Origin of the sequence: Enterobacter sp. E20 (genome assembly GCF_000801755.2) — a bacterium.
GTDB classification, from domain to species: domain Bacteria; phylum Pseudomonadota; class Gammaproteobacteria; order Enterobacterales; family Enterobacteriaceae; genus Enterobacter; species Enterobacter asburiae_B.
On record NZ_CP012999.1, the window covers coordinates 627,910 to 743,252 of the forward strand.

A 115,343-nucleotide genomic window follows, 5' to 3' on the forward strand; every position below is an offset into this window, starting at 1 on the left:
ACAGCCCTACCATCACTACGACAAGCCAGCGCGGATAACGCAATGGCTTAATTTGGCTGAACCGTTTTTCAATCTCCCGAAGATCGAGAAGCTTATGTTCAGCAAGGATGACGATGTGCTGCACTTCGGTCACGACATGCATGTTAATGCCGCGATCATGGTTTTTGCGGGTGGAGGTCAGGCACTGGCCGTCTTTGATCGTGGTCAGCACGATGGCATTAGATGAAATAGCGCTTTCAACGCTATCCATACCCAGCGCCAGTCCCAGCCGGGTGGAAAGCTCCTCAACCAGCGCGCTTTCCGCGCCGTGCTGGAGCAGAAAAAGACCGCACTGAATACATAGCCGCGTGATAGCACGCTGCGTTGACCGATCTGCCTGCATGTATTGTCCTGAAGAAGGTGGAAAGTTGCCGGTTGGCCCATAGCGATTACTTTTAGCACAAAGTGCAGTGCCTCTTGCTGTGGGCCAGATCAAGGTTTATGCAAACAGTTGCAGCCCCTACGTGCGGAAGGGGTTGGGATTAATTCATCATTCTGGTGAATTATAATTATTGAAAGATAAGTTATATATATTTAGTTATTCTAATTTTATATTGTAGTTATTTTAATGACACTGCAATTAAATTTAATTTCGCTTTGTGAGATATTACTGCTGTTTAGGTATTTCTTAAACTAAGAATACATCTCATCTTCTGCTTGTATTAACCTGCTTTACACTCAGGGACGAAAATACTCATACGTTGATGCATTTTAACGTTACTCATCACATGAAGAATGGACACGGAGGGTCTATGTTGTCTTTGCACGGTAAGCATAGCGTTATCATTAGCCGGATACCGGTCATGCAAAACGGGTTGGGGGGCGTAATGACTCGCCATTTTCCCGATTTTGAATTGACCTATTGCAGCTCATTGCAGGAGTTAACACTGCTCCAGCTACGCCGCGCTGACGTCATCATTGCCGATATTACAGGCGAATACTGGAATCCTCGGGGCGCGCTCGAAGAGTATTTCAATTTATTGAATCAATACCGGAACATTCACTGGATCTTTTTAGTTTCGCGGCCGCTTAACCCTATTGCCGTTGAGCTACTTGTGCGCCCGGAAAGTACGTTGCTTTCTGATATGGAACCCATTGAAGGCCTGGTTAACGCTATTCGGGCAGGTAGTGAACGCGCAGAGCGGGTAAGCCAGACGTTGTTAGCCCCTGAACCTCAAAGTACGGAGGACGAAGACGAAAACGTTATTGCCCTTACGCACTCCGAACGCAAAGTTTTGCGACTGTTAGGTAAAGGATGGGGGATTAACCAAATCGCCACATTGCTCAAGAAGAGCAATAAAACCGTCAGTGCGCAGAAAAACAGTGCGATGCGACGGCTGTCATTACGCAGTAATGCCGATATGTACGCCTGGATAAACAGTACACAGGGAATGCGAGAGCTGAGTTTGATGTCAGCCTATGGAGAGTTCGAGGAATGGAAAAAACCGATTCAACAAGACATATCGCCATCGTCGAAAATTGCACGATGAGTGCTGTTGGGCTGCAGCATCTTTTTGCGATGCCCGGCCTGAATCATTATCAGCTGCATCTGTTTAGTGAATTTGACAGCTTTAAGAAAGCACTTCAGCACATCAATTTTTTCTCGCTGATCTATTCATATTCCGATGCGCGAGAAGAGCGTCGTAGCTGCCTGGCGCACCTGCGGGATTTTGCGTTTACGCATGGCCATATCCAGCGCATTATCCTGGTCGCTGATGAGATGGAAGCAAGATTGATTAGCCATCTTTCCCCGTCACGCCTTCACGGTGTGGTCAGTAAATCGCTGAAGCTTGAGCTCCTGCAGAAGGAACTCATGGTGTTGCTGAGCGAAACCCTGCGCATCAATGACAATATGATGAATCACTGGTACCAGAGTCAAAGCAGAATGTTAAGCCCAACGGAACGGGCAATATTGTGTTATATGTCTTGCGGCTATTCCATTCCTCAAATCGCGGCACAGCTTGAACGCAATATTAAGACCATCCGGGCGCATAAGTTTAATGCGATGGTCAAGCTGGGGGTGAATTCTGACGTAGGGCTGCTCGATGCGGCGGATATTATTACCCACCTTTCGGCAAGAGAACCGCGAAGTTCGATACTCAGCAAGCCGACTTTTTTATAACCTGCCTGATGAGCGCCAGACAGGCTCTGGCGCATCAATCAGATGCAAACATCAACCCATTTTGCGGAAGTCAGCTCTGCCATTCTGTCAGGTGAAATACGCACGGCACTATGAATTGCGCCTGCTGCGGGCAGAACTTCGGCGTACTGCTTTAATGAGATATCGCAGTAAACCGCGAGCGGGTTTTCAAGGCCGAACGGGCACACGCCGCCAACGGGGTGACCGGTGATGGTCACCACTTCATCACTGCTGAGCATGCGCGCTTTTGCACCAAACGTATCTTTCAGCTTTTTGTTATCCAGGCGCGCATCGCCTTTCGCCACCACCAGTATCACCTCATTTTTCACCTTTAATGACAAGGTCTTGGCGATTTGTCCCGGTTCAACACGATGGGCGGCAGCAGCCAACGCAACGGTAGCAGTACTCTGGCTAAGTTCAATAACGTCTATATCCGGCGCGTTGTCGGCAAAAAACTGCTGTACAGACTGCAAACTCATTGTTTCCTCCTGACAAATATCCTGCGTAATCTGTCATAAGAATTTATGCTCTGTAAATATCTCTTCAGTAACAAATATCCCGAACGGCTGATTTCTGGATCCTCTTCACAATCACAGAAACCGGTTACAGTAACCGGTTGCAGAGCGTGATGCGTCGATTAATACTGAGTACGTAACGTCCCCTGTATCCAATAATAAGAGCAAATTATGAAACCATTCCGTCTGAGCAGTACCACTGGTCCACAAGCCAGCAAGGTTGTGAAGGTGATTTATGGAACAACGTGCGGCGCAAATGTGCCCGTAACAAACGTCTGACAGGAGATCTGCCATGTCTGCCAACCATGCTGCGTTTAACCTGATATTCCGTTTTGTTGAAAATTACGTGAGCCCGATTGCCGGGCGGATCTCTTCCCAGCGTCATGTCATGGCTATCCGTGATGGGTTTATCTCTGCGATGCCATTTATGATTGTGGGTTCGTTTCTGTTAGTGTTCGCATACCCGCCGTTTTCGCCGGATACCTCCTGGGGTTTCGCCCGAGCCTGGCTGGATATGGCGAAGCAGTTTGAAGGCCAAATCCTGACGCCGTTTGATATGACGATGGGCATTATGTCCATTTATATCTGTGCGGCCATCGCCTATAACCTTGGCAAACACTATGTCAAATCGCACCAGTTAGACCCGTTTATGTGCGCCATGCTGTCGCTGATGGCGTTTCTGCTGGTCGCGGCACCGAAAACCAAAGGCACGCTGCCTGTCGATAGCCTGGGTGGGACGGGCATTTTTACCGCGATCCTGGTGGCGATCTACTGCGTTGAGATGATGCGTTTCCTCAAGGCGCATAACATCGGTATTCGCCTGCCAGATCAGGTTCCTCCGATGATCAAAAACTCTTTTGATCTGCTCATCCCGGTGCTGGTAGTGGTGTTGACGCTTTATCCTCTGAGCCTGCTCATTCAGTCTCAGTTCGGCATGCTGATCCCGCAGGCCATTATGTCGGTCTTTAAACCTCTGGTTTCCGCAGCGGATTCCCTGCCTGCGATCCTGCTGGCCGTGTTGATTGGCCATCTGCTGTGGTTCGCCGGGATCCACGGCGCCGCCATCGTCTCCGGGATGCTGCAGATGTTCTGGCTGACTAACCTGGGTGCGAACCAGACCGCGCTGGCCGCCAGCCAGCCTCTGCCACATATTTTTATGGAGGCGTTCTGGACGTTCTTTATCGTGATTGGCGGGTCGGGCGCCACGATGGGGCTGGTGATTTGCTATCTGCGTAGCCGTTCAGCGCATTTACGCTCTATCGGGCGTTTGAGCGTGGTACCCAGCTTCTTCAACATCAATGAACCCGTTATCTTCGGTACGCCAATCGTGATGAACCCGGTGTTCTTTATTCCGTTCCTGCTGGCACCGATGGTAAATGCCGTGCTGGCCTGGGCGGCGATGACGTTTGACCTGATTGGCCGCGTCATCTCAGTGGTTCCCTGGACGGCACCAGCGCCAATAGGCGCAGCGTGGGCTCTGGGCTGGGATTTCCGCGCGGCTATTCTGGTTGTGGTTCTGGCCTGCGTATCGGCAATCATCTACTTCCCGTTCTTCAAAGTGTACGAGAAACAGCTGCTGGAGCAGGAAGCGGAAGAGGCACAGCGTAACGCGGAAGAGGACAATCAGCAGGTGGCTTAGGTTAAAGCAAAACGGCAACTTAGGTTGCCGTTTTTAGTGTTTGTTCCCTCTCCCTGAGGGAGAGGGGCAGGATGAGGGCATCAGGCCGTGGCCGATTATTTCAGCGTGCAATCCCCGCACTGCTTAACGTCCGGCAGGCGATAGCGCTGGCAGCAGGTGCGGCGAACCAGAAGCCCATCACGGAGCACGACGGTACGGAATAACGGGTTGTCACGGCCATCGGAAAGCTGTTTTGCAAAGAAACAGGACTGACGCAGGGCATCAACGTTCTCATCACCAAGCAGAGGCTTCATTTCCGTTAAATACCAGTGGATTAAATAGCCCGTATTGCTCCAGATAAGCTTCGCGTTAATCTCTCCCGTCGCTTCAAGCGCGTCCACGACCGGGATCAGGGCCTGGGTGATAAGCTGCTCCATGCGTTCCTGAGCCGTCAGGCGTTCCGCGTTCTGGTCTTCGTGCAGATCAATCCAGAAACAGGCTGCGCGCCCGGTTTCGTGAAACTCGACGTGGAAATTATCCGGCGAAAGTTCCAGCATGCTCTTCTGGGTTAACAGCGCCAGCATGAGGGGAGGCACCATCAGCCCGATATACCACTGCGCCCAAAGAGAAAGCAGTGGTTTATTTTCCCGCGTAAGAGTGGGCTGATTGCGATAGATATGGTCGGAATAGGTGGCCAGCAGCGACTGCAGTTTTGTCGGTTGACGCCACTCTGAGAGCGTCATGGCGTGGTTCGGGTGCGCTTCATCAAGGCGGATAAAGTCCAGCAGGTGGGCGCGCGTCTCCGCAATCTTATCCCGTATGGCATCCGCAAGCGAAGCATTCCCGCTGGTGAGGGGCGCTCGCCAGAGGAGGGGCTCGACGATGTGTGCGGTATGCGTAGCCATAGTATAGATAGAAATCTAAATGATAATGATTGCCAATCCTAACTATTGCTCATATCAATGGCAAGACTTTTGTCTTTAAGACACCGCCGTGATGTTTATGCCGTCTGCAGCTCTTCACTTAACAGAATGTTATTGCGCCCCATATGCTTTGCTTCGTAGAGGGCTTTGTCCGCTTTTTCCAGCGCGCCTTCCACGTCTTCATCCTCGAAAATGGCAATACCAATGCTGATGGTGACGTTTGTCGCGACACTCTCGTTAAACAGATGCGGGATTTTCAAATCGTAGACTTTCTGACGGATCCGCTCGGCCGTCTGGCGAGCATGTTCGAGTGAAATATTGGTCAGCAGCACCATGAACTCTTCTCCGCCAAAACGCGCCACAATATCGCGAGAACGCACGGCGTCGCGGATTGCCGCAGAGACGCGCTTCAGCGCCTGATCGCCCATCATATGGCCATAGTGATCGTTATAGGCTTTGAAGTGATCGATATCCATCAGCAGGACAAAGTGCTCGCCATTTTCTACCGTCGGCAGGTTCTCCAGACGGCTTTGCAGACCGCGACGATTATAGAGCCCGGTAAGCGGGTCCATCATGCTGAGATCGGTAAGGGTTTCTCGCTCTTCCAACAGGCGCGAGAGCAATTCCTGAGCGAAACGGTCGTTACGCGTTTGCAAAATGTTATGAATAGCAATTGCCACCACAGGAAGTGCGAAAGAATAGGTCATTCTCAGCCATATATCGTGATCGCTTAGCCACAGGCAGACAATAAAGGTGGGCAATGAGTGCAGCGTAAATGCTTTGATATTACTCGCGAATGCCAGCGTTCCGATAAAAAGTACCGTTAATAGAGCGATTAACAAATACGTCGCGTGGTCGTGGGGAATTAAGGCGAATTTAGACTCAATTTGCCAGGCCCACAAAATACCGAAGATCCCTGAAACAACGGGAATATTTATCTTCCGCGCGCGCTTTCTCCAGTGCCAGACGAACAGGCCGGTGCTGATGGAGAAAATAGCAATAAGTGGGGCAGATAATAGGCGTACAGAATTGAGCGGATTTGTTACCGAGAACACTGCCGAAGTTGCGTTCAGAAATAAAAATAAACGTAACGACAATTGATATTTTCTGTGAACCAAAGACCGCCAGGATTGTGATGTCATAGTCGTGCGTTTTTATTAAAATTTAATTAAAACAAATAAGTAGGTGCTGTTTCGCAATAAAACATGCAAAAAACTCAAAGAGTAATTATCAGAAAATCTTTAGATGTTGTTAACAGGTGTGCAATTTATCACCTTAGGCAATTCCTGTCATTACGGGAAAGGTAAAGGTCGATGGATTTTGATTCATTCAGCTGACAAATGATAACTTGTGTCATATGATATTGGTTATCATTATCGTTGCGAGAGGGCAGATCATGTTGAACAGGGCGCTTGGCAGTGGTTGGGGGGTATTGCTACCGGGAGCCATTCTCGGCGGGTTGATGTTTGCCGATCTCTCCCTTGATACCTGGAAAGCGATCATTGTGTCAGGACTGTTAGTCACGTCAGGCATGATCTGGCATAAGCAGCTTCGCCACTTTGTTTTGCTGCCATCATGCGTAGCACTGGTCAGTGGAATTCTGGTGATACTGATGAGTTTGAAATAACAGGGAAAAACAAGGGAAACTTCAGAAGGGATGTAAGATAATTGGTGCGAGGGGGGGGACTCGAACCCCCACATCCTAAGGACACTAACACCTGAAGCTAGCGCGTCTACCAATTCCGCCACCTTCGCACAGTCATCTTACTATTGTTGATATCGCCTCGTTGGTGCGAGGGGGGGGACTCGAACCCCCACATCCGTAAGGACACTAACACCTGAAGCTAGCGCGTCTACCAATTCCGCCACCTTCGCCCAGTGCGAGCAATATCATTGTGATTTATGGTGCGAGGGGGGGGACTCGAACCCCCACATCCGTAAGGACACTAACACCTGAAGCTAGCGCGTCTACCAATTCCGCCACCTTCGCATACCATCGATACTGTAAAAGTATCGTAACCACGGAGGCGCATTCTAGATGTTTTCAGCTTTACGTCAACAGAAAAGTGCGCGCGACGCCTTGATTGCTGCAAAAATGGCCGATGCAGGCGCCATGCGGAGCCGGATGGCGCTTGTGCTTATCCGGCCTGCTGGAGCGGAGATTACTTTTTGGCCTGGCGCGTCATGACGGTACGGTAGACCTTAAAGCGGCCGGTCTGGGCGATCACTTCGTGGAAGCCGAAGGTTTCGTCCAGCACTTTCGGGTACGCCAGGAAGGCGTTCGCGACAATACGCAGCTCGCCGCCGCTGTTCAGATGACGGGTTGCGCCGCGGATCAGCGTTTGTGCCGCTTCAAGGCTGGTCTCCATACCGTCGTGGAACGGCGGGTTGGAGATAATCATGTCGAAGCGACCGGTGACGTCGGAGAAGACGTTGCTGGCAATCACCTCGCCTTCAATGCCGTTTGCGGCAAGCGTTGCGCGGCTGGCTTCAACAGCCGGGGCGCTCACGTCACAGAGGGTTAAGCGCACTTTGGGTGAATGGCTGGCGAGCACGGTAGAGAGCACGCCCGCGCCGCAGCCCACGTCCAGCACTTTGCCTTTGGTGTGCGGCGTCAGGGTGGAGAGCAGCAGCTTGCTGCCCGTATCCAGCGCGTCGCGGCTGAATACGCCCGGCAGGGTTTTGATGGTCAGGCCGTCAAGCTGGTACTCGTCCCAGTATGCCTGTGGATCGAACGTTGTCTGTTTTTCCAGACGGCCATGATAAAGACCACAGCGGCGTGCGCTGTCGACTTTATTCAGCGGCGCGTAGCCTTCCAGCATCTGTTCAGCGCTACGCACGCCGCTGCGGTTCTCACCCACCACGAAAATATCGCAGCCTACCGGCAGCAGGGAGAGCAGGTTCATCAGCTGAAACTGGGCTTCAGGCTTGTTCTTCGGCCAGTAGTAAATCAGCGTATCGCAGTCGGCGATATCGCTCTGCTCCGCCACCAGGCTAAAGCGCGCGCGCTCGCCCATCTGGCGGCTCAGCACCTGCCAGTGGTGGTAGTATTGGGTGTGGGCACGGCTTTCAGCACAGTCGAAACGCGCAGGCAGGTCATCCTGCATATCTCCGGCAAACAGAATACGGCTTTCTTCGAAATCATCACTGTGACGCAGCAAGACTTCACTTGCCGGGGTAAATGCAGACATGAATTGTTCCTCAATAAACTCAGGCGGGGATTATAGTAGGTAGATGGCGCACTTTCGACACATTTGCTATATTTGCGCGCCTGAGAGACAGGAGTTTTCCCTATGACATCCCGACGAGACTGGCAGTTGCAGCAGCTGGGCATTACCCAGTGGGCTTTGCGTCGCCCGACGGCGTTGCAGGGCGAAATCGCCATTTCCATCCCTGCGCACGTTCGTCTGGTGATGGTGGCGGAAGAACTGCCTGCCCTGAATGAACCCCTGATCGATGATGTCCTTCGCAGCCTGAAGATGACGGCCGACCAGGTTTTACAGCTGACGCCAGAGCGTGTCGCGATGCTTCCTCCTGATAGCCGCTGTAACAGCTGGCGTATCGGAGAGACAAACGAGATCCCCCTCCAGGGGAGCCAGATCTGCTCGCCAGCGCTGGACGAACTGAAAGCCAACCCAAAAGCGCGCAGCGCGCTATGGCAACAAATCTGCGAATATGAACACGATTTCTTCCCTCACGACGCCTGACCTGACCACAGCGTTTGCGATTGAAACACGCGCCCACGCCTTTCCGTGGAGCGAAAAAACCTTCGCCAGCAATCAGGGCGAACGGTATCTGAACTTCCGTCTGGACGTTGACGGCACCATGGCCGCCTTCGCGATCACGCAGGTTGTTCTTGATGAAGCGACGCTGTTTAATATTGCGGTTGATCCCGCGTTCCAGCGCCGTGGGCTGGGAAGAGAACTGCTCGAGCACCTCATTCGTGAGCTCGAAACCCGTGACGTTTTCACCCTGTGGCTGGAGGTGCGCGCGTCGAATGTCGCCGCCATCGCGCTCTATGAAAGCTTAGGCTTTAACGAGGCGACGGTCCGCCGTAACTACTACCCCACCGCAGAGGGACGTGAAGACGCCATCATAATGGCTCTGCCGATTGGATAACGAATATAAGGTTGTAACGATGAAATGGGACTGGATTTTCTTTGATGCCGACGAAACGCTGTTTACGTTTGACTCGTTCGGCGGCCTGCAGCGGATGTTTCTCGACTATAGCGTGACCTTCACCGCTGAAGATTTTCAGGACTATCAGGCGGTAAACAAGCCGCTGTGGGTGGATTACCAGAACGGTGCCATCACCGCGTTACAGCTTCAGCACCAGCGTTTTGACGTCTGGGCGGAACGCTTAAAGGTCAGTCCGGGAACGCTGAACGATGCCTTCCTGAACGCGATGGCCGATATCTGTGCGCCACTGCCGGGTGCGGTTTCCCTGCTGAATGCGTTGAAAGGCAAGGTGAAGCTGGGGATCATCACCAACGGTTTTACCGCCCTGCAGCAGATCCGCCTCGAGCGCACCGGCCTGCGCGATCATTTCGACGCGCTGGTGATCTCCGAAGAGGTGGGCGTACCTAAACCGGATCCGCGTATTTTCGACTACGCGCTGGCCCAGGCCGGTCATCCTGACCGCGATCGCGTCCTGATGGTGGGTGATACGGCAGAGTCAGATATCCTGGGCGGCATGAAGTCAGGTTTGTCGACCGTCTGGCTCAACGCGCATGGCCGCGTGAAGCCTGAAGGCATCGAGCCGACCTGGACCGTGACGTCGTTGAACGAACTGGAGCAACTCCTGTGTAAACAATGATTGCCTGCCCCCCATTGATGGGTAAAATAGCCGCAATTTTGTATTCCATGATGCGTGGCGTGCTGCCGCGCTTATAAAAGAAGATTTAATTATGACGTTGTCTCCTTATCTGCAAGAGGTGGCCAAGCGCCGCACTTTTGCCATTATCTCGCACCCGGATGCCGGTAAAACGACCATCACTGAGAAGGTGTTGCTGTTCGGACAGGCGATCCAGACTGCCGGTACCGTTAAAGGCCGTGGCTCCAGCCAGCACGCAAAATCTGACTGGATGGAGATGGAAAAGCAGCGTGGTATTTCGATTACCACCTCAGTGATGCAGTTCCCGTATCACGACTGCCTCGTGAACCTGCTGGACACCCCGGGCCACGAAGACTTCTCCGAAGATACCTACCGTACCCTGACGGCGGTGGACTGCTGTCTGATGGTGATCGACGCCGCGAAAGGTGTAGAAGACCGGACCCGTAAGCTGATGGAAGTTACCCGTCTGCGCGATACGCCGATCCTCACCTTTATGAACAAACTCGACCGCGACATCCGTGACCCGATGGAGGTGATGGACGAAGTGGAAAGCGAGCTGAAAATCGCCTGTGCGCCCATCACCTGGCCAATTGGCTGCGGTAAGCTGTTCAAAGGGGTGTATCACCTCTATAAAGACGAAACCTACCTGTATCAGACCGGTAAAGGCCACACCATTCAGGACGTTCGCGTGGTGAAAGGTCTGGATAACCCTGAGCTGGACGTGGCAGTCGGCGAAGAGCTGGCCGCGCAGCTGCGCGACGAGCTGGAGCTGGTGAAGGGGGCGTCTCACGAGTTCGACAAAGAGCTGTTCCTGAGCGGTGAAATCACCCCGGTCTTCTTCGGTACCGCGCTGGGTAACTTCGGCGTTGACCACATGCTGGACGGTCTGGTGGAGTGGGCGCCGCGCCCGATGCCGCGTAAAACCGACACCCGTGAAGTGGAAGCGAAGGAAGAGAAATTCACCGGCTTCGTGTTCAAAATTCAGGCCAACATGGACCCGAAACACCGCGACCGCGTGGCCTTTATGCGCGTGGTGTCCGGTAAGTATGAAAAGGGCATGAAGCTGCGCCAGGTGCGTACCGGGAAAGACGTGGTGATCTCCGATGCGCTGACCTTTATGGCGGGCGACCGTTCGCACGTTGAAGAGGCGTATCCGGGCGACATCATCGGTCTGCACAACCACGGCACGATTCAGATCGGCGATACCTTTACCCAGGGTGAAATGATGAAGTTCACCGGTATTCCGAACTTCGCGCCGGAGCTGTTCCGTCGTATCCGTCTGCGCGATCCGCTGAAGCAGAAACAGCTGCTGAAAGGCCTGGTTCAGCTCTCCGAAGAGGGCGCCGTGCAGGTGTTCCGCCCAATCGCGAACAACGATCTGATCGTGGGTGCGGTCGGCGTGCTGCAGTTCGACGTGGTTGTCGCGCGTCTGAAGAGCGAGTACAACGTGGAAGCGATTTACGAGTCTGTGAACGTCGCGACCGCGCGCTGGGTTGAGTGTTCTGACGTGAAGAAATACGAAGAATTTAAGCGTAAGAACGAAATTCAGCTGGCGCTGGATGGCGGCGATAACCTGACCTATATCGCGCCAACGATGGTGAACCTGAACCTGACGCAGGAACGTTACCCTGACGTTCAGTTCCGTAAAACCCGCGAGCACTAATCCCCTCTCAGAGCACGGCTGCCGCCGTGCTCTTCTTTAATTCCTGTCTTATTAATCCCTTGCGGAATGTTCTTAATTCAACGCAATTTCACGCTATTCGCGCGTTTTTTACCCAATTCTGAAAGCGGCTCTGTGAGAGTGATCTATATTTAACTCAGTGTTTAACACCGGGCGTGGATAAATTAACTGTTCAATGCATGACTTTAGGTTATCCATTTTACCCGTGTGTTTATTCGCAATATATAAAACTACTAAGGAAGTATGTAGCCCGAATAACGGGTAAACACAGGAATAGATCGATGAATATGACAAGACTGAAGATTTCGAAAACTCTGCTGGCTGTAACCCTGGGTAGCGTTCTGGTGAGCGGTTCCGCTCTGGCGGAAAGCAGCACAATGGATAAAGCCCAGTCCACGGCTGATAACGCAGGGCAAAAAATCGATAGCTCTATGAATAAAGTCGGCAACTTCATGGATGACAGCTCAATCACAGCAAAAGTGAAAGCCGCACTGGTGGATGATGAAGCCATCAAAAGTACCGATATTTCCGTTAAGACCGACAAGAAAGTGGTCACGCTGAGCGGCTTCGTGGAAAGCCAGGCTCAGGCCGAACAGGCGGTGAAAGTCGCGAAAGGCGTTGAAGGCGTTGCGTCCGTCAGCGATAAGCTGCACGTACGTGACGGTAAAAACGCGTCGGTGAAAGGTTATGCCGGTGATGCAGCCACCACCAGCGAAATCAAAGCTAAACTTTTAGCAGATGACATCGTGCCGTCCCGCAAGGTGAAAGTGGAAACCACCGATGGTGTGGTTCAGCTCTCCGGTACGGTAGATTCGCAGGCGCAAAGTGAACGCGCCGAGTCCATCGCGAAAGCGATTGACGGTGTGAAAAGCGTTAAAAACGATCTGAAAACGAAGTAAATCTGGACCATTCGCCCGTCTGGTTAAAACCTGCGGGCGAAATAAGAACGACTCTGGAAAAACGCCGGTGAGTGACCTGAGCGCTCACGTTTAGCGGCCGACATTAACTATGGTAAAGGAGAAGCTTATGTTTCGTTGGGGCATTATATTTCTGGTTATCGCGTTAATTGCCGCCGCATTGGGCTTTGGTGGACTGGCAGGTACAGCGGCATGGGCAGCAAAAATTGTCTTCGTTGTGGGTATTATTCTGTTCCTGGTCAGCCTGTTTACGGGTCGTAGACGTCCGTAGCAAACGCAATATTCCTTCAACAAAATAAAGCCAGTCACTGCGACTGGCTTTTTCTTATTTGCGGAACAGGTCGGGTGCGTTACTGTGGTGTTATAAAATAATCAAAAACAGGAAAGCAGAGGTGGGGCAACGAATTCCCGTTACGCTTGGCAATATTGCGCCGCTGACGTTAAAACCGTTTCGCGCAGGTCAACTCGCACTGGTTTGCGAGGGGGGAGGGCAGCGCGGCATCTTCACCGCCGGCGTGCTGGATGAATTTATGCGCGCGCAGTTCAACCCGTTTGACCTTTACTTCGGCACCTCTGCCGGGGCGCAGAACCTCTCTGCCTATGTCTGTAACCAGCCCGGCTACGCGCGAAAGGTCATCATGCGCTACACCACGGCGAAAGAATTTTTTAATCCGGTGCGCTTTGTGCGCGGCGGCAACCTGATCGATCTTGACTGGCTGCTGGAATCGACCTCCAGCCAGATGCCGCTGGCCATGGATACCGCTGCCCGTCTGTTTGATAGCGGCAAAGAGTTCTGGATGTGCGCCAGCCGGGGCGATGACTATTCGCCGGGCTATTTTTCTCCGCAGAAGGAGAACTGGCTGGACATCATCCGCGCCTCCAGCGCGATCCCCGGCTTTTATCGTACGGGAGCCCTGCTGGACGGTATTAGCTATCTGGACGGGGGGATCAGTGACGCGGTGCCGGTGCAGGAAGCCGCCCGGCGCGGGGCGAAAACCATTGTGGTGATCCGTACCGTACCGTCGCAAATGTATTACACGCCGCAGTGGTTCAAACGGATGGAGCGCTGGTTGGGCGACAGCAGCCTGCAGCCGCTGGTGAACATCGCGAAGCAGCATGAAACCACCTACGGCGCGATGCAGCGCTTCATTGAAAAACCGCCGGGCAAGCTGCGTATTTTTGAAATCTATCCGCCTAAGCCGCTGCTGAGCATGGCCCTGGGCAGCCGCGTCCCTGCGCTGCGCATGGATTACAAAACGGGGCGGCTGTGCGGACGTTACTTCCTGGCGACGGTGGGGAAAATGCTGGCGGAGCAACCGCCGCTTCATCGCCATAAACGCATTATTTTGCCGCCTGCGATTGTCGCCAACGACGCCCTGACGACGCCGCTGGTGGATATTCCGCAGGCGAATGACGCTTTACTGGATAACGAGGATCTGGCGTGACGCTGCGCTTTGTCGATACCCACTGCCACTTTGATTTCCCGCCGTTTACCGGGGATGAAGCGCAAAGCATAGCGAAAGCGGCTGAGGCAGGCGTTCAGGCTATCATTGTGCCGGCAGTGGAAGCGGCCTATTTTTCCCGGGTGCTGGATCTTTCCATGCGGCACCCCGCGCTCTATGCCGCGCTCGGCCTGCATCCGATTGTGATTGAACGGCATCTTGATGAGCACATTGAGAGGCTTGATGAGGTTGTGCAAACCGCAGGAGACAAACTTGTCGCCATCGGTGAGATCGGCCTCGATCTTTATCGTGAGGATCCGCAGTTTGAGCGCCAGCAGACGATCCTCGACGCGCAGCTCAGGCTGGCGAAGCGCCACGATCTGCCGGTGATCCTCCATTCAAGACGCACGCACGATAAGCTGGCGATGCACCTGAAACGCATCGATCTGCCTCGCAGGGGCGTAGTGCACGGTTTTTCCGGCAGCCTGCAGCAGGCGCAGCGTTTTATCGAGCTGGGCTATAAAATCGGCGTCGGCGGCACCATCACCTATCCGCGTGCCAGTAAAACCCGGGACGTAATGGCACAGCTGCCGCTGTCGGCGCTCCTGCTGGAAACCGACGCGCCGGATATGCCGCTGAATGGTTTTCAGGGCCAGCCGAATCGCCCGGAACAGGCGGCGCGCGTGTTTACCACCCTGTGTGAACTGCGAAAAGAGCCTGAAGAGGTGATTGCCGATGCGCTGCTGGAAAATACCCGTTCGGTTTTTGGCATCACGCTATAGGTAAAGCGCCGGGCGGATCACCGTTATCTTCTGTTTTTCCAGCGCCCGCGCCAGCGGTTCAACGTCCTCGGGCGTGGCGCTGCGCCATGAGGCCGCCTCACCGTAAACGCCCTGCGCATGAAACGCGTTGATGCGCACCGGCACATTTCCAAGCCCGTGGATAAAGGTCGTTAGCGGCTTGAGATGTTCCAGGTAATCACACTGCTCCGGAATCACCAGCAGGCGGAGCTCAGTCAAACGGTGACGATCTGCCAGCCAGCGGATGCTCTGCTTAATCTGCGGGTTTTCGCGCCCGGTCAGGAAGCGGTGATGCTCGTTCCCCCACGCCTTCAGATCCAGCATTGCGCCATCCAGTACCGGCAGCAGCTTTTGCCAGCCGGTTTCGCCTAACAGACCGTTGCTGTCTACCAGGCAGGTGAGGTGACGCAGGGAGGGATCGGCTTTGATCGCGGTAAACAGGGCGATCAAAAACGGCAATTGCGTTGTGGCTTCGCCGCCGCTGACGGTGATCCCTTCGATAAACGGTGCGGATTTGCGGACCTGGGTGAGGATCTCTTCCACGCTGAAGCGGTGCGCCATAGGCGTTGCCTGCTGCTGGCACAGATGCAGGCAGGTGTCGCACTGCTGGCAGTCACTCTCCTGCCACCAGACGCGTCCGGCCTGAATCGTCAGCGCGTCGTGCGGGCAGTGGGGCACACAGTCCCCGCAGTCGTTGCAGCGGCCGATCGTCCACGGGTTGTGGCAGGTTTTACAGCGCAGGTTGCAGCCCTGCAGGAACAGCGCCAGGCGGCTGCCCGGCCCGTCCACGCAGGAAAAAGGAATGACCTGACTAACTAAAGCGCATCTGCTGTTCATGGCTTATCACGCGCGGCTGACGTTCCAGAATACGGGTATTGCGTGCGGCCTCTTCCCCCAGCCACGTTGTATTGGTGCGCGATCCGGCTTCCCGGTATTTCTCCAGATCCGACAAGCGAACCATGTAGCCTGTCACGCGGACCAGATCGTTACCCGCTACGTTGGCGGTAAATTCACGCATTCCCGCTCTGAACGCCCCCTGGCAAAGCTGAACCACCGCCTGCGGGTTGCGTTTGACCGTCTCCTCCAGGGTGAGAATATCGCTGATTCCGGAGTGATAGTGTTTGTGATGCGGCGCAACGGCCAGCAGATGGCTGATGGGATCCGGCTCGTCGCCGTAAGGCAAGCGCGCGCCCGGCGTGGTGCCCGAATCGGAACTGATCCCCGACTGCGCGTGAAGCATCGCGCGAAGCTTCCAGCCGTGCTTCACCGGCGTGCTTTCAACGAACGCTGCAAGCTGTTCGCTGATGCGATAGCCCAGCGCGTTGGCCTGTTCATCCTTTCCGTAGCGTCCCGCTATTCCTGCTTTCTCACAGAGCGCGTTTACCGCTTCCGCCAGGCCGTACATGCCAAACATGGGTACAAACCGTTCCGCATCAATCAGCCCCTCTTTTACCAGGAAGCTATTCTCAAAGAAGCCAGATTGCCCGTACAGAAAATCGCAGCGTGCATCGATGATGGCAATTTGCTGCTGGCAGTAGTGCGGGAGCGTGCGGGTGAAGAAGTCGTCAATGGATGCGCTGCGTTCAGCAATGGCTTTGAGGTTAAGGCGCACCAGGGTGCTGCCGCCGCCTGCAAGCGGCAGGGAGTTGTAACAGCTCACCACGCCGTAACGGCCTTTTGTGAAAATTTTATCATTCATCGGGCCATTAGAAATATGCGGTTTGCTGCATTCACAAATGTTTTTCGCCACCTCAAGCAGCAAATCATCTGGGGTGATATCGGGATCGTAGATAAAGGTCAGGTTCGGCGCGACCTGCTTCAGCTCTGCATCGGCACGCAGAATGGCGCGCGTGACTGGCGTATCTTCAGGCCCGATGTTTGCGTGCATAAACGCATCCGGCAGCGTACGGTCGAGATAGCGCCAGAAACGTTTTATTCGGCTATCGATCTCTTCTTGTGTTAGAATTCTAACATATGGGGTCAATATCGCATCAAGCTGACCGAGATAGACCGGCATCGATGTGACGGACGGAACATGATGGTAGAGGATGGTTAACAGCGAGAGGGCGTCGTCGAGATCTTTCGCGCCTTCCAGCTCCAGCCACTCTGAACCGTTAGCCAGAAATTTTGCGTAATCCGGCAGAACGTAACGGGGTTTGTAAGGCGAATGGCCTTCGAACATGTCGCAGATAAACCCTTCGTCCAGTGCGGCTCGTGCGGCCTCAGGAAGTGCCGGGTAAGGCAGGTTGTTTTCCGCTTCCAGCGCCAGAAAATGACGTTTTTGTTCCGGGGTTAACACCGGGCTTGTCACAATGTGCTGGCAACGTTGTTGCAGGGCGTCGGGGCTGGAGTGGGGCATAGTCGCTTCCTTGAGTGTTCTGCGGATGATGAACGGATTGTAGGAAGCCAGCCTGTCGGGGCTTTTGATCCGACAGGGGGTATCGCTGCTTTAGTCAGCAATTTACGCGCTAAAGTTTGAAGAAGATCTCATTACAGTAATGCAAATTTGTATGCAGTTTTCATTAACTGTGATGAATGTCGAAGTGTGGATGCGGGTGAATGTTAGAATACTCACAGACCCGCAAGGTAAAATTTATACGGCACTGCCGTTGGAGAATGTTATGACCGATTTAACTGCAAGCAGCCTGCGCGCGTTGAAACTGATGGACCTGACCACCCTGAACGATGACGACACCAATGAAAAAGTCATCGCCCTGTGCCATCAGGCGAAAACGCCGGTGGGTAACACCGCAGCCATCTGTATCTACCCGCGCTTTATCCCGATTGCCCGTAAGACGCTGAAAGAGCAGGGTACGCCGGACGTGCGCATTGCAACCGTAACTAACTTCCCGCATGGCAACGACGATATCGAGATCGCGCTGGCAGAAACCCGCGCGGCGATTGCTTACGGCGCAGACGAAGTTGACGTGGTGTTCCCGTACCGCGCGCTGATCGCCGGCAACGAGCAGGTCGGTTTTGACCTGGTGAAAGCCTGTAAAGACGCGTGCGCGGCGGCAAACGTGCTGCTGAAAGTGATCATCGAAACCGGCGAGCTGAAAGAAGAAGCGCTGATTCGTAAGGCGTCTGAAATCTCCATCAAAGCCGGTGCGGATTTCATTAAAACCTCTACCGGTAAAGTGCCGGTGAATGCGACCCCGGAAAGCGCGCGCATCATGATGGAAGTGATCCGCGACATGGGCGTATCCAAAACCGTTGGTTTCAAACCTGCGGGCGGCGTGCGTACCGCTGAAGACGCGCAGCAGTTCCTGGCGATTGCCGACGAGCTGTTTGGCGCCGACTGGGCCGATTCCCGTCACTACCGCTTCGGTGCGTCCAGCCTGCTGGCCAGCCTGCTGAAAGCGCTGGGTCACGGCGACGGTAAGAGCGCAAGCAGCTACTGATTGCCAGACAATGCCGGATGACGCTTCGCTTATCCGGCCGACAGGATCGTAGGGCGGGTAAGCGTAGCGCCACCCGCCACAACTCCCCCGATTCCGCATGGAGGTTACCGTGTTTCTCGCACAAGAAATTATTCGTAAAAAACGTGATGGTCATGCATTAAGCGATGAAGAGATCCGCTTCTTCATCAACGGCATTCGTGATAACACCGTCTCAGAAGGGCAGATTGCAGCTCTGGCGATGACCATTTTCTTCCACGATATGTCGATGCCTGAGCGCGTGTCGCTGACCATGGCGATGCGAGATTCAGGAACCGTTCTGGACTGGAAAAGCCTCAACCTTAACGGCCCGATTGTGGATAAGCACTCCACCGGCGGCGTGGGCGACGTGACGTCTCTGATGCTCGGCCCAATGGTGGCAGCCTGCGGCGGTTACATCCCGATGATCTCCGGGCGCGGCCTGGGCCACACCGGCGGTACGCTCGACAAACTGGAAGCCATTCCGGGCTTCGATATCTTCCCGGACGACAACCGCTTCCGCGACATTATTAAAGACGTTGGTGTGGCGATTATCGGCCAGACCAGCTCTCTTGCTCCGGCAGACAAGCGTTTCTACGCCACCCGCGACATCACCGCGACCGTTGACTCCATCCCGCTGATCACCGCCTCTATCCTGGCGAAGAAACTGGCAGAAGGGCTGGACGCGCTGGTGATGGACGTGAAGGTGGGCAGCGGCGCGTTTATGCCGACCTATGAACTTTCTGCTGCGCTTGCGGAAGCGATCGTTGGCGTCTCCAACGGCGCGGGCGTGCGCACCACCGCGCTGCTCACCGACATGAACCAGGTGCTGGCGTCCAGCGCCGGTAACGCCGTCGAAGTGCGTGAAGCGGTGCAGTTCCTGACTGGTGAATACCGCAACCCGCGTCTGTTCGACGTCACCATGGCGCTGTGCGTTGAGATGTTAATCTCCGGCAAGCTGGCTAAAGACGACGCAGAAGCCCGCGCGAAGCTGCAGGCGGTGCTGGATAACGGCAAAGCGGCGGATATTTTCGGCCGCATGGTTGCAGCCCAGAAAGGCCCGACCGATTTCGTCGAAAACTACGCGAAATACCTGCCAACCGCGACGCTTAGCAAAGCGGTGTATGCCGATAGCGAAGGGTATGTCTCTGCAATGGACACCCGTGCGCTGGGTATGGCGGTGGTCTCGATGGGCGGCGGCCGTCGTCAGGCGTCAGACACCATTGATTACAGCGTCGGCTTTACCGATATGGCCCGTCTGGGCGACAGCGTTGACGGTCAACGTCCGCTTGCGGTGATCCACGCGAAAGACGAAGCCAGCTGGCAGGAAGCGGCTAAAGCGGTGAAAGCGGCAATTACGCTTGACGATAAAGCGCCGGAAACCACACCGACTGTCTATCGCCGTATCACCGAATAGCGGTATACTGATCTGATCGATAATTTTTGAAGCACTACGTACGGAGAACAATTATGAAACGTGCATTTATTATGGTGCTGGACTCATTCGGCATCGGCGCAACCGAAGATGCAGAACGTTTTGGTGACGTGGGTTCCGATACCATGGGTCACATCGCGGAAGCCTGTGCGAAAGGCGAAGCGGATAACGGTCGTAAAGGCCCTCTGACTCTACCTAACCTGACCCGCCTTGGTCTGGTGAAAGCGCATGAAGGTTCTACCGGTAAAATCGCAGCCGGTATGGACGGCAACGCGGAAGTCGTGGGCGCCTACGCCTGGGCTCACGAGCTCTCCTCCGGTAAAGACACCCCGTCTGGCCACTGGGAAATCGCCGGTGTGCCTGTGCTGTTCGACTGGGGTTACTTCTCCGATCACGAGAACAGCTTCCCGCAGGAGCTGCTCGATAAGCTGGTGAAGCGCGCCAACCTGCCGGGCTACCTCGGTAACTGCCACTCTTCCGGTACCGTGATTCTCGATGAACTCGGCGAAGAGCACATGAAAACCGGCAAGCCGATTTTCTACACCTCTGCTGACTCCGTGTTCCAGATTGCGTGCCATGAAGAGACGTTTGGCCTGGATAAACTCTACGAGCTGTGCGAAATCGCCCGTGAAGAGCTGACCGAAGGCGGCTACAACATCGGCCGCGTGATCGCGCGTCCGTTTATCGGCGACAAAGCGGGTAACTTCCAGCGTACCGGTAACCGTCACGACCTGGCGGTTGAGCCACCGGCGCCAACCGTGCTGCAGAAGCTGGTTGAAGAGAAAGACGGCCACGTGGTTTCCGTGGGTAAAATCGCGGATATCTACGCCAACTGCGGCATCACCAAAAAAGTGAAAGCCACCGGTCTGGATGCGCTGTTCGATGCCACCATCAAAGAGATGAAAGAAGCGGGCGACAAGACCATCGTCTTCACCAACTTCGTGGACTTCGACTCCTCCTGGGGCCACCGTCGCGACGTAGCGGGCTATGCGGCTGGTCTTGAGCTGTTCGACCGCCGTCTGCCGGAGCTGATGGAGCTGGTGGGCGAAGATGACATTCTGATCCTGACCGCAGACCATGGCTGTGACCCAACCTGGACCGGTACCGACCACACCCGTGAGCACATTCCGGTGCTGGTGTACGGCCCGAAAGTGAAGCCGGGCTCGCTCGGTCACCGTGAAACCTTCGCGGACATCGGCCAGACCCTGGCGAAATACTTTGGTACGTCTGACATGGAATATGGCAAGGTCATGTTCTAAACGGATTGGGTGCGGCCTGATGCCCTCACCCCGACCCTCTCCCACAGGGAGAGAGAGAACAGAATGTAGGCCGGGTCAGGCGTAGCCGCCACCCGGCAAAAACAACAATGTAAAAGGAACTGAAGATGGCAACTCCTCACATTAACGCAGAAATGGGTGATTTCGCTGACGTCGTATTGATGCCGGGCGACCCGCTGCGCGCGAAGCACATTGCAGAAACCTTCCTTGAAGACGTGCGTGAAGTGAACAACGTTCGCGGCATGCTGGGCTTCACCGGTACCTATAAAGGCCGCAAAATTTCCGTTATGGGCCACGGCATGGGTATCCCATCCTGCTCTATCTACACCAAAGAGCTGATCACCGACTTCGGCGTGAAGAAAATCATCCGCGTTGGCTCCTGCGGCGCGGTCCGTATGGACGTTAAGCTGCGCGACATCGTTATCGGTATGGGTGCCTGCACCGATTCCAAAGTTAACCGCATGCGTTTCAAAGACCATGACTTCGCGGCGATTGCTGACTTCGGCATGGTGCGTGACGCGGTTGACGCGGCAAAAGCGCTGGGCGTTGAAGCGCGCGTGGGTAACATCTTCTCTGCTGACCTGTTCTATGCCCCGGACGGCGGCGAGATGTTCGACGTGATGGAAAAATACGGCATCCTGGGCGTGGAAATGGAAGCGGCGGGTATCTACGGCGTCGCGGCTGAGTTTGGTGCGAAAGCGCTGACCATCTGCACCGTGTCTGACCACATCCGTACCCACGAGCAGACCACCGCTGCCGAGCGTCAGACCACCTTCAACGACATGATCAAAATCGCGCTGGAATCCGTTCTGCTGGGCGATAAAGAGTAATTCTGTCTCTTCCCTCCCTCTCCCTGTGGGAGAGGGCAGGGGTGAGGGCACCAGACCGTACCTAGCGCACGGCCTGTGCAATCCACGCCGACAGCTCCCGCAGCTCTTTTTCCTGCTCCGGGAAATCCCCAATCATCGTGTCGCATTCCTGCTGCAGCATATCCGCCCTGTACAAACAGCCCTGCAAACGTGCCGCCAGCGCCTCTAACGGTGCCGGGTTCAGGCTATCGGTAAACACCTGCGTGCGGGTGATATGGCCTTTCTCCACGTCAAAATGCAGCTCCACGCCGCCCCAGGTGAAACGCTCGTCCAGCAGATGGGAAAAGGCAGGAGCCTGACCGAAGTTCCATTCCCAGCTGCTCTGGCGGGCGAAGGTTTCGGCGAAGTTGGGCAGGTCCGGGGTTTTGTCAGGGGAGATGACTTCTGCTTCCACGCGCTCGCCGTAATGTTCAAAGAACGCGTCACGGATCGCATCGCAAATCTGCTCGTGCGTAATTCCCGGCAGCAGTTCCACCAGATTTGCCACGCGGCCGCGCACGGAGGTAATTCCTTTGGCCTGGAGCTTTTTCTTATCCGGATTCAGGTAGTTCGCCAGACGGCTGAGGTCAGCGTTCAGCAACAGGGTGCCGTGGTGGAACCCGCGATCCATCGTTTCGCGGTAGGCGGAGCCGGAGACCTTCCGGTCGCCCTCGGGGGTTTTCACCACCAGATCGTTACGCCCGGACGCTTCCGCCGTTACGCCGAGTGAATTGAGCGCGTTGAGGACGATGGACGTTGAGATGGTTTTGTCGTATTCCGGTTTGCCCGCCATAAAGGTAAAGCAGGTATTGCCCAGATCGTGAAACACCGCGCCGCCGCCGCTGCTGCGACGTGCGAGACGGACGTTGTCCTCTTCCATACGCCGCGTATTGCACTCTTTCCAAGGGTTTTGCGCGCGGCCGATGACCACCGTATCGGCGTTCCGCCAGAGAAACAGTACGCGCTGGGTGGCGGGCATCTGGCGGAAGATGCACTCTTCTACCGCGAGATTAAACCAGGGATCGTAAGAGTCAGAGATAAGCAGGCGTAACGTCGTCATGGCAAAGTTCCTTTTCCGAATCGTTCGCCTACTTTATCACTAATCTTTCTTCTCGCTCTCTTCGTCTTCGGGGACGGATTTGCTGGCGGTCAGCAGGAACGGGGATTGCTGCCAGCGCGAGCGCTTGCCGCGAAGCAGGGTGCGCGCCAGCACAACGCCGATGGCGAGTGAAAGCAGCAGCATCAGGCGCAGAATATTGGTGGTATTATCGACCTGTTTGGCTTCAGTAGGCAGGGTGTGGGTATCGAGGGTCAGGCGCAGATAGCCCAGCGGGCCATTCTTCCCCTGAATAGGTTCGACAATCTGCTGGTTAAAGTAGCCCCCGGCTTTTTTCCCGTCCAGCGCCAGCCTGTCGCGCACGTCGACGTGTTCGCCCGCGCGGGCAATCAGGTTGCCTTGCTCATCATAGACGCCGGCATCAAGAATGCGGCTATTCTCCGTGAGCAGGCGTAAAACCTGGCCTATCCGCTTCTCGTCCGGCGTTTCGGTACGCATGGACGGCGCGACGTTGAGCGTCACCTGGCGTGCCAGCGTGCGGGCCAGCTCTTCAAACTGCGGGTTGCGTTGCCGTTGATGGTTCTGGCTAAACCACGATGCCCCTTGCATCAGCACCACTAATAGTGCGAGACAGGAAAGGACAATCACGGCGCGATGGAGCCGGAATTTCAGTTTTGCGCGAGCCATATTCCACCTGCTGAAAATTTACGGCTTAATGTTGCCAGAAGTGATGGTTACAGGGTAGCCTCATGCGTTATTTTCCCTCTGCAACCTTCCGGCGCGAACGAAATTACAGGAGCTTTAATGCCGAACATTACCTGGTGTGACCTGCCAACGGATGTCTCTTTATGGCCAGGATTGCCGCTCTCTTTAAGTGGCGATGAGGTGATGCCTCTGGATTACCACGCCGGTCGTAGCGGCTGGCTCCTCTACGGACGCGGTCTGGATAAGCAACGCCTGACCCAGTATCAAAGCAAGCTGGGTGCGGCAATGGTCATCGTCGCCGCCTGGTGCGTGGAAGACTACCAGGTTATTCGCCTGGCGGGTTCCCTGACGCAGCGCGCAACGCGTCTGGCGCATGACGCCGGGCTGGACGTCGCGCCGCTGGGTAAAATTCCGCATCTGAAAACCCCGGGCCTGCTGGTCATGGACATGGATTCTACGGCGATCCAGATCGAGTGTATTGACGAGATTGCGAAGCTGGCGGGCAGCGGCGAGCTGGTGGCGGAAGTCACCGAACGTGCGATGCGCGGCGAGCTGGACTTCACCGCCAGCCTGCGCCAGCGCGTGGCGACCCTGAAAGGGGCCGACGCCAACATTCTGCGCCAGGTGCGCGACGTGCTGCCGCTGATGCCAGGGCTGACGCAGCTGGTGCTGAAGCTGCAGTCCCTCGGCTGGAAGGTGGCGATCGCCTCCGGTGGCTTCACCTTCTTCGCGGATTACCTGCGGGAAAAACTGCATCTGACCACCGTGGTGGCCAATGAGCTGGAGATCATGGACGGCAAGCTGACCGGCCAGGTGATTGGCGATATCGTAGATGCCCAGTACAAAGCCAATACGCTGACGCGTCTGGCGGAAAAATATGAAATTCCGGTTGTCCAGACCGTCGCCATCGGCGATGGCGCGAACGACCTGCCGATGATCAAAGCCGCCGGTCTGGGCATTGCCTACCATGCCAAGCCAAAAGTGAATGAAAAGACGGAAGTCACTATCCGTCACGCTGACCTGATGGGAGTGTTCTGCATTCTCTCCGGCAGCATTAATCAGAAATAACGGCCTGCTTTGTAGGCCGGGTAAGCGTAAGCGCCACCCGGCACGCAGGCCGCACAGAAATAACGAGGTAAACCGTGGCGAAAGCTCCAAAACGCGCATTTGTCTGTAATGAATGTGGTGCGGATTATCCGCGCTGGCAGGGGCAATGCAGCGCCTGTCATGCCTGGAACACCATCACCGAAGTGCGTGGTGTGGCGGCTTCGCCGAGCGTGGCGCGCAATGAGCGCCTGAGCGGCTATGCCGGTAACGCGGGCGTGGCGAAGGTGCAAAAACTTTCGGACATCAGCCTCGAAGAGCTGCCGCGCTTCTCCACCGGGTTCAAAGAGTTTGACCGCGTGCTCGGCGGCGGCGTGGTGCCGGGCAGCGCGATCCTGATCGGCGGTAACCCGGGCGCGGGTAAATCGACCCTGCTGCTGCAAACGCTCTGCAAGCTTGCCGAACAGATGAAAACCCTGTACGTCACGGGCGAAGAGTCTCTGCAGCAGGTGGCGATGCGCGCGCACCGTCTGGGCCTGCCGACCGGCAACCTGAACATGCTCTCCGAAACCAGCATCGAGCAGATCTGCATGATTGCCGAAGAAGAGCAGCCGAAGCTGATGGTGATCGACTCCATCCAGGTGATGCACATGGCGGACATTCAGTCCTCGCCGGGCAGCGTCGCGCAGGTGCGTGAAACCGCGGCTTACCTGACGCGCTTTGCCAAAACGCGCGGCGTGGCGATTGTGATGGTCGGCCACGTGACCAAAGACGGCTCGCTGGCCGGGCCGAAGGTGCTTGAACACTGTATCGACTGCTCCGTGATGCTCGACGGCGATGCGGATTCCCGTTTCCGTACCCTGCGCAGCCACAAGAACCGCTTTGGGGCGGTGAATGAACTGGGCGTGTTTGCCATGACCGAACAGGGGCTGCGCGAAGTCAGCAACCCGTCGGCCATCTTCCTGAGCCGCGGCGATGAGATCACCTCCGGCAGCTCGGTGATGGTGCTGTGGGAAGGGACGCGCCCGCTGCTTGTCGAAATTCAGGCGCTGGTGGACGTGTCGATGATGGGCAACCCGCGGCGCGTGGCGGTCGGTCTGGAACAGAACCGTCTGGCGATCCTGCTGGCGGTGCTGCACCGTCACGGCGGGCTGCAGATGGCGGATCAGGACGTCTTCGTTAACGTGGTCGGCGGCGTCAAAGTCACGGAGACCAGCGCAGACCTGGCGCTGCTGCTGGCGATGGTCTCCAGCCTGCGAGACAGACCGCTTCCGCAGGATCTGGTGGTCTTCGGCGAAGTGGGCCTCGCCGGGGAAATCCGTCCGGTACCCAGCGGCCAGGAGCGTATCTCCGAGGCGGCAAAACACGGTTTCCGCCGGGCGATCGTTCCCGCTGCCAACGTGCCGAAAAAGATCCCGGAAGGGATGCAGGTTTTCGGCGTGAAAAAACTCGCTGATGCGTTAAATGTCTTTGACGACTTATAATTACGTAAATTTGATTTTGCAGGAGGCACCGTAATTTATGTCATCATTTGACTACATCAAGACCGCAATCCGCCAGAAGGGCTGCACGCTGCAGCAGGTGGCGGACGCCAGCGGCATGACCAAAGGCTACCTGAGCCAGCTGCTGAACGCCAAAATCAAAAGCCCCAGCGCGCAGAAACTGGAAGCGCTGCATCGCTTTCTGGGGCTGGAGTTCCCGCGCATGCAAAAGAACATCGGCGTGGTGTTCGGCAAGTTTTACCCCCTGCATACCGGGCATATCTATCTGATCCAGCGCGCCTGTAGCCAGGTGGACGAGCTGCACATCATCATGGGCTACGACGAAACCCGTGACCGTCAGCTGTTTGAAGACAGCGCCATGTCGCAGCAGCCGACCGTGCCGGACCGCCTGCGCTGGCTGCTCCAGACCTTTAAGTACCAGAAAAATATTCGTATTCATGCCTTTAACGAAGAGGGCATGGAGCCGTATCCGCACGGCTGGGACGTGTGGAGCAACGGCATCAAAGCGTTTATGGAAGAGAAGGGCATTGCGCCGAACTGGATCTACACCTCTGAAGAGTCCGACGCGCCGCAGTTCCGCGAGCATCTGGGTATCGAGACGGTGCTGATCGACCCGAAACGTACCTTTATGAACATCAGCGGAGCGCAGATCCGCGAGAACCCGTTCCGCTACTGGGATTACATCCCGACTGAGGTGAAGCCGTTCTTCGTCCGTACCGTCGCGATCCTGGGCGGCGAGTCGAGCGGTAAATCAACGCTGGTCAACAAGCTGGCGAACATCTTCAACACCACCAGCGCGTGGGAGTACGGCCGCGATTATGTCTTCTCGCACCTTGGCGGCGACGAGATGGCGCTGCAGTATTCCGACTACGACAAAATCGCGCTCGGTCATGCCCAGTACATTGATTTTGCGGTCAAATACGCCAACAAAGTGGCGTTTATCGATACCGATTTCGTCACCACACAGGCGTTCTGTAAAAAATACGAAGGGCGCGAGCACCCGTTCGTGCAGGCGCTGATTGACGAATACCGCTTTGACCTGGTGATCCTGCTGGAGAACAACACCCCGTGGGTCGCTGACGGCATGCGCAGCCTCGGCAGCTCCGTGGACAGGCGTGAGTTCCAGTCCATGCTGGTGGAGATGCTCAACGAAAACAACGTTGAGTTTGTCCATGTGGAAGAGTCGGACTACGACTCCCGTTTCCTGCGCTGCGTCGAGCTGGTGAAGGAGATGATGGGGGAACAGGGGTAAGCGTTAACCGCCCTCTCCCTGTGGGAGAGGGCATCAAGCCACTCAGAATTCAACCACCACTTTCCCACGCATATGTCCCTCCAGCACTTTACGGTGCGCCTCGGTAATGCTTTCCACGCTCAGCCCGTGCAGCGTTTCGCTGAGCGAACTTTCAACCACGCCGTTATCCACCAGTTTTGCCACCTCATTGAGGATCTCACCCTGACGCGCCATATCCGCGGTCTGGTACATGCTGCGGGTGTACATAAACTCCCAGTGCAGGGCGGCGGATTTGGACTTCAGCTTGTCCTGGTTCAGCGGACGTTCATTCTCAACGATGGAACAGATATGCCCCTGCGGCGCAATCAGTTCGCTGACCGCATCCCAGTGCCCGTCGGTGTCGTTGAGGATGAAAATGTAATCCACAAAGGTGAGCCCCTGTTTCGCCAGCTCGCCTTTCAGATCGCGGTAGTTGACGACAATATCAGCCCCGCGATCGCGGCACCACCGGGCGGAATCTTCTCGTGAAGCCGTTGCGACGATCTTCACCTTGCTGTTGTGCTTCGCAAAGGGGATCGCCAGCGATCCCACGCCGCCAGCGCCGCCGATGATCAGCAGCGTTTTGTCCGCCCCGGCATCCTGAATGTTCAGGCGTTCAAACAGACCTTCCCACGCGGTGAGCGCGGTCAACGGCAGTGCAGCGGCAGCCGCCCAGCCGAGGCTGGCAGGCTTGTGGCCGACTATGCGTGCATCAATCAGCTGGTGCGTGGCGTTGCTGCCCGGGCGGGTGATGTCGCCCGCGTACCACACCTCGTCACCTGGCTTAAATCCAGTTACGCCAGCCCCCACCGCTTTGACGATCCCGCTGGCATCCCAGCCGAGGATGCGCGGCTCGTTCAGCCCGTTTTTAGCAATGCCCGCGTGGACTTTGGTATCGACCGGGTTAACGGAGACGGCCTTCACCTCTACCAGCAGATCGTGCTCGCCGGGCTGCGGCATTGGCGGGGTGATTTCAATGAAGATGGACGGATTTTCTGGGTTAACGGCAATAGCTTTAACAGACATGGTGTGTTCCTCAATAGCATGCGTTTTGTTGAGGCTAGTCTATAAAGTGGTCAGCTGCGTGATAAGATGGACAATCAAGAACTCAGCGTTCGTACAGGATGAACAATCATGTTTAAGCAGCTGCAGGATATGGCGCTGTTCGCGCTGGTGGCGGAGATGGGCAGCTTTACCGCTGCCGCGCAGAAAGCTGAACTGCCGAAATCCAGCGTTAGCCAGCGAATTAGCCAGCTGGAGCAGCAGGTGGGGATCCGCCTTCTGAACCGCACCACGCGCAGGATCAGCCTCACGTTTGCGGGCGAGCACTATCTGGTGCACTGTCGCGAGATGCTGGCGGCCAGCGAGCGGGCCGAGTACGCCATTCAGCGGCTGCGCGAAAATCCCAGCGGGCGGCTGCGGATCACCTGTCCGGCGGGAATTGGGGCGACGCTGCTGGCGCACATGAATGCCGAGTTTCAGCTTCGCTATCCTGACGTTTCGCTGGATGTGTCGATCTCTGATGACGTGGTGGATCTGGTCGAGGCCGGTTTTGACGTGGCGCTGCGCACCGGCAAGCCGCAGGACTCCTCCCTGATTGGCCGGATGATCGGGCACTGCCCGCGCTACATGCTGGCCTCACCGGACTATCTGGCGCGTCGGGAGCCGCTGACGCATCCCCGTCAGCTGGTGGAGCACCGCTGCATTACACACCGGGCGTGGTCGGAGTGGCTTCTGCGAAGCGAGAGCGAGGATTACCGCTACCTGCCGGATAACGCGCACATGACCGATAATCTGGTCTACGCCCGCGAATGTGCAATTGCCGGTGCGGGTATCACGCTGCTTCCCGCCTTCCTGGTAGAAGATAAAATTGAAAAAGGGGCGCTGGTTCAGGTGCTGCCGGAGTGGAATGTTGAAGGTAACGATCTGTGGCTGGCCTACCCAAGCCGCAAGCTGAATTCGCCTGCGCTGATGAGCTATATCGACTTTGCGATGCAGTTTGACGAGGTGAAGCGGTATTACGTGGGTGGGTGATTTTGTGCGGCATGATGCCCTCACCCTGGCCCTCTCCCACGGGGAGAGGGTACAAACATAAAAACGGCAACCGAAGTTGCCGTTTTGCTTTTATTTCGCAATACGCTTGTACTTAATACGCTTCGGCTCCAGCGCGTCGGCGCCCAGCGTGCGTTTCTTGTACTCTTCGTATTCGGTGAAGTTACCTTCGAAGAACTCCACTTTACCTTCGTCCTGATAGTCCAGGATGTGGGTCGCGATACGGTCCAGGAACCAGCGGTCGTGCGAGATAACCATCACACAGCCCGGGAACTCCAGCAGGGCGTTTTCCAGCGCGCGCAGGGTTTCGATATCCAGGTCGTTTGTTGGTTCATCGAGCAGCAGAACGTTACCGCCCACCTGCAGCAGCTTCGCCAGGTGCAGACGACCGCGCTCGCCGCCGGACAGTTCGCCCACGCGTTTGCCCTGGTCGGTGCCTTTGAAGTTAAAGCGGCCAACATAGGCGCGGCTTGGCATCTCGGTGTTGCCGATACGCATGATATCCAGACCGCCGGACACTTCTTCCCACACGGTTTTGCTGTTGTCCATCGCGTCACGGAACTGGTCAACGGAGGCCAGCTTCACGGTTTCACCCAGGGTGATAGAGCCGCTGTCAGGCTGTTCCTGACCGGACATCATGCGGAACAGGGTCGATTTACCCGCGCCGTTCGGACCGATGATGCCAACGATAGCGCCTTTCGGTACGGAGAAGGTCAGGTCGTCGATCAGCAGACGGTCGCCGTAGGACTTACGCAGGTTGGTCACTTCAACCACTTTATCCCCCAGACGTGCTCCAGGTGGAATAAACAGTTCGTTGGTTTCGTTACGTTTCTGGTATTCGGTGTTGTTCAGCTCTTCGAAGCGTGCCAGACGGGCTTTGCCCTTAGACTGACGGCCTTTCGCGCCCTGACGAACCCACTCCAGCTCTTTCTCGATAGACTTACGACGCGCCGCTTCCTGAGAAGCTTCCTGCGCCAGACGCTGATCTTTCTGCTCCAGCCAGGAAGAGTAGTTGCCTTCCCACGGAATGCCTTCACCGCGGTCCAGCTCCAGGATCCAGCCGGCGACGTTGTCGAGGAAGTAACGGTCGTGGGTAATCGCCACAACGGTGCCTTCGAAGTCGTGCAGGAAGCGCTCCAGCCACGCCACGGATTCTGCGTCCAGGTGGTTAGTCGGTTCGTCGAGCAGCAGCATGTCTGGTTTTTCCAGCAGCAGGCGGCACAGCGCCACGCGGCGGCGTTCACCCCCGGAGAGGTTCGCGATTTTCGCATCCCAGTCCGGCAGACGCAGGGCATCAGCCGCGCGCTCCAGCTGCACGTTCAGGTTGTGACCGTCGTGCGCCTGGATGATCTCTTCATACTTGCCCTGTTGCGCGGCCAGCTTGTCGAAGTCCGCATCCGGCTCAGCGTATTTGGCATACACTTCATCCAGACCTTTCAGCGCGTTGACCACTTCGGATACCGCTTCTTCAACGGATTCGCGAACGGTGTGTTCCGGGTTCAGTTGAGGTTCCTGCGGCAGGTAACCAATCTTGATGCCAGGCTGCGGACGGGCTTCACCTTCGATGTCTGTATCAATGCCGGCCATGATGCGCAGCAGGGTGGACTTACCGGCACCGTTGAGACCCAGAACACCGATTTTTGCGCCCGGGAAGAAGCTCAGCGAGATATTTTTAAGAATATGACGTTTCGGCGGGACAACTTTGCCGACACGATGCATGGTATAAACGAATTGAGCCACGTTGGACTTCGCCTCTTTTATCGTAATGAGAAGGAATTTCAGCCTCGAAGTGTAGCCTTTTTCACGTCCTAATCCCAGCCAGGAACGTCGGGAGTGTTAAAACGCGCAAGAAAGGTAAAAAAGTGTCCATGACGTGGCGCGTTGAAGGATGCCTGGTTAGCATAAGTTAATTAGACTTTGACGTGGCAAGACGCTGCAATTGACGAAAAAACAATGAGGAAGAGCTTGTGGAAAAAGCCAAACGGGTGGTCTGGCGTCTGCTGGCTGCCAGCGTATGCGTAATGGCGGTAAGCCAGGCGGTGCATGCCGATTCACTGGATGAACAACGTAACCGCTACGCCCAGATTAAACAGGCGTGGGACAACAAGCAGATGGATACCGTGCAGGCGCTGATGCCGACGCTAAAGGATTATCCGCTGTATCCGTATCTGGAGTATCGCCAGATAACCGACGATCTGATGAACCAGCCTACCGTCACCGTGAATAACTTCATTCAGGCGAACCCAACCCTGCCGCCAGCCCGAAATCTGCAGTCTCGCTTTGTGAATGAGCTGGCGCGTCGCGAAGACTGGCGCGGACTGCTGGCGTTTAGCCCTGAAAAGCCGAACGCCACCGAAGCGCAGTGTAACTATTACTACGCAAAATGGGCGACCGGCCAGCAGGAAGAGGCCTGGGCCGGAGCGAAAGAGCTCTGGCTGACCGGAAAAAACCAGCCGAACGCCTGTGATTCCCTGTTTAGCGCGTGGCGTGCTTCCGGCAAGCAGGATCCGCTCTCCTACCTTGAACGCATCCGTCTGGCGATGAAAGCCGGCAACACGCGTCTGGTGACCACGCTGGCGGGGCAGATGCCGTCCGATTACCAGACGATTTCCACGGCGGTTATCTCGCTGGCTAACGATCCAAACAGCGTCCTGACCTTTGCCCGCAGCACGGGCGCGACCGATTTTACCCGCCAGATGGCGGCGGTGGCCTTTGCCAACGTGGCGCGTGACGATGTCGAAAACGCGCGGCTGATGATCCCGCAGCTGGTGCAGGCGCAGCAGCTTAATGAGGAGCAAACCCAGGAGCTGCGCGACATCGTGGCGTGGCGACTGATGGGCACCGATGTGACCGATGAACAGGCGCGCTGGCGTGACGATGCCATTATGCGTTCGAATTCTACGTCGCTGGTGGAACGCCGCGTGCGCATGGCGCTGGGCACGGGCGATCGCCGTGGGCTGAATACCTGGCTCGCGCGGTTGCCCATGGAGGCCAAAGAGAAAGACGAATGGCGCTACTGGCAGGCCGATCTGCTGATGGAGCGCGGTCGTGATGATGAGGCCAAAGAGATCCTCCATTCGCTGATGCAGCAGCGCGGGTTTTACCCAATGGCTGCCGCGCAGCGTCTGGGCGAGGAATACACCTTCCGTATAGATAAAGCGCCTGCCAACGCGAACCCGGCGCTGACGCAGGGGCCAGAAATGGCGCGCGTTCGCGAGCTGATGTACTGGAATATGGATAACACCGCGCGCAGCGAGTGGGCGAATCTGGTGACCAGTCGCACCACCGATGAGAAAGCCCAGCTTGCCCGCTATGCGTTTGATAATCACTGGTGGGATCTCAGCGTGCAGGCGACGATCGCAGGCAAGCTTTGGGATCATCTGGAAGAGCGTTTCCCGCTGGCGTACAAAGATCTGTTCGATCGCTACACCAGCGGCAAAGATATCCCGCAAAGCTACGCGATGGCGATTGCCCGTCAGGAGAGCGCGTGGAACCCGAAAGTCCGTTCCCCGGTGGGCGCCAGCGGCCTGATGCAGATTATGCCGGGCACGGCGACGCACACGGTGAAGATGTTTAATATTCCTGGCTACAGCAGTCCGTCGCAGCTTCTGGATCCGGATACCAACATCAACATCGGTACCAGCTATCTCCAGTACGTGTATCAGCAGTTCGGCAATAACCGCATCTTCTCTTCGGCGGCGTATAACGCGGGTCCTGGGCGCGTACGCACCTGGCTCGGCAACAGCGCCGGACGCATCGACGCGGTAGCGTTTGTGGAGAGCATCCCGTTCTCGGAAACGCGCGGCTACGTGAAGAACGTGCTGGCCTATGACGCTTACTATCGCTACTTCATGGGGCAGAAAGATACCCTGATGAGCGATGCCGAGTGGCAGAGACGTTACTGATCGGCGTGGGTTGTGTTATGCTGTACTCGCTAAAGAGTACAAGAGGCAGCATAACATGACCCAGCATTCCCCGTATTCCTCGGCAATGGCCGAACAACGTCATCTGGAGTGGCTTCGTTTTGTGGAGCTGCTGCGTCAGTCTTACGAACAGGATCTGCACTTACCCCTTATGCAGCTGATGCTCACGCCGGACGAGCGCGAGGCGCTGGGCACCCGCGTGCGGATCATTGAAGAGCTGCTGCGCGGAGAGATGAGCCAGCGCGAGCTGAAAAATGAGCTCGGCGCGGGTATTGCAACGATCACCCGCGGCTCGAACAGTCTGAAGTCGGCCCCGGTTGAGCTGCGCCAGTGGCTGGAAGCGGTATTGCTGAAAGACGCCGGATGACGGCTTTGCCTTATCCGGCCAAAAAAACTTACCGATAAATCGCGTTATGGAACGGGCTTAAGGCCAGAATCACGGCCTGATGATAAACGCCTGAACGCGTCAGCGCGCCTGCGGTAAAGACGCCAATCGCCCCTTCTTTACGGCCAATCTCATCGATTCCGGTGTACTGCGACATCACTGGCCCGAGCGCTTCACCCGCACGGACTTTTTCCAGAATGATCTCCGGCAGCGGCAGGGTGGCCGAACGCGCTTCACCGCGCTGCTCGCGGCTTTCGATGACAACCCAGCTAAAGGTTGCGCCTTCGTCGATACCTGCTTCAATCGCTACCCAAAAATCAGCATTCGGTGCTGCGGCCTTAGCGTTTGCCACGCGATTTCGTGCGCCAGCGCGCGTTTCCTCGCTGCCAAACGGCTGTTCAGGTACGCCACTCTCGACGCCGATGGCCTCAATATGGCAGGATCCTGCGCCGAAGATCTCGTCAAATGCCCTTAGAATTGCCTGAATTTTGGCAGGATTAGTGGTAGCAGAGACAACATGGTGCATAATTAAGCTCGATTCAAAAAAAACTCATCGCAGTATAACGGAAAAAAAGCATGTTACAGGTATACCTTGTTCGCCACGGTGAAACGCAGTGGAACGCCGAGCGACGTATTCAAGGCCAGTCAGACAGTCCTCTCACCGAGAAGGGTGTGCAGCAAGCGTGGCAGGTGGCGGAACGCGCCAGAACGCTGGGCATTACCCACGTGATTACCAGCGATTTAGGTCGCACACAGCAGACGGCGCGCATCATCGCAGATGCCTGCGGCTGCGACGTCATGCTGGAGCCGCGCCTGCGCGAGCTGGATATGGGCGTGCTGGAGAAACGTCATATCGATACGCTGACGGAAGCGGAGGAGGGCTGGCGCCGCACGCTGGTGAACGGTACCGAAGATGGCCGTATTCCTGAAGGCGAATCCATGCAGGAGCTTAGCGTACGCATGCATGCCGCCCTGGCGGAATGCCTGAAGCTGCCGGCGGGAAGCCGTCCGCTGCTGGTGAGTCACGGGATTGCGTTGGGTTGCCTGGTGAGCACCATTCTGGGGTTACCGGCTTACGCTGAGCGCCGTTTGCGCCTGCGCAACTGCTCCATTTCCCGGATTGATTATCAGGAAAGCGCGTGGCTGGCGTCGGGCTGGGTAGTGGAGATGGCAGGGGACATTTCGCATCTTGATGCCCCTGCGCTTGACGAACTGCAGCGTTAACGACGTATCGGAATCAAGAATTCCATACGCAGATTGATTGGGCCTTCTTCCGGTTTGGCATCCTGCGCCGGGTAGTAGCGCTCAATGTCCTGACCTTTACGGCGATTCAGATTCAGCATCGGCATGCAGGTTCCGTAAACGGTCAGGATAAACTCCTGAACCCCCGTTCCCAGCCCTTCATAGGCGAACATCACGTATTCGCCGCCTTCCAGCACGACTGGCTTCGAACCCTGAATATACCCATTGGCCATCTCTGGCGTCAGCGCGGTGGTGTAGAACACCTCCTGCTCGTCGTCTTTTTCCTGGCTTGGGTGCGTTTCGTTGAGGCCATACAGGATTGGCGGGATCGTCGGTGCGTGGCTCAGGAAGTCGCGCCAGAACTGGACGCGCATCTGATGACGGAACTCTGAAATCTGCTCCAGGGAGCACGAGTAACTCTGTGTCGTGCCGATCAGATGGGTTTCAGGCAACGTGACAATTTCGTATTTTGGCATCGCGAACTCGCCCAGACGCAGCGGCGGACGCATGCCAAACGAGCTCCAGTCAGGCGAGCGACGATAAAGCGCTGGCGTCAACGAGAACTGTTTTTTAAAGGCGCGGGTGAAGGTCTGCTGTGAATCGAAACGATATTGCAGGGCAATATCCAGAATAGGCCGCGCGGTCAGGCGCAATGCCACAGCAGATTTTGATAAACGACGTGCGCGAATATAGGCCCCGATAGCATGACCGGTGACATCCTTGAACATCCTTTGCAGATGCCACTTGGAATAGCCTGCTTTAGCCGCCACATTATCCAGTGACAAAGGCTGGTCGAGATGACCTTCCAGCCAGGTGAGCAGGTCGCGAATAATTCCAGCCTGATCCATATACTATCCTCATCCTTAAAACAGCAGGTGCCTGATAACAGGTTAGCGGATAATAGCATTTTTTGATGTTTTAGCATTCAGTGTTTTTTTTGCGCATTCATGCTTTTTAGAGCACATTACAGGCAGATATATTCTAATCCTGTGATCTTGCTACATTTTTGTCTAAAGTGTTGAATAATCGCTCAGTGTAATTTTAAAGAATGGTAACAATATGAAATACAAGACTTTGATCTTCACCGCGTTGATGTTGATGGTTGGGCGTGTGGCGCAGGCAGAACAGATTGGCTCCGTCGATACCGTGTTCAAAATGTTCGGCCCGGACCACAAAATCGTGGTGGAGGCGTTTGACGATCCGGACGTGAAAAACGTCACCTGCTACGTCAGCCGCGCGAAAACGGGCGGTATCAAAGGCGGGCTGGGACTGGCGGAAGATACCTCCGATGCGGCGATTTCTTGTCAGCAGGTGGGGCCGGTTGAGTTGAGCGATAAAATTAAAAACGGCAAAGCGCAGGGCGACGTGGTGTTCCAGAAACGGACTTCGCTGGTGTTCAAAAAACTGCAGGTGGTGCGTTTCTATGATGCCAAACGCAACACTCTGGCGTACCTTGCCTACTCTGACAAAGTGGTGGAAGGCTCGCCGAAAAACGCGATCAGCGCGGTGCCGATTATGCCGTGGCATTAATTCAGGGATGAACTATGCAACAACCTGTGGTCTGGCTGGTTGAAGACGAAACCAGTATCGCCGATACGCTGATCTACATGCTTCAGCAGGAAGGATTCGCGGTAAAGGCGTTTGAACGCGGTTTACCCGTGCTGGAGGAGGCGCGGCGGCAGGCTCCGGCGCTCGCCATTCTGGACGTCGGGCTGCCGGACATCAGTGGATTTGAGCTTTGCCGCCAGCTGCTGGCGCAGCATCCCTCACTGCCCGTGCTGTTTCTGACGGCGCGCAGTGATGAGGTAGACAAGCTGCTTGGCCTGGAAATGGGGGCTGATGACTACGTTGCGAAACCTTTCTCCCCTCGTGAAGTCTGCGCCCGGGTGCGGACGATTTTACGGCGCATGCAGAAATCCGTCGCACCATCAGCAACGTTGCGTATCGGGCAGTTTGAACTGAACGAGCCTGCCGCGCGAATTAGCTGGTGCGGTGAAGCACTGCCCCTGACCCGCTATGAATTCTTGCTGCTCAAAACCTTGTTGCAGGCCCCCGGGCGGGTCTTTTCTCGTCAGCAGCTCATGGACAAGGTATGGGGTGAAGACGGCGACAGCTTCGATCGTACCGTGGACACCCACATCAAAACCCTGCGCGCCAAACTGCGGGCGGTTAACGAGGAAATGTCACCCATCAGCACCCATCGCGGTATGGGCTACAGTCTGGGCCTTTACTAATGCGCATTGGGATGCGGCTATTGCTAGGGTACTTCCTGATCGTGGCCATCGCCGCGTGGTTTGTGCTGTCGATCTTTGTTCAGGAAGTAAAGCCCGGCGTGCGCAGGGCAACCGAGGGCACGTTAATCGATACCGCGACCCTGCTGGCTGAAATTGGGCGTGATGATTTGCTTTCGGGCCATGCGCAGCAGGGTAAACTGGCGCAGGCCTTTTCTCAGCTTCATCAGCGCCCCTTCCGCGCCAATATCGGCGGGATTCATAAAGTGCGTAACGAGTACCACGTCTACATGACCGATGCGCAGGGTCGCGTCGTGTTTGATTCCGCCGGTCTGGCCGTGGGGCAAGATTACTCGCGCTGGAACGACGTCTGGCTGACGCTTCGCGGCGAATACGGCGCGCGCAGTACGCAAAGCCATACCGACGATCCGGAAAGCACGGTGATGTATGTTGCCGCGCCAGTTGTGGAGCAGGACAAGATTATCGGCGTGGTGTCGGTCGGGAAACCTAACAGCGCGATGGCACCGGTTATCCATCGCAGCGAGCGGCGGATCCTGTGGGCAGGCGGGGCGCTGCTCGGCATTGCCCTGCTGATTGGCCTCGTTGTGGCGTGGTGGATCAATCGATCTATCGCGACGTTATCGCGCTATGCCGACTCGGTGACCACGGATACGCCTCTCCCGCTGCCTAATCCTGGCAGTAGCGAACTGCACAAGCTGGCATTGGCGCTGGAGAGTATGCGCATTCGCCTTGAGGGGAAAAACTACATTGAACACTATGTCCATGCGCTGACCCACGAGCTGAAAAGCCCGATCGCCGCCATACGCGGCGCGGCGGAAATTCTCGCCGAGCAGCCGCCGCCGCAGGTGGCCGCGCGGTTTATCGATAATATTCTGGCGCAAAACGCGCGTATGCAGTCGCTGGTTGAAAAACTGCTCACTCAGTCGCGTCTTGAAAATCGGGTCGAAATTACGCCTCAGATCGTCCGTGTCGACCTGCTGTTTACGCGTCTTGCTGACGCCCGCTCGGCGGTGCTGGCGGCAAAAGAGATTAGGCTGACCCTCCAGCCCGCTTCGCTTCATGTTGAAGGCGATCCCGACCTGCTCGAACAGGCGCTCGGTAATTTGCTGGATAACGCTATCGATTTTACGCCGCAGGGCGGCGCCATTGAACTGGCGGCCCGGGAAGAGCAGGGGCAGATACAGCTGATCGTCACCGACAGCGGAAGCGGGATCCCGGATTACGCGCTGGATCGTATTTTTGAACGCTTTTATTCTCTGCCGCGCGAGAACGGATTGAAGAGCAGCGGGCTCGGGCTGGCGTTTGTTCAGGAGGTGGCGCGTCTGCATCAGGGAGAGATTATATTGCGTAATCGTGATGAAGGTGGCGTGAAGGCCACGCTGATACTTCACCGTCCCTTCACATAACTTCAAACTGACCCCACACAGCCTGGTTACGCTCTCCTCATCATAAAGGAGACGTAATGATGAAATCCCCACTGTTCTGGAAAATTAGCACCCTGCTGGGGTGCATCCTGCTGCTGTTAGTCCCGCTTTTTATGGTCAGTAACCTGATATCAGAGCGGGAGAGCTACCGCAATGATGTCGAAAATACGCTTCGCCAGAGTACCAGCGGACCGCAAAAACTGGTCGGCCCGATGATTGCGATTCCGATGACGGAGATCTTTTACAAGATAGAGGACGAGAAGAAGGTCGAATACAAGAAAAGCTATATGCATTTCATTCTGCCGGAATCTCTGGTTGTTGAAGGTAACCAGCGCGTTGAGTCGAGAAATATTGGTATCTATGACGGGCAGATCTGGAACACGGACCTGAAGATAAAAGCGCAGTTTAATACCGAAGAGCTGAAGCAGTTGAAAGGGGAAACGATCGCGACAGGGCAGCCGTTTATCGTGACGGGCGTTGGCGACGCGCGGGGTATTGGCACGGTCAGTATCTCTAAAATCAATGGTGAGACCCTAAGCGTGGAACCCGGTTCAGGCGTCTACGGTGCGCTTGCTGGGATCCACATCCCGCTGACCGACAAAGCGCTGGAAGCCAAAACGTTTGCGCTTGATATGTCCCTCAGCCTGGCGGGAACCGGCAGTTTTGCGGTGGTGCCGGTAGGGCGTAATAGCGAAATGACGCTCAACAGCAACTGGCCGCATCCGGGTTTTATGGGCGATTATCTCCCTGTTAAGCATCAGATAGGCGAGTCTGGTTTCCAGGCGAACTGGCAGAGCAGCTGGTTTGCAAATAACCTTGAGAGCTGGTTCTACGGCAAGGAGTCGCCGGAGTGGGAGGCGCTCCCGGCCTTTAGCGTCACGGTAGCGACGCCAGCCGACCAGTATCAATTGACCGACCGGGCAATTAAATACGCTATTTTGCTGATTGCGCTGACGTTTATGGCTTTCTTTGTCTTCGAAACCTTAACCGGATTACGCCTTCATCCGATGCAGTATCTGCTGGTGGGGCTGTCGCTGGTCCTGTTCTATCTGGTGTTGCTGGCGCTGTCTGAACACGTCGGGTTTACGCCAGCCTGGGTTGTTGCAAGCCTGGTTGGCGCAGCGATGAACGGAATGTACCTGCAGGCCGTGCTGAAAAGCTGGAAACGCAGCGGACTGTTTGTGCTGGCACTACTCGGACTGGATGTCGTGATGTGGTTCCTGCTGCGCTCAGAGGACAGCGCATTGCTACTGGGCTCTGCTGTTCTTGCCCTGGCGCTGTTCGCGGTGATGTACCTGACCCGGCATTTCGACTGGTACTCGCTCTCTCAGCCGAAGCGACCAGAGCCACCCGCAGCATCTGATAACGATACGATGCGGATCTGGAAATAAAAAAACGGCGCAAATGCGCCGTTTTTTAATGCGTTAACTGCGGGATTACTCCTGCAGATCGCCGCAGAAACGATACCCTTCGCCGTGGATCGTGGCGATGATTTCCGGCGTATCTGGCGTAGATTCGAAATGCTTACGAATACGACGAATGGTCACGTCTACGGTACGGTCGTGCGGTTTCAGCTCACGGCCGGTCATTTTCTTCAGCAGCTCTGCACGGGACTGAATTTTGCCCGGGTTTTCGCAGAAGTGCAGCATCGCGCGGAATTCACTGCGCGGCAGTTTATACTGCTCACCGTTCGGGCTAATCAGCGAACGGCTATTGATATCAAGTTCCCAGCCGTTGAATTTGTAGCTGTCTACGCTACGACGCTCTTCGCTGACCGTACCCAGGTTCATGGTGCGGGACAGCAGGTTGCGTGCACGAATGGTTAACTCGCGAGGATTGAACGGCTTGGTGATGTAGTCATCCGCACCGATTTCCAGGCCAAGAATTTTATCAACTTCGTTATCACGGCCCGTCAGGAACATTAACGCGACGTTCGCCTGCTCGCGCAGTTCGCGCGCCAGAAGAAGACCGTTTTTGCCCGGCAGGTTAATATCCATGATCACCAGGTTGATATCATTTTCAGAAAGGATCTGATGCATCTCTGCGCCATCGGTCGCTTCAAAGACATCGTAGCCTTCTGCTTCGAAAATGCTCTTTAACGTGTTGCGTGTTACCAACTCGTCTTCAACGATAAGAATGTGCGGGGTCTGCATGTTTGCTACCTAAATTGCCAACTAAATCGAAACAGGAAGTACAAAAGTCCCTGACCTGCCTGATGCATGTCGCAAATTAACATGATCGGCTTAACGTGACTAAAGTACGTAATTGCGTTCTTGATGCACTTTCCATCAACGTCAACAACATCATTAGCTTGGTCTTGGGTACTTTCCCTTTGGACCCGACAGTGTCAAAAACGGCTGTCATCCTAACCATTTTAACAGCAACATAACAGGCTAAGTGACACCAGACACCCAATAAAACTACGCTTCGTTGACATATATCAAGTTCAATTGTAGCACGTTAACAGTTTGATGAAATCATCGTAGCCGAATGCTAGCCTTTGTCACAATTTTTCAATAAACCAACTAGTTGCGGACATTGATTTATAAACGAAGCGAATCCAATCAGAATAGGGTATTCATGTCGCTATTATCATTATAAAACATGGGGATAATAGTGTTCTGTTAACATTCTAACTGATTGTTCAGACAAGGAATAGTTTAGCGTTTTTAATTTGTTATGAAACGCTATTTCGGTGATTTGTGTTGCATTTTTGTAAATTCGCGCCGCGTAATATGTTGAAGTGCATCACATTTTTGCCCGCTAACTGATTAAAAAGAGAGCATAAATGCATCTGTCGATTGTACTGGTTGCCCCAGCCAGAGCCGAAAATATAGGCGCTGCCGCGCGCGCCATGAAGACCATGGGATTCACCGATTTACGTATCGTGGACAGCGCTGCCCACCTGGAGCCTGCGGCTCGTTGGGTCGCGCACGGATCGGGCGATATCCTCGATAATATAACCACTTACGCGACGCTTGCTGATGCGCTGCACGACATTTCGTTTACCGTTGCGACCACCGCGCGCAGCCGTGCGAAGTTCCATTACTATGCCACGCCAGCGGAGCTGGTGCCGATGTTGAGCGAGAAAAGCCAGTGGCTGGATAAAGCCGCGCTGGTGTTTGGTCGTGAAGATTCCGGATTGACCAACGAAGAGCTGGAGCTGGCGGACGTTCTTACCGGTGCGCCGATGGTCGCCGATTATCCCTCCCTGAATTTAGGCCAGGCGGTCATGGTCTATTGCTATCAATTAGCCTCCCTAATACAAATCCCTCAACCACCGGCAGAAGGGGCAAATGAAAATCAGCTGGCTGCCCTGCGCGCTCGCGTTGAGCAACTGTTGTCTCAGCTGGGTGTGGCGGACGATCAAAAAATGGCTGACTGGCTGCAGCAGCGTTTGGGGCGTCTTGAGCAGCGGGACACCGCAATGCTGCACCGTTTGCTGCACGATATTGAAAAAAAATTGGCGGAGTAAAATCCTGTCATAAGTTTTTACTATGGTGAATAAGTCTGTACTGATGGGTTGCACTTGGGCGAATCGGATGAAAATAAATCTGCAAACAGCGGGACGTGAGAGTCTCCCGAATTGTGATCAAATTAAAAATTCGTTGACTTAAGGTGCCCGATCCTTTAACCCTAAAAGAATACAGGACAGACAGATAATAATGACAGAGTACACAACATCCATGAAACGCATCAGCATCACCACCATTACTACAACCATCATCATTACCACAGGTAACGATGCGGGCTGACGCGTACAGGAAAAACAAAAAAAAGCCCGCACCTGAACAGTGCGGGCTTTTTTTTCGGCTAAAGGAAACGAGGTAGAACCATGCGAGTGTTGAAGTTCGGCGGTACATCAGTGGCAAATGCAGAACGTTTTCTGCGTGTTGCCGATATCCTGGAAAGCAATGCCAGGCAGGGGCAGGTTGCTACCGTGCTCTCTGCCCCGGCAAAAATCACGAACCATCTGGTGGCGATGATTGAAAAAACCATCGGTGGCCAGGATGCACTCCCGAACATCAGCGACGCAGAGCGTATCTTCGCTGACTTGCTGCAAGGGCTGGCAGAGGCGCTGCCAGGCTTCCCACACGCTCAGCTGAAGTCCTTCGTTGAGCAGGAATTCGCGCAAATCAAACATGTCCTGCACGGCATCAGCCTTCTCGGCCAGTGCCCGGACAGCGTCAACGCGGCGCTGATCTGCCGGGGCGAAAAACTCTCTATCGCCATCATGGCCGGCGTGCTGGAAGCGCGCGGACATAGCGTGACCGTGATCGACCCGGTTGAAAAACTGCTGGCGGTGGGCCACTACCTCGAATCCACCGTTGATATTGCCGAATCAACCCGCCGTATCGCCGCAAGCAAAATTCCTTCTGACCATATGATCCTGATGGCAGGCTTCACCGCCGGTAACGAGAAGGGCGAGCTGGTGGTGCTGGGCCGTAACGGCTCCGACTACTCCGCCGCCGTGCTGGCCGCCTGTTTACGCGCGGACTGTTGTGAGATCTGGACTGACGTCGACGGCGTTTATACCTGCGACCCGCGCCAGGTACCGGACGCCAGGCTGCTGAAGTCGATGTCGTACCAGGAAGCGATGGAGCTTTCCTACTTCGGCGCCAAAGTGCTTCACCCTCGTACCATCTCCCCGATTGCCCAGTTCCAGATCCCTTGCCTGATTAAAAACACCGGTAACCCGCAGGCGCCGGGTACGCTGATTGGCGCGAGTACCGATGAAGACGGTTTGCCGGTCAAAGGCATCTCCAACCTGAACAACATGGCGATGTTCAGCGTCTCCGGCCCGGGGATGAAGGGGATGGTCGGCATGGCGGCGCGCGTCTTTGCGGCTATGTCCCGCAACGGTATCTCGGTGGTGCTGATTACCCAGTCTTCTTCCGAATACAGCATCAGCTTCTGCGTGCCGCAGGCTGACTGCCTGCGCGCCCGTCGCGCGCTGGAGGAGGAGTTCTATCTGGAACTCAAAGAAGAGCTGCTGGAGCCGCTCGCCATTCAGGAACGCCTGGCGATTATCTCCGTGGTCGGCGACGGCATGCGCACGCTGCGTGGTATTTCCGCCAAGTTCTTTGCCGCGCTGGCGCGCGCCAATATCAATATCGTGGCGATTGCCCAGGGCTCGTCAGAGCGTTCAATTTCCGTTGTTGTGGACAACGATGACGCCACCACCGGCGTACGCGTGGTTCACCAGATGCTGTTCAACACCGATCAGGTTATCGAGCTGTTCCTGATTGGCGTCGGCGGCGTGGGCGGCGCGCTGCTGGAGCAGGTGAAGCGTCAGCAGGAGTGGCTGAAGAAGAAACATATCGATCTGCGCGTCTGCGGGATTGCCAACTCCAGAGCGTTGCTCACTAATGTTCACGGTCTGAACCTGGAGAACTGGCAGGCCGAGATGAACGAGGCGAAAGAGCCGTTCAATCTGGGCCGCCTGATCCGTCTGGTGAAAGAGTATCATCTGCTTAACCCGGTGATTGTCGACTGTACCTCTAACCAGGCGGTGGCCGACCAGTACGCCGACTTCCTGCGCGAAGGGTTCCACGTGGTGACGCCGAACAAAAAGGCCAACACCTCGTCGATGGATTACTATCACCAGCTGCGTCTGGCGGCGAGCAAGTCGCGCCGCAAGTTCTTGTACGATACCAACGTGGGCGCGGGCCTGCCGGTTATCGAGAACCTGCAGAACCTGCTGAACGCGGGCGACGAACTGCAGCGTTTCTCCGGCATTCTCTCCGGCTCGCTGTCGTTTATCTTCGGCAAGCTGGATGAGGGGATGAGCCTCTCGGACGCGACCCGCGCCGCGCGCGAGCTGGGCTATACCGAGCCGGATCCGCGTGACGATCTCTCTGGTATGGACGTGGCGCGTAAGCTGCTGATTCTGGCACGTGAAACGGGCCGTGAGCTTGAGCTTTCCGATATCGTGATAGAACCCGTGCTGCCAGCAGAATTTGACAGCAGCGGTGATGTCGCTGCATTCATGGCAAATTTGCCGCAGCTTGACGATGCTTTTGCCGCGCGCGTTGCGAAAGCCCGTGATGAAGGTAAGGTATTGCGCTATGTTGGCAACATTGAAGAAGATGGCGTGTGCCGGGTGAAGATTGCCGAAGTGGATGGCAACGACCCGCTGTACAAAGTCAAAAACGGCGAAAACGCCCTCGCGTTTTACAGCCACTATTATCAGCCATTGCCGCTGGTGCTTCGCGGCTATGGCGCAGGGAACGATGTTACGGCGGCGGGTGTGTTTGCCGATCTGCTGCGTACCCTGTCATGGAAGTTAGGAGTTTAACATGGTCAAAGTTTATGCCCCGGCTTCCAGCGCGAATATGAGCGTCGGATTTGACGTGCTGGGCGCGGCGGTGACGCCGGTGGATGGTTCACTGCTGGGCGATACGGTCACGGTGGAAGCGGCAGACAGCTTCAGCCTGAACAACGTCGGCCGCTTCGCCAGCAAACTGCCGTCTGAGCCGCGCGAAAATATCGTCTATCAGTGCTGGGAACGCTTCTGTCAGGAGATCGGCAAAAACGTGCCGGTTGCCATGACGCTGGAAAAAAGTATGCCGATTGGCTCGGGGCTGGGTTCCAGCGCTTGTTCGGTGGTCGCCGCGCTGGTGGCGATGAACGAGCACTGCGGCAAGCCGCTGAACAACAACCGCCTGCTGGGGTTGATGGGCGAGCTGGAAGGGCGCATCTCCGGCAGCATTCACTATGACAACGTGGCGCCGTGCTTCCTCGGTGGCATGCAGCTGATGATCGAAGAAAATGGCATCATCAGCCAGCAGGTGCCAGGGTTTGATGAGTGGCTGTGGGTGCTGGCCTATCCGGGCATTAAGGTCTCTACCGCGGAAGCGCGTGCGATCCTGCCCGCGCAGTATCGTCGCCAGGACTGTATCGCCCACGGGCGTCATCTGGCGGGCTTTATTCACGCCTGCTACACCCGTCAGCCGCAGCTGGCGGCGAAGCTGATGAAGGACGTCATTGCTGAGCCGTACCGCACGAAGCTGCTGCCCGGCTTTAACGAGGCGCGACAGGCATCGATGGATATCGGCGCGCAGGCGTGCGGCATCTCCGGCTCCGGCCCGACGCTGTTCGCCCTGTGCGACAAGCCTGACACCGCGCAGCGCGTGGCGGACTGGCTCTCTAAACACTACCTGCAAAATCAGGAAGGCTTTGTTCATATTTGCCGTCTGGACACGGCTGGCGCACGAGTACTGGGATAATTAATGAAACTCTATAACCTTAAAGATCATAACGAGCAGGTCAGCTTCGCGCAGGCGGTAACTCAGGGGCTGGGCAAAAATCAGGGGCTGTTCTTCCCGCATGACCTGCCGGAATTCCAGCTGACCGAGATCGACGAGCTGCTGAAGCAGGACTTCGTCACCCGCAGCACCAAAATTCTGTCTGCGTTTATCGGCGACGAAATTCCGCAGGAGCTGCTGGAAGAGCGCGTGCGTGCGGCGTTCGCTTTCCCGGCGCCGGTGAAGCAGGTTGAGCCTGACGTTGGCTGCCTGGAGCTGTTCCACGGTCCGACCCTGGCGTTTAAAGACTTCGGCGGCCGCTTTATGGCGCAGATGCTGACCCACATCAGCGGCGACAAACCGGTGACCATCCTGACCGCGACATCCGGCGATACCGGTGCGGCGGTGGCGCATGCCTTCTACGGCCTGAAAAACGTCCGCGTAGTGATCCTCTATCCGAAAGGCAAAATCAGCCCGCTGCAGGAAAAACTGTTCTGTACGCTCGGCGGCAACATTGAAACCGTGGCAATTGACGGCGATTTCGATGCCTGCCAGGCGCTGGTCAAGCAGGCCTTCGACGACGAAGAGCTGAAGGTGGCTTTGGGTCTCAACTCTGCCAACTCCATCAACATCAGCCGTCTGCTGGCGCAGATCTGCTACTACTTCGAAGCGGTGGCGCAGCTGCCGCAGGAAGCGCGCAACCAGCTGGTGATCTCCGTGCCGAGCGGTAACTTCGGTGACCTGACGGCGGGTCTGCTGGCGAAATCCCTGGGTCTGCCGGTGAAACGCTTTATCGCGGCGACCAACGCCAACGACACCGTGCCGCGCTTCCTGAAAGACGGAAAGTGGGCGCCGAACGCCACGCAGGCGACGCTCTCCAACGCGATGGATGTGTCACAGCCGAACAACTGGCCGCGCGTGGAAGAGCTGTTCCGCCGTAAGATCTGGCGTCTGGGTGACCTGGGCTACGCCGCGGTGACGGATGAAACCACCAAAGAGACCATGCGCGAGCTGAAGGCGGTGGGGTATACCTCTGAACCGCACGCGGCGATTGCCTACCGCGCGCTGCGCGACCAGCTTAACCCGGGTGAATATGGCCTGTTCCTGGGCACCGCGCATCCGGCGAAGTTCAAAGAGAGCGTGGAAGCGATCCTGGGCGAAACGCTGCCGCTTCCGAAAGAGCTGGCCGAGCGCGCCGACCTGCCGCTGCTGTCACATGAGCTGCCCGCAGATTTTGCCGCGCTGCGTAAGCTGATGATGACGCGCGCGTGATTGTGTTGCCCGGTGGCGGCTACGCCTTACCGGGCCTACAACGACCACGACGACCTGATCGTAGGCCGGGTAAGGCGAAGCCGCCACCCGGCTTTTTTGTGGAGAAATTAAGGAGAGAAAAAGCAGGAAAAAAGCAGAAATTCCCAATAAATGCGGTCACTTAGCGTTTAGGATTGCAGAGAATAACATCCCCCGTTCCCCTCGCGTACTCTCCTTACATCGGCCCACGTTGGGCAAGAAGAATAAGGAGTCACCTGTGTCTACACTGAAACCTGCACTCATCGCGCTTTCACTGGTGCTGGCCGCCCCCATGGCGGTTCAGGCATCTGAAATTACCCTCGTACCGGCGGTCAAACTGCAGATTGGCGACCAGGATAACAACGGGCATTACTGGGACGGCGGCCGCTGGCGCGACCACGACTGGTGGAAGGCGCATTATGACTGGCGTGATAACCACTGGCGTCCACATGATGAGCACCGTAAACACGACGATCGTCACGATGACCATCACCACGATGACCGCCGCGACGATCGCGGCCCGGACTGGAAACACCATTAATGCAAAACCCCGCCAGCTGGCGGGGTTTGTTTTTACTGCTCGTGGCGCTTAAACACCAGCTCGCCTTTCCCCGACGACGCCTCGTCAAAGAAATAGCCTTCGCTGTTAAATTTGGTTAACTGCTCCGGCTTCGTCAGGCGGTTCTGGATGATGTAGCGGCTCATCAGGCCGCGCGCTTTCTTAGCGTAGAAGCTGATCACTTTGAACTTACCGTTCTTCTCGTCGAGGAACACCGGTTTGATAATCTCCGCATCCAGCTTTTTCGGCTTCACCGACTTGTAGTATTCGTCGGATGCCAGGTTAATCACCACGTTATCGCCCTGAGCGTGCAGCGCCGCGTTCAGCTTGTCGGTAATGATATCGCCCCAGAAATGATACAGGTCTTTGCCTTTGGCATTTTCCAGGCGAATCCCCATCTCCAGACGATACGGCTGCATCAGATCCAGCGGGCGCAGTACGCCGTACAGACCCGACAGCATGCGCAGATGCTGCTGGGCAAAATCGAAATCGGCTTCGCTAAAATCTTCCGCCTGCAGGCCGGTGTAGACATCACCTTTAAACGCCAGAATCGCCTGGCGAGCGTTAGCCGGGGTGAAATCCGGGTGCCACTCGTGAAAGCGGGTCGCGTTAAGATCGGCCAGCTTGTCGCTGATGCTCATCAGCGAGGCGATTTGCGGCGCAGAGAGCTTACGCGCTTCGCGGATCAGCTGTTGCGAGTAGTCCAGCAGTTCAGGCTGGGTATAGCGCTCGGTGGCGAGCGGGCTCTGGTAGTCGAGCGTTTTTGCAGGTGAAATCAGAATCAGCATATCCAGTCCTTGCAGGAAATTTAGAGCGACTTTAGCAAAAAATCGCCCTGAATTGATCGATAGCTGTTATTGCCGCGGCAAATCATCCCACGTGCCGGGGGCAAGCTGCGCCTTAATATCGGGATAGCGGGCGGGATCAAATACCGGCGGAACGCCGAGTTTGCGCTGACGCAGATAGTCCCTGGCAATCAGGGTCACAACGGGCGAGAGCAGTAGGATAGCGGTGAGGTTCGTGATCGCCATCAGCGCCATAATGATATCGGCCAGCTGCCAGACCAGCGGCATACTGAGGAAGGAGCCAGCGATGATCATCAGTATGACCGCGAGCCGCAGGGTTCCGATTGCGGCGCGCGAGTCGAGCTTCAGGAAAATAAGGTTATTTTCGGCGTAGAGGTAATTCACTACAATCGAGCTGAAGGCAAACAGCACCAGGACGAGCGAGACAAAACCTGCACCCCAGCCGCCGGTCAGGTTCACCAGCGCCTGCTGGAGAAGCTGTATCCCGGCGGTTCCAGAAGAATGCGGGACGGGGCCTGCCAGCAGCAAAATCATGGCGCTGGCGGAACAGATGATAATGGTATCGGTAAAGACGCCAATCATCTGCACAATGCCCTGTGCGGCCGGGTGTGGCGGCCAGGAAGAGGCGGCAGCGGCCGCGTTGGGGGTTGATCCCATACCGGCTTCATTGGAGAACATGCCCCGTTGAAAACCCGCCATCAGCGCCTGGCTAAAGGTGTAGCCCAGCGCCCCGGAGGCTACCTCGCGCCAGCCAAAAGCGCTTTTGATGATGGTCGCAATCACGCCAGGCACCTGGTCGATATGCCGTGCGGCGACGAACAGGCTCGCGACCACCCAAAGCAGCGCCATAACGGGAACCAGCCACTGCATCAGGCGGGCAACGCCCCTGAGACCGGCAGAAATGGTGAGCAGAACGACGAGGGCTAAAGCAATACCGGCGACCCACTCCGGGCAGGAGAAGGCATAGCGCAGGGCATTGGCGACAGAATTTGCCTGGACGGTATTAAAAATAAGGCCGTATGCGAGCAGTAAAAAAAGCGAGAACAGAACGCCCATCCAGCGCATCCCCAAACCACGCGCCATGTACCAGGCAGGACCGCCGCGAAACTGGCCGTTTTTATCTTTCTCTTTATACAGCTGGGCGAGCGAACTTTCGGCAAAGGAGGTGGCCATTCCGAGTAGCGCCGTCACCCACATCCAGAAGACCGCGCCTGGCCCGCCGGCGCTGATGGCCAGCGCAACGCCCGCCAGATTCCCGCTGCCGAGGCGTGCCGCCAGGCTGGTACAGAGTGCCTGGAACGACGTTAATCCGCCCTGCTGGGGCGTAACGCTGTTTTTCAGACTTCTGCCAAACTTGCAAATATAACGAAACTGGATAAACCCACTGCGTAGCGTAAACCAAATACCTGCTCCCAGAAGCAGGTAAATCATTATCGAACCCCACAGGACTTCGTTAATAAAGAAAAAGAAATCAGGCATTAACGTCCCTCTTGTTGATGCCAAAGTGAATATGTAAGCGCTACCACTGATTGGGCATGCTGTTGCTTAGCAGCCTGTTAATCTTCCGAGTTTACCATACTCTACCTAAGCGCACTGTCTGCGGTTGCGCTACCCCTCCGTCGTGTTATCATCAGGGCAGACCGGTTACATCCCCCTAACAAGTAAACCTGTCATTTTTCCGCTGCAGACATGCTGTCGGTAGCGTGAATTATCCAGGGCACGTTAAAAGAGAAACACTATCATGACGGATAAATTGACCTCCCTTCGTCAGTTCACCACTGTCGTAGCTGACACCGGAGATATCGCGGCAATGAAGCTGTACCAGCCGCAGGATGCCACAACTAACCCTTCTCTGATCCTTAACGCCGCACAGATCCCTGAGTATCGCAAACTGATTGACGACGCAGTGACCTGGGCGAAAGCACAGAGCAACGACCGCGCGCAGCAGGTTGTGGATGCCACCGACAAACTGGCAGTGAACATCGGTCTGGAAATCCTGAAGCTGGTTCCTGGCCGTATCTCTACCGAAGTGGATGCACGTCTCTCCTACGACACCGAAGCGTCTATCGCCAAAGCGAAACGTCTGATCAAAATGTACAACGATGCAGGCATCAGCAACGACCGTATCCTGATCAAACTGGCTTCTACCTGGCAGGGTATCCGCGCGGCAGAGCAGCTGGAAAAAGACGGTATCAACTGTAACCTGACCCTGCTGTTCTCCTTCGCGCAGGCGCGTGCATGTGCAGAAGCAGGCGTATACCTGATTTCTCCGTTCGTGGGCCGTATTCTGGACTGGTACAAAGCCAACACCGATAAGAAAGAGTACGCGCCGGCTGAAGATCCAGGCGTGGTTTCTGTTACTGAAATCTACGAATACTACAAACAGCACGGCTATGAGACTGTGGTTATGGGCGCAAGCTTCCGTAACGTCGGTGAAATCATCGAGCTGGCTGGCTGCGACCGCCTGACCATCGCCCCTGCGCTGCTGAAAGAGCTGGCAGAAAGCGAAGGTACCATCGAGCGTAAGCTGTCTTACACCGGTGAAGTGAAAGCACGCCCAGAGCGCATCACTGAATCCGAGTTCCTGTGGCAGCACAACCAGGATCCAATGGCTGTAGATAAGCTGGCGGACGGTATCCGTAAGTTTGCTGTTGACCAGGGCAAACTGGAAAAAATGATCGGCGACCTGCTGTAATCATTCTGCGTGACCGGGCTTCCGGTCACGCGACTTCTTTCGTACCCTGTCTGAATCTCCTCTCTGCGTGTATCATTCCCTTTAATCAGTACTTTTTGAATGGAATGGATATGAATACCTTACGCATCGGCCTAGTGTCGATTTCTGACCGCGCCTCCAGCGGTGTTTACCAGGATAAAGGCATCCCCGCTCTGGAAGAGTGGCTTGGCAGCGCGCTGACCACCCCCTTTGACATTCAGACCCGCCTGATCCCTGACGAACAGCCGATCATCGAGCAGACGCTCTGCGAGCTGGTGGATGAGATGAGCTGCCACCTTGTTCTGACGACGGGCGGAACCGGCCCCGCGCGCCGCGACGTGACGCCGGACGCAACGCTGGCGATTGCCGATCGTGAAATGCCGGGCTTTGGCGAGCAGATGCGCCAGATAAGTCTACACTTTGTCCCGACGGCCATTCTTTCCCGCCAGGTGGGAGTGATCCGCAAGCAGGCGTTAATTCTGAACCTGCCGGGGCAGCCGAAGTCGATCAAAGAGACGCTGGAAGGGCTGAAAGCGGAAGATGGCAGCGTCCTCGTTCACGGCATCTTTGCAAGTGTACCGTATTGTATACAGCTGCTTGACGGCCCCTATGTGGAAACCGATGAGAAAGTGGTAGCAGCTTTTCGCCCGAAAAACGCACGTCGCGAAACAATCTCCTGAAATTAACCAATATGTGACATTAGCTGAAGCGGCGATAGCGTGGTAAAGCTTTTACGGTATAGTAATTTTTTCTTTACGACTGCTGTAAAAATAAATCCACAACAAACGCAAAATGGTTCGCTATGTCACATAACACCCGACCTCTGAATCGACAGGACTACAAAACTCTCACGCTCGCGGCCTTAGGCGGTGCGCTGGAGTTTTACGACTTTATCATCTTCGTCTTCTTCGCCGCCGTCGTGGGAGAACTCTTCTTCCCGGCGGATATCCCGGATTGGCTGCGTCAGGTGCAAACCTTCGGCATTTTTGCCGCCGGGTATCTGGCGCGTCCGCTGGGCGGCATTATCATGGCCCACTTTGGCGATCTGGTCGGGCGCAAGAAGATGTTTACCCTTAGCATCCTGCTGATGGCCGTGCCGACGCTGGCTATTGGTCTGCTGCCCACCTATGCCTCGATGGGCATTCTCGCTCCGTTGCTGCTGTTGCTGATGCGCGTTCTTCAGGGCGCGGCGATTGGCGGTGAAGTGCCGGGCGCGTGGGTGTTTGTCGCGGAGCATGTTCCGGCGCGCCGCATTGGAATCGCCTGCGGAACCTTAACCGCGGGCTTAACGGTAGGGATTTTGCTCGGTTCCGTCGTCGCGACAATTGTCAACACCAGCATGACGCAGCAGGCCGTGCACGACTGGGGCTGGCGTATTCCGTTCCTGCTGGGCGGGGCGTTTGGTCTGGTCGCGATGTACCTGCGCCGCTGGCTGCAGGAGACGCCGATTTTCCTCGAGATGCAGCAGCGCAAAGCGCTGGCGCAGGAGCTGCCGGTGAAGGCGGTCGTGGTACGTCATAAAAAAGCGGTGGTGGTGTCGATGCTGCTCACCTGGCTGCTTTCGGCGGGCATTGTGGTGGTGATATTGATGTCCCCGGTGTGGCTGCAAAAGCAGTACGGTTTCGCCCCTGCCGTGACGTTACAGGCGAACAGTATCGCGACAATCATGCTCTGCTTTGGCTGTCTGGCCGCCGGGCTGGCGGCAGATCGTTTCGGCGCCAGCGTTACCTTTATCGTCGGCAGCCTGTTACTGGCCGCATCAAGCTGGGCGTTTTACCATCTGGCGGGCAGCCATCCTGAACAGCTGTTCCTGCTGTACGGCGTGGTGGGGCTGTGCGTGGGCGTAGTGGGTGCTGTGCCTTACGTCATGGTGCGAGCTTTCCCGCCGGAGGTACGCTTCACCGGGATCTCATTTTCCTACAACGTGTCGTATGCCATTTTCGGCGGGCTGACGCCGATTGCGGTGACGGTGCTGATGGGTGTTTCGCCGATGGCGCCAGCCTGGTATGTGCTCGCGCTCTCGCTGATGGGGCTGGTATTAGGAATTTGGCTGGGGCAGATGAGGGGATGTCGTGCCCGCGAAGCGGACACGACAGAGGGATCAGTGTTTTTCACCAATCGGTAGAACGGTGCGGTCAAACTGCTCGTTCAGCACTTCACCCATTGCGAGGTAGATAGCGCTTGCGCCGCAAACCAGACCAATCCAGCCTGCAACATGAACGATGCCTTCGTTATCCACCAGGTGACCGATCGCCAGCAGGGCGAACAGCACGGTCAGGCTCAGGAAAACGAACTGCAGCATGCGGTTACCTTTCAGGGTACCGAAGAACATGAACAGGGTGAAGACGCCCCACAGGCCCAGGTAAACGCCCAGGAAGTGGGCGTTTGCCGCGTCTGCCATGCCCATTTTAGGCAGCAGCAGAATGGCAACCAGGGTCAGCCAGAAAGAACCGTAAGAGGTGAAGGCGGTTAAGCCGAAGGTATTGCCTTTCTTATATTCCAGCAGGCCCGCGAAGATTTGCGCGATACCGCCGTAAAAAATGCCCATCGCCAGGATGATGCCATCCATCGGGAACATCCCGATATTGTGCAGGTTCAGCAGGATAGTGGTCATGCCAAAACCCATCAGGCCCAGCGGAGCCGGATTAGCCAACTTAGTGTTGCCCATAAGTCCTCAAAAAAATCATCATTAATATGGTGAAATGGTTAAACCCGCGTCAGTTCTCCCTGACTGGGCGCGGCATCATAATGGGCGCAATCGGTGGCGTCTATGATCTCATCAGGGTGAAATTAAAATTTTTTTTATGCTTGCCCCTTGATGGATGCCGTCGCGACCCCATCTTGTAGTCAACCGCAGTGTGTGGACCTGAAAAAAATCAAATCTGGGCAGTTGAAAAAGCACGTTCTGCCCTTATTACAGGTACACAACCACATGTTGACTGAATTTTTAGTGGAGACGTTTAGATGGGTAAAATTATTGGTATCGACTTGGGTACTACCAACTCTTGTGTAGCGATTATGGATGGCACTACTGCACGCGTGCTGGAGAACGCCGAGGGCGATCGCACCACGCCTTCTATCATTGCTTATACCCAGGATGGTGAAACTCTGGTTGGTCAGCCGGCTAAACGTCAGGCAGTGACAAACCCGCAAAACACCCTGTTTGCGATTAAACGCCTGATCGGCCGCCGCTTCCAGGACGAAGAAGTTCAGCGTGACGTTTCCATCATGCCTTACAAAATCATCGCGGCAGATAACGGCGATGCATGGCTTGATGTGAAAGGCACCAAAACTGCACCACCGCAGATTTCTGCTGAAGTGCTGAAAAAAATGAAGAAAACCGCTGAAGATTACCTGGGTGAGCCGGTAACTGAAGCTGTTATCACCGTACCTGCCTACTTCAACGATGCTCAGCGTCAGGCAACCAAAGATGCTGGCCGTATCGCAGGTCTGGAAGTAAAACGTATCATCAACGAACCAACCGCTGCTGCCCTGGCTTACGGTCTGGATAAAGAAGTTGGCAACCGTACTATCGCGGTTTACGACCTGGGTGGTGGTACCTTCGATATCTCTATTATCGAAATCGACGAAGTTGACGGCGAAAAAACCTTCGAAGTTCTGGCAACCAACGGTGATACCCACTTGGGTGGTGAAGACTTCGATACCCGTCTGATCAACTACCTCGTTGACGAGTTCAAGAAAGATCAGGGCATTGACCTGCGTAACGACCCGCTGGCCATGCAGCGCCTGAAAGAAGCCGCTGAGAAAGCGAAGATCGAGCTGTCTTCCGCTCAGCAGACCGACGTGAACCTGCCGTACATCACTGCAGACGCGACCGGTCCTAAACACATGAACATCAAAGTGACCCGTGCGAAACTGGAAAGCCTGGTAGAAGACCTGGTGAACCGTTCAATCGAGCCGCTGAAAGTTGCTCTGCAGGACGCTGGCCTGTCCGTATCCGATATCCAGGACGTTATCCTGGTCGGTGGTCAGACGCGTATGCCAATGGTTCAGAAGAAAGTGGCTGAGTTCTTTGGTAAAGAGCCACGTAAAGACGTTAACCCGGACGAAGCGGTCGCAATCGGTGCTGCGGTTCAGGGGGGCGTACTGACCGGTGAAGTTAAAGACGTACTGCTGCTGGACGTTACCCCGCTGTCTCTGGGTATCGAAACCATGGGCGGTGTGATGACTGCGCTCATCAACAAAAACACCACCATCCCAACGAAACACAGCCAGGTGTTCTCTACCGCTGAAGACAACCAGTCTGCGGTAACCATCCATGTGATTCAGGGTGAGCGTAAGCGTGCGGCGGATAACAAATCTCTGGGTCAGTTCAACCTGGACGGTATTAACCCGGCACCGCGCGGCATGCCGCAGATCGAAGTCACCTTCGACATCGATGCTGACGGTATCCTGCACGTGTCTGCGAAAGACAAAAACAGCGGTAAAGAGCAGAAGATCACCATCAAGGCATCTTCTGGCCTGAACGAAGCGGAAATCGAAAAAATGGTTCGCGATGCCGAAGCTAACGCGGAATCCGACCGTAAGTTCGAAGAGCTGGTTCAGACCCGTAACCAGGGTGACCATCTGCTGCACAGCACCCGTAAGCAGGTTGAAGAAGCAGGCGATAAACTGCCAGCGGAAGACAAGACTGCTATCGAAGCTGCACTGAGCGCGCTGGAATCCTCACTGAAAGGTGAAGACAAAGCGGACATCGAAGCGAAGATGCAGGAACTGGCGCAGGCTTCTCAGAAGCTGATGGAAATCGCTCAGCAGCAGCACGCTCAACAGCAGGCGGGCGCTGACGCTTCGGCGAACAACGCGAAAGACGACGACGTTGTCGACGCTGAGTTCGAAGAAGTTAAAGATAAAAAATAATCGCCCTGATGCAGGGTAATTAATCGGCACGGGCGTAGGAGAACTCTCCACGCCCGTGCTCGCATGTTAAGGGGCTTAAAAAAACCAATGGCAAAGCAAGACTATTATGAGATTTTAGGCGTTCCGAAAACTGCGGAAGAGCGTGAAATCAAAAAGGCGTACAAGCGCCTGGCCATGAAATTCCACCCGGACCGTAACCAGGGTGACAAAGAGGCTGAAGCCAAATTTAAAGAGATCAAAGAAGCCTACGAAGTCCTGACCGATGCACAAAAACGTGCGGCCTATGACCAGTACGGTCACGCTGCCTTTGAACAGGGCGGCATGGGCGGCGGTGGATTCGGCGGCGGCGGCTTTGGCGGCGGCGCTGACTTCAGCGATATCTTTGGCGATGTATTTGGCGACATTTTCGGCGGCGGCCGTGGTCGTCAGCGCGCGGCGCGCGGCGCGGACCTGCGCTACAACATGGAGCTGACGCTGGAAGAGGCCGTTCGCGGCGTAACCAAAGAGATCCGTATCCCGACGCTGGAAGAGTGTGACGTTTGCCACGGCAGCGGCGCGAAAGCGGGCACACAGCCTCAGACCTGTCCAACCTGTCACGGCTCTGGTCAGGTACAGATGCGCCAGGGCTTCTTCGCGGTACAGCAGGCCTGTCCGCACTGTCACGGTCGCGGCACGCTGATTAAAGATCCGTGCACCAAATGCCACGGCCACGGTCGCGTTGAGAAAACCAAGACCCTGTCCGTTAAAATCCCGGCTGGCGTCGATACGGGCGACCGCATCCGTCTGGCCGGTGAGGGCGAAGCAGGCGAGCACGGCGCACCGGCAGGCGATCTGTACGTTCAGGTGCAGGTGAAACAGCACGCCATCTTCGAGCGTGAAGGTAATAACCTGTACTGCGAAGTGCCGATCAACTTCGCGATGGCGGCACTCGGTGGCGAAATCGAAGTGCCAACGCTGGACGGTCGCGTGAACCTGAAAGTGCCTGGGGAAACCCAGACCGGCAAGCTGTTCCGCATGCGCGGGAAAGGCGTTAAATCCGTTCGCGGTGGCGCGCAGGGCGACCTGCTGTGCCGCGTCGTCGTCGAAACGCCGGTTGGCCTGAACGACAAGCAGAAACAGCTGCTGAAAGAGCTGCAGGAGAGCTTTGGCGGCCCGACGGGCGAGAAAAACAGCCCGCGTTCCAAAAGCTTCTTCGATGGCGTCAAAAAATTCTTCGATGATTTGACTCGCTAATTCGTTAGCTGGTTTTCATCTTCTCAAAGCCCGGAAGCGATTCCGGGCTTTTTTATTTGCGCGTATAGCTCGGTTAAACTGAGTCTATACTCAACATTAATCTGTTTTTGCCGAGCTATTTGGCTTGGTATTATGGTTTTATCGAGGTATTGTTGTAAAAGAGAGAACTTAAATGAAATTACTACACCGTTTCTTTAGCAGTGAGGCGTCCGGTGGCGTGATCCTGATTATTGCCGCAGCGGCCGCGATGGTGCTGGCTAACCTTGGCATCACGCAGGATCTCTACCATGCATTTCTGGAAACGCCCGTTGAGCTGAAGGTCGGGGCGCTGGAAATTAATAAGAACATGCTGCTGTGGATCAACGATGCGCTAATGGCGGTGTTCTTCCTGCTGGTGGGTCTTGAGGTTAAGCGTGAGCTGGTTCTGGGCTCGCTTGCCAGCCGCCAGCGCGCGGCGTTTCCGGTGATCGCAGCGATTGGCGGAATGGTCGTTCCGGCGTTGCTCTTCCTGGCGTTCACCTGGCAGGATCCTGTTGCGCGTGACGGCTGGGCGATCCCGGCCGCGACGGATATCGCCTTTGCGCTCGGTGTCTTAGCCTTGCTCGGTAGCCGCGTGCCGGTGGCCCTGAAAATCTTCCTGATGGCGCTGGCGATCATCGATGACCTGGGCGCCATTGTGATTATCGCGCTGTTCTACACCAGCGATCTGTCGATCCTGTCCCTGAGCGTCGCCGCCGGGGCGATTGCGGTGCTGGCGCTGCTGAACATCTTCAATGTTCGCCGCATCGGTATCTATATCCTGGTGGGGATGGTGCTGTGGACGGCGGTGCTGAAATCCGGCGTGCACGCCACGCTGGCAGGCGTGATTGTGGGCTTCTTCGTGCCGCTAAAACCGCAGGACGGCAAGTCGCCTGCCAAACAGCTGGAGCACGTGTTGCACCCTTGGGTTGCTTTTATGATCCTGCCGCTGTTTGCGTTTGCCAACGCGGGCGTTTCCCTCGGCGGCGTGACGCTGGACGGGCTGACGTCCGTGCTGCCGCTGGGCATCATTGCCGGGCTGTTTATCGGTAAGCCGCTGGGCATTAGCCTCTTCTGCTGGCTGGCGACGAAGCTGAAGCTGGCGTCATTGCCGCATGGCACCACGTTTTCGCAAATTATGGCCGTCGGCGTGCTGTGTGGAATCGGGTTTACAATGTCGATCTTTATTTCGACACTGGCGTTTGGTACGCATGCGCCTGAGCTTATCGTCTGGGCTAAACTCGGCATTCTCATCGGGTCATTACTGGCCGCGGTAATCGGTTATACCTTGTTGAAGGTGAAGTTGTCCGGACAGGCTGTCCAGGCATAACGGAACACCGGGAGAAGGCGATCCTTCTCCCGATACACACTCAGGGAGAGAAGACGCGATGTCTCATTTAAATTACAACCATCTGTACTACTTCTGGCACGTCTATAAACAGGGCTCGGTGGTGGGGGCGGCAGAGGCGCTCTACCTGACGCCGCAAACCATCACCGGGCAAATCAAGGCCCTGGAAGAGCGCCTGCAGGGCAAGCTGTTCAAGCGTAAAGGGCGTGGGATTGAACCCAGCGAATTGGGTGAACTGGTGTTCCGCTATGCGGACAAAATGTTCACCCTGAGCCAGGAGATGCTGGATATCGTCAACTACCGCAAAGAGTCGAACCTGCTCTTTGACGTGGGCGTGGCGGATGCGCTGTCCAAGCGGCTGGTGAGCGGCGTGCTGGATGCGGCGGTGGTGGAAGATGAGCAAATCCATCTGCGCTGCTTTGAATCCACCCACGAGATGCTGCTGGAACAGCTGAGCCAGCACAAGCTGGACATGATAATCTCGGACTGCCCGATCGACTCCACCCAGCAGGAAGGGCTGTTCTCGGTGAAAATTGGCGAATGCGGCGTAAGCTTCTGGTGCATTAACCCGCCGCCGGAAAAACCGTTCCCCGCGTGCCTTGAAGAGCGCCGCCTGCTGGTGCCGGGAAGACGTTCCATGCTCGGACGCAAGCTGCTGAACTGGTTTAATTCGCAGGGGCTTAAGGTAGAAATCCTCGGTGAGTTCGACGATGCGGCGCTGATGAAAGCCTTTGGCGAAGCGCATAATGCGATCTTCGTTGCGCCGACGCTGTACGCGCACGATCTCTATTCAGACGACAAGATTACGGAGATAGGCAGAGTGGATAACGTGATGGAGGAGTATCACGCCATATTTGCCGAAAGAATGATTCAGCACCCGGCGGTGCAGCGAATCTGCAACCGTGACTACTCGGCGCTGTTTACGCCACCGGCAATCTGAAGGCATAAAAAAACCCGCGTTAAGCGGGTTCTTTAAACAAGCAACAACAAGTAGCGATTAAGCCAGTTTGTTGATCTGCGCGGTCAGGTTTGCTTTATGACGCGCTGCTTTGTTTTTGTGGATCAGACCTTTAGCAGCCTGACGATCCACGATTGGTTGCATTTCGTTAAATGCGTTCTGCGCTGCAGCTTTGTCGCCTGCTTCGATTGCTGCGTATACTTTCTTGATGAAAGTACGCATCATAGAGCGACGGCTTGCGTTGTGCTTACGAGCCTTTTCAGACTGAACGGCACGTTTCTTAGCTGATTTGATATTAGCCAAGTCCAACTCCCAAATATGTTCTATGTGGACAATTCAAAGGCCGAGGAATATGCCCTCTTTGCCTTCTTTTGTCAATGGATTTGTGCAAATAAGCGCCGTTAATTAGCGACGCTACGTTACGTAGTGATGGCGCAGGATTCTACCAGCTTGTCTTCCCTGAATACAGCCTTTCGGCATAAAAATCGCAGTTCACGAGCAGATTTTTTCGCTGCGAAAGGTCAGCCTGATGAAATCATTACGGCTTTCTGTTTTGCGCGAACAATCGCCGGTTAACCTTAACCGCTGTACAAGGTATACTTTGGCGATTTTCACTGTTTTGAGCCAGACATGAAGCTGATACGCGGCATACATAATCTCAGCAGCGCGCCACACGGGTGCGTGCTGACTATTGGTAATTTCGACGGCGTGCATCGTGGTCATCAGGCGCTGTTGCAGGGATTGCGGAAAGAAGGGGAGGCCCGTGGCCTGCCCGTTGTAGTGATGATTTTCGAGCCGCAGCCGCTGGAATTGTTCGCGGGCGATAAATCTCCCGCCCGACTCACTCGCCTGCGCGAGAAATTGCGCTATCTGGCGGAGTCCGGCGTGGACTATGTATTGTGTTTACGTTTCGATCGTCGCTTTGCCGCGCTGACAGCACAAAATTTCGTCAGCGACCTGCTGGTTAAGCGTCTTGGCGTACAGTTTCTTGCCGTGGGCGATGATTTCCGCTTTGGCGCTGGTCGTCAGGGCGATTTCTTGCTATTACAGAAGGCTGGTCTGGAGTACGGATTTGACGTCACCAGCGCGATGACCTTCTGCGAAGGCGGCGTGCGCGTCAGCAGCACGGCGGTGCGTCAGGCGCTGGCTAATGATGACCTGGACACGGCAGAAACCCTGCTGGGCCATCCGTTCACCATCTCTGGCCGCGTGGTCCATGGCGATGCGCTGGGCCGCACGATTGGCTTCCCGACGGCGAATATACCGCTGCGTCGTCAGGTTTCCCCGGTTAAAGGGGTGTATGCGGTGGAAGTGGCAGGACTGGGCGATAAGCCGTTCTACGGCGTCGCCAACATTGGCACGCGTCCGACCGTCGCCGGTGTGCGTCAACAGTTAGAAGTGCACCTGCTGGACGTTGTAATGGACCTCTATGGTCGCCATATAGATGTGATACTGCGTAAAAAAATACGCAACGAGCAGCGATTTGGTTCGCTGGATGAACTAAAAGCGCAAATTGCGCGAGATGAATTGACGGCCCGCGAGTTTTTTGGGCTTTGAACCCGGCTTAACTGCCTACGTGATAAATACGGAACCGAGAATCTGATGAGTGACTATAAATCAACCCTGAATTTGCCGGAAACAGGGTTCCCGATGCGCGGCGATCTCGCCAAGCGCGAACCGGGAATGCTGGCGCGTTGGACCGATGATGACCTGTACGGCATCATTCGTGCAGCCAAAAAAGGCAAAAAAACCTTCATTCTGCATGATGGCCCTCCATATGCGAATGGCAGCATTCATATTGGTCACTCGGTTAACAAGATTCTGAAAGACATTATCGTGAAGTCCAAAGGCCTCACGGGATATGACTCGCCTTACGTTCCGGGCTGGGACTGCCACGGTCTGCCAATCGAGCTGAAAGTGGAGCAAGAGTTCGGCAAGCCGGGTGAGAAGTTCACCGCCGCCGAGTTCCGTGCGAAGTGCCGCGAATACGCAGCCACGCAGGTTGACGGTCAGCGCGCTGACTTCATCCGTCTGGGCGTGCTGGGCGACTGGTCGCACCCATACCTGACCATGGATTTCAAAACTGAAGCCAACATCATCCGTGCGCTGGGTAAAATCATCGGTAACGGCCACCTGCACAAAGGCGCTAAGCCGGTGCACTGGTGCGTGGACTGCCGCTCTGCGCTGGCAGAAGCGGAAGTTGAGTATTACGACAAAACCTCTCCGTCTATCGACGTGGCGTTCAACGCTGTCGATCAGGATGCGGTGAAAGCTAAATTTGGCGTCTCCTCGGTAAACGGCCCGATCTCTCTGGTGATCTGGACCACCACCCCGTGGACCCTGCCGGCCAACCGTGCGATCTCCCTGTCCGGTGAGTTCGAATACGCGCTGGTGCAGATTGACGGTCAGGCGGTTATCCTGGCGAAAGATCTGGTTGAGAGCGTGCTGAAGCGCGCCCATATCAGCGACTACACCGTGCTGGGCACCGTGAAAGGCGACGCGCTGGAGCTGATGCGCTTCAAGCACCCGTTCCTGGACTTCGACGTTCCGGCGATCCTGGGCGACCACGTGACGCTGGAAGCGGGTACCGGTGCGGTGCATACCGCCGGTGGCCACGGTCCTGATGACTACAACATCAGCCTGAAGTACGGTCTGGAAATCGCTAACCCGGTTGGTCCGGACGGATCTTACCTGCCAGGCACCTATCCGGCGCTGGACGGTATCAACGTCTTCAAGGCGAACGACATCATCGTCGACATGCTGCGTACCAGCGGCGCGCTGCTGCACGTTGAAAAAATGCAGCACAGCTATCCGTGCTGCTGGCGTCATAAAACGCCGATCATCTTCCGTGCGACCCCGCAGTGGTTCGTCAGCATGGATCAGAAAGGCCTGCGCGAGCAGTCTCTGAAAGAGATCAAAGGCGTGCAGTGGATCCCTGACTGGGGCCAGGCGCGTATCGAATCCATGGTGGCTAACCGTCCTGACTGGTGTATCTCCCGTCAGCGTACCTGGGGCGTGCCGATGTCTCTGTTCGTGCATAAAGAGACGCAGGAGCTGCACCCAAACACCCTGGAACTGATGGAAGAAGTGGCGAAACGCGTCGAAGTTGACGGTATTCAGGCGTGGTGGGATCTCGACTCCCGCGACATCCTGGGCGCTGACGCAGACAACTACGAGAAAGTGCCGGATACCCTGGACGTGTGGTTCGACTCCGGGTCTACCCACTCTTCCGTGGTTGACGTGCGTCCGGAATTTGCCGGTCACGCTGCCGATATGTATCTGGAAGGGTCTGACCAACACCGCGGCTGGTTCATGTCATCTCTGATGATCTCCACCGCCATGAAGGGTAAAGCGCCTTACCGTCAGGTACTGACTCACGGCTTCACCGTGGATGGTCAGGGCCGTAAGATGTCCAAATCTATCGGTAACACCGTTTCTCCGCAGGATGTGATGAACAAGCTGGGCGCAGACATTCTGCGTCTGTGGGTAGCCTCTACCGATTACACCGGCGAAATGGCGGTGTCTGACGAGATACTGAAGCGTGCTGCCGACAGCTATCGTCGTATCCGTAACACCGCGCGCTTCCTGCTGGCGAACCTGAACGGGTTCGATCCGGCAAAAGACATGGTGAAACCGGAAGAGATGGTGGTGCTGGACCGCTGGGCGGTAGGCTGCGCGAAAGCGGCGCAGGAAGATATCCTGAAAGCCTATGAGTCTTACGACTTCCACGAAGTGGTGCAGCGCCTGATGCGCTTCTGCTCCATCGAGATGGGCTCGTTCTACCTCGACATCATCAAAGACCGCCAGTACACCGCGAAAGCGGACAGCGTGGCGCGTCGTAGCTGCCAGACCGCGCTGTTCCACATCGCAGAAGCGCTGGTGCGCTGGATGGCGCCGATCATGTCCTTCACCGCGGATGAAATCTGGGGCTACCTGCCGGGCGACCGTGAGAAGTATGTGTTCACGGGCGAGTGGTACGAAGGTCTGTTCGATCTCTCCAGCACCGAAGCGATGAACGATGCCTTCTGGGACGAGCTGCTCAAAGTGCGTGGCGAAGTGAACAAGGTTATCGAGCAGGCGCGCGCGGACAAGAAAGTCGGCGGCTCTCTGGAAGCGGCAGTTACGCTGTATGCCGAACCGGAGCTGGCGGCGAAGCTGACGGCGCTGGGCGATGAATTACGATTTGTCCTGTTGACCTCCGGTGCGAAAGTTGCGGATTATGCCGATGCTTCTGCTGATGCTCAGCAGAGCGAGCTGCTCAAAGGACTGAAAGTCGCGCTGAGCAAAGCCGACGGTGAGAAATGCCCGCGTTGCTGGCATTACACCACCGATGTTGGCCAGGTGGCGGAACACGCAGACATCTGCGGACGCTGTGTAAGCAACGTCGCCGGTGACGGCGAAAAACGTAAGTTTGCCTGATGAGTAAAACTCTCTGTTCAACAGGACTGCGCTGGCTGTGGCTGGTTGTGGTGGTGCTGATTATCGATCTGGGCAGCAAGTTCCTGATCCTCCAGAATTTTGCTCTGGGGGAGACGGTTCCGCTGTTCCCGTCGCTTAACCTGCACTACGCGCGTAACTACGGCGCAGCGTTTAGTTTCCTTGCCGACAGCGGTGGCTGGCAGCGCTGGTTCTTTGCGGGTATCGCTCTCGGTATCTGCGTGATCCTCGCGGTGCTGATGTACCGCTCGAAGGCCACGCAAAAGCTGAATAACATTGCCTACGCGCTGATCATTGGCGGCGCGCTGGGCAACCTGTTTGACCGTCTGTGGCACGGCTTTGTGGTCGATATGATCGACTTCTACGTCGGCGACTGGCACTTCGCGACCTTTAACCTGGCCGATACGGCAATTTGTATCGGTGCGGCGTTAATCGTGCTGGAAGGCTTCTTGCCTAAACCGGCCGCGAAAGAGCAGGCGTAACACACTCGCCCGGTGGCGTAATGCTACCGGGCAAAACAAGCGAGCAATTTGCATGTCTAAATCCGTACAGAGCAACAGCGCGGTTCTCGTTCACTTCACGCTGAAGCTGGATGACGGCTCCACGGCCGAATCCACCCGCAATAACGGCAAACCGGCCCTGTTTCGTCTTGGCGATACCTCCCTGTCTGAAGGTCTTGAGCAGCAGCTTCTGGGCCTGAAAGAGGGTGAGAAAAAAGCCTTTTCGCTGGAGCCGGATGCCGCGTTTGGCGTGCCGAGTCCGGACCTGATCCAGTATTTCTCGCGCCGCGAGTTTATGGACGCGGGTGAACCGGAGATCGGAGCGATTATGCTCTTTACCGCTATGGACGGCAGCGAAATGCCTGGCGTGATCCGCGAGATCAACGGCGACTCTATTACCGTTGACTTCAACCATCCGCTTGCCGGGCGTACCGTTCATTTTGATGTTGAAGTGCTGGAAATCGATCCTGCACTGGAGGCCTGAAATGCAGATCCTGTTGGCTAACCCGCGCGGCTTCTGCGCCGGTGTAGACCGCGCTATCAGCATTGTTGAAAACGCGCTGGAGATTTACGGCGCGCCGATTTATGTGCGTCACGAAGTGGTGCACAACCGCTACGTGGTCGACAGCCTGCGCGAGCGCGGTGCCATCTTTATTGAACAAATCAGCGAAGTGCCGGACGGTGCGATCCTGATCTTCTCCGCGCACGGCGTCTCTCAGGCGGTACGTAACGAAGCGAAAAGCCGCGATCTGACCGTATTCGATGCCACCTGTCCGCTGGTGACAAAAGTGCATATGGAAGTGGCGCGCGCCAGCCGCCGTGGTGAAGAGTCGATTCTGATTGGCCATGCCGGTCATCCGGAAGTCGAAGGCACCATGGGCCAGTACAGCAACCCGGAAGGGGGGATGTATCTGGTTGAGTCGCCTGAAGATGTCTTTACGCTGAACGTGAAAAATGAAGCCCGTCTGTCGTTTATGACCCAGACGACGCTCTCCGTAGACGATACTTCAGACGTGATTGACGCGCTGCGTCAGCGCTTCCCGAAAATCGTTGGCCCGCGTAAGGATGATATCTGCTACGCGACCACTAACCGTCAGGAAGCGGTGCGCGCACTGGCTGAAAAGGCGGATGTGGTGCTGGTAGTCGGCTCCAAAAACTCGTCTAACTCCAACCGTCTGGCCGAACTGGCGCAACGCATGGGGAAAGCGGCTTTCCTGATTGATGACGCGTCGGATATTCAGGAAGCGTGGGTTAAGCACGCGGCCTGTGTCGGCGTGACGGCCGGGGCGTCTGCGCCAGATATTCTGGTACAGAACGTCATTTCTCGTTTGCAGGAACTGGGCGGTGGCGAAGCGGTGCCGCTGGAAGGGCGTGAAGAAAACATTGTTTTTGAAGTCCCGAAAGAACTGCGCATCGACGCCCGCGAAGTCGAATAGTCCTTTTTCTGATGAAAGGCCAGCACCTCCTGTGCTGGCCTTTTTTTTACCCGTTACTTTATCGTGACGACAAAATCATGTCTTTTACTGATATTTAAGTCGGTTTCACGTTAAATTCTAATTATCGGTGTTTTCAGTTGGCAGTGCTTCTCAAGGCTGGTTAATCTGAAAACGGTTTACATCATTTTAACGTAAGAGAATAACTATGCATGATGCACAGATCCGTGTCGCCATTGCGGGCGCGGGTGGACGTATGGGCCGTCAGCTTATTCAGGCGGCACTTCAGATGGATGGCGTCGCGCTTGGCGCGGCACTGGAACGTGAAGGTTCTTCACTTCTGGGGACCGATGCCGGTGAGCTGGCGGGCGCAGGCCACACGGGCGTTACCGTGCAAAGCAGCCTGGAGGCGGTAAAAGAGGACTTCGATGTATTCATCGATTTTACCCGCCCGGAAGGGACGCTCGCGCATCTGGCGTTTTGTCGTCAGCACGGCAAGGGGATGGTGATTGGCACCACCGGTTTTGACGATGCGGGCAAGCAGGCTATCCAGGATGCATCAAAAGAGATTGCGATTGTCTTCGCGGCAAACTTCAGCGTGGGCGTTAACGTCATGCTGAAGCTGCTGGAGAAGGCCGCGAAGGTGATGGGTAACTATACCGATATCGAGATCGTAGAAGCTCACCACCGTTACAAAGTTGATGCGCCATCAGGTACGGCGCTGGCGATGGGCGAAGCGATTGCTCATGCACTTGATAAAGATTTAAAAGACTGCGCGGTCTATACGCGTGAAGGTTACACCGGCGAACGCGTTCCTGGCACTATTGGTTTCGCAACCGTTCGAGCGGGTGACATCGTCGGCGAACACACGGCGATGTTCGCCGATATTGGCGAACGCGTCGAAATTACGCATAAAGCCTCCAGCCGAATGACGTTCGCCAACGGCGCCGTACGTTCCGCCTTGTGGCTTAAAAACAAGAAAGATGGCCTTTTTGATATGCGAGATGTGCTCGATCTCAACAATTTGTAAGCATTATTACCCATCGTGATGTGGTTATTGCAGTCGTAATTGTTTGATTGCATAGGGCAATATTTTATTGCCCTTTTATTTTATCTGTTTCATAGCGTATTTTTACTTAATGCTCTAAATATCTATCTATTATAGCGTTTTAACGTTACTGAAATGTAAATTTTGACCATCTGGTCCACTTTATGGTGCTGCGCTAGCTCATTTTTCATTAAACCTGGCACGCAAGCGTTTTCCGCAGTGATTTACCTGATCTTTTTGTCGCTTAAGCCGCATTCCACTCGCCAGGCTTGCAAAAGAGTAAACAAAATATCCGTTTTAAGTTGACTTTTACCCACCAAATCCCCAGAATGCCGCCGTTTGCCAAAAATCCGCTGGCAACACATTTGCATTGATCCATGACATGCTATGAATTAATATGCAAATAAAGTGAGTGAATATTCTCTGGAGGGTGTTTTGATTAAGTCAGCGCTATTGGTTCTGGAAGACGGAACCCAGTTTATCGGTCGGGCCATAGGGGCAACGGGTTCGGCGGTTGGGGAAGTCGTTTTCAATACTTCAATGACCGGTTATCAAGAAATCCTCACTGATCCTTCCTATTCTCGCCAAATCGTTACTCTTACTTATCCTCATATCGGCAATGTCGGCACCAATGCGGCTGACGAAGAATCTTCTCAGGTACATGCGCAAGGCCTGGTCATCCGCGACCTGCCGCTGATTGCCAGCAACTTCCGCAATACCGAAGACCTCTCTTCTTACCTGAAGCGCCATAACATCGTGGCGATTGCCGATATCGATACCCGTAAGTTAACGCGTCTGCTGCGCGAGAAGGGTGCACAGAACGGCTGCATCATCGCGGGTGATAACCTCGATGCGACGCTGGCGCTGGAAAAAGCGAAAGCCTTCCCGGGCCTGAACGGCATGGACCTGGCGAAAGAAGTGACGACCGCTGAAGCCTACAGCTGGACTCAGGGTAGCTGGACGCTGGAAGGCGACCTGCCTGAAGCGAAAAAAGAGAGCGAGCTGCCGTTCCACGTGGTGGCCTACGATTTCGGCGCCAAGCGCAACATCCTGCGCATGCTGGTTGACCGCGGCTGCCGCCTGACGGTGGTTCCGGCACAAACGTCTGCCGAAGACGTGCTGAAGATGAATCCGGACGGTATTTTCCTGTCCAACGGCCCTGGCGACCCGGCGCCGTGCGATTACGCCATCGCCGCCATCAAGTCCTTCCTGGAAACCGACATCCCGGTATTCGGCATCTGCCTTGGCCATCAGCTGCTGGCGCTGGCGAGCGGTGCGAACACCGTTAAGATGAAGTTCGGCCACCACGGTGGTAACCACCCGGTGAAAGACATCGATAACAACACGGTGATGATCACCGCGCAGAACCACGGCTTTGCTGTCGATGAATCCTTGATGCCGGCTAACCTGCGCGTGACCCATAAGTCGCTGTTCGATGGCACCCTGCAGGGAATTCATCGCACCGATAAGCCAGCATTCAGCTTCCAGGGTCACCCGGAAGCCAGCCCGGGCCCACACGACGCCGCGCCGCTGTTCGATCACTTCATCGAACTTATCGAGCAATACCGTAAGACCGCTAAATAATCAGGAGCCGAGAAGACAATGCCAAAACGTACAGACATAAAAAGCATCCTGATCCTTGGCGCTGGCCCGATCGTCATCGGCCAGGCCTGCGAATTCGACTACTCCGGCGCGCAGGCGTGTAAAGCCCTGCGTGAAGAGGGTTACCGCGTAATCCTGGTAAACTCTAACCCGGCAACCATCATGACCGACCCGGAAATGGCCGATGCGACCTATATCGAGCCGATTCACTGGGAAGTGGTACGTAAAATCATCGAGAAAGAGCGTCCGGACGCGGTGCTGCCAACCATGGGCGGCCAGACGGCGCTGAACTGTGCGCTGGAGCTGGAGCGTCAGGGCGTGCTGGAAGAGTTCGGCGTGACCATGATTGGTGCGACCGCCGACGCGATTGATAAAGCAGAAGACCGTCGCCGCTTCGACGTGGCTATGAAGAAAATCGGCCTCGACACCGCGCGTTCCGGTATCGCACACAATATGGAAGAAGCGCTGGCCGTCGCGGCTGACGTGGGCTATCCGTGCATCATCCGTCCATCGTTCACCATGGGCGGCACCGGCGGCGGTATCGCCTATAACCGCGAAGAGTTCGAAGAGATTTGCGAACGCGGTCTGGATCTCTCTCCAACCAAAGAGCTGCTGATTGATGAATCGCTGATTGGCTGGAAAGAGTACGAGATGGAAGTGGTGCGTGATAAAAACGACAACTGCATCATCGTCTGCTCCATCGAAAACTTCGATGCGATGGGTATCCACACCGGTGACTCCATCACCGTTGCGCCAGCCCAGACCCTGACCGACAAAGAGTATCAAATCATGCGTAACGCCTCGATGGCGGTACTGCGTGAAATCGGCGTGGAAACCGGCGGTTCTAACGTGCAGTTCTCGGTGAACCCGAAAACAGGCCGTCTGATTGTTATCGAAATGAACCCGCGCGTGTCCCGTTCCTCCGCGCTGGCCTCTAAAGCGACCGGCTTCCCGATTGCGAAAGTGGCGGCGAAGCTGGCGGTGGGTTACACCCTCGACGAGCTGATGAACGACATCACCGGTGGCCGCACCCCTGCGTCCTTCGAGCCGTCCATCGACTACGTTGTGACCAAAATTCCACGCTTCAACTTCGAGAAATTCGCGGGCGCGAACGACCGTCTGACCACCCAGATGAAATCTGTCGGTGAAGTGATGGCGATTGGCCGCACGCAGCAGGAATCCCTGCAGAAAGCGCTGCGCGGCCTCGAAGTCGGCGCGACCGGTTTTGACCCGAAAGTGAGCCTGGACGACCCGGAAGCGCTGACCAAAATCCGCCGCGAGCTGAAAGACGCGGGCGCAGAGCGTATCTGGTATATCGCCGATGCCTTCCGTGCGGGCCTGTCCGTCGACGGCGTGTTCAACCTGACCAACATCGACCGCTGGTTCCTGGTGCAGATTGAAGAGCTGGTGCGTCTGGAAGAGCAGGTAGCGGAGCTGGGCATCAACGGCCTGGACGCTGACTTCCTGCGCGTGCTGAAGCGCAAAGGCTTCGCCGATGCGCGTCTGGCTAAGCTGGCGGGCGTGCGTGAAGCGGAAATCCGCAAGCTGCGCGACCAGTACGACCTGCACCCGGTCTACAAGCGCGTGGACACCTGTGCGGCTGAATTCTCGACCGACACCGCCTACATGTACTCCACCTATGAAGACGAGTGCGAAGCGAACCCGTCCGTCGACCGCGACAAGATTATGGTGCTGGGCGGCGGTCCAAACCGTATCGGCCAGGGCATCGAGTTCGACTACTGCTGCGTACACGCCTCGCTGGCGCTGCGCGAAGACGGTTACGAGACCATCATGGTCAACTGTAACCCGGAAACCGTCTCTACCGACTACGACACCTCTGATCGCCTCTACTTCGAGCCGGTTACCCTGGAAGACGTGCTGGAAATCGTGCGCATCGAGAAGCCAAAAGGCGTTATCGTGCAGTACGGCGGCCAGACCCCGCTGAAGCTGGCGCGCGCGCTGGAAGCAGCAGGCGTGCCGGTTATCGGCACCAGCCCGGACGCGATTGACCGTGCGGAAGACCGCGAGCGTTTCCAGCAGGCGGTTGACCGTCTGAAGCTGAAACAGCCGGCGAACGCCACCGTCACCGCCATTGAAATGGCCGTTGAGAAGGCGAAAGAGATTGGCTACCCGCTGGTGGTGCGTCCTTCCTACGTGCTGGGCGGCCGCGCGATGGAAATCGTGTATGACGAAGCCGACCTGCGTCGCTACTTCCAGACCGCGGTGAGCGTCTCCAACGATGCGCCTGTGCTGCTCGACCGCTTCCTCGACGACGCGGTAGAAGTGGACGTTGACGCCATCTGCGACGGCGAAATGGTGCTGATTGGCGGCATCATGGAGCACATCGAGCAGGCGGGCGTGCACTCCGGCGACTCCGCCTGTTCTCTGCCAGCCTACACGCTGAGCCAGGAGATTCAGGACGTGATGCGCCAGCAGGTGCAGAAGCTGGCCTTCGAGCTGCAGGTTCGCGGTCTGATGAACGTCCAGTTTGCGGTGAAAGACAACGAAGTCTACCTGATTGAAGTCAACCCGCGTGCGGCACGTACCGTACCGTTCGTCTCCAAAGCCACCGGCGTACCGCTGGCGAAAGTGGCGGCGCGCGTGATGGCGGGCCAGACGCTGGCGCAGCAGGGCGTGACCAAAGAGATCATTCCACCGTACTACTCGGTGAAAGAAGTGGTGCTGCCGTTCAACAAATTCCCGGGCGTTGACCCGCTGTTAGGGCCAGAAATGCGCTCTACCGGGGAAGTGATGGGCGTGGGCCGCACCTTCGCAGAAGCGTTCGCGAAGGCGCAGCTGGGCAGTAGCTCCACCATGAGAAAATCAGGCCGTGCGCTGCTCTCCGTTCGCGAAGGCGACAAAGAGCGCGTGGTTGACCTGGCCGCCAAGCTGCTGAAACAGGGCTTCGAGCTGGACGCGACCCACGGTACCGCGATTGTGCTGGGCGAAGCCGGCATCAACCCGCGTCTGGTGAACAAGGTGCATGAAGGTCGTCCGCACATTCAGGACCGTATCAAGAATGGCGAATACACCTACATCATCAACACCACCGCAGGCCGCCAGGCGATTGAAGACTCCAAGCTGATTCGCCGCAGCGCGCTGCAGTACAAAGTGCACTACGACACCACCCTGAACGGCGGTTTCGCGACGGCCATGGCGCTGAACGCGGATGCCACCGAGAAGGTGATTTCAGTGCAGGAAATGCACGCGCAGATTAGCAAATAAGTAAAAATGCCCGGTGCCGTTCGGCTGCCGGGCATTCTCCCATCTTCAGAACCTTCTGGTTTTTCATCCGCTTTCAGTCAGTTAGCCTAAAATAGTTAGGTCGATAACGAAATTCAACTGAGAGCAGGGGAAAACACCATGCAAAATAAATTACTGATCGCTTCCGTTCTGGCTGCCACGACAATGTTTACCGTTGCGGGCTGTTCGTCTAATCAGGCCGTAAAAACCACCGATGGCAAAACCATTGTCACCGACGGCAAACCTCAGGTGGATGACGATACCGGTCTGGTGTCGTACAAAAACGCCGAAACCGGTCAAACCGAGCAGATCAACCGTGACCAGGTGAAATCCATGGGCGAGCTAGATAACTAATTCAGAATTCTGACGTAAGCCCGTCAATAATATTCACTATTAGCCTGTTGAATTACTGACTACACTCTTTTGTTAAAAGAAAGCAGTAACAACAGGCTAATCAATGATTCTGATAATTTATGCCCATCCTTATCCGCAGCACTCGCATGCGAATAAGCGGATGCTTGAGCAGGTAAGGACGCTTGATAACGTAGAGATACGTTCCCTCTATCAACTTTATCCCGATTTTAATATCGATATCGCCGCCGAACAGGAGGCGCTCTCCCGTGCCGATCTGATTATCTGGCAGCATCCAATGCAGTGGTACAGCACGCCCCCGCTCCTGAAACTGTGGATTGATAAAGTCTTCTCCCACGGCTGGGCGTATGGCCACAACGGCAATGCGCTAAAAGGAAAAAGCCTGATGTGGGCGGTTACCACCGGCGGTGGGGAAAGCCATTTTGATATCGGTTCCTTCCCGGGGTTTGACGTCCTGGCGCAGCCGCTGCAGGCGACCGCGCTCTATTGCGGTCTGAACTGGCTCCCGCCGTTTGCGATGCACTGCACGTTTGTTTGCGACGATGAAACGCTGCAGGCGCAGGCTCGTCATTATAAACAACGCTTACTTGAGTGGCAGGAGACGCACCATGGATAGCCATACGCTGATACAGGCGCTGATTTACCTCGGCGCGGCGGCGCTGATTGTGCCCGTGGCGGTACGCCTGGGGCTGGGTTCGGTGCTCGGCTACCTGATTGCAGGCTGCGTCATTGGGCCGTGGGGCTTTAGACTGGTCACGGATGCCGAGGCGATTCTCCATTTCGCTGAGATTGGCGTGGTGCTGATGCTGTTTGTGATTGGCCTGGAGCTCGACCCGCAGCGGCTGTGGAAGCTTCGCGCCTCGGTATTTGGCGGTGGTGCGCTGCAGATGGTGGCCTGCGGCCTGCTGCTGGGTGGGTTCTGCATCCTGTTGGGTATGGACTGGAAAGTGGCAGAGCTTATCGGCATGACGCTGGCGCTCTCCTCGACGGCGATTGCCATGCAGGCGATGAACGAGCGAAATCTGACGGTCTCCCAGATGGGACGCAGCGCGTTCTCGGTGCTGCTGTTCCAGGACATTGCCGCTATCCCGCTGGTGGCGATGATCCCGCTGCTGGCGGCCAGCGGTTCCTCTACCACGCTGGGCGCTTTCGCGCTGTCGGCGCTGAAGGTGGCGGGCGCGCTGGCGCTGGTGGTGCTGCTTGGCCGCTACGTGACCCGCCCGCTGCTGCGGTTTGTCGCTCGTTCTGGTCTGCGCGAAGTGTTCAGCGCCGTGGCGCTGTTCCTGGTGTTTGGCTTCGGTCTGCTGCTGGAGGAGGCCGGGCTGTCGATGGCGATGGGGGCGTTCCTCGCAGGCGTGCTGCTGGCGAGCTCTGAATACCGTCACGCGCTGGAAAGCGATATCGAGCCGTTCAAAGGGTTGCTGCTGGGACTGTTTTTCATCGGCGTCGGGATGTCCGTCGACTTCGGCACGCTGGTGACGCATCCGCTGCGGATCGTCATCCTGCTCGTCGGCTTCCTGGTCATTAAAATGGTGATGCTGTGGCTGATTGCTCGCCCACTGAACGTGCCGGGCAGGCAGCGCCGCTGGTTCGCCGTGCTGCTGGGGCAGGGGAGTGAATTTGCGTTCGTGGTGTTTGGCGCCGCGCAGATGGCAAACGTGCTCGATCCCGAGTGGGCGAAGGCGCTGACGCTGGCGGTCGCCCTGTCGATGGCGGCGACGCCGGTGCTGCTGGTGGTGCTGACGCGTCTGGAAAAATCGGACAGCGGGCAGGAGCGCGAGGCCGACGAGATCGACGAGGAGCAGCCGCGCGTCATCATCGCCGGATTTGGCCGCTACGGGCAGATCGTGGGTCGTTTACTGCTGTCGAGCGGGGTGAAAATGGTCATCCTCGATCACGACCCCGACCATGTCGATACCCTGCGTAAATTTGATATGAAGGTGTTTTACGGGGATGCAACCCGCGTCGATCTGCTGGAATCCGCCGGGGCGGCAAAAGCCGAGGTGTTAATTAACGCCATTGACGATCCGGAAACCAGCATGCAGATGGTGGAGCTGGTAAAAGAGCATTTCCCGGCGCTGACTATTATCTCCCGCGCGCGCGATGTAGATCACTACATCCGGCTGCGGCAGGCGGGCGTAGACGCGCCCGAGCGTGAAACCTTCGAAGGTGCGCTGAAGTCTGGCCGCATGGCGCTGGAAAATCTTGGACTTGGCGCGTATGAAGCACGCGAACGGGCAGACCTGTTCCGCCGCTTTAATACCGAGATGGTCGAAGAGATGGCGGCGATGGCTGGCAGTACCGCCACCGAGCGTGCGGCGGTGTTCAAACGCACCAGCGCGATGCTGACGGAAATCATTAACGAGGACCGTAACCACCTGTCGCTGATCCAGCGCCATGGCTGGCAGGGCACGGAAGAGGGCAAGCATACCGGTGATCCGGCTGACGAGCCCGAGAGTAAACCTTCCGCGTGAAGTGGAGTTGCCAGCAATATTAAAAAATTTCTTTATCTTTACCCTGCCGCCAGTCGACGAAAGATTAAGCTTTCCGTATAGTGGCGGCAATTTTTTGCATCCGGGAAATTTTCAATGATCAGTCTGATTGCAGCGCTGGCGGTGGACCGCGTTATCGGTATGGAAAATGCCATGCCGTGGAACCTGCCTGCCGATCTTGCATGGTTTAAACGTACTACGTTAAACAAGCCGGTAGTGATGGGCCGCCTGACCTGGGAGTCGATTGGTCGTCCATTGCCGGGCCGTAAGAATATCGTTATCAGCAGCCAGCCGGGCACTGACGATCGCGTCGAATGGGTAAAATCAGTCGACGAGGCGATTGCTGCATGCGGTAATGCCGAAGAGATCATGGTGATCGGCGGTGGGCGCGTGTACGAGCAGTTCCTGCCAAAAGCGCAGAAGCTGTATCTGACCCACATTGATGCAGAAGTGGAAGGGGATACTCATTTCCCGGACTACGATCCGGACGAGTGGGAATCGGTATTCAGCGAATTCCACGACGCGGATGCACAGAACTCCCACAGCTACTGCTTCGAGATTCTGGAACGTCGTTAAGTGATTTTCCCTCTCCCGGCCGGGAGAGGGAATTACGTATCAGGAGGCAACGGCCTCGCTTTCCCCCAGGTCCAGCTGTCGGTTGGACGGCTGCACAAAGTAAGCTTTATCTTCCCAGCGTAAGCAGGTTAACTCTCCGCCCCAGCAGCATCCGGTATCCAGACCGTAAATCCCTTCCGGTGTTCCTTTTCCTTCCAGTGCAGCCCAGTGGCCAAATACCACGCTGTACTCGCTTGTCACCGGTCCCGGAATGGCAAACCACGGTTTCAGCGGAGCGGGCGCGCTTTCCGGCGTCTCTTTGGAATACATATCCAGCTGTCCGTTCGGGAAGCAGAAGCGCATGCGGGTGAACGCGTTGGTGATAAAGCGCAGACGGGCCAGACCGCTGAGATCCTCGCTCCAGTGGTTCGGCATATCGCCGTACATGGCATCGAGGAAGAAAGGATACGAGTCGCTTGCCAGCACCGCCTCAACGTCACGCGCGCAGGTTTTCGCCGTCTCAAGATCCCATTGCGGGGTGATTCCGGCATGCGCCATGACCAGCTTTTTCTCTTCGTCGATCTGCAGCAGGGGCTGACGGCGCAGCCAGTTAATCAGATCGTCCGCGTCCGGCGCATCCAGCAGTGGGGTGAGGCGATCTTTAGGTTTGTTGCGGCTGATCCCGGCGAAAACCGCCAGCAGATGCAGATCGTGATTGCCCAGCACCATGCGGACGCTGTCGCCCAGCGATTTGACGAAACGTAATACTTCAAGGGAGCCGGGGCCACGCGCGACTAAATCGCCCGTCAGCCAGAGCGTGTCCTGTCCTGGCGTAAAGTCGACCTGTTTTAATAATGCGATCAGTTCATCGTAGCAACCGTGAACGTCGCCAATCAGATATGTAGACATTAGATTAATGAATGAGTGTGGTTACGGCGAGACGGAACACAGGAATGGCAACGCGGAAATCATTGCCATCGACGTCGACCATTTCATAATGGCCCTGCATGGTACCCATCGGCGTTTCAATCACCGCGCCGCTGGTGTACTGATACTCTTCGCCAGGGGCGATGTGGGGCTGTTCACCGACCACACCTTCGCCCTGAACTTCGATTTCGCGGCCATTGCCGTTAGTGATAAGCCAGTAGCGCCCGCGCAGCTGCACGGGCATCCGCCCCAGATTGCGAATGGTCACGGTGTAAGCGAAAACAAAACGTTCTTCGTCCGGTGAGGACTGTGATTCAACATAGACGCTTTGTACATGGACACATACGCGGGGCGAATCAATCATGGCTTAACTCTCCTTCGGCGGCGCATTATCGCTGATGTAATTAGCCAGCTTGCAGTACTGCTCTACGGAAATGTTCTCCGCACGCATTGCCGGGTCAATCCCCAGCTCGGCTAACACCTCAACGGTAAACGAATTGCTCAGGCTGTTACGGATCGTTTTACGGCGCTGGTTAAAGGCTTCTGTGGTAATGCGGCTCAGTACGCGCAGATCTTTAACCGGATACGGTTTCGTCTTGTGCGGCACAAGGCGCACAACCGCTGAATCCACTTTTGGTGGTGGTGTGAACGCTGACGGCGGTACTTCGAGTACCGGGATCACGTTGCAGTAATACTGTGCCATCACGCTTAAACGACCATACGCTTTACTGTTCGGGCCTGCAACCAGACGGTTAACAACCTCTTTTTGCAACATGAAGTGCATGTCGGCAATGGCATCAGTATAGCTAAAGAGGTGGAACATGAGCGGCGTGGAGATGTTGTACGGCAGATTGCCGAACACGCGCAGCGGCTGGCCCATTTTTTCGGACAGTTCGCCAAAGTTCATGGTCATGGCGTCCTGCTGATAGATGGTCAGCTTCGGCCCGAGGAACGGGTGCGTTTGCAGGCGTGCGGCCAGATCGCGGTCCAGTTCGATGACGGTCAGCTCGTCGAGGCGTTCGCCTACCGGCTCGGTCAGCGCGGCAAGGCCCGGGCCGATTTCGACCATCGCCTGGCCTTTTTGCGGATTAATAGCCGAGACAATGCTTTCGATCACGAACTGATCGTTAAGGAAGTTTTGCCCGAAACGTTTACGGGCTAAGTGGCCCTGATGGACTCGATTAGTCATTGAGTATTAACAATCATTTTGATGGCGAGATTAAGCGCCGTAATAAAACTGCCGACATCCGCTTTCCCCTGGCCTGCCAGATCCAGCGCAGTACCGTGGTCAACGGACGTTCGAATAAAGGGTAAACCGAGGGTGATATTCACCCCGCGGCCAAAGCCCTGGTATTTTAGCACGGGCAGGCCCTGATCGTGGTACATCGCGAGCACGGCGTCGGCATTATCCAGGTATTTCGGCTGGAAAAGGGTATCTGCAGGCAGCGGCCCGCTGAGGTTCATCCCCTTCGCCCGCATTTCGTTGAGTACCGGAATGATGGTGTCGATCTCTTCGGTGCCCATGTGCCCGCCTTCACCGGCGTGCGGATTCAGGCCGCAGACCAGCACGTGCGGCTGCGGGATCCCAAACTTTGTCTGCAGATCGTGGTGCAAAATCCCGATGATCTCGCGCAGGAGTTCAGGGGTGATCGCATCAGGAATGGCTTTGATCGGCAGATGGGTAGTCACCAGCGCAACGCGCATTTCCTCCGTCGCCAGCATCATCACCACTTTCGGGCTGTGCGAGCGCTCTTCGAAGAACTCCGTATGCCCGGTAAAGGGTATACCCGCTTCGTTGATGACGCCTTTGTGGACGGGGCCGGTGATCAGGGCGGCAAATTCGCCCTTCAGGCAACCGTCGCAGGCGCGCGCCAGGGTTTCAACGACATAGTGGCCGTTTTCCGTGCTGAGCTGGCCCGGAATAACCGGCGTACGAAGGGGAACTGAAAGAAGGGTGAGGGTACCGGCTTGCTGAGGTGCAGGCTGTTGGCCTTCAACGTAAGGGATGAGCGTTAAAGGCAGACCGAGCAGCGTTGCCCGGTCTTGTAACAGTGTTGCATCGGCGCAGACAACCAGCTCTACCGGCCAGCTGCGCTGGGCGAGCTGGACAACGAGGTCAGGCCCAATCCCGGCGGGTTCGCCGGGCGTGATAACAACACGATGCTGTTTCATTAGTTGCTCAGAACTTTCACGTAAGCGCTGGCGCGTTGTTCCTGCATCCAGGTTGCGGCTTCTTCAGAGAACTTACGGTTAAACAGCATACGGTAGGCTCTGTCTTTCTGTGCCGCATCCGTTTTATCAACGTTACGGGTGTCCATCAGCTCGATCAGATGCCAGCCAAATGAAGAGTGGACCGGCGCGCTGATCTGGCCTTTGTTCAGCTTCATCAACGCGTCGCGGAAGGCAGGATCGTAAATATCCGCAGCCGCCCAGCCCAGATCGCCGCCCTGGTTAGCAGAGCCTGGATCCTGAGAGAACTCTTTTGCTGCCTTCGCAAATGAGGTTTTACCGCTCTTAATGTCAGCTGCGATCTGTTCCAGCTTCACACGCGCCTGATCGTCAGTCATGATCGGTGACGGTTTCAGAAGTATGTGGCGAGCGTGAACTTCGGTGACGGAGATATTTTGGCTCTGGCCGCGCAGATCGTTCACCTTCAGAATGTGGAAGCCCACGCCTGAACGGATAGGACCAACGATATCCCCTTTCTTCGCCGTGCTCAGCGCCTGGGCAAAGATAGATGGCAGCTCCTGAATACGTCCCCAGCCCATCTGGCCGCCTTTCAGCGCCTGTTGGTCAGCGGAGTAGGTGATTGCCAGCTTGCCAAAGTCGCCGCCGTTACGCGCCTGTTCAACAATCGAACGCGCCTGGCTTTCTGCTTCCGCAGCCTGATCTGACGTTGGGTTCTCTGGCAGTGGGATCAGAATGTGGCTCAGGTTCAGCTCTGTGCTCGCATCGTTCTGGTTGCCCACCTGTTTTGCCAGCGCGTCCACTTCCTGAGGCAGGATCGTGACGCGGCGACGCACTTCGTTGTTACGCACTTCCGAAATCAGCATCTCTTTACGGATCTGGTTCCGGTAAGTGGCGTAGCTGATGCCGTCATAGGCCAGACGGCTGCGCATCTGGTCTAAAGACATATTGTTCTGCTTCGCGATGTTAGCGATCGCCTGATCGAGCTGCTCGTCAGTGATCTTCACACCCATTTTCTGCCCCATCTGCAGAACGATCTGATCCATGATCAGACGCTCCAGGATCTGGTGGCGCAGCGTAGCGTCATCCGGAAGCTGTTGACCGGCTTCGCCCGAATTGAGCTTCACCGATTTCATCAGACCGTCAACGTCACTTTCAAGCACGACGCCGTTGTTAACCACAGCAGCGACTTTATCAACAACCTGGGGGGCGGCGAAGCTGGTATTCGCAACCATAGCGACACCGAGCAGCAGCGTTTTCCAGTTCTTCATACTTTTTCCATTTCAATTAACCGCAAAGCGGATTACGTTGCAAATCAAGCACATTACAAGGCGCTACTGTACGGCAGAATATTCGAGCGCAGCATTTTCTGCGTACCCAGACCGTAGTTGGAACTCAGGCCGCGTAACTCGAAGTTAAAGCCAATCACGTTATCGTATTTGCTCTGATTGTTTTCACTGTTCCAGCCGTTAAGCTTGCGTTCGTAGCCGACACGCAGCGCGTAACAGCAGGAGTTATATTGCAGACCCACCATCTGGTCAGCAGGTTTATTGGCGTTAGTGTCAAAGTAGTAAGCGCCTACGATTGACCAGCGGTCGGCAATTGGCCAGCTCGCTGCGCCACCCACCTGCGAAATACCGTCTTTATACTGCTCTGCAGTACCATAGTTTGGTAACGTCGCCTGAATATATTCCGGGCTGGCATAACGATAGGTCAACTGCAACATACGATCTTCATCCCGGCGGTACTCAATCGCCGCCGTACTGTTGGCGATATTGTCGAGACGGGTGTCATATTGCACGCCACCGCGAAGACCCCAACGATCGGTCATACGCCAGTAGGTATCACCAGCCCAAATCAGCGAACCTGTCTTGTTATCTTTCTCCCACTTAATATTGTCATCGCCGGTGCGAGACTCGGTGAAATAGTAGATTTGACCAACAGAAACGTTAAAACGTTCAACGGCAGCGTCATCATAAACGCGTGATGTGACCCCGGTCGTTAACTGGTTCGCTGAGGCGATGCGGTCAAGGCCACCGTAGGTACGGTCGCGGAACAGGCCGCTGTAATCAGATTGCAGTAAAGAGGAGTCATAGTTATTGATGTTGCTCTGATCGCGATAAGGCACGTACAGGTACTGCATACGTGGCTCCAGCGTCTGGGTATAGCCATCCGCCAGAAGTCCCATATTGCGTTCGAAGATCAGCTTACCGTCCATTTTGAACTGTGGAAGCGTACGGTTTACGCTTTCCTCAAGATGAGCGTTGTTGCTGGTGTTGTAATCATCAATATTTTTTTGCTGATAGTGTGTCGCCATCAGCTTGGCTTCCGTATTCAGGCTTGCCCAGTCATTCGACCATGGCAAGTTGATGACGGGCTCCAGGTGAACTCGGGTGGCTTCCGGCATATTGGAATTGGTGTTTACAAAATGCACCGCCTGACCATAAATACGGGTGTCGAACGGACCCACGTCATTCTGGTACCAGTTAACGTCCAGCTGCGGCTCGGCACCATAGGTACTCGCGGTCTGGCTGGAGAACACCTGGAACTGCTTGTTGGTTACCGTCGCATCGAAGTTCTGCACCGCATAGCCAACGCTGAAGATCTGCGTGGCATAACCGTCGGTACTCGAACCGTATTTTGACGAGAAATCGTTAAAGTAGTTCGGGTCACTGACCTTGGTGTAGTTAACGTTAAAACGCCAGACCTGATCCATCACCCCAGAATGCTGCCAGAAATACATCCAGCGGTGTTTATCGCCTTCGGTCGGATGCTCGTCCTGGAAGACTTTATCCGACGGCAGATAATCCAGCTCCATCAGACCCGCACCGGCGTGGGTCAGATAGCGGAACTCGTTCTCCCACATGATGTTGCCGCGCTTGTGGATATAGTGCGGCGTGATCGTCGCATCCATGTTTGGCGCGATGTTCCAGTAATACGGCAGGTAGAACTCAAAGTAGTTCGACGTGCTGTATTTGGCATTCGGGATCAGGAAACCGGAGCGGCGTTTGTCACCCACGGGTAGCTGTAGATAAGGGCTGTAGAATATGGGAACAGGGCCCAGCTTGAAGCGGGCGTTCCAGATCTCTGCGACCTGTTCTTCGCGGTCATGGATAACTTCGCTACCGACCACGCTCCAGGTATTGGAACCCGGCAGACATGACGTGAACGTGCCGTTTTCCAGGATCGTATAGCGGTTTTCACCGCGCTGTTTCATCAGGTCAGCGTCGCCGCGCCCCTGGCGACCCACCATCTGGTAATCACCTTTCCAGACGTTAGTATCTTTAGTATTCAGGTTTGACCAGGCTTTCGGACCTTTCAGGATGACCTGATTGTCGTCATAGTGCACATTACCCAGCGCATCCACCGTTCGTACCGGCTCGGCCGCACCTTCCGGCTGTTTCTGGTGCAATTGCACTTCATCTGCCTGCAGGCGGCTATTGCCCTGGTTAATATCGACATTGCCCGTAAAGGTGGCATTGTCAGGGTAAGTCCCTTTCGAACTGTCGGCAGTAATGGTTACCGGCAAGCTATTTGTATCGCCACTCACCAGTGGGCGATTATAACTTGGAACGCCAAGCATACACTGCGAGGCGAGATCGGCCGCCAGCCCCTGTTGACTGTACAGGGCGGAGCCAATCATTGTGGCCAGGAGGGTGGGGATACGTTTTTTCATACGTTGTATTTTATTGTTCCGTCATCAGTGGCTACGGCTTACAAACGCTCAGAGACTATCTTACTCATCTGCGCAGTACCAGCGTTAATCCTGCCCGTTTGCGTGCCAGAGTGTTAGGCTCGCTATCGAATGACGAGTATGATAAAGCAAATTATAGGCGATGTCCTTCAATTGACCGTGACTTGAACACAGTGATGATGACGTTGCGTCGGCCAGGAATATGACTATCCGGGGAGTATATGCAGTATTGGGGTAAAATAATCGGCGTTGCGTTCGCCATCATCATGGGTGCCGGGTTCTGGGGGATTGTGCTTGGGCTTATTATCGGCCATATGTTTGATAAGGCGCGCAGCCGCAAAATGGCCTGGTTTGCCAATCAGCGCGAGCGTCAGTCACTCTTTTTCTCCACCACCTTTGAGGTCATGGGGCACTTAACCAAATCCAAAGGGCGTGTCACAGAAGCCGATATTCAGATTGCCAGCGTCTTTATGGATCGCATGAACCTGCACGGCGACTCCCGTCTGGAAGCGCAAAATGCGTTTCGCATCGGTAAGTCGGATAATTATCCGCTTCGCGAAAAAATGCGTCAGTTCCGCAGCATCTGCTTTGGACGTTTTGATTTAATTCGGATGTTTCTGGAAATTCAAATCCAGGCGGCTTTCGCAGACGGTTCACTTCACCCTAATGAACGTGACGTGCTGTACGTCATTGCGGAGGAGCTGGGCATCTCCCGCATGCAGTTCGACCAGTTCCTGCGCATGATGCAGGGCGGGGCGCAGTTTGGCGGCGGCTATCATCAGCAGTCGTCCGGCGGTTCCTGGCAGCAGGCGCAGCGTGGTCCGACGCTGGAAGACGCCTGCAACGTGCTTGGCGTTAAGCCCTCTGACGATCAGACCACGATTAAACGTGCCTATCGTAAGCTCATGAGCGAACACCATCCGGACAAACTGGTCGCGAAAGGCTTACCGCCAGAAATGATGGAGATGGCGAAGCAAAAAGCGCAGGAAATCCAGAAGGCGTACGAGCTCATTAAAGAGAAGAAAGGTTTTAAATAAGAAAAAGCCCGACGATGTCGGGCTTTTTTTTAGAAGTCCACCGGGGCTTTAAACGTCATCGCGTTACCGAAGGCCGGATGGGTGATGGTGAGCGTCTGCGCGTGCAGCTGCAGACGTGGCGCTAAGGCCAGCGCTTCAGGTGGCGCGTAGAAGCGGTCGCCCAGAATCGGATGACCCAGGGCGAGCATATGCACGCGCAGCTGGTGCGAACGTCCGGTAATCGGCTTAAGCAGGACGCGCGCGGTATTATCCGGCGCGTACTCCAGCACTTCGTACTCGGTCTGCGCGGCCTTGCCGGTTTCGTAACACACCTTCTGCTTAGGCCGGTTCGGCCAGTCGCAGATCAGCGGTAAATCCACCAGCCCTTCCGCCTGCGCGGGGTGGCCCCAGACGCGGGCGACATACTGCTTTTTCGGCTCGCGCTCGCGGAACTGGCGCTTTAACTCGCGTTCCGCCGCTTTGTTCAGCGCCACCACAATCACGCCGCTGGTGGCCATATCCAGGCGATGGACAGACTCCGCCTGCGGATAATCGCGCTGAATGCGCGTCATCACGCTGTCTTTGTGCTCGTCCAGACGCCCCGGCACGGACAACAGGCCGCTGGGCTTGTTGACCACCATAATATGTTCATCCTGATACAGAATGACCAGCCAGGGATCCTGAGGCGGATTGTAAGGCTCCATCACCATCTTGCGCTCCGTTTACTGATGCGTCACAACGATAAGACGCAGGGCATCCAGACGCCAGCCAGCCTGATTCAGGCTTTCCAGCACCTGCTGACGGTTGCTTTCAATCGCCGCCAGCTCGTCGTCACGGATGTTCGGGTTGACGGCTTTTAACGCCTCCAGACGGGACAGCTCCGCAGACAGTTTCTCGTCTGCTTCACTGCGCGCGGCGTCAATCAGCGCTCTGGCCGCTTTTTCAATCTGGGTTTCGCCCAGTTGCAGAATAGCGTGCACATCCTGCTGTACCGCGTTGACCAGCTTGCTGCCCGTGTGGCGGTTTACCGCGCTCAGCTGTCGGTTGAAACTCTCGAATTCAACCTGTCCCGCCAGGTTCGTGCCGTTTTTGTCCAGCAGCAGGCGGACGGGCGTTGGCGGCAGGAAGCGGGTGAGCTGCAGCTGTTTCGGCGCCTGCGCTTCCACAACGTAGATCAGCTCCACCAGCAGGGTGCCCACCGGCAGCGCCTTGTTTTTCAACAGGGAGATGGTGCTGCTGCCGGTATCGCCGGAGAGGATCAGGTCCAGCCCGTTGCGGATCAGCGGGTGTTCCCAGGTGATAAACTGGGCATCTTCGCGGGACAGCGCCACGTCACGCTCGAAGGTGATGGTACAGCCATCTTCCGGCAGGCCCGGGAAATCCGGAACCAGCATGTGATCGGACGGAGTCAGGACAATCAGGTTCTCGCCGCGGTCGTCCTGGTTGATGCCGACGATATCGAACAGGTTCATGGAGAAGCCGATCAGGCTGGTGTCATCATCCTGTTCTTCAATACTCTCAGCCAGCGCCTGCGCTTTTTCACCGCCGTTGGAGTGGATCTCCAGCAGGCGGTCGCGGCCCTGCTCCAGCTGCGCTTTCAGCGCGTCGTGCTTCTCACGGCAGGACTTGATCAGCTCATCAAACCCTTCCGCGTTTTCCGGCGCGGCCAGGTAGCCGATCAGATCGCCATGCACTTGATCATAAATGGTGCGGCCCGTCGGGCAGGTATGTTCAAACGCGTCCAGACCTTCGTGGAACCAGCGTACCAGCACGGACTGCGCGGTTTTTTCCAGATACGGCACGTGGATCTGAATATCATGCGCCTGGCCGATACGATCCAGACGGCCGATACGCTGCTCCAGCAGATCCGGGTTAAACGGCAGATCGAACATCACCAGGTTGCTGGCGAACTGGAAGTTACGGCCTTCAGAGCCGATTTCCGAGCACAGCAGAACCTGTGCGCCGCTGTCCTCTTCCCCGAACCACGCCGCGGCGCGGTCGCGCTCAACGATGGACATGCCTTCGTGGAACACGGCGGCGCGAATGCCTTCACGCTCGCGCAGAACCTGCTCCAGCTGCAGCGCGGTGGCCGCTTTGGCGCAGATCACCAGCACCTTCTGGGAGCGGTGCGCGGTCAGGTAGCCCATCAGCCACTCCACGCGCGGATCGAAGTTCCACCAGGTGCCGGTATCGCCTTCAAACTCCTGGTAGATTTGTTCCGGATAAAGCATGTCGCGGGCGCGCTCTTCCTGGGTTTTGCGCGCACCCATAATGCCGGAGACTTTAATCGCCGTCTGATACTGCGTCGGCAGCGGCAGTTTAATCGTATGCAGCTCGCGTTTCGGGAAGCCTTTGACGCCGTTACGGGTGTTACGGAACAGCACGCGGCTGGTGCCGTGGCGGTCCATCAGCATGTCGATCAGCTCTTTACGCGCGGATTCCGCGTTGTCGCTGTCGCTGTTCGCAGCCTGCAAAAGCGGCTCGATATCCTGCTCGCCAATCAGGTCGCTCAGGGTGTTGAGTTCGTCATCAGAAAGACGCTTGCCCGCCAGCAGCATGGCGACGGCATCGGCGACCGGACGGTAGTTATTCTGTTCTTCCACGAACTGCTCAAAGTCGTGGAAACGGTTTGGATCGAGCAGGCGCAGACGGGCGAAGTGGCTTTCCAGACCCAGCTGCTCCGGCGTTGCGGTCAGCAGCAGGACGCCAGGCACGCGTTCGGCAAGCTGCTCGATAGCCATGTATTCGCGGCTCGGCGCGTCTTCGCTCCAGACCAGGTGGTGCGCTTCGTCAACAACCATAATGTCCCACTCGGCATCGCACAGGTGCTCAAGACGCTGCTTGCTGCGGCGCACGAAGTCCAGGGAACAAATCACCAGCTGTTCGGTTTCAAACGGGTTGTCGGCGTCGTGCTGCGCTTCGGCATAGCGTTCGTCATCGAACAGGGAAAAACGCAGGTTAAAGCGGCGCAGCATCTCAACCAGCCACTGGTGCTGCAGGGTTTCTGGCACCACGATCAGCACGCGTTCGGCAGCGCCGGAAAGCAGCTGTTGATGCAGGATCATGCCCGCTTCGATGGTTTTACCCAGACCCACTTCATCTGCCAGCAGCACGCGCGGCGCGTGGCGACGGCCCACGTCGTGGGCGATGTTCAGCTGGTGGGGGATCAGGCTGGTGCGCTGGCCGCGCAGGCCGCTCCACGGCATGCGGTACTGTTCACTCTGGAACTTACGCGCGCGATAGCGCAGGGAGAAGCGATCCATACGGTCGATTTGCCCGGCAAACAGGCGGTCCTGCGGCTTGCTGAACACCAGTTTGCTGTCGAGCAGCACTTCACGCAGGATGACATTGGCTTCATCCGTATCAAGACGAGTACCAATGTAGGCGAGCAGTCCATTCTCTTCTTTTACGTCTTCAATCTTGAGCTGCCAGCCGTCATGGCTGGTCACGGTGTCACCCGGATTGAACATCACGCGGGTAACAGGGGAGTCATTGCGAGCGTACAGACGGTTTTCACCGGTGGCAGGGAAGAGGAGGGTAACCATACGCGTATCGATTGCTACGACGGTTCCTAGTCCAAGTTCGCTTTCTGTATCGCTGATCCAGCGTTGACCAAGTGTAAAAGGCATAGTTGTTCGGCTCTAATCTTTAATTGCAGGCAATAGTTCGACTACCGTCAAAAAAGACGGTCAACGAAAAATGGGTCCAGGAATGGAAAGGGCGCTATGGTACTGGATGGCAGCCATTTCGTCACGCGTCAAAATAGGCCAAGTTGCCCTGTAACCAGTGTAGCAAAATCATCGTCGATGAAGGGCAAAATTCCGTCGGCAACCGGCTGAAGCTGGCGCGTCAGATAGTGTTCGTAATCCAGCGGAGAGTGCTGATAATCCACGGGTTCCGGGCCGCTAATGGTCCAGACGTATTTGATGGTTCCCCGGTTTTGATACTGCGGCGCACGGCCACGGCGTACGTTTTCTTCATCCGCCAGGCGCGCGGCGCGAACGTGCGGAGGAACGTTGCGCTGGTACTCCGCGAGCGGGCGGCGCAGGCGCTTGCGGTATACCAGCTGCGCGTCAAGTTCGCCCGCCATCAGGCTGGCTATCGTCTCGCGCACGTAGTCCTGATAAGGCTCATTGCGAAACACCCGCAGATAGAGCGTCTGCTGGAACTGCTGCGCCAGCGGCGTCCAGTCGGTACGTACCGTCTCCAGCCCTTTAAAAACCATCCGCTGCGCGTCGCCTTCCTGAATCAGCCCGGCGTAGCGCTTCTTGCTGCCCTGATCGGTGCCGCGAATGGTGGGCATTAAAAAGCGGGCGAAATGGGTTTCAAATTCCAGCTCCAGCGCGCTGGTTAACCGCTCTTTCTGCAAATGTTCCTGCCACCAGTCGTTCACGAAGGCGACCAGCGTTTTGCCGATTTGCGCGGTGTCGTCTTCTGAATGCGCGCCCTTAAGCCACACAAAGGTGGAGTCCGTGTCGCCGTAGATGACGTCATAGCCCCGGGACTCAATCAGCGCTTTGGTCTGGCGCATGATCTCGTGCCCGCGCATGGTGATTGAGGAGGCCAGACGCGGATCAAAGAAGCGGCAGGCGCTGGTGCCCAGCACGCCGTAAAAGGCATTCATAATGATTTTCAGCGCCTGTGATAGCGGCTTGTTGCCGTGGCGCTTGGCCTCATCGCGGCCGTGCCAGATGTTTCCCACGATTTCAGGCAGGCAGTGTTTTTCCCGCGAGAAGCGTGCGCCGAGGAAACCTTCGGTGCTGTGCTCATCGTCCGGCTGGGCCATGCCCTCAATCAGCCCGACGGGATCAATCAGGAAGGTACGGATAATCGACGGGTAGAGGCTTTTGTAGTCCAGCACCAGCACCGAGTCATACAAACCTGGCCGGGAGTCCATCACGTACCCGCCGGGGCTTGCCTGCGGCGGTACGTCCCCGAGGTTGGGGGCGACGTATCCCGCCCGGTGCATGCGCGGAAAATAGAGGTGGCTAAAGGCCGCCACGGAGCCGCCGTGCCTGTCTGCCGCCAGGCCGTTTACCGTCGCGCGCTCCAGCAGGAACGGCATAATCTCGGTTTTGTGGAAAATCTGCGTGACCAGCTCGCAGTCTTTCAGGTTATAGGTGGCAAGCGCCGGTTTATCTTCATTAAAGCGCCGGTCGATCTCGTCCATTCTGTCCCAGGGGTTGTCGATGGATTTGCCTTCGCCAAGCAGCTCCTGTGCGACCGCTTCGAGGGAGAATGAAGAGAAATTCCAGAAGGCGGACTTAAGCGCCTCAATGCCGTCGATAATCAGGCGACCGTTGGCCTGCGCGAAAAAAATACCGTTCTTAAAACCGTGTTCGCGCCATTCCAGCTCGCTGTTTCCGCGCCCCAGCATCAGCGGGATGCGGTAGCGCTCGGCGTGCTTTTGCAGCACGCGCAGGTCGAACTGCACCACGTTCCAGCCGATCAGAACATCGGGATCGTTGTCGGCAAACCACTGGTTAAGCTTCTCCAGCAGCTGCGGGCGGCTGTTGACGTACTCAAGCCGGAAATCCAGCGCGGACGCATCGCCATTCGGCGGCCCGAGCATATAAACAACCCGATCGCCGCAGCCTTCCAGACCGATGCAGTACAGTTCGCCGTGACGGGTGGTTTCGATATCCAGTGAGACCCACTTCAGCGGCGGGCGGTAGTGCGGATTCGGCTTCAGGCGCGCGTTAACGAGGCTGCCGCTCTGCGCGGTGCCGTCGGCCCAGACGGGGGCGGTGATGAACCGCTCCATCAGAAAGCGTTCCGGTGGGCGGATATCCGCCTCGTAGAGCGTCACGCCCGCCTCGCGGAGCAGCTTTTCATAGCGCATCAGCTGGCGATGTGCGCGACAGTAGAGGCCGTAAACCGGCTGACGGTGGAAATCCTTCAGCTCAAGCGGGGTGATGCGCCAGCCGTTTTCGCCGCGCAGCAGCTGCTTCACCTTTTCGACGTGGGCTTCAGGAATAAAGGCCACGGATTCCTGCGGGGGCAGCGTAACGTGTAGCGGACCGCTGTCGGTTGCCAGCCAGAACGCGACCTCGGTGCCCTGAGGGGTATCCCGCCAGTGTCGGGTCAGTAAAAAGCCTTCTTGCGCCTGCGCCACGCCGTTATCCCAGAAAACAAAACCAGGCCTGATTATAGCCTGGTTAAGATTTTAATGCTGGGTTTATATACAGTTTACTGCCCGTAATAGGCCTTCGCGCCGTGCTTGCGCAGGTAATGCTTATCCAGCAGGGTTTGCTGCATATCCGGCAGCTGCGGCGCCAGCTGGCGACAGAAGATCCCCATATAGGCGACCTCTTCGAGCACGATGGCGTTATGCACCGCGTCTTCCGCGTTTTTACCCCAGGCAAACGGGCCGTGGGAGTGCACCAGCACGCCGGGCATCTGCGCGGCGTCGATCCCCTGTTTCTCAAAGGTTTCGACAATCACGTTGCCCGTTTCCCACTCGTACTCACCGTTAATCTCCGCATCGGTCATCAGACGCGTGCAGGGAATGGTGCCGTAAAAGTAGTCCGCGTGCGTGGTGCCGGTCGCCGGGATGGACTGGCCCGCCTGCGCCCAGATGGTGGCGTGGCGCGAATGGGTATGCACGATGCCGCCGATGGTCGGGAATGACCGATACAGCAGGCGGTGAGTCGGCGTATCGGAGGACGGTTTTTTCTTACCTTCGACCACTTCGCCGGTCTCAAGGCTGACAACGACCATATCGTCTGCGGTCATCACCGTGTAATCCACGCCGGAAGGCTTAATCACGAACACGCCTTTTTCGCGGTCAACGGCGCTGACGTTGCCCCATGTCAGGGTGACCAGATTATGTTTCGGCAGCGCCAGGTTGGCTTCGAGCACCTGACGTTTGAGATCGTCTAACATCGTTATCTCCCTGCCCGGTGAGCGTAGCGTCACCGGGCATTCCGTACTTAGCGTTTTGAACCGTAATAGACTTCGTTCCAGCGCAGCGCGTCTTTGAAGGCGGGCAGGCGGGTATCGTTATCAATCACGGTCAGCTCGATGTCGTGCAGCTCGGCGAACTGACGCATGTCGTTCAGATCCAGCGCGTGGCTGAACACCGTGTGGTGCGCGCCGCCGGCCAGGATCCAGGCCTCTGAGGCGGTTGGCAGGTCAGGCTGTGCTTTCCACAGGGCGTTGGCCACCGGCAGTTTCGGCAGAGAGTGCGGCGTTTCAACCGCATCGACGCAGTTCACCAGCAGGCGGAAGCGATCGCCCAGGTCGATCAGGCTGGCGTTGATGGCCGGGCCCGTACGGGTGTTGAAGATCAGACGCGCCGGATCGGCTTTGCCGCCGATGCCGAGGTACTGCACGTCGAGGATCGGTTTCTCTTCCACGGCGATCGTCGGGCACACTTCCAGCATGTGCGAGCCGAGTACCAGGTCATTGCCGTTTTCGAAGTGATAGGTGTAGTCCTCCATAAAGGAGGTGCCGCCCTGCAGACCGGTCGACATCACCTTCATGATGCGAAGCAGAGCGGCAGTTTTCCAGTCGCCTTCGCCCGCAAAGCCGTAGCCCTGCTGCATCAGACGTTGTACCGCCAGGCCCGGCAGCTGTTTCAGGCCGTGGAGGTCTTCAAAGGTAGTGGTAAAGGCGTGGAAGCCGCCCTGTTCCAGGAAGCGCTTCATGCCCAGCTCGATGCGCGCCGCGTCCAGCACGTTCTGGCGCTTGTCGCCGTTGATTTGTGCCGCAGGCGTCAGGCGGTAGCTGCTTTCGTACTCGTCCACCAGCGCGCTCACGTCGCCGTCGCTGATTTCATTCACTACCTGCACCAGGTCGCCCACGGCCCAGGTATTCACGGAGAAGCCGAACTTGATCTGCGCGGCCACTTTGTCGCCGTCGGTGACCGCCACTTCACGCATGTTGTCGCCGAAACGCACCACTTTCAGATGGCGGGTATCCTGTTTGGATACTGCCTGGCGCATCCAGGAGCCGATACGCTGTTGCGCTTTGCCATCCTGCCAGTGGCCGGTGACCACCGCGTGCTGCTGGCGCATACGCGCGCCGATGAAGCCGAACTCGCGGCCGCCGTGCGCGGTCTGGTTCAGGTTCATAAAGTCCATGTCGATGCTGTCCCACGGCAGGGAGGCGTTGAACTGGGTATGGAACTGCAGCAGCGGTTTGTTGAGGATAGACAGGCCGTTGATCCACATTTTGGCGGGTGAGAAGGTGTGCAGCCACACCACCAGACCGGCGCATTTATCGTCGTAGTTGGCGTCGCGGCAGATGTGGGTAATTTCGTCAGGCGTCGTGCCCAGCGGTTTCAGCACCAGTTTGCACGGCAGTTTAGCTTCCGCGTTCAGCGCGTTAACGACGTGCTCCGCGTGTTTCGTCACCTGCTGCAGCGCTTCCGGTCCGTACAGATGCTGGCTGCCAATCACAAACCACACTTCATAGTTATTAAAAATGGTCATCATCGTGTCCTTAATGGGTCAGGGTTGCCGTAGTGTCCGCGGTGCTTTTGGCCGGGGCGGCGACAGGGAGATAGTGAAGTTCGGCGCTTTTTGCCCATTGCTGGTAGCGCTGATAAAGCTGTTCAAAGCGTTGCGCCTGCTGGGCGCGCGGCTGGAGCGTGTTTTCGACGGCGCTCGCCATATGCTTCTGCGCGGTCGGAATGTCGGCGTGAACGCCTGCGGCCACGGCGGCGAAAATCGCCGCGCCCAGCGCGCAGCACTGATCGGAGGCCACAATCTGCAGCGGACGGTTCAGCACGTCGCAGCAGGCCTGCATGATCACCGGGTTTTTACGGGCGATGCCGCCCAGCGCCATCACGTTGTTCACGTCGATGCCCTGCCCGGTGAAGCACTCCATAATGGCGCGGGCACCGAAGGCCGTTGCGGCAATCAGACCGCCGAACAGCGCAGGGGCGTCGGTCGCCAGGTTGAGATCCGCGATCACCCCTTTCAGACGCTGGTTGGCAAACGGCGTGCGGCGGCCGTTAAACCAGTCCAGCACCACCGGGAGGTGATCGAGAGACGGATTTTTTGCCCAGGCTTCGGTGAGCTGCGGCAGAAGCTGTTTTTTGCTGTCGGCTATCTGGGTTTTCAGTTCAGGATGCGCCGCCGCCAGCTGGTCCAGCGGCCAGCCGAGCACGCGACCAAACCAGGCATAGATATCGCCAAACGCGGACTGACCGGCTTCCAGACCGATAAAGTCCGGCACCACGCTGCCGTCAACCTGGCCGCAGATGCCTTTCACCGCGCGGTCGCCGACGGTGGCTTTATCCGCCGTCAGGATGTCGCAGGTGGAGGTCCCGATGACTTTGACCAGCGTGTTTGGCTGTGCCCCCGCGCCCACGGCGCCCATATGGCAGTCAAAGGCACCGCCCGAGATCGCCACGTTCTGCGGCAGGCCGAGGCGCGTCGCCCACTCTTCGCAGAGGGTGCCGACCGGAATATCGGCGGTAAAGGTGTCGGTAAACAGCGGGTACGTCAGGCTCTTGTTGAGGATCGGGTCGAGCTCATCGAAGAACGTGGCCGGAGGCAGGCCGCCCCAGCTTTCGTGCCACAGGGATTTATGCCCGGCGCTGCAGCGGCCGCGGCGGATATCCTGCGGGCGAGTGGTGCCGGAGAGCAGGGCAGGCACCCAGTCGCACAGCTCAACCCATGACGCCGCAGCCTGCGCAACGGCTGCGTCGGCACGGGTGACATGAAGGATCTTGGCCCAGAACCATTCGCTGGAATAAATCCCGCCGATGTAGCGCGAGTAGTCTGTTTTGCCCGGCTGGTGGCACAGGCGCGTAATGGCTTCGGCCTCTTCGACGGCGGTGTGGTCTTTCCACAGCACGAACATGGCGTTCGGGTTGTCGGCAAACTCCGGGCGCAGCGCCAGCACGCGGCCTTCGGCATCGACAGGAGCAGGCGTGGAGCCGGTGCTGTCGACGCCAATTCCGACAATCTCAGCCCGCTGGGCGTCAGTCAGTTCGGCAAGGACGGTTTTGATCGCCGCTTCCATCGACTCGATATAGTCACGCGGGTGGTGACGGAACTGGTTGTTCGGCGCATCACAGTAGCGCCCCTCTTGCCAGCGCGGGTACCACTCAACGCTGGTTGCTATCTCCTGGCCGGACGTACAGTCCACTGCCAGCGCGCGAACCGAATCGCTGCCAAAATCGAGGCCAATCGCAATTGCCATGGTGTTGCTCCATCGAAAAAACAGGTATGGAAGAACATTAGAGACTGGGGAAAAAAGTCGTCAGGCAGGATCCGCTAATCTTATGGACTAAATTGCTGTTACAACGGAAAGTGTGACGCCGTGCAAATATTCAATGTGGACATTTCTGCCGCACTTATAGACACTTTTGTTACTGGTTATCTGCCTGCTCTGGCGGAGAAATCAGGGGGAAAGGCTGAAACATGGCGGACGTAAAAGCGGCGTGATGCTTTTTGGATCTTTTCGCGGGCCATTTTAAAGCTGCTTTTAGTGATATGGACAATTGGTTTCCTTCAGGACCCTTGGGAGAACTGAATCTATGGCCGAAACGCAAAACGATCCCCTGCTGCCGGGATACTCGTTTAACGCGCACCTTGTGGCGGGACTGACCCCTATCGAGGCTGAGGGATACCTCGACTTTTACGTCGACCGACCGCTCGGCATGAAAGGGTATATCCTCAACCTGACCGTGCGAGGAGAAGGGATCATCAAGAACGGCGACCAGCAGTTTGTCTGCCGCCCCGGCGATATCCTGTTGTTCCCGCCGGGGGAGATCCACCACTATGGCCGTCACCCGGATGCCAAAGAGTGGTATCACCAGTGGGTCTATTTTCGTCCGCGCGCCTACTGGCAGGAGTGGCTTTCGTGGCCCGCCATTTTTGCGCATACCGGTTTTTATCGCCCGGATGAGGTTCATCTGGCGCAGTTTCGCGAGCTTTTTGCGCAGATTATCGAGGCGGGACAGGCCGGTGGTCGCTACGCTGAACTGCTGGCGATTAACCTGCTTGAACAGCTGCTGCTGCGGCGGATGGAGGCGATTAACGAATCGCTTAACCCCCCGCTGGACAACCGCGTGCGCGACGCCTGCCAGTACATTAGCGACCACCTGGCCGATAGCCAGTTTGATATCGCCAGCGTTGCTCAGCACGTCTGCCTGTCGCCGTCGCGGCTGTCGCATCTGTTCCGCCAGCAGCTGGGCGTCAGCGTATTGAGCTGGCGCGAGGATCAGCGCATCAGCCAGGCAAAGCTGCTGCTTAGCACCACCCGGATGCCGATTGCCACCGTCGGACGCAACGTGGGCTTTGAGGATCAGCTCTATTTCTCCCGGGTATTTAAAAAATGCACCGGTGCCAGCCCGAGCGAATTCCGCGCGGGATGTGAATAAACGGTAAAAAAAGATAAACAAACAGGTGAATGCAGAAAGCAACCTGTAAACTATTCAGACAATTGTTGCCTTGACGCGGTGCGGGGCGCTAAGCAGAATCGCTGATTCGTTTTCTGACCGGAATAGTTATGCAGGCATTGCTGGAACACTTTATTACCCAGTCCGTTATGTACTCGCTCATCGCCGTAGCGCTGGTGGCGTTTCTGGAATCGCTGGCGCTGGTTGGGCTGATCCTGCCCGGCACCGTGATGATGGCAGGGCTTGGGGCGCTGATTGGCAGCGGCGAGGTTAATTTCTGGCAGGCGTGGCTGGCCGGGATTATCGGCTGCCTGCTCGGCGACTGGATCTCCTTCTGGCTGGGCTGGCGCTTTAAGAAGCCGCTGCACCGCTGGTCGTTCATGAAAAAGAACAAAGCCCTGCTGGATAAAACCGAGCATGCGCTGCATCAGCACAGCATGTTTACCATCCTCGTCGGCCGCTTTGTCGGGCCAACGCGTCCGCTGGTGCCGATGGTGGCGGGGATGCTGGATCTGCCCGTCGCGAAATTCGTGGTGCCGAACATTATCGGCTGCATCTTCTGGCCGCCGTTCTACTTCCTGCCGGGGATCCTGGCCGGCGCGGCCATCGATATTCCTGACGGAATGCAAAGCGGTGAGTTTAAGTGGCTGCTGCTGGGCACGGCTGTGCTGCTGTGGCTGGCGGCATGGCTCTGCTGGCGGCTGTGGCGCAGCGGGAAAGCCAGCGTCGATCGCCTGACGCGCTATCTTCCGCGCTCTCGCCTTTTGTGGCTGGCCCCGCTGACGCTGGGTGTGGCCGTGGTGGCGCTGGTCGCGCTGATTCGTCACCCGCTGATGCCGGTGTACGGCGAGATTTTATTGAAAGTGGTCAGCCGTTAACGACGATTTCCCTCTCCCTGTGGGAGAGGGTCAGGGTGAGGGCATCAGACCGCACGAATGCCCAACAGTGAAGACGCCCCCGCTTTACCGTTCAGCAGTTCTTCTGTTTTTCCATCCCACAAAATACGCCCTTCGGCAATCACCACCGATCGCGGCGCGATGCGGGCGGCATCCTCAATACTGTGTGAAACCATCAGCATCGTCAGCTGCTGGCGCTGGCAGACGTCCTGAACCAGGGCGAGCATCTCCTGGCGCAGCGCGGGATCGAGCGCCGAGAACGGCTCATCCAGCAGCAGTATCGGCTGCTCGCGCACCAGGCATCGCGCCAGCGCCACGCGCTGACGCTGGCCGCCGGAAAGCTCGCCCGGCAGCCTGTCGATGAACTCGTTGATCCCCATCTGGGCGGCAATGATCTCCAGCTTCTGACGCTGGGCATCGTTCAGCCTGAGTCCCGGATGCATTCCCAGCGCGATGTTTTGCCGCACCGTCAGGTGGGTAAACAGGTTGTTTTCCTGAAACAGCATTGAGACCGGACGTTTCGCGGGCGGCGTGTAGGTATGATCTTGATTGTTAATGACGATCGCGCCGCTTGCCGGCTGCAGAAAACCCGCAATCAGATTAAGCAGCGTGCTTTTTCCCGCGCCGCTTGGGCCAAGCACGGCGATCATCTCCCCCTGGCGCGCGGAGAGCGTGAAGCGCATCGGCAGATGCTGGTAAAGCCAGGTTACATCAGTCAGTTTTAACATCACGCCCCGGAAGTTTTTCGATAACGGTAAATAAGGTAAAGCACAGCAGCAGCAGTAACAGCGCGGTGACCGCGCCGTCCTGACTGCGGTAAGAGCCGATTTGCTGATAGAGCCAGTATGGCAGCGTGCGGAAATCGTCATTGCCGAAAAGCGCCACCACGCCAAAATCCCCAATCGACAGCACGCAGGCAAACGCCAGCGCCTGCGCCAGCGGACGTTTCAGCGCGCGGAGTTCCACCACCTTCAGCCGCTGCCAGCCCTGCATGCCCAGCGACTGGCACAGCAAACCGTAGCGGCTGTTGACGTCGCGCATCGGGTTTTCCAGCACTTTGAGCGCGTAAGGAATGGCCATCAGGGCGTTGGTGAAAATCACAATGCCGTCGGCCCTTTCCGGCAGGCCGATGGTGCTGTTGAACAGTAAAAAGAAGCCCGTCGCCAGTACGATGCCCGGCATCGCCAGAATCAGCATCCCTGTCAGCTCCAGCGTCTGCCCGGCCTTTTGGGCCTGCCGGGCATAGAGTTCACGGCTGCTCCACAGCAGCATCATGGTTAGCACGACGCACAGTAACCCTGCCGCCAGCGCGATACGCAGCGAGGTCCATGTCGCCTGCCAGAGGACGGGCTGTTGCAGGACGGAGATGAGATTGAGGTTCAATCCGTCAACGATAACGGCCATTAGCGGCGGCAGCAGAAGCAGGAGCGCCAGCGCGATCAGGATAAAATCGGTAACGCGGCTGTGCAGGCTGTCCTGCGGATCGCGCCAGCCGGTTATTTGATTACTGCCAGCAGGAATGGCTTTACTCAGCCGCTGGCTCAGCAGCACCAGCGCAAGGCAGCACGCCATCTGCACCATCGCCAGCAGCGCGGCGCGACCGGGATCGTAGTCGTAACTCAGCGCCTGGTAAATCGCCAGCTCAATGGTGGTGGCCTGCGGCCCGCCGCCGAGCGACAGCACGGTGGCAAAGCTGGCAAAGCAGAGCATAAAGATTAACGCCGCGACGGGCGGGAGCTGGCGGCGCAGCCACGGCCATTCGACAAAGCGGAAGAACGACACGCCGCGCATGCCGAGCTGGGCGGCAATCTGCCGCTGCTCGCCGGGAATGTTCTCCAGCGCCTGTAAAAAAAGGCGCGTTGCCATCGGCATATTGAAAAAGACGTGCGCGAGCAGAATGCCCTGCAGGCCGTAAGGAGAGAATGACCATTCCAGACCAAGCTGGCCGAACAGCGAAGCCAGCCAGCCCTGGCGACCGTAAACGCTGAGGATGCCAAATACCGCCACCAGCACGGGCAGGATCAGCGTCATGGCGCACAGGCGCAGCAGTGCCAGCCTGCCGGGAAAACGGCGCCGATACAGGGCGCGCGCAAGAAAAATAGCCGGGAGCACCGACAGCAGGGCTGAGAGAGACGCCTGCCAGAAGGAGAAACGGATAACGTGCCAGAGGTAGCTGTCGTGCCAGAGGGCGAGCAGGTCGCTCTCTGGCGCGTTGAACCACAGTGCAAGAAAAGCCCCCAGGCTGACCGCCACCATCACTGTGGCGGCGAGCAGCCCGGGAAGTAACCAGCCGGGAATCAACGGCTGACGGCGCGTTGCCATTCACTTACCCATGCTGCACGCTGCGCGGCGACCTGCTGCGGCGTAAACTCCAGCGAGGTGTTTGGTTTGGTCAACTGCTCGAAACCTGCGGGCAGCGCAACGTTCGTGACCGGATACATCCAGTTGCCTGCGGGAATCGCATTCTGGAACGCCGGTGAAACCATAAACTTCAGGAACTTCTCGGCCAGCTCCGGCTGTTTGCTGGCGGCGGTACGCGCGGCGACTTCCACCTGCAGATAGTGCCCTTCAGCAAAATCAGCGGCAGCATAGTTATCTTTCTTCTCGGCGATGATGTGGTAGGCCGGAGAGGTGGTGTAGCTCAGCACCAGATCGCTTTCACCTTTCAGGAACAGGCCATAGGCTTCGCTCCAGCCTTTGGTGACGGTGACGGTTTTGGCGGCCAGTTTCTGCCACGCCTCCGGCGCTTTATCCCCGTAAACCTTTTGCATCCACAGCAGCAGGCCCAGGCCTGGCGTGCTGGTGCGCGGATCTTCATAAATCACGCGCCATTTCTGGTCACTCTCAACCAGCTCTTTCAGGCTCTTCGGCGGGTTTTTCAGCTTATTTTTGTCGTAAACAAAAGCAAAGTAGCCATAGTCGAACGGAACAAAGGTGTCGTTTTTCCAGCCGCCCGGCACGTTAACGGCCTCTGCCGCTACGCCGCTTTTGGCAAACAGTTTGGTTTGCGAGGCGGCTTCCAGCAGGTTGTTATCCAGCCCGAGCACTACGTCGGCCTTGCTGTTTTTCCCTTCCATGCGCAGACGGTTGAGCAGCGATACGCCATCTTCCAGCGCCACGAACTTCAGCTCGCAGTTACAGTCAGCTTCGAAGGCTTTTTTAACCACCGGGCCAGGGCCCCAGTCGGCAGAGAAGGAGTCATAGGTGTAGACCGTCAGGACGGGCTTGGCAAAAGCAGGCAGCGCAAACAGCGCCAGCAGGGGGAGAACTTTTTTTAACACTTTGCACCTCAAAGTTGAGTGGCAAAGGATTTTGAGAGACAGCCTCAAATCCCTTCGCCGGCGTTATCCGGATCAGGTTCGACGGGTATTATCTCAGCGCACATCTGTGATGCAGCACCCCGTTGAGAACGGCGCTATTGTAATGATTTGGTGAATATTACGAAAGCGTTATGGCTCCGGCGGCGCAAACCAGGCGGATTTAAAATCAAACCAGCCCAGGGGGTTCATCCGCAGGCCGCGCATGCTGCGCTGGCCCTGGATCATCAGCCAGTGGTGGATCAAGGGTACGATCGCCTGCTCGGCCAGAAGCTGCTGGCACCACGCTGCAAGATTCATTTCGCCCGCGCGCCACAGGGCGGCATCCTGCTGCCAGTCACGGTCGATGCAGTGCTGGATCAGCGGGACTTCATACAGATGCGAGAAAAGGGAAAAATCGAGCGGCAGGGTAAAGTTGGCGCTGTTGAGCCAGATATCACTGGCTATCTCCCCCTGATGCCATTCGTCATAGTCCACTTCCCTGACCTCTAACGTGACCCCCTCGGCTGCCAGCAGCCGGGTCATGATTCTGGCGATAAAACGATGCTCCACGTGTTCGCGGTAGTAGGTCAGGGTGATGGACTCCAGCCCTGCGGGTTTGTCGCAGTGCACCGGGCGGGCGTGGTGCCAGCGCGGAAGCAGGCCGTACGCCGGGAACCAGTATGTCTGGTACTGCTCTTCCGCATGGTAAATCAGATTGGAAGGGGACAAAACGTGGCTGACCCACTTGCGGACGGCCTGGTTTGCCCCACGGTGGGTGCGGCGGTCAAACAGGAGATAGTAACACCCTTCCTCGAGGCGACTCTCCACGGCCTTTTCTCCCGTGGTGGGGCCTTCCAGCGTTAGCCCGCAGCTCAGGTCTTCATTGAGATCCGGCAATACCCAGACGTTCACTTCGTCGATGAGCGCCCGATAGCCAAAGTAGTCGTCGAACGCGCGGATTTTCAGCTGGTTGCTGTTATTGCGGGACACGGAGTAGGGCCCGGTGCCAATCGGCAGGCTGGCAAAATTGTTCATTGATTCCCACTCGCCGGGCAAAATCATCGACGGCACGTAGCCCAGCAGCCAGGGAAGCCACTTATCCTGCTGCGACAGCTCAATATCCAGCGTCCAGGCCGTGGGGGAGTGGATGCGGGAGATATGCGAGTAGAGCGGTAGCCTGCGGGCACGTTCCAGGGAGGCGATGACGTCGTGCATTTCCAGCTCGCGGCCGTGGTGAAAGTGGATGCCGGGGCGTAAAAAGAAGCGCCAGTGGCGCGGGGAAAGCTGCTGCCAGTGGTGCGCGATATCCGCCTCCAGTTCCCCGTTTTCCTCATTTATCCGCGTCAGGCCGCTGAAGATTTGCCGGGCCATGTGGGTTTCTGAGCGGCGTAAGGCCGTGCCGGGCAACAGATTTTTCATCGGACGGTAGTAGAGCACCCGCAGAATGTGGCGGCCCTGACGAAAGCTGCGCCCGAGATGGGAAACCAGCATCTGGCGCACGGCGGCTTTGTCGCCCACCAGCTGGACCAGCTGATCGATGCGGTCCTGCTCGAGCAGATCTTCCGCGCGCTGCTGCTGCAGCGCCAGTCCGGTATAGAGGAAGGTCAGCCGCGAACGTTTGCCGCGTCCCGCCTCCGCTTCCCAGCTTAACCAGCCCTGTTGCTGCATGGTATTGAGCAGCGTGCGCATATGGCGGCGGGAGCAGCTAAGCAGGTCAGCCAGCTCGTTGAGCGTAGTCTCCTGCGATTGCCCCTCGCAGCACTGCCAGAGGCGGATAAACTGTTGTTGCAGACGACCGGAAGGCATAAAAGGGGAACTCCTGACAAAAAACCAGCAATTTATTTATCCCTATATTAGGCCAATAATTCTCCCCGATGAAGCGAGGAGGTAAATTATGAAGAGGTCTACCGCACGTCAGTTTTATCAGCAGTACTTTTCAGCGACAAAAGGATCGTCCTGGCTGGCCCGCCGGTGTGCAGAGCAACGGCTGAAAACGTTAGAAGAATTGATGCAGTGGGACGTTACAACACCGACCTCTTCCCGCTAACTCGCCTCGATCATGTGTGACTGAGTATTGGTGCTTATCACCCGCCAGCAAAATGTTTTTGCTGGCTTTTTTCGTTTACTATTCACCCAATTTCGATTCGCTTTCACAAGGACTTGCGCATGCTCTGGTTGATGACGATGGGGCGACGCCTGAACGGCGTGTATGCCGCTTTTATGCTGGTGGCCTTTATGATGGGCGTGGCGGGGGCGCTGCAGGCGCCGACGCTGAGCCTGTTTCTCAGCCGTGAGGTGGGGGCGCAGCCGTTTTGGGTCGGCCTGTTTTACACCGTTAACGCCATTGCCGGGATCCTGGTCAGCCTCGCGCTGGCGAAACGATCGGACAGCCAGGGCGATCGCCGCAGGCTGATCCTCTTTTGCTGCGCCATGGCCGTGGGAAACGCGCTGCTCTTTGCCTTCAACCGTCATTATCTGACGCTCATTACCTGCGGCGTGCTGCTGGCGTCACTGGCGAACACCGCCATGCCGCAGCTGTTCGCGCTGGCCCGTGAATATGCGGATAACTCGGCGCGTGAAGTGGTGATGTTCAGCTCGGTGATGCGCGCCCAGCTTTCGCTGGCGTGGGTCATTGGTCCGCCGCTGGCCTTCATGCTGGCGTTGAACTACGGCTTTACCACCATGTTTTCCATCGCCGCCGGGATTTTTGTCATCAGCCTGGCGCTGATTGCCTTCGCGCTGCCGTCCGTGGCGCGCGTCGAACAGACGACGGATAAACCTGTCACCGAGGTGAGCGGCTGGCAGGACAAAAACGTCCGCATGCTGTTTATTGCCTCCACGCTGATGTGGACCTGCAACACCATGTACATCATCGATATGCCGCTGTGGATCAGCAGCGATCTGGGCCTGCCGGACAAGCTCGCGGGGATCTTAATGGGAACTGCCGCCGGGCTGGAAATTCCGGCAATGATTCTGGCGGGTTACTACGTTAAGCGCTTTGGAAAGCGCAGGATGATGATTGTCGCCGTGGCGGCCGGGGTGCTGTTCTACGCGGGGCTGATCCTTTTCCATTCGCGGGAAGCGTTGCTGGTGCTGCAGCTGTTTAACGCCGTGTTTATTGGGATTGTTGCCGGGATCGGCATGCTCTGGTTTCAGGATCTCATGCCCGGTCGTGCCGGCTCGGCGACCACGCTTTTTACCAACAGCATTTCAACCGGGGTGATTCTGGCGGGCGTGATTCAGGGGGCGCTGGCGCAAAGCTACGGGCATGCGTCTGTCTACTGGATGATTGCGGCGCTATCCGTCGTGACGCTTCTGCTGACCTGCCGCGTAAAAGACGTGTGATCGGATGAACGAAACGGAGCCCGGGAACGCCGGGCTCTGTGAACCGTTTTATTCTGAATACTGATATTTACGCTGCGCGCGTAGCGTCAGGTACATATGAACGAGGCCCATGAAGCCGTGTGCCCAGAAATATGTCTCAATAAAGACCGTCAGGAATTTATGCAAATCCAAGACGGATTCCGTCACGGACGAAACCGGCCCGAGCGTGGCGTTCAGCACGAACCAGGCCGCGCCGCAGAGTGCAACGCCCAGCAGCGCCAGCACGCCCAGACCTTGCACCGTTGCTGCCATACCGCCGGCATGCGCGTCAGGAAGCTGACGCTGCGCGAGGGTGCGAATATCGTCAACAATTCCGCGAAAATCCAGCGCCAGCCAGGCGAAGTAATACTTAAATCCGCGCTGGGTTAACATCCATGCCATCATGGCAATGCCACAAAAAATTAAACCAAATCCGGAGATAACATGGATCCAGGTGACAATTCCGTTCAGCCCGGATTCGTGGAGGGCTTCACTTTCGGTGAAATTAGAATTGATAATCTGGGCGAGGACCAGTACGGCCACAAGAATGTGCAGTATGCGAAGAAAAGGCGTTTCTTTATGGGGAAGCGTATCGCGTAATGTTGGGTTCATCGCTTTTTACCTCAATAATGAGAGAGCTGATGCGTTGCAGTGTGACGCAGATTAATTAACGAAACCTTAACGGTCGGTTGCGTCACGCTGTATTTATGCGTTTCGATTAGCGGGCAGGATCAATATGCGTCATCACGTTCAGCACATTGAATTTTTGCATCACATTATTTCTGGCATTCACAGCAATCTGATGTCCTTCTTTTACGCTTAATTCGCCGTTTACTTCAAGATGAACATCGACAAGAGCTAAATCACCCATCTTGCGGGTTTTTAAATCATGGAGTCCGGTGACGCCCTCGGTTGCGAGAAGACACGTTTTGATGTCGTGCTCCAGCTCGGGCTCAAGCGAGCGGTCCATCAGATCGTGCAGGGCATCGGCAGCAAATTTGTAACCCATATGGGCGATGAACACTCCGACAATCAGGGCCGCAATGAGGTCCATCGCGTGAAAGCCCACTAAATTCCCGGCAATGCCGATGGCGACAACCACTGACGACGCTGCGTCAGAGCGGGCATGCCAGGCATTGGCTATCAGCAGAGAGGACTGAATACGTTTTCCCGTGGCAAACATGTATCTGAACAGGCTTTCCTTTACCACCAGCGCCAGAATCGCCACCCACAGCGCGGCCCCTTTCACCAGCTGATGCGTCTCGGGGTGAAGCAGTTTATTGCCTGCGGACCAGAGCATCCCGACCCCCACAAGCAGCAGAATAGCGCCAATAATGAGCTTTGCACCGTTTTCGAAACGCAGATGACCATAATGATGATCGATATCAGAGGCTTTCTGACTCTTTTTATTCGCAATCAGAACGACAAAGTCGGAGGATAAATCGGAAAGAGAGTGAATCCCATCAGCAATTAAACCTTGTGAGCCGGAGAATATCCCTGCAAGTATCTGAAAGGCGGTGAGTAAACTATTTGTTATTACGCTCACTAATGTGCATTTATGTATTTCCCGAGAACGGATATGAGACTTGTTTCCATTTTTCTTTTCCATGATTATTTCCGCTGCCAGCTGATTGAGCGGTTATTCTGCGCAGGAAACATTAAATTGACATTAAATATAACGTCATTATTGGCTGGGTTTGGGAAGTATTTACAGAAGGAGGGGGGATCGGGATAAAACGCGGCCTGCAGAGTGGACTGCAGGCCGGAGGGTTATTTCATAAATGCAGGTTGTTTGTTTTCGTAAGCGGCAATCGCCGCGTCGTGCTGGAGAGTTAAACCAATGCTGTCCAGACCGTTAAGCATGCAGTGACGGCGGAACGCATCAATGCTGAAGCTGTAGGTCTTATCCCCGGCTTTCACCACTTCTGCTTCCAGATCCACTTCAAACGAAATGCCCGGATTCGCCTTAACCAGCGCGAACAACTCATCGACCTGTTCATCGCTCAGCGTGACGGGCAGCAGCTGGTTGTTGAAGCTGTTACCGTAAAAAATATCCGCGAAGCTTGGGGCAATGACCACTTTAAAACCGTAGTCGGTGAGCGCCCACGGCGCGTGTTCACGGGATGAGCCGCAGCCAAAGTTTTCGCGTGCCAGCAAAATGGAGGCGCCTTTATATTCCGGGAAGTTCAGAACGAATTCCGGATTAGGCACTTCTCCCTTATCGTCCAGGAAACGCCAGTCGTTAAACAGATGTGCGCCGAAACCGGTACGCGTCACTTTCTGCAGAAACTGTTTTGGAATAATAGCGTCAGTATCGACGTTAGCGGCGTCCAGCGGGACAACCCGGCCCGTATGTTGGGTAAATTTCTCTGCCATGATTGTCTCCTTATTTCAGGCTGCGAATATCGGCGAAATGGCCGGTGACTGCCGCAGCGGCGGCCATTGCCGGGCTGACCAGATGGGTGCGCCCACCGCGGCCCTGACGGCCTTCAAAGTTACGGTTGCTGGTGGAGGCGCAGCGCTCGCCCGGATTCAGGCGATCGTTGTTCATGGCCAGACACATGGAGCAGCCGGGCAGACGCCACTCGAAGCCCGCTTCGATAAAGATCTTATCCAGACCTTCGGCTTCCGCCTGGGCTTTCACCGGGCCGGAGCCAGGTACTACCAGCGCCTGCACGCCTGGCGCCACTTTGCGGCCTTTGGCAATTTCGGCGGCGGCACGCAAATCTTCGATACGGGAGTTGGTGCAGGAACCGATAAAGACTTTATCAATGGCGACATCGGTCAACGGCACGCCGGGCTTCAGCCCCATGTAGGCCAGCGCTTTTTCCGCACTGGCGCGCTCGACCGGATCGGTAAAGGATGCCGGGTCAGGGATATTGTCGTTAACGGAAATCACCTGGCCCGGATTGGTGCCCCAGGTCACCTGAGGCGCAATCTCTTCTGCCTGCAGCGTGACGACGGTGTCAAAGGCTGCGCCATCGTCGGTTTTCAGGGTTTTCCAGTACGCGACCGCGTCGTCAAAATTCTGACCTTTCGGCGCGTGCAGACGACCCTTCACGTAGTTGAAGGTGGTTTCGTCCGGCGCGACCAGACCGGCTTTTGCGCCCATCTCAATGGCCATATTGCACAGGGTCATGCGTCCCTCCATGCTCAGCGCCTGGATGGCTTCCCCGCAGAACTCAACAACATGGCCGGTGCCGCCTGCGCTGCCGGTTTTACCGATGATGGCCAGCACGATGTCTTTTGCGGTAATACCCGGTGCGGCTTTACCCTTCACTTCAATCTTCATGGTTTTGGCGCGGCCCTGTTTCAGGGTCTGCGTTGCCAGCACATGTTCCACCTCGGAAGTGCCAATCCCGAAAGCCAGAGCGCCAAACGCGCCGTGGGTCGCGGTATGGGAGTCCCCGCAGACGATGGTCATGCCCGGCAGGGTGATCCCTTGTTCAGGCCCCATCACGTGGACGATGCCCTGATACGGATGGTTCAGGTCGTACAGCTCAACGCCAAATTCATTGCAGTTCTTAATCAGCTCCTGCATCTGGATACGCGCCATCTCACCCGAGGCATTGATGTCTTTGGTCTGGGTGGAAACGTTGTGATCCATCGTCGCGAAGGTTTTACCCGGCTGACGTACCGGACGCTTGTGCGCGCGCAGGCCGTCAAATGCCTGAGGAGAAGTCACTTCGTGTACCAGATGACGGTCAATGTACAGCAGCGGGGTTTCGTTCGGTGCCTCGTAAACAACGTGCGCATCAAACAACTTTTCATATAACGTCTTAGCCATGATTACACCCCTTCAGCGACATAGCGGGCAATGATGTCGCCCATTTCATCGGTACTGACTGCCGCCGTGCCGCGTGCCAAATCACCGGTACGGACGCCTTCTTCTAACGCCCGGTTAATGGCGTTTTCAATTGCGGTTGCCGCATCGCCTGCATCCAGGCTGTAGCGCAGCAGCAGGGCCAGGGAGAGGATCTGCGCAATAGGGTTGGCAATGTTTTTGCCTGCAATATCCGGCGCGGAGCCGCCCGCAGGCTCGTACAGGCCAAAGCCTTCTTCATTCAGGCTTGCGGAGGGCAGCATGCCCATCGAGCCGGTGATCATTGCGCACTCGTCAGAGAGGATATCGCCGAACAGGTTGGAGCACAGCAGCACGTCAAACTGGGACGGATCTTTAATCAGCTGCATGGTCGCGTTGTCGATGTACATGTGCGACAGCGCGACGTCCGGGTACTGCTTAGCGACTTCGCTGACGATCTCGCGCCACAAAATGGAAGACTGCAGCACGTTCGCTTTATCAATGGAGGTCACTTTATGGCGGCGTTTGCGCGCCGACTCGAACGCGATGTGGGCGATACGCTCGATTTCGAAACGGTGATACACCTCGGTATCGAACGCTTTCTCGTGTTGTCCGCTGCCTTCGCGTCCTTTTGGCTGACCGAAATAGATCCCGCCGGTCAGTTCACGCACGCACAGAATGTCGAAACCATTGGCGGCGATATCCGCGCGCAGCGGGCAGAACTCTTCCAGACCCTGATACAGCTTCGCCGGACGCAGGTTGCTGAACAGTTTGAAATGTTTACGCAGCGGCAGCAGCGCGCCGCGCTCTGGCTGCTCTGCCGGCGGCAGGTGTTCCCATTTCGGGCCACCGACGGAACCAAACAGCACGGCATCGGCATTTTCGCAGCCTTCCACGGTTGCTTTTGGCAGCGGCGTACCGTGGTTATCAATCGCAATACCGCCCACGTCATAGTGGCTGGTGGTGATTTTCATCGCAAAACGCGCGCGAACGGCTTCCAGTACTTTCAGCGCCTGTGCCATCACTTCCGGACCAATACCGTCGCCCGGCAACACAGCAATATGGTAATTCTTCGACATTACACGGTTTCCTTGTTGTTCTCTTTATTCTGAGCTTTGCGTTGCAACTCTTTTTCGACTTCGGCGGCGCGCCAGATGTTGTTCAGAACATGCACCATCGCTTTCGCGGAGGATTCAACGATATCGGTCGCCAGGCCCACGCCATGGAAGCGGCGGCCATTATGGGTAACAACAATGTCGACCTGACCCAGTGCATCTTTGCCGTGGCCCTTGGCCGTCAGGTCATATTTCACCAGCTCAACGTCGTACTCGGTGACGCGATTAATCGCCTGGTAGATGGCATCGACAGGGCCGTTACCGTTAGCGGCCTCTGCTTTAATTTCATCGCCGCAGGCCAGTTTGACCGAGGCGGTGGCGATGTCGCTGGAGCCGGACTGTACGTTGAAGTAATCCAGACGGAAGTGCTCCGGCTCTTCCTGCTGCTTGTTAATAAAGGCCAGCGCTTCCAGGTCATAGTCGAACACCTGGCCTTTTTTGTCGGCCAGCTTCAGGAACGCGTCGTACAGCTGATCCATGTTGTAATCGCTGTCCTTATAACCCATCTCTTCCATACGGTGTTTAACCGCCGCGCGACCGGAACGGGAGGTCAGGTTCAACTGCACCTGATTCAGGCCGATGGATTCCGGGGTCATGATTTCGTAGTTTTCGCGATTTTTCAGGACGCCATCCTGGTGGATACCGGAGGAGTGCGCGAAGGCGCCGGTACCGACAATCGCTTTGTTAGCCGGAATGGGCATGTTGCAAATCTGGCTGACGGTCTGGCTGGTGCGCCAGATTTCGTTGTGATTGATGCGGGTGTGCACGTCCATGATGTCTTTGCGCACTTTGATCGCCATGATCACTTCTTCCAGCGAACAGTTGCCCGCGCGTTCGCCGATACCGTTCATCGCGCCTTCTACCTGACGCGCGCCAGCGTGGACGGCGGCGATGGCATTGCCTACGGCCAGACCCAAATCATCGTGGGTGTGGACGGAGATAATTGCTTTATCAATATTCGGCACGCGGTCATACAGGCCGGTGATGATGTTGGAGAACTCAAACGGCATGGTGTAGCCGACGGTGTCCGGGATGTTGATGGTTTTCGCGCCCGCGTTGATGGCGGCTTCCACAACGCGCGCCAGGTCTTCGATTGGCGTACGGCCCGCATCTTCACAGGAGAACTCAACGTCATCGGTATAGTTGCGTGCGCGTTTAACCATGTAGACCGCGCGCTCAATCACCTCATCCAGCGTGCTGCGCAGCTTGGTTGCGATGTGCATAGGCGAGGTAGCAATAAAGGTGTGGATACGGAACGCTTCGGCGACCTTCAGCGACTCGGCGGCGACGTCGATGTCTTTCTCTACGCAGCGCGCCAGGGCACAGACGCGGCTGTTTTTAATGGTGCGCGCAATGGTCTGTACGGATTCGAAATCACCTGGGGAAGAGACAGGGAAACCGACCTCCATCACGTCAACACCCATACGTTCGAGAGCCAGCGCGATCTGCAGTTTCTCTTTTACACTCAGGCTTGCCTGTAATGCCTGTTCACCGTCACGTAAAGTTGTATCGAAAATAATGACTTGCTGGCTCATGGGTTAGGTCCTTGTCAGTCTTAGGGCGCCTTGCTACGAGCATAAAAAAACCCGCGCAGTGGCGCGGGTTTCTAGTCTTACTGGTGACGATTCAACGCTGAATTTCGCCCGCCAGTCTACCGCGCACAGTGGATGCGTTTAGTAGTAGTAGACCGGTGAAACGAATGGTGCGTGTCATGAATCGTGCTCCGTTAAATTCAATATGCTTTTAGTGGTACTGGATACGGTTGTTCATGTCAACCCCTGAGGATGAAAACGGGCCCGACAGATGGAATCAACCGGGTATTCACTTTAGCTAATTGTGCTGGTTTTAGCTTTTTTGACCCGATTAATTGTCTAATTTTGGACTTGAGAAAAGAGTTGCAGATACCAATAAATATAAATGTTTAAAAATGAGTGAAATGTTTTGAAGAGGATGCCTGGTGCTTAAAGGGTTTTGATATCATAAAGTTATAAATGCAGTGAATCTATTTCGAAACGCTGAAAAGCGAACAGAGATAACAGGTTGTTAACTAACTGTAGGGCGATAGTAATAATAGTTTAATAATGCTTAAGTCATCATTAACCTGACGGCAATTGTATATTGGTTTGATTTATGGTTTCATTTAAATCCTAAAGTCAAACATATCAGTTTTTTTCATTAATTTTCGTTAATATAAAGTCTTTATTTATTCCGAATTTTAAATAATTCTCTTTCGCTGATCGTATTTGCATGATAAATGATATTTTTCAGGATTATTACCGTACGTTGGCAAAGGGGTGTAGCGTGACAGTGGAGTCAGAAGTGCCAGAAAATAATATTAAACAACCTCAAGCTACTGATGGGATTAAACCACAGTTACGCACGGTGGATCTGAATCTTCTGACGGTGTTTGATGCTGTCATGCAGGAACAGAATATCACCCGCGCTGCCCAAACCTTGGGGATGTCACAACCTGCCGTGAGTAATGCCGTTGCCAGGCTTAAGCTTATGTTTAACGACGAATTATTTGTTCGATACGGGAGGGGGATCCAGCCTACGGCGCGCGCATTCCAGCTGTTTGGCTCCATTCGTCAGGCGTTGCAACTGGTCCAAAATGAGCTGCCGGGATCGGGCTTTGAACCCTTAAGCAGCGAGCGCGTATTCCATCTTTGTGTCTGTAGCCCTTTAGATAATTATTTAACGTCGATTATCTATAATAAAGTTGAGGAGATCGCCCCCAATATCAATCTTGTTTTTAAATCATCCCTGAATCAAAACACGGAACATCAGTTGCGTTATCAGGAGATCGAATTCGTTCTGGGGTATGAAGAGTTCCGTCGTCCGGAATTTTCCTGCGTGCAGCTGTTTAAAGATGAAATGGTTTTGGTCGCCAGTAAAAAACACCCGCGCCTGAATTCTCCGCTGCGAGAAAACGATGTTTATAACGAGCAACACGCCGTTGTTGCGCTCGACAGATATGCTTCCTTTAGCCTGCCGTGGTATGACACTGCGGATAAACAGGCGAGCGTGGCTTATCAGGGCATGGCCATGGTCAGCGTATTAAACGTGGTTTCCCAGACACAGCTGGTGGCAATTGCGCCGCGCTGGCTGGCAGATGAGTTTTCTGACCCTTTAAATCTGCAAATTTTACCTCTGCCGCTCAAGCTAAATAGCCGTACCTGTTATCTTTCCTGGCATGAAGCAGCGGGCCGGGATAAAGGACATCAGTGGATGGAAGAGTTGCTGGTTGGCATCTGTCGCCGATAAACGCATCAGGATAAATCGCATCGGTTTATGTGATTTATCCTGAGTTTTTTTAGATAACTGCTATTTTCTTCTGTGATGATTTTTTTTTGGCTGCTCTACGGCACGCAAAAATAGATGATTTCCTGCATTGTCGCGCTTTTCAGCGATGATTTATCACCTCACTCTCTATTCCCAGAGGAATTAACCATATCTTCTGTGAACGGCTGCTTTTTCTGCTTTACGCACCGTTTATCTCCCCGGGTTTGCTAATTGCCTGCCTCATAACGAGCGGTTAAGGTAAAGAACACTCTGCAAAATATAAGATTGGTTCATCCCAATCGTAAGACGGTGCGGAAATGAATTCGGCAGTCCGTCTATAACAAAATGCCTGGAGGCAAAGCATGGAGATGTTGTCTGGCGCGGAAATGGTCGTTCGGTCGCTGATCGATCAGGGCGTAAAGCAAGTGTTCGGCTACCCTGGCGGTGCGGTCCTCGATATTTATGATGCGCTGCATACGGTTGGGGGCATTGACCATGTTCTGGTACGTCACGAGCAGGCGGCGGTACACATGGCTGACGGCCTGGCACGTGCGACGGGTGAAGTGGGCGTGGTGTTAGTCACGTCTGGCCCCGGCGCGACAAACGCCATTACCGGGATTGCGACGGCCTATATGGACTCTATCCCGCTGGTGATCCTCTCCGGGCAGGTGGCAACCTCACTGATTGGCTACGATGCGTTTCAGGAGTGCGACATGGTTGGGATTTCGCGTCCCGTTGTGAAGCACAGCTTCCTGGTCAAGCAAACAGAAGACATTCCCGGCATACTGAAAAAAGCCTTCTGGCTGGCGGCGAGCGGACGCCCGGGACCGGTGGTGGTCGATCTGCCTAAAGATATTCTCAATCCTGCAAACAAGCTGCCTTATGTCTGGCCGGAATCGGTCAGCATGCGCTCTTATAATCCCACAACGCAGGGGCATAAAGGTCAGATCAAGCGAGCGTTGCAAACGCTTCTGGCAGCCAAAAAACCGGTGGTCTATGTCGGTGGCGGGGCGATCAACTCTGCCTGTGAAGCCCAGCTTCGTGAACTGATTGAAAAGCTTAACCTTCCCGTTGCGTCGTCGCTGATGGGGCTGGGGGCGTTCCCTGCCACCCATCGTCAGGCGCTGGGAATGCTGGGTATGCACGGTACCTATGAAGCCAACATGACGATGCATCATTCCGATGTGATCTTTGCCGTCGGCGTGCGCTTTGACGATCGCACCACCAACAATCTGGCGAAGTATTGCCCGAACGCTACCGTGCTGCACATTGATATCGATCCAACGTCAATTTCAAAAACGGTGTCGGCTGATGTGCCGATCGTCGGTGATGCCCGGCAGGTTCTGGAGCAAATGCTGGATCTGCTGACCCAGGAGAGTGCAACCCAGCCGCTGGATGAGATCCGCGACTGGTGGCAGCAGATTGAACAATGGCGCGCGCGTCAGTGCCTGAAATATGACACGCAAAGTGAAAATATTAAGCCGCAGGCGGTCATTGAAGCGGTGTGGCGACTGACGAAAGGTGAGGCGTACGTGACCTCAGACGTGGGGCAGCATCAGATGTTTGCCGCCCTGTATTACCCGTTTGATAAACCGCGACACTGGATCAACTCCGGTGGTTTAGGAACCATGGGCTTTGGTCTGCCTGCCGCGCTGGGCGTGAAGCTGGCGCTACCGAACGAAACCGTCGTCTGCGTGACGGGGGACGGCAGTATTCAGATGAACATTCAGGAGCTTTCTACCGCGCTGCAATATGAACTGCCGGTACTGGTGCTGAACCTGAATAACGGGTATCTCGGTATGGTGAAGCAGTGGCAGGATATGATCTACTCTGGCCGCCACTCTCAGTCCTACATGAAATCGCTGCCGGATTTTGTTCGTCTTGCTGAAGCTTATGGTCATGTAGGCATGCGGGTGACCGATCCGGCTGAGCTGGAAACGAAGCTCGCACAAGCGCTTGAGCACGTAAAAAACAACCGCCTCGTCTTTATGGATGTGATTGTTGATGGGACCGAGCACGTTTATCCGATGCATATTCGTGGTGGTGGTATGGATGAAATGTGGTTAAGCAAAACGGAGAGAACCTGATATGCGCCGGATATTATCTGTTTTACTGGAAAACGAGTCTGGCGCACTGTCGCGCGTCATTGGCCTTTTTGCGCAGCGCGGCTATAACATTGAAAGCCTGACCGTTGCCCCGACGGAAGACCCGACGCTGTCGCGTATGACGATCCAAACCGTCGGCGATGCCAAAGTGCTTGAGCAAATTGAAAAACAGCTGCATAAGCTGGTCGACGTACTGCGCGTGAGCGAGCTGGGGCAGGGGGCCTACGTTGAGCGTGAGGTCATGCTGGTGAAAATCCAGGCCAGTGGCTACGGGCGTGATGAAGTCAAACGCAATGCGGATATTTTCCGCGGACAAATTATCGACGTCACGCCTTCTCTTTATACTGTGCAGCTGGTCGGGACAAGCGACAAGCTGGATGCTTTCCTCGCGTCCGTGCGGGACGTTGCAAAAATTGTCGAGGTGGCGAGATCGGGTGTCGTAGGTCTGTCACGCGGCGAGAAAATCATGCGTTAGTTGTCAAAAAGGTTCGCCTCTTTCTGCCCGGTCACCAAAGCCGGGCTTTTTTTTGCGTAATCAGCCGACAACGCAGATAAAAGCGGTTGCCGCGAAGTCTTTTCTGCGTTTAGATGTTAAAAGATTTAACCATAACCTTGACAGGGCCATGGACTCTTTTCTTTTTTTAAGGGGCAATTGTGAAACTGGATGAAATCGCCCGGCTAGCCGGCGTCTCACGAACAACGGCCAGCTATGTGATTAACGGTAAAGCAAAGCAGTACCGTGTCAGCGACAAGACCGTTGAAAAAGTTATGGCGGTGGTTCGTGAGCATAACTACCATCCGAATGCTGTCGCAGCCGGTCTGCGTGCCGGGCGTACCCGCTCTATTGGTCTGGTGATCCCTGACCTGGAAAACACCAGCTATACCCGTATCGCCAATTATCTTGAACGTCAGGCGCGCCAGCGCGGCTATCAATTGCTGATTGCCTGCTCGGAAGACCAGCCCGACAACGAAATGCGTTGCATTGAGCATTTGCTCCAGCGCCAGGTGGATGCCATCATCGTGTCGACCTCCTTGCCGCCAGAGCATCCGTTCTACCAGCGCTGGGCGAACGACCCGTTCCCAATCGTTGCGCTGGACCGCGCGCTCGATCGCGAGCATTTCACCAGCGTCGTGGGTGCGGATCAGGATGATGCCGAAATGCTGGCCGCAGAGCTCAGAACGTTCCCCGCTGAAACAGTGCTATATCTTGGCGCGTTGCCCGAGCTTTCCGTGAGCTTCCTGCGTGAGCAGGGATTCAGAACCGCCTGGAAAGACGATCCGCGCGAGGTTCACTACCTCTATGCCAACAGCTACGAACGCGAAGCCGCAGCGCAGCTGTTTGAGAAATGGCTGGAAACGCATCCGATGCCTCAGGCGCTGTTCACCACGTCATTTGCGCTGTTGCAGGGTGTCATGGATGTGACCTTACGTCGTGAAGGTAAACTGCCCTCCGACCTGGCAATTGCCACGTTCGGGGATAATGAGCTGCTCGACTTCCTGCAGTGCCCGGTGCTGGCGGTAGCACAGCGTCACCGCGATGTGGCTGAACGCGTGCTTGAGATTGTGCTGGCAAGCCTGGATGAGCCGCGCAAACCGAAGCCGGGTCTGACGCGTATCAAACGTAATCTCTACCATCGCGGAATTTTAAGCCGCCAAAAATGAAATGACGGGGCGGAGAAATCTGCCCCATTTTGCTGTGATTATTCGTGCAGATAATTCCCGGAGAGAAATTAGGATAATTCTTGCGGGATCGTAATCGCCTATTTTTTTAATTCATTCTGGCTTTTAAATTGTCCTTTTAAAGAACATGCGGGCGATTTTAAACAGCTATCTTTGTATTATTTTGTTACAAACCCTCTTCGGTCGATGAATATTCAGACGTTTTTCCTCTTACTGCTTCAGCTTACGTGGCAACCTCCGCGCTTACCGGGCACCTGGATGAATCTGGCGCTGTTATCCCCTGAGAATCTGTCATAAAATGCTGCCCGCGTCGCAAACTGACACTTTATATTTATCTGCGATGATATTGAGTGAGCTTTAACGCTAGTGTGCATATTCGGTTTTTTTCTTACAAATATTCATAACGTTAATTTTGCCTCGCCAGTTGTGCAGTTATTAACCAGGACTGTTTATCTCTGTAAATAGAGGGCTTTCGGGTCCTTATAGGGAGAGTCCTGGCTTGACAAGCTTTTCCCTCGCTCCGTAAACTCCTTTAGGTGGGAATTTGTGGGTTAAAGTGGTGAGGAGGGGTGAGACTGGCATGTTCCGTGGAGCTACGTTAGTCAATCTCGACAGCAAAGGGCGTTTATCGGTACCAACCCGATACCGCGACCAGCTGATTGAGAACGCTGCGGGTCAAATGGTTTGCACCATTGACATTAACTCCCCCTGCCTGCTGCTTTACCCCTTGCCTGAATGGGAAATTATTGAGCAAAAGCTGTCGCGACTGTCGAGCATGAACCCGCAGGAACGCCGCGTGCAGCGGCTGTTATTGGGACATGCCAGTGAATGTCAGATGGATAACGCAGGGCGGTTACTGATTGCCCCTGTGTTGCGGCAACATGCCGGTCTGACCAAAGAAGTGATGCTGGTCGGGCAGTTCAACAAGTTTGAACTGTGGGATGAAACGACCTGGTATCAACAGGTCAAGGAAGATATCGACGCTGAGCAGTCTGATTCCGCGACATTATCGGAACGGCTGCAGGACTTGTCTCTATAAATATGATGGAAAATTATAAACACAAAACGGTGTTACTGGACGAGGCCGTAAACGGTCTGAATATTCGTCCGGATGGCATCTACATTGATGGCACGTTTGGTCGCGGTGG

At 56.0% G+C, this 115,343-nt stretch carries 105 protein-coding genes, 3 tRNA genes, 1 pseudogene, 1 riboswitch and 1 other annotated feature (2 of these 111 only partly in view); of the genes and pseudogenes, 65 read left to right on the top strand and 44 right to left on the bottom strand.

Annotation, left to right across the window (positions count from 1 at the left end):
- On the bottom strand, positions 1-382 hold the beginning of the coding sequence (locus tag NI40_RS02965) for a threonine/serine ThrE exporter family protein (protein WP_023310303.1). The gene continues 395 nt to the left of window position 1, outside the view; the window shows 382 of its 777 coding nt (coding positions 1-382); its start codon is at positions 380-382; the stop codon falls past the left edge of the window.
- A gap of 409 nt (positions 383-791) precedes the next feature.
- Between NI40_RS02965 and NI40_RS02970 the strand changes: the two genes are divergently transcribed.
- Positions 792-1,529: a helix-turn-helix transcriptional regulator gene (locus NI40_RS02970; protein ID WP_039260920.1), complete on the top strand. Its 738-nt coding sequence runs from the start codon at positions 792-794 to the stop codon at positions 1,527-1,529.
- Positions 1,526-2,161 (top strand): DNA-binding transcriptional activator BglJ, encoded by a 636-nt coding sequence (gene bglJ, locus NI40_RS02975; RefSeq protein ID WP_039260918.1) that lies wholly within the window; start codon positions 1,526-1,528, stop codon positions 2,159-2,161. The genes NI40_RS02970 and bglJ overlap by 4 nt, the downstream gene beginning before the upstream one ends.
- A 38-nt stretch (positions 2,162-2,199) precedes the next feature.
- Here the strand turns inward: bglJ and NI40_RS02980 are convergent, their stop codons facing one another.
- A complete protein-coding gene (locus tag NI40_RS02980) occupies positions 2,200-2,658 on the bottom strand; it encodes a YbaK/EbsC family protein (protein ID WP_008502085.1) in 459 nt (152 codons plus the stop codon).
- 328 nt (positions 2,659-2,986) lie between these two features.
- Between NI40_RS02980 and NI40_RS02985 the strand changes: the two genes are divergently transcribed.
- A complete protein-coding gene (locus NI40_RS02985) occupies positions 2,987-4,333 on the top strand; it encodes a PTS sugar transporter subunit IIC (RefSeq protein ID WP_039260917.1) in 1,347 nt (448 codons plus the stop codon).
- A 95-nt stretch (positions 4,334-4,428) separates the two neighbouring features.
- On the opposite strand, the gene fhuF is transcribed toward NI40_RS02985, so the two are convergent.
- Together fhuF and NI40_RS02995 are read right to left on the bottom strand one after the other, a co-directional pair.
- Positions 4,429-5,217 carry a siderophore-iron reductase FhuF gene (gene fhuF, locus NI40_RS02990; RefSeq protein WP_033144570.1) on the bottom strand — a complete coding sequence of 263 codons (789 nt, stop codon included), beginning with the start codon at positions 5,215-5,217 and terminating at the stop codon, positions 4,429-4,431.
- A gap of 95 nt (positions 5,218-5,312) precedes the next feature.
- Positions 5,313-6,377, bottom strand: coding sequence for a GGDEF domain-containing protein (locus tag NI40_RS02995; protein WP_039260916.1), 1,065 nt, complete (start codon positions 6,375-6,377; stop codon positions 5,313-5,315).
- A gap of 215 nt (positions 6,378-6,592) precedes the next feature.
- Between NI40_RS02995 and NI40_RS03000 the strand changes: the two genes are divergently transcribed.
- Positions 6,593-6,862 carry a DUF1435 domain-containing protein gene (locus NI40_RS03000; RefSeq protein ID WP_039260915.1) on the top strand — a complete coding sequence of 90 codons (270 nt, stop codon included), beginning with the start codon at positions 6,593-6,595 and terminating at the stop codon, positions 6,860-6,862.
- A gap of 42 nt (positions 6,863-6,904) precedes the next feature.
- Here NI40_RS03000 and NI40_RS03005 read toward each other — a convergent pair.
- From NI40_RS03005 to rsmC, 4 genes are all read right to left on the bottom strand, one after another.
- Positions 6,905-6,990 (bottom strand) — tRNA-Leu (locus NI40_RS03005).
- A 33-nt stretch (positions 6,991-7,023) separates the two neighbouring features.
- Positions 7,024-7,110: transfer RNA gene (locus NI40_RS03010), tRNA-Leu, on the bottom strand.
- Between the two features lie 28 nt (positions 7,111-7,138).
- Positions 7,139-7,225 (bottom strand) — tRNA-Leu (locus tag NI40_RS03015).
- Positions 7,226-7,397: 172 nt separating this feature from the next.
- Positions 7,398-8,426, bottom strand: coding sequence for a 16S rRNA (guanine(1207)-N(2))-methyltransferase RsmC (rsmC, locus tag NI40_RS03020; protein WP_029740018.1), 1,029 nt, complete (start codon positions 8,424-8,426; stop codon positions 7,398-7,400).
- Positions 8,427-8,528: 102 nt separating this feature from the next.
- On the opposite strand from rsmC, the gene NI40_RS03025 reads away from it, so the two are divergent.
- The 8 genes from NI40_RS03025 (at position 8,529) to NI40_RS03055 (ending at position 14,891) form a co-directional block, all read left to right on the top strand.
- Positions 8,529-8,942 (top strand): DNA polymerase III subunit psi, encoded by a 414-nt coding sequence (locus tag NI40_RS03025; RefSeq protein WP_033144572.1) that lies wholly within the window; start codon positions 8,529-8,531, stop codon positions 8,940-8,942.
- Positions 8,911-9,354 carry a ribosomal protein S18-alanine N-acetyltransferase gene (gene rimI, locus NI40_RS03030; RefSeq protein WP_033144573.1) on the top strand — a complete coding sequence of 148 codons (444 nt, stop codon included), beginning with the start codon at positions 8,911-8,913 and terminating at the stop codon, positions 9,352-9,354. Before NI40_RS03025 ends, rimI begins: the two co-directional genes overlap by 32 nt.
- Positions 9,355-9,373: 19 nt before the next feature.
- Positions 9,374-10,051: a pyrimidine 5'-nucleotidase gene (gene yjjG / locus NI40_RS03035; RefSeq protein ID WP_039260913.1), complete on the top strand. Its 678-nt coding sequence runs from the start codon at positions 9,374-9,376 to the stop codon at positions 10,049-10,051.
- A gap of 91 nt (positions 10,052-10,142) precedes the next feature.
- Entirely contained in the window at positions 10,143-11,732 is a 1,590-nt protein-coding gene (gene prfC / locus NI40_RS03040; protein WP_039260911.1) for a peptide chain release factor 3, read from the top strand.
- 299 nt (positions 11,733-12,031) lie between these two features.
- Complete coding sequence (gene osmY, locus NI40_RS03045) at positions 12,032-12,649, top strand: molecular chaperone OsmY (protein ID WP_039260909.1); 618 nt, start codon at positions 12,032-12,034, stop codon at positions 12,647-12,649.
- A 127-nt stretch (positions 12,650-12,776) separates the two neighbouring features.
- Positions 12,777-12,938, top strand: a complete 162-nt coding sequence (locus NI40_RS22395) for a DUF1328 domain-containing protein (RefSeq protein WP_003856556.1) — start codon at positions 12,777-12,779, stop codon at positions 12,936-12,938.
- Positions 12,939-13,059: 121 nt separating this feature from the next.
- Complete coding sequence (locus NI40_RS03050) at positions 13,060-14,112, top strand: patatin-like phospholipase family protein (RefSeq protein ID WP_023310316.1); 1,053 nt, start codon at positions 13,060-13,062, stop codon at positions 14,110-14,112.
- On the top strand, positions 14,109-14,891 hold the full coding sequence (locus NI40_RS03055) for a TatD family hydrolase (RefSeq protein WP_039260898.1): 783 nt from the start codon (positions 14,109-14,111) through the stop codon (positions 14,889-14,891). The genes NI40_RS03050 and NI40_RS03055 overlap by 4 nt, the downstream gene beginning before the upstream one ends.
- Here the strand turns inward: NI40_RS03055 and NI40_RS03060 are convergent.
- On the bottom strand, positions 14,886-15,746 hold the full coding sequence (locus NI40_RS03060; protein ID WP_039260895.1) for a YjjW family glycine radical enzyme activase: 861 nt from the start codon (positions 15,744-15,746) through the stop codon (positions 14,886-14,888). The genes NI40_RS03055 and NI40_RS03060 overlap by 6 nt on opposite strands.
- Positions 15,721-17,268, bottom strand: a complete 1,548-nt coding sequence (locus tag NI40_RS03065; RefSeq protein ID WP_039260893.1) for a YjjI family glycine radical enzyme — start codon at positions 17,266-17,268, stop codon at positions 15,721-15,723. Before NI40_RS03065 ends, NI40_RS03060 begins: the two co-directional genes overlap by 26 nt.
- A gap of 262 nt (positions 17,269-17,530) precedes the next feature.
- On the opposite strand from NI40_RS03065, the gene deoC reads away from it, so the two are divergent.
- The 4 genes from deoC to deoD all read left to right on the top strand — a co-directional run bounded on the left by deoC (position 17,531) and on the right by deoD (position 21,867).
- Complete coding sequence (deoC, locus tag NI40_RS03070; protein ID WP_023310320.1) at positions 17,531-18,310, top strand: deoxyribose-phosphate aldolase; 780 nt, start codon at positions 17,531-17,533, stop codon at positions 18,308-18,310.
- Positions 18,311-18,419: 109 nt separating this feature from the next.
- Positions 18,420-19,742 (top strand): thymidine phosphorylase, encoded by a 1,323-nt coding sequence (deoA, locus tag NI40_RS03075; RefSeq protein ID WP_033144578.1) that lies wholly within the window; start codon positions 18,420-18,422, stop codon positions 19,740-19,742.
- A 53-nt stretch (positions 19,743-19,795) separates the two neighbouring features.
- Positions 19,796-21,019, top strand: a complete 1,224-nt coding sequence (gene deoB / locus NI40_RS03080; protein WP_039260891.1) for a phosphopentomutase — start codon at positions 19,796-19,798, stop codon at positions 21,017-21,019.
- A 125-nt stretch (positions 21,020-21,144) separates the two neighbouring features.
- Positions 21,145-21,867 (top strand): purine-nucleoside phosphorylase, encoded by a 723-nt coding sequence (deoD, locus tag NI40_RS03085; RefSeq protein WP_010427122.1) that lies wholly within the window; start codon positions 21,145-21,147, stop codon positions 21,865-21,867.
- Positions 21,868-21,928: 61 nt separating this feature from the next.
- Here deoD and lplA read toward each other — a convergent pair whose 3' ends face one another.
- Positions 21,929-22,945, bottom strand: a complete 1,017-nt coding sequence (gene lplA, locus NI40_RS03090) for a lipoate--protein ligase LplA (RefSeq protein ID WP_039260887.1) — start codon at positions 22,943-22,945, stop codon at positions 21,929-21,931.
- 39 nt (positions 22,946-22,984) lie between these two features.
- On the bottom strand, positions 22,985-23,629 hold the full coding sequence (locus NI40_RS03095) for a YtjB family periplasmic protein (RefSeq protein ID WP_032660794.1): 645 nt from the start codon (positions 23,627-23,629) through the stop codon (positions 22,985-22,987).
- A gap of 117 nt (positions 23,630-23,746) precedes the next feature.
- On the opposite strand from NI40_RS03095, the gene serB reads away from it, so the two are divergent.
- From serB to nadR, 3 genes are all read left to right on the top strand, one after another.
- The gene (gene serB / locus NI40_RS03100) at positions 23,747-24,715 is read left to right on the top strand and encodes a phosphoserine phosphatase (RefSeq protein WP_023310325.1); all 969 of its coding nucleotides are present in this window, start codon (positions 23,747-23,749) and stop codon (positions 24,713-24,715) included.
- Positions 24,716-24,789: 74 nt separating this feature from the next.
- Entirely contained in the window at positions 24,790-26,175 is a 1,386-nt protein-coding gene (gene radA, locus NI40_RS03105; RefSeq protein ID WP_014068810.1) for a DNA repair protein RadA, read from the top strand.
- A gap of 37 nt (positions 26,176-26,212) precedes the next feature.
- Entirely contained in the window at positions 26,213-27,445 is a 1,233-nt protein-coding gene (nadR, locus tag NI40_RS03110) for a multifunctional transcriptional regulator/nicotinamide-nucleotide adenylyltransferase/ribosylnicotinamide kinase NadR (protein ID WP_006810194.1), read from the top strand.
- A gap of 42 nt (positions 27,446-27,487) precedes the next feature.
- Here the strand turns inward: nadR and NI40_RS03115 are convergent, their stop codons facing one another.
- Positions 27,488-28,489, bottom strand: a complete 1,002-nt coding sequence (locus NI40_RS03115; protein ID WP_039260883.1) for a zinc-binding alcohol dehydrogenase family protein — start codon at positions 28,487-28,489, stop codon at positions 27,488-27,490.
- 108 nt (positions 28,490-28,597) lie between these two features.
- Here NI40_RS03115 and NI40_RS03120 point away from each other — a divergent pair, with 108 nt between their 5' ends.
- Positions 28,598-29,497 carry a LysR family transcriptional regulator gene (locus tag NI40_RS03120; protein ID WP_039260881.1) on the top strand — a complete coding sequence of 300 codons (900 nt, stop codon included), beginning with the start codon at positions 28,598-28,600 and terminating at the stop codon, positions 29,495-29,497.
- A gap of 90 nt (positions 29,498-29,587) precedes the next feature.
- On the opposite strand, the gene ettA is transcribed toward NI40_RS03120, so the two are convergent.
- Entirely contained in the window at positions 29,588-31,255 is a 1,668-nt protein-coding gene (gene ettA / locus NI40_RS03125) for an energy-dependent translational throttle protein EttA (protein WP_039260880.1), read from the bottom strand.
- A gap of 227 nt (positions 31,256-31,482) precedes the next feature.
- Between ettA and sltY the strand changes: the two genes are divergently transcribed.
- Positions 31,483-33,420 carry a murein transglycosylase gene (gene sltY / locus NI40_RS03130; RefSeq protein ID WP_039260878.1) on the top strand — a complete coding sequence of 646 codons (1,938 nt, stop codon included), beginning with the start codon at positions 31,483-31,485 and terminating at the stop codon, positions 33,418-33,420.
- A gap of 55 nt (positions 33,421-33,475) precedes the next feature.
- Positions 33,476-33,805 (top strand): trp operon repressor, encoded by a 330-nt coding sequence (gene trpR, locus NI40_RS03135; RefSeq protein WP_039260875.1) that lies wholly within the window; start codon positions 33,476-33,478, stop codon positions 33,803-33,805.
- Positions 33,806-33,833: 28 nt separating this feature from the next.
- On the opposite strand, the gene yjjX is transcribed toward trpR, so the two are convergent.
- Entirely contained in the window at positions 33,834-34,349 is a 516-nt protein-coding gene (gene yjjX, locus NI40_RS03140; RefSeq protein WP_023334447.1) for an inosine/xanthosine triphosphatase, read from the bottom strand.
- 50 nt (positions 34,350-34,399) lie between these two features.
- Here yjjX and gpmB point away from each other — a divergent pair, with 50 nt between their 5' ends.
- A complete protein-coding gene (gene gpmB / locus NI40_RS03145) occupies positions 34,400-35,047 on the top strand; it encodes a 2,3-diphosphoglycerate-dependent phosphoglycerate mutase GpmB (protein ID WP_023310332.1) in 648 nt (215 codons plus the stop codon).
- Here the strand turns inward: gpmB and robA are convergent.
- Positions 35,044-35,913 carry an MDR efflux pump AcrAB transcriptional activator RobA gene (gene robA / locus NI40_RS03150; RefSeq protein WP_033144587.1) on the bottom strand — a complete coding sequence of 290 codons (870 nt, stop codon included), beginning with the start codon at positions 35,911-35,913 and terminating at the stop codon, positions 35,044-35,046. The genes gpmB and robA overlap by 4 nt on opposite strands.
- A 211-nt stretch (positions 35,914-36,124) precedes the next feature.
- On the opposite strand from robA, the gene creA reads away from it, so the two are divergent.
- From creA to creD, 4 genes are read left to right on the top strand one after another with little or no spacing between them, the layout of a single operon-like run.
- Positions 36,125-36,595: a protein CreA gene (creA, locus tag NI40_RS03155; protein ID WP_023334448.1), complete on the top strand. Its 471-nt coding sequence runs from the start codon at positions 36,125-36,127 to the stop codon at positions 36,593-36,595.
- 14 nt (positions 36,596-36,609) lie between these two features.
- Positions 36,610-37,299: a two-component system response regulator CreB gene (creB, locus tag NI40_RS03160; RefSeq protein ID WP_039260873.1), complete on the top strand. Its 690-nt coding sequence runs from the start codon at positions 36,610-36,612 to the stop codon at positions 37,297-37,299.
- Positions 37,299-38,723: a two-component system sensor histidine kinase CreC gene (gene creC / locus NI40_RS03165; RefSeq protein WP_039260872.1), complete on the top strand. Its 1,425-nt coding sequence runs from the start codon at positions 37,299-37,301 to the stop codon at positions 38,721-38,723. The genes creB and creC overlap by 1 nt, the downstream gene beginning before the upstream one ends.
- 56 nt (positions 38,724-38,779) lie before the next feature.
- Positions 38,780-40,132 (top strand): cell envelope integrity protein CreD, encoded by a 1,353-nt coding sequence (creD, locus tag NI40_RS03170; protein ID WP_039260870.1) that lies wholly within the window; start codon positions 38,780-38,782, stop codon positions 40,130-40,132.
- Between the two features lie 45 nt (positions 40,133-40,177).
- Here creD and arcA read toward each other — a convergent pair whose 3' ends face one another.
- Complete coding sequence (arcA, locus tag NI40_RS03175; RefSeq protein ID WP_003856501.1) at positions 40,178-40,894, bottom strand: two-component system response regulator ArcA; 717 nt, start codon at positions 40,892-40,894, stop codon at positions 40,178-40,180.
- A gap of 95 nt (positions 40,895-40,989) precedes the next feature.
- Between arcA and yjjY the strand changes: the two genes are divergently transcribed.
- From yjjY to NI40_RS03200, 7 genes are all read left to right on the top strand, one after another.
- Positions 40,990-41,130 (top strand): protein YjjY, encoded by a 141-nt coding sequence (gene yjjY / locus NI40_RS23770; protein WP_085928893.1) that lies wholly within the window; start codon positions 40,990-40,992, stop codon positions 41,128-41,130.
- Between the two features lie 399 nt (positions 41,131-41,529).
- On the top strand, positions 41,530-42,216 hold the full coding sequence (locus tag NI40_RS03180; protein ID WP_033144591.1) for a tRNA/rRNA methyltransferase: 687 nt from the start codon (positions 41,530-41,532) through the stop codon (positions 42,214-42,216).
- Positions 42,217-42,427: 211 nt separating this feature from the next.
- Positions 42,428-42,496, top strand: a complete 69-nt coding sequence (gene thrL / locus NI40_RS22405; protein ID WP_015572623.1) for a thr operon leader peptide — start codon at positions 42,428-42,430, stop codon at positions 42,494-42,496.
- Positions 42,435-42,552 (top strand) — a sequence feature (Thr leader region). (Overlaps the previous gene by 62 nt.)
- Before the next feature lie 24 nt (positions 42,553-42,576).
- Positions 42,577-45,039 carry a bifunctional aspartate kinase/homoserine dehydrogenase I gene (gene thrA, locus NI40_RS03185; protein ID WP_039260867.1) on the top strand — a complete coding sequence of 821 codons (2,463 nt, stop codon included), beginning with the start codon at positions 42,577-42,579 and terminating at the stop codon, positions 45,037-45,039.
- A gap of 1 nt (position 45,040) precedes the next feature.
- A complete protein-coding gene (gene thrB / locus NI40_RS03190) occupies positions 45,041-45,970 on the top strand; it encodes a homoserine kinase (protein ID WP_032660770.1) in 930 nt (309 codons plus the stop codon).
- Positions 45,971-45,973: 3 nt separating this feature from the next.
- The gene (thrC, locus tag NI40_RS03195) at positions 45,974-47,260 is read left to right on the top strand and encodes a threonine synthase (protein WP_039260864.1); all 1,287 of its coding nucleotides are present in this window, start codon (positions 45,974-45,976) and stop codon (positions 47,258-47,260) included.
- Positions 47,261-47,516: 256 nt separating this feature from the next.
- Positions 47,517-47,819 carry a DUF2502 domain-containing protein gene (locus NI40_RS03200; protein ID WP_039260862.1) on the top strand — a complete coding sequence of 101 codons (303 nt, stop codon included), beginning with the start codon at positions 47,517-47,519 and terminating at the stop codon, positions 47,817-47,819.
- Positions 47,820-47,851: 32 nt separating this feature from the next.
- Here the strand turns inward: NI40_RS03200 and yaaA are convergent, their stop codons facing one another.
- Positions 47,852-48,625 (bottom strand): peroxide stress protein YaaA, encoded by a 774-nt coding sequence (gene yaaA, locus NI40_RS03205; RefSeq protein WP_039260860.1) that lies wholly within the window; start codon positions 48,623-48,625, stop codon positions 47,852-47,854.
- 66 nt (positions 48,626-48,691) lie between these two features.
- Entirely contained in the window at positions 48,692-50,122 is a 1,431-nt protein-coding gene (locus NI40_RS03210) for an alanine/glycine:cation symporter family protein (RefSeq protein ID WP_039260859.1), read from the bottom strand.
- Between the two features lie 262 nt (positions 50,123-50,384).
- Here NI40_RS03210 and tal point away from each other — a divergent pair, with 262 nt between their 5' ends.
- From tal to NI40_RS03225, 3 genes are all read left to right on the top strand, one after another.
- A complete protein-coding gene (gene tal, locus NI40_RS03215; protein WP_023310342.1) occupies positions 50,385-51,338 on the top strand; it encodes a transaldolase in 954 nt (317 codons plus the stop codon).
- A gap of 110 nt (positions 51,339-51,448) precedes the next feature.
- Positions 51,449-52,036: a molybdopterin adenylyltransferase gene (mog, locus tag NI40_RS03220; RefSeq protein ID WP_023310343.1), complete on the top strand. Its 588-nt coding sequence runs from the start codon at positions 51,449-51,451 to the stop codon at positions 52,034-52,036.
- 122 nt (positions 52,037-52,158) lie between these two features.
- Positions 52,159-53,481, top strand: a complete 1,323-nt coding sequence (locus tag NI40_RS03225) for an MFS transporter (RefSeq protein WP_039260858.1) — start codon at positions 52,159-52,161, stop codon at positions 53,479-53,481.
- Here NI40_RS03225 and satP read toward each other — a convergent pair.
- Positions 53,458-54,024 carry an acetate uptake transporter gene (gene satP, locus NI40_RS03230; protein ID WP_008502042.1) on the bottom strand — a complete coding sequence of 189 codons (567 nt, stop codon included), beginning with the start codon at positions 54,022-54,024 and terminating at the stop codon, positions 53,458-53,460. The genes NI40_RS03225 and satP overlap by 24 nt on opposite strands.
- Before the next feature lie 296 nt (positions 54,025-54,320).
- Between satP and dnaK the strand changes: the two genes are divergently transcribed.
- From dnaK to nhaR, 4 genes are all read left to right on the top strand, one after another.
- On the top strand, positions 54,321-56,234 hold the full coding sequence (dnaK, locus tag NI40_RS03235) for a molecular chaperone DnaK (RefSeq protein WP_023310346.1): 1,914 nt from the start codon (positions 54,321-54,323) through the stop codon (positions 56,232-56,234).
- An 87-nt stretch (positions 56,235-56,321) separates the two neighbouring features.
- Entirely contained in the window at positions 56,322-57,467 is a 1,146-nt protein-coding gene (gene dnaJ / locus NI40_RS03240) for a molecular chaperone DnaJ (protein ID WP_023310347.1), read from the top strand.
- Positions 57,468-57,639: 172 nt separating this feature from the next.
- Positions 57,640-58,815, top strand: coding sequence for a Na+/H+ antiporter NhaA (gene nhaA / locus NI40_RS03245; RefSeq protein WP_039260856.1), 1,176 nt, complete (start codon positions 57,640-57,642; stop codon positions 58,813-58,815).
- 58 nt (positions 58,816-58,873) lie between these two features.
- On the top strand, positions 58,874-59,773 hold the full coding sequence (gene nhaR / locus NI40_RS03250; RefSeq protein ID WP_032660752.1) for a transcriptional activator NhaR: 900 nt from the start codon (positions 58,874-58,876) through the stop codon (positions 59,771-59,773).
- 57 nt (positions 59,774-59,830) lie between these two features.
- On the opposite strand, the gene rpsT is transcribed toward nhaR, so the two are convergent.
- The gene (gene rpsT, locus NI40_RS03255; protein ID WP_003856458.1) at positions 59,831-60,094 is read right to left on the bottom strand and encodes a 30S ribosomal protein S20; all 264 of its coding nucleotides are present in this window, start codon (positions 60,092-60,094) and stop codon (positions 59,831-59,833) included.
- A 101-nt stretch (positions 60,095-60,195) separates the two neighbouring features.
- On the opposite strand from rpsT, the pseudogene NI40_RS24255 reads away from it, so the two are divergent.
- The 13 genes and pseudogenes from NI40_RS24255 to folA all read left to right on the top strand — a co-directional run bounded on the left by NI40_RS24255 (position 60,196) and on the right by folA (position 75,494).
- A pseudogene (locus NI40_RS24255) lies at positions 60,196-60,414 on the top strand (DUF2575 domain-containing protein).
- A 7-nt stretch (positions 60,415-60,421) separates the two neighbouring features.
- Positions 60,422-61,348 carry a bifunctional riboflavin kinase/FAD synthetase gene (gene ribF, locus NI40_RS03260; protein WP_023310350.1) on the top strand — a complete coding sequence of 309 codons (927 nt, stop codon included), beginning with the start codon at positions 60,422-60,424 and terminating at the stop codon, positions 61,346-61,348.
- 45 nt (positions 61,349-61,393) lie between these two features.
- Positions 61,394-64,210 (top strand): isoleucine--tRNA ligase, encoded by a 2,817-nt coding sequence (gene ileS, locus NI40_RS03265; RefSeq protein ID WP_039260853.1) that lies wholly within the window; start codon positions 61,394-61,396, stop codon positions 64,208-64,210.
- On the top strand, positions 64,210-64,710 hold the full coding sequence (lspA, locus tag NI40_RS03270; protein WP_033144602.1) for a signal peptidase II: 501 nt from the start codon (positions 64,210-64,212) through the stop codon (positions 64,708-64,710). The genes ileS and lspA overlap by 1 nt, the downstream gene beginning before the upstream one ends.
- 52 nt (positions 64,711-64,762) lie before the next feature.
- Positions 64,763-65,212, top strand: a complete 450-nt coding sequence (fkpB, locus tag NI40_RS03275) for an FKBP-type peptidyl-prolyl cis-trans isomerase (RefSeq protein ID WP_003856450.1) — start codon at positions 64,763-64,765, stop codon at positions 65,210-65,212.
- Between the two features lies 1 nt (position 65,213).
- Positions 65,214-66,164, top strand: a complete 951-nt coding sequence (gene ispH / locus NI40_RS03280) for a 4-hydroxy-3-methylbut-2-enyl diphosphate reductase (RefSeq protein WP_033144603.1) — start codon at positions 65,214-65,216, stop codon at positions 66,162-66,164.
- A 205-nt stretch (positions 66,165-66,369) separates the two neighbouring features.
- Positions 66,370-67,191, top strand: coding sequence for a 4-hydroxy-tetrahydrodipicolinate reductase (gene dapB / locus NI40_RS03285; protein WP_029740868.1), 822 nt, complete (start codon positions 66,370-66,372; stop codon positions 67,189-67,191).
- A gap of 453 nt (positions 67,192-67,644) precedes the next feature.
- Positions 67,645-68,793 (top strand): glutamine-hydrolyzing carbamoyl-phosphate synthase small subunit, encoded by a 1,149-nt coding sequence (carA, locus tag NI40_RS03290; protein ID WP_039260851.1) that lies wholly within the window; start codon positions 67,645-67,647, stop codon positions 68,791-68,793.
- Between the two features lie 18 nt (positions 68,794-68,811).
- Positions 68,812-72,036, top strand: a complete 3,225-nt coding sequence (gene carB, locus NI40_RS03295; RefSeq protein ID WP_039260850.1) for a carbamoyl-phosphate synthase large subunit — start codon at positions 68,812-68,814, stop codon at positions 72,034-72,036.
- Between the two features lie 138 nt (positions 72,037-72,174).
- Complete coding sequence (locus NI40_RS03300) at positions 72,175-72,408, top strand: YgdI/YgdR family lipoprotein (protein WP_023310357.1); 234 nt, start codon at positions 72,175-72,177, stop codon at positions 72,406-72,408.
- A 103-nt stretch (positions 72,409-72,511) separates the two neighbouring features.
- Positions 72,512-73,042, top strand: coding sequence for a glutathione-regulated potassium-efflux system oxidoreductase KefF (gene kefF / locus NI40_RS03305; RefSeq protein ID WP_023310358.1), 531 nt, complete (start codon positions 72,512-72,514; stop codon positions 73,040-73,042).
- On the top strand, positions 73,035-74,900 hold the full coding sequence (gene kefC / locus NI40_RS03310; protein ID WP_033144606.1) for a glutathione-regulated potassium-efflux system protein KefC: 1,866 nt from the start codon (positions 73,035-73,037) through the stop codon (positions 74,898-74,900). Before kefF ends, kefC begins: the two co-directional genes overlap by 8 nt.
- Before the next feature lie 114 nt (positions 74,901-75,014).
- Positions 75,015-75,494, top strand: a complete 480-nt coding sequence (gene folA / locus NI40_RS03315) for a type 3 dihydrofolate reductase (RefSeq protein WP_008502023.1) — start codon at positions 75,015-75,017, stop codon at positions 75,492-75,494.
- Positions 75,495-75,533: 39 nt separating this feature from the next.
- Here folA and apaH read toward each other — a convergent pair whose 3' ends face one another.
- From apaH to lptD, 6 genes are read right to left on the bottom strand one after another with little or no spacing between them, the layout of a single operon-like run.
- Positions 75,534-76,382, bottom strand: a complete 849-nt coding sequence (gene apaH, locus NI40_RS03320; protein ID WP_023310360.1) for a bis(5'-nucleosyl)-tetraphosphatase (symmetrical) ApaH — start codon at positions 76,380-76,382, stop codon at positions 75,534-75,536.
- 4 nt (positions 76,383-76,386) lie between these two features.
- On the bottom strand, positions 76,387-76,764 hold the full coding sequence (apaG, locus tag NI40_RS03325) for a Co2+/Mg2+ efflux protein ApaG (protein WP_023310361.1): 378 nt from the start codon (positions 76,762-76,764) through the stop codon (positions 76,387-76,389).
- Between the two features lie 3 nt (positions 76,765-76,767).
- Positions 76,768-77,589, bottom strand: a complete 822-nt coding sequence (rsmA, locus tag NI40_RS03330; protein ID WP_023310362.1) for a 16S rRNA (adenine(1518)-N(6)/adenine(1519)-N(6))-dimethyltransferase RsmA — start codon at positions 77,587-77,589, stop codon at positions 76,768-76,770.
- Positions 77,586-78,572, bottom strand: a complete 987-nt coding sequence (gene pdxA, locus NI40_RS03335; protein ID WP_029740873.1) for a 4-hydroxythreonine-4-phosphate dehydrogenase PdxA — start codon at positions 78,570-78,572, stop codon at positions 77,586-77,588. Before pdxA ends, rsmA begins: the two co-directional genes overlap by 4 nt.
- Positions 78,572-79,858, bottom strand: coding sequence for a peptidylprolyl isomerase SurA (surA, locus tag NI40_RS03340; RefSeq protein WP_033144608.1), 1,287 nt, complete (start codon positions 79,856-79,858; stop codon positions 78,572-78,574). Before surA ends, pdxA begins: the two co-directional genes overlap by 1 nt.
- 53 nt (positions 79,859-79,911) lie before the next feature.
- Positions 79,912-82,263 (bottom strand): LPS assembly protein LptD, encoded by a 2,352-nt coding sequence (gene lptD, locus NI40_RS03345; protein ID WP_039260847.1) that lies wholly within the window; start codon positions 82,261-82,263, stop codon positions 79,912-79,914.
- 239 nt (positions 82,264-82,502) lie between these two features.
- Between lptD and djlA the strand changes: the two genes are divergently transcribed.
- Positions 82,503-83,318 (top strand): co-chaperone DjlA, encoded by an 816-nt coding sequence (gene djlA / locus NI40_RS03350; RefSeq protein ID WP_039260845.1) that lies wholly within the window; start codon positions 82,503-82,505, stop codon positions 83,316-83,318.
- 29 nt (positions 83,319-83,347) lie between these two features.
- On the opposite strand, the gene rluA is transcribed toward djlA, so the two are convergent.
- From rluA to araB, 6 genes are all read right to left on the bottom strand, one after another.
- Positions 83,348-84,007, bottom strand: a complete 660-nt coding sequence (rluA, locus tag NI40_RS03355) for a bifunctional tRNA pseudouridine(32) synthase/23S rRNA pseudouridine(746) synthase RluA (protein WP_008502014.1) — start codon at positions 84,005-84,007, stop codon at positions 83,348-83,350.
- Between the two features lie 12 nt (positions 84,008-84,019).
- Positions 84,020-86,926: an RNA polymerase-associated protein RapA gene (rapA, locus tag NI40_RS03360; protein WP_039260843.1), complete on the bottom strand. Its 2,907-nt coding sequence runs from the start codon at positions 86,924-86,926 to the stop codon at positions 84,020-84,022.
- Positions 86,927-87,054: 128 nt separating this feature from the next.
- Positions 87,055-89,412, bottom strand: coding sequence for a DNA polymerase II (gene polB / locus NI40_RS03365; RefSeq protein WP_039260841.1), 2,358 nt, complete (start codon positions 89,410-89,412; stop codon positions 87,055-87,057).
- Positions 89,413-89,486: 74 nt separating this feature from the next.
- The gene (gene araD / locus NI40_RS03370; protein ID WP_039260840.1) at positions 89,487-90,182 is read right to left on the bottom strand and encodes an L-ribulose-5-phosphate 4-epimerase; all 696 of its coding nucleotides are present in this window, start codon (positions 90,180-90,182) and stop codon (positions 89,487-89,489) included.
- Between the two features lie 47 nt (positions 90,183-90,229).
- Positions 90,230-91,732 (bottom strand): L-arabinose isomerase, encoded by a 1,503-nt coding sequence (gene araA / locus NI40_RS03375; protein WP_023310371.1) that lies wholly within the window; start codon positions 91,730-91,732, stop codon positions 90,230-90,232.
- Positions 91,733-91,742: 10 nt separating this feature from the next.
- Positions 91,743-93,452: a ribulokinase gene (araB, locus tag NI40_RS03380; protein WP_039260838.1), complete on the bottom strand. Its 1,710-nt coding sequence runs from the start codon at positions 93,450-93,452 to the stop codon at positions 91,743-91,745.
- Between the two features lie 337 nt (positions 93,453-93,789).
- On the opposite strand from araB, the gene araC reads away from it, so the two are divergent.
- Together araC and NI40_RS03390 are read left to right on the top strand one after the other, a co-directional pair.
- Positions 93,790-94,635 carry an arabinose operon transcriptional regulator AraC gene (gene araC, locus NI40_RS03385; protein WP_023310373.1) on the top strand — a complete coding sequence of 282 codons (846 nt, stop codon included), beginning with the start codon at positions 93,790-93,792 and terminating at the stop codon, positions 94,633-94,635.
- A gap of 128 nt (positions 94,636-94,763) precedes the next feature.
- Complete coding sequence (locus tag NI40_RS03390; protein ID WP_039260836.1) at positions 94,764-95,531, top strand: DedA family protein; 768 nt, start codon at positions 94,764-94,766, stop codon at positions 95,529-95,531.
- 44 nt (positions 95,532-95,575) lie between these two features.
- Here the strand turns inward: NI40_RS03390 and thiQ are convergent, their stop codons facing one another.
- The 4 genes from thiQ to sgrR form a co-directional block, all read right to left on the bottom strand.
- The gene (gene thiQ / locus NI40_RS03395; protein ID WP_039260834.1) at positions 95,576-96,277 is read right to left on the bottom strand and encodes a thiamine ABC transporter ATP-binding protein ThiQ; all 702 of its coding nucleotides are present in this window, start codon (positions 96,275-96,277) and stop codon (positions 95,576-95,578) included.
- Positions 96,261-97,871 carry a thiamine/thiamine pyrophosphate ABC transporter permease ThiP gene (thiP, locus tag NI40_RS03400; RefSeq protein WP_039260832.1) on the bottom strand — a complete coding sequence of 537 codons (1,611 nt, stop codon included), beginning with the start codon at positions 97,869-97,871 and terminating at the stop codon, positions 96,261-96,263. The genes thiQ and thiP overlap by 17 nt, the downstream gene beginning before the upstream one ends.
- Entirely contained in the window at positions 97,847-98,830 is a 984-nt protein-coding gene (thiB, locus tag NI40_RS03405) for a thiamine ABC transporter substrate binding subunit (RefSeq protein WP_033144619.1), read from the bottom strand. Before thiB ends, thiP begins: the two co-directional genes overlap by 25 nt.
- 31 nt (positions 98,831-98,861) lie before the next feature.
- Positions 98,862-98,962: riboswitch (TPP riboswitch) on the bottom strand.
- A 36-nt stretch (positions 98,963-98,998) separates the two neighbouring features.
- The gene (gene sgrR, locus NI40_RS03410) at positions 98,999-100,654 is read right to left on the bottom strand and encodes an HTH-type transcriptional regulator SgrR (RefSeq protein ID WP_039260831.1); all 1,656 of its coding nucleotides are present in this window, start codon (positions 100,652-100,654) and stop codon (positions 98,999-99,001) included.
- A gap of 88 nt (positions 100,655-100,742) precedes the next feature.
- On the opposite strand from sgrR, the gene sgrT reads away from it, so the two are divergent.
- Both sgrT and NI40_RS03415 read left to right on the top strand, forming a co-directional pair.
- Positions 100,743-100,895, top strand: a complete 153-nt coding sequence (gene sgrT / locus NI40_RS22425) for a glucose uptake inhibitor SgrT (protein ID WP_023334488.1) — start codon at positions 100,743-100,745, stop codon at positions 100,893-100,895.
- A gap of 119 nt (positions 100,896-101,014) precedes the next feature.
- Entirely contained in the window at positions 101,015-102,193 is a 1,179-nt protein-coding gene (locus NI40_RS03415) for a sugar efflux transporter (RefSeq protein ID WP_039260829.1), read from the top strand.
- Positions 102,194-102,241: 48 nt separating this feature from the next.
- Here NI40_RS03415 and NI40_RS03420 read toward each other — a convergent pair whose 3' ends face one another.
- The 7 genes from NI40_RS03420 to leuL form a co-directional block, all read right to left on the bottom strand.
- On the bottom strand, positions 102,242-102,823 hold the full coding sequence (locus NI40_RS03420; RefSeq protein ID WP_029741217.1) for a cytochrome b/b6 domain-containing protein: 582 nt from the start codon (positions 102,821-102,823) through the stop codon (positions 102,242-102,244).
- Between the two features lie 106 nt (positions 102,824-102,929).
- On the bottom strand, positions 102,930-103,820 hold the full coding sequence (locus NI40_RS03425; protein ID WP_039260827.1) for a cation diffusion facilitator family transporter: 891 nt from the start codon (positions 103,818-103,820) through the stop codon (positions 102,930-102,932).
- Between the two features lie 161 nt (positions 103,821-103,981).
- The gene (gene leuD / locus NI40_RS03430; RefSeq protein ID WP_039260825.1) at positions 103,982-104,587 is read right to left on the bottom strand and encodes a 3-isopropylmalate dehydratase small subunit; all 606 of its coding nucleotides are present in this window, start codon (positions 104,585-104,587) and stop codon (positions 103,982-103,984) included.
- A 10-nt stretch (positions 104,588-104,597) separates the two neighbouring features.
- A complete protein-coding gene (gene leuC, locus NI40_RS03435) occupies positions 104,598-105,998 on the bottom strand; it encodes a 3-isopropylmalate dehydratase large subunit (RefSeq protein WP_033144624.1) in 1,401 nt (466 codons plus the stop codon).
- A gap of 2 nt (positions 105,999-106,000) precedes the next feature.
- The gene (gene leuB / locus NI40_RS03440) at positions 106,001-107,092 is read right to left on the bottom strand and encodes a 3-isopropylmalate dehydrogenase (protein WP_023310385.1); all 1,092 of its coding nucleotides are present in this window, start codon (positions 107,090-107,092) and stop codon (positions 106,001-106,003) included.
- Entirely contained in the window at positions 107,092-108,663 is a 1,572-nt protein-coding gene (leuA, locus tag NI40_RS03445; protein ID WP_029741222.1) for a 2-isopropylmalate synthase, read from the bottom strand. Before leuA ends, leuB begins: the two co-directional genes overlap by 1 nt.
- Before the next feature lie 91 nt (positions 108,664-108,754).
- Positions 108,755-108,841, bottom strand: coding sequence for a leu operon leader peptide (leuL, locus tag NI40_RS24455; RefSeq protein ID WP_071786497.1), 87 nt, complete (start codon positions 108,839-108,841; stop codon positions 108,755-108,757).
- A gap of 606 nt (positions 108,842-109,447) precedes the next feature.
- Between leuL and leuO the strand changes: the two genes are divergently transcribed.
- The 6 genes from leuO to rsmH form a co-directional block, all read left to right on the top strand.
- Positions 109,448-110,392, top strand: a complete 945-nt coding sequence (gene leuO, locus NI40_RS03450; RefSeq protein ID WP_039260822.1) for a transcriptional regulator LeuO — start codon at positions 109,448-109,450, stop codon at positions 110,390-110,392.
- Between the two features lie 380 nt (positions 110,393-110,772).
- Entirely contained in the window at positions 110,773-112,497 is a 1,725-nt protein-coding gene (ilvI, locus tag NI40_RS03455) for an acetolactate synthase 3 large subunit (RefSeq protein ID WP_029741224.1), read from the top strand.
- Between the two features lies 1 nt (position 112,498).
- Positions 112,499-112,990 carry an acetolactate synthase small subunit gene (gene ilvN / locus NI40_RS03460; RefSeq protein WP_023310389.1) on the top strand — a complete coding sequence of 164 codons (492 nt, stop codon included), beginning with the start codon at positions 112,499-112,501 and terminating at the stop codon, positions 112,988-112,990.
- A gap of 179 nt (positions 112,991-113,169) precedes the next feature.
- Entirely contained in the window at positions 113,170-114,177 is a 1,008-nt protein-coding gene (cra, locus tag NI40_RS03465; protein ID WP_008501993.1) for a catabolite repressor/activator, read from the top strand.
- Positions 114,178-114,775: 598 nt separating this feature from the next.
- Positions 114,776-115,234, top strand: coding sequence for a division/cell wall cluster transcriptional repressor MraZ (gene mraZ / locus NI40_RS03470; RefSeq protein ID WP_021240528.1), 459 nt, complete (start codon positions 114,776-114,778; stop codon positions 115,232-115,234).
- Between the two features lie 2 nt (positions 115,235-115,236).
- Positions 115,237-115,343, top strand: partial view of a 16S rRNA (cytosine(1402)-N(4))-methyltransferase RsmH gene (rsmH, locus tag NI40_RS03475; RefSeq protein ID WP_039260818.1) — the 5' end (the start) only. The gene runs 835 nt beyond the window's last position; only the first 107 of its 942 coding nucleotides appear in the window; its start codon is at positions 115,237-115,239; its stop codon lies off the right edge, out of view.

Excerpts from the sequence above, each read along its gene's own strand:
- ilvI (WP_029741224.1), top strand. The coding sequence starts at position 110,773 with ATGGAGATGTTGTCTGGCGCGGAAATGGTCGTTCGGTCGCTGATCGAT.
- leuC (WP_033144624.1), bottom strand. The coding sequence starts at position 105,998 with ATGGCTAAGACGTTATATGAAAAGTTGTTTGATGCGCACGTTGTTTAC.
- deoB (WP_039260891.1), top strand. The coding sequence starts at position 19,796 with ATGAAACGTGCATTTATTATGGTGCTGGACTCATTCGGCATCGGCGCA.
- NI40_RS03420 (WP_029741217.1), bottom strand. The coding sequence starts at position 102,823 with ATGAACCCAACATTACGCGATACGCTTCCCCATAAAGAAACGCCTTTT.
- robA (WP_033144587.1), bottom strand. The coding sequence starts at position 35,913 with ATGGATCAGGCTGGAATTATTCGCGACCTGCTCACCTGGCTGGAAGGT.
- lspA (WP_033144602.1), top strand. The coding sequence starts at position 64,210 with ATGAGTAAAACTCTCTGTTCAACAGGACTGCGCTGGCTGTGGCTGGTT.
- ribF (WP_023310350.1), top strand. The coding sequence starts at position 60,422 with ATGAAGCTGATACGCGGCATACATAATCTCAGCAGCGCGCCACACGGG.
- serB (WP_023310325.1), top strand. The coding sequence starts at position 23,747 with ATGCCGAACATTACCTGGTGTGACCTGCCAACGGATGTCTCTTTATGG.
- osmY (WP_039260909.1), top strand. The coding sequence starts at position 12,032 with ATGAATATGACAAGACTGAAGATTTCGAAAACTCTGCTGGCTGTAACC.
- leuA (WP_029741222.1), bottom strand. The coding sequence starts at position 108,663 with ATGAGCCAGCAAGTCATTATTTTCGATACAACTTTACGTGACGGTGAA.
- arcA (WP_003856501.1), bottom strand. The coding sequence starts at position 40,894 with ATGCAGACCCCGCACATTCTTATCGTTGAAGACGAGTTGGTAACACGC.
- rsmC (WP_029740018.1), bottom strand. The coding sequence starts at position 8,426 with ATGTCTGCATTTACCCCGGCAAGTGAAGTCTTGCTGCGTCACAGTGAT.
- NI40_RS03115 (WP_039260883.1), bottom strand. The coding sequence starts at position 28,489 with ATGTCTGTTAAAGCTATTGCCGTTAACCCAGAAAATCCGTCCATCTTC.
- lptD (WP_039260847.1), bottom strand. The coding sequence starts at position 82,263 with ATGAAAAAACGTATCCCCACCCTCCTGGCCACAATGATTGGCTCCGCC.
- NI40_RS22395 (WP_003856556.1), top strand. The coding sequence starts at position 12,777 with ATGTTTCGTTGGGGCATTATATTTCTGGTTATCGCGTTAATTGCCGCC.
- araA (WP_023310371.1), bottom strand. The coding sequence starts at position 91,732 with ATGACCATTTTTAATAACTATGAAGTGTGGTTTGTGATTGGCAGCCAG.
- nadR (WP_006810194.1), top strand. The coding sequence starts at position 26,213 with ATGTCATCATTTGACTACATCAAGACCGCAATCCGCCAGAAGGGCTGC.
- sgrR (WP_039260831.1), bottom strand. The coding sequence starts at position 100,654 with ATGCCTTCCGGTCGTCTGCAACAACAGTTTATCCGCCTCTGGCAGTGC.
- NI40_RS03065 (WP_039260893.1), bottom strand. The coding sequence starts at position 17,268 with ATGCCCCACTCCAGCCCCGACGCCCTGCAACAACGTTGCCAGCACATT.
- rapA (WP_039260843.1), bottom strand. The coding sequence starts at position 86,926 with ATGCCTTTTACACTTGGTCAACGCTGGATCAGCGATACAGAAAGCGAA.
- dnaK (WP_023310346.1), top strand. The coding sequence starts at position 54,321 with ATGGGTAAAATTATTGGTATCGACTTGGGTACTACCAACTCTTGTGTA.
- NI40_RS03210 (WP_039260859.1), bottom strand. The coding sequence starts at position 50,122 with ATGCCTGATTTCTTTTTCTTTATTAACGAAGTCCTGTGGGGTTCGATA.
- NI40_RS02980 (WP_008502085.1), bottom strand. The coding sequence starts at position 2,658 with ATGAGTTTGCAGTCTGTACAGCAGTTTTTTGCCGACAACGCGCCGGAT.
- NI40_RS03120 (WP_039260881.1), top strand. The coding sequence starts at position 28,598 with ATGTTTAAGCAGCTGCAGGATATGGCGCTGTTCGCGCTGGTGGCGGAG.
- NI40_RS03300 (WP_023310357.1), top strand. The coding sequence starts at position 72,175 with ATGCAAAATAAATTACTGATCGCTTCCGTTCTGGCTGCCACGACAATG.
- folA (WP_008502023.1), top strand. The coding sequence starts at position 75,015 with ATGATCAGTCTGATTGCAGCGCTGGCGGTGGACCGCGTTATCGGTATG.
- thiP (WP_039260832.1), bottom strand. The coding sequence starts at position 97,871 with ATGGCAACGCGCCGTCAGCCGTTGATTCCCGGCTGGTTACTTCCCGGG.
- yjjG (WP_039260913.1), top strand. The coding sequence starts at position 9,374 with ATGAAATGGGACTGGATTTTCTTTGATGCCGACGAAACGCTGTTTACG.
- araB (WP_039260838.1), bottom strand. The coding sequence starts at position 93,452 with ATGGCAATTGCGATTGGCCTCGATTTTGGCAGCGATTCGGTTCGCGCG.
- ilvN (WP_023310389.1), top strand. The coding sequence starts at position 112,499 with ATGCGCCGGATATTATCTGTTTTACTGGAAAACGAGTCTGGCGCACTG.
- nhaA (WP_039260856.1), top strand. The coding sequence starts at position 57,640 with ATGAAATTACTACACCGTTTCTTTAGCAGTGAGGCGTCCGGTGGCGTG.
- NI40_RS02995 (WP_039260916.1), bottom strand. The coding sequence starts at position 6,377 with ATGACATCACAATCCTGGCGGTCTTTGGTTCACAGAAAATATCAATTG.
- NI40_RS03415 (WP_039260829.1), top strand. The coding sequence starts at position 101,015 with ATGCTCTGGTTGATGACGATGGGGCGACGCCTGAACGGCGTGTATGCC.
- rimI (WP_033144573.1), top strand. The coding sequence starts at position 8,911 with ATGAACACGATTTCTTCCCTCACGACGCCTGACCTGACCACAGCGTTT.
- djlA (WP_039260845.1), top strand. The coding sequence starts at position 82,503 with ATGCAGTATTGGGGTAAAATAATCGGCGTTGCGTTCGCCATCATCATG.
- yjjX (WP_023334447.1), bottom strand. The coding sequence starts at position 34,349 with ATGCACCATGTTGTCTCTGCTACCACTAATCCTGCCAAAATTCAGGCA.
- araD (WP_039260840.1), bottom strand. The coding sequence starts at position 90,182 with ATGTTAGACGATCTCAAACGTCAGGTGCTCGAAGCCAACCTGGCGCTG.
- thrA (WP_039260867.1), top strand. The coding sequence starts at position 42,577 with ATGCGAGTGTTGAAGTTCGGCGGTACATCAGTGGCAAATGCAGAACGT.
- NI40_RS03425 (WP_039260827.1), bottom strand. The coding sequence starts at position 103,820 with ATGGAAAAGAAAAATGGAAACAAGTCTCATATCCGTTCTCGGGAAATA.
- fkpB (WP_003856450.1), top strand. The coding sequence starts at position 64,763 with ATGTCTAAATCCGTACAGAGCAACAGCGCGGTTCTCGTTCACTTCACG.
- sgrT (WP_023334488.1), top strand. The coding sequence starts at position 100,743 with ATGAAGAGGTCTACCGCACGTCAGTTTTATCAGCAGTACTTTTCAGCG.
- NI40_RS03025 (WP_033144572.1), top strand. The coding sequence starts at position 8,529 with ATGACATCCCGACGAGACTGGCAGTTGCAGCAGCTGGGCATTACCCAG.
- thrB (WP_032660770.1), top strand. The coding sequence starts at position 45,041 with ATGGTCAAAGTTTATGCCCCGGCTTCCAGCGCGAATATGAGCGTCGGA.
- ispH (WP_033144603.1), top strand. The coding sequence starts at position 65,214 with ATGCAGATCCTGTTGGCTAACCCGCGCGGCTTCTGCGCCGGTGTAGAC.
- satP (WP_008502042.1), bottom strand. The coding sequence starts at position 54,024 with ATGGGCAACACTAAGTTGGCTAATCCGGCTCCGCTGGGCCTGATGGGT.
- kefC (WP_033144606.1), top strand. The coding sequence starts at position 73,035 with ATGGATAGCCATACGCTGATACAGGCGCTGATTTACCTCGGCGCGGCG.
- kefF (WP_023310358.1), top strand. The coding sequence starts at position 72,512 with ATGATTCTGATAATTTATGCCCATCCTTATCCGCAGCACTCGCATGCG.
- deoD (WP_010427122.1), top strand. The coding sequence starts at position 21,145 with ATGGCAACTCCTCACATTAACGCAGAAATGGGTGATTTCGCTGACGTC.
- NI40_RS03000 (WP_039260915.1), top strand. The coding sequence starts at position 6,593 with ATGATATTGGTTATCATTATCGTTGCGAGAGGGCAGATCATGTTGAAC.
- mraZ (WP_021240528.1), top strand. The coding sequence starts at position 114,776 with ATGTTCCGTGGAGCTACGTTAGTCAATCTCGACAGCAAAGGGCGTTTA.
- pdxA (WP_029740873.1), bottom strand. The coding sequence starts at position 78,572 with ATGAAACAGCATCGTGTTGTTATCACGCCCGGCGAACCCGCCGGGATT.
- apaH (WP_023310360.1), bottom strand. The coding sequence starts at position 76,382 with ATGTCTACATATCTGATTGGCGACGTTCACGGTTGCTACGATGAACTG.
- creC (WP_039260872.1), top strand. The coding sequence starts at position 37,299 with ATGCGCATTGGGATGCGGCTATTGCTAGGGTACTTCCTGATCGTGGCC.
- dnaJ (WP_023310347.1), top strand. The coding sequence starts at position 56,322 with ATGGCAAAGCAAGACTATTATGAGATTTTAGGCGTTCCGAAAACTGCG.
- lplA (WP_039260887.1), bottom strand. The coding sequence starts at position 22,945 with ATGACGACGTTACGCCTGCTTATCTCTGACTCTTACGATCCCTGGTTT.
- fhuF (WP_033144570.1), bottom strand. The coding sequence starts at position 5,217 with ATGGCTACGCATACCGCACACATCGTCGAGCCCCTCCTCTGGCGAGCG.
- NI40_RS03060 (WP_039260895.1), bottom strand. The coding sequence starts at position 15,746 with ATGAACAGCAGATGCGCTTTAGTTAGTCAGGTCATTCCTTTTTCCTGC.
- creB (WP_039260873.1), top strand. The coding sequence starts at position 36,610 with ATGCAACAACCTGTGGTCTGGCTGGTTGAAGACGAAACCAGTATCGCC.
- thrC (WP_039260864.1), top strand. The coding sequence starts at position 45,974 with ATGAAACTCTATAACCTTAAAGATCATAACGAGCAGGTCAGCTTCGCG.
- NI40_RS02985 (WP_039260917.1), top strand. The coding sequence starts at position 2,987 with ATGTCTGCCAACCATGCTGCGTTTAACCTGATATTCCGTTTTGTTGAA.
- thiQ (WP_039260834.1), bottom strand. The coding sequence starts at position 96,277 with ATGTTAAAACTGACTGATGTAACCTGGCTTTACCAGCATCTGCCGATG.
- creA (WP_023334448.1), top strand. The coding sequence starts at position 36,125 with ATGAAATACAAGACTTTGATCTTCACCGCGTTGATGTTGATGGTTGGG.
- NI40_RS03390 (WP_039260836.1), top strand. The coding sequence starts at position 94,764 with ATGCAGGCATTGCTGGAACACTTTATTACCCAGTCCGTTATGTACTCG.
- NI40_RS03225 (WP_039260858.1), top strand. The coding sequence starts at position 52,159 with ATGTCACATAACACCCGACCTCTGAATCGACAGGACTACAAAACTCTC.
- yaaA (WP_039260860.1), bottom strand. The coding sequence starts at position 48,625 with ATGCTGATTCTGATTTCACCTGCAAAAACGCTCGACTACCAGAGCCCG.
- carB (WP_039260850.1), top strand. The coding sequence starts at position 68,812 with ATGCCAAAACGTACAGACATAAAAAGCATCCTGATCCTTGGCGCTGGC.
- araC (WP_023310373.1), top strand. The coding sequence starts at position 93,790 with ATGGCCGAAACGCAAAACGATCCCCTGCTGCCGGGATACTCGTTTAAC.
- creD (WP_039260870.1), top strand. The coding sequence starts at position 38,780 with ATGATGAAATCCCCACTGTTCTGGAAAATTAGCACCCTGCTGGGGTGC.
- prfC (WP_039260911.1), top strand. The coding sequence starts at position 10,143 with ATGACGTTGTCTCCTTATCTGCAAGAGGTGGCCAAGCGCCGCACTTTT.
- tal (WP_023310342.1), top strand. The coding sequence starts at position 50,385 with ATGACGGATAAATTGACCTCCCTTCGTCAGTTCACCACTGTCGTAGCT.
- leuB (WP_023310385.1), bottom strand. The coding sequence starts at position 107,092 with ATGTCGAAGAATTACCATATTGCTGTGTTGCCGGGCGACGGTATTGGT.
- ileS (WP_039260853.1), top strand. The coding sequence starts at position 61,394 with ATGAGTGACTATAAATCAACCCTGAATTTGCCGGAAACAGGGTTCCCG.
- rsmA (WP_023310362.1), bottom strand. The coding sequence starts at position 77,589 with ATGACTAATCGAGTCCATCAGGGCCACTTAGCCCGTAAACGTTTCGGG.
- leuL (WP_071786497.1), bottom strand. The coding sequence starts at position 108,841 with ATGACACGCACCATTCGTTTCACCGGTCTACTACTACTAAACGCATCC.
- bglJ (WP_039260918.1), top strand. The coding sequence starts at position 1,526 with ATGAGTGCTGTTGGGCTGCAGCATCTTTTTGCGATGCCCGGCCTGAAT.
- nhaR (WP_032660752.1), top strand. The coding sequence starts at position 58,874 with ATGTCTCATTTAAATTACAACCATCTGTACTACTTCTGGCACGTCTAT.
- surA (WP_033144608.1), bottom strand. The coding sequence starts at position 79,858 with ATGAAGAACTGGAAAACGCTGCTGCTCGGTGTCGCTATGGTTGCGAAT.
- apaG (WP_023310361.1), bottom strand. The coding sequence starts at position 76,764 with ATGATTGATTCGCCCCGCGTATGTGTCCATGTACAAAGCGTCTATGTT.
- leuD (WP_039260825.1), bottom strand. The coding sequence starts at position 104,587 with ATGGCAGAGAAATTTACCCAACATACGGGCCGGGTTGTCCCGCTGGAC.
- trpR (WP_039260875.1), top strand. The coding sequence starts at position 33,476 with ATGACCCAGCATTCCCCGTATTCCTCGGCAATGGCCGAACAACGTCAT.
- deoC (WP_023310320.1), top strand. The coding sequence starts at position 17,531 with ATGACCGATTTAACTGCAAGCAGCCTGCGCGCGTTGAAACTGATGGAC.
- gpmB (WP_023310332.1), top strand. The coding sequence starts at position 34,400 with ATGTTACAGGTATACCTTGTTCGCCACGGTGAAACGCAGTGGAACGCC.
- mog (WP_023310343.1), top strand. The coding sequence starts at position 51,449 with ATGAATACCTTACGCATCGGCCTAGTGTCGATTTCTGACCGCGCCTCC.
- rluA (WP_008502014.1), bottom strand. The coding sequence starts at position 84,007 with ATGGTGATGGAGCCTTACAATCCGCCTCAGGATCCCTGGCTGGTCATT.
- NI40_RS03095 (WP_032660794.1), bottom strand. The coding sequence starts at position 23,629 with ATGGCTCGCGCAAAACTGAAATTCCGGCTCCATCGCGCCGTGATTGTC.
- NI40_RS02970 (WP_039260920.1), top strand. The coding sequence starts at position 792 with ATGTTGTCTTTGCACGGTAAGCATAGCGTTATCATTAGCCGGATACCG.
- NI40_RS03180 (WP_033144591.1), top strand. The coding sequence starts at position 41,530 with ATGCATCTGTCGATTGTACTGGTTGCCCCAGCCAGAGCCGAAAATATA.
- dapB (WP_029740868.1), top strand. The coding sequence starts at position 66,370 with ATGCATGATGCACAGATCCGTGTCGCCATTGCGGGCGCGGGTGGACGT.